105 protein-coding genes, 1 tRNA gene and 1 pseudogene (1 of these 107 only partly in view) are annotated in these 114,188 nt (G+C 64.8%); 63 read left to right on the plus strand and 44 right to left on the minus strand.

Annotated features, from left to right (window positions below):
* Nucleotides 1-274 carry the 3' portion of a TIGR03862 family flavoprotein gene (locus tag G7079_RS08685; protein ID WP_166056927.1) on the plus strand. It extends 974 nt beyond the left edge of the window, so 274 of the gene's 1,248 nt are visible here — the last part of the coding sequence; the start codon falls outside the window, past its left edge; its stop codon occupies nt 272-274.
* A 3-nt stretch (nt 275-277) separates the two neighbouring features.
* Here the strand turns inward: G7079_RS08685 and G7079_RS08690 are convergent, their stop codons facing one another.
* Together G7079_RS08690 and G7079_RS08695 are read right to left on the minus strand one after the other, a co-directional pair.
* A complete protein-coding gene (locus G7079_RS08690) occupies nt 278-2,029 on the minus strand; it encodes a M1 family metallopeptidase (RefSeq protein WP_166056928.1) in 1,752 nt (583 codons plus the stop codon).
* A gap of 112 nt (nt 2,030-2,141) precedes the next feature.
* Nucleotides 2,142-2,567, minus strand: a complete 426-nt coding sequence (locus G7079_RS08695) for a hypothetical protein (protein WP_166056929.1) — start codon at nt 2,565-2,567, stop codon at nt 2,142-2,144.
* A 251-nt stretch (nt 2,568-2,818) separates the two neighbouring features.
* Here G7079_RS08695 and G7079_RS08700 point away from each other — a divergent pair, with 251 nt between their 5' ends.
* Nucleotides 2,819-4,075 carry a hypothetical protein gene (locus tag G7079_RS08700; protein ID WP_166056930.1) on the plus strand — a complete coding sequence of 419 codons (1,257 nt, stop codon included), beginning with the start codon at nt 2,819-2,821 and terminating at the stop codon, nt 4,073-4,075.
* 65 nt (nt 4,076-4,140) lie between these two features.
* On the opposite strand, the gene G7079_RS08705 is transcribed toward G7079_RS08700, so the two are convergent.
* Complete coding sequence (locus tag G7079_RS08705; protein WP_166056931.1) at nt 4,141-4,407, minus strand: DksA/TraR family C4-type zinc finger protein; 267 nt, start codon at nt 4,405-4,407, stop codon at nt 4,141-4,143.
* A 111-nt stretch (nt 4,408-4,518) separates the two neighbouring features.
* Here G7079_RS08705 and G7079_RS08710 point away from each other — a divergent pair, with 111 nt between their 5' ends.
* Both G7079_RS08710 and G7079_RS08715 read left to right on the plus strand, forming a co-directional pair.
* Entirely contained in the window at nt 4,519-5,601 is a 1,083-nt protein-coding gene (locus G7079_RS08710) for a diguanylate cyclase (RefSeq protein WP_166056932.1), read from the plus strand.
* Nucleotides 5,602-5,643: 42 nt separating this feature from the next.
* On the plus strand, nt 5,644-6,678 hold the full coding sequence (locus G7079_RS08715) for a sensor domain-containing diguanylate cyclase (protein ID WP_166056933.1): 1,035 nt from the start codon (nt 5,644-5,646) through the stop codon (nt 6,676-6,678).
* Here the strand turns inward: G7079_RS08715 and G7079_RS08720 are convergent.
* Entirely contained in the window at nt 6,675-7,823 is a 1,149-nt protein-coding gene (locus G7079_RS08720; protein WP_166056934.1) for an SDR family oxidoreductase, read from the minus strand. The two genes, G7079_RS08715 and G7079_RS08720, sit on opposite strands and share 4 nt — an antisense overlap.
* 170 nt (nt 7,824-7,993) lie before the next feature.
* Here G7079_RS08720 and G7079_RS08725 point away from each other — a divergent pair, with 170 nt between their 5' ends.
* Together G7079_RS08725 and G7079_RS08730 are read left to right on the plus strand one after the other, a co-directional pair.
* Entirely contained in the window at nt 7,994-8,383 is a 390-nt protein-coding gene (locus G7079_RS08725; RefSeq protein WP_166056935.1) for a BlaI/MecI/CopY family transcriptional regulator, read from the plus strand.
* On the plus strand, nt 8,376-10,331 hold the full coding sequence (locus G7079_RS08730) for a M56 family metallopeptidase (protein WP_166056936.1): 1,956 nt from the start codon (nt 8,376-8,378) through the stop codon (nt 10,329-10,331). The genes G7079_RS08725 and G7079_RS08730 overlap by 8 nt, the downstream gene beginning before the upstream one ends.
* Before the next feature lie 73 nt (nt 10,332-10,404).
* Here G7079_RS08730 and G7079_RS08735 read toward each other — a convergent pair whose 3' ends face one another.
* From G7079_RS08735 to G7079_RS08745, 3 genes are read right to left on the minus strand one after another with little or no spacing between them, the layout of a single operon-like run.
* Entirely contained in the window at nt 10,405-10,887 is a 483-nt protein-coding gene (locus tag G7079_RS08735; RefSeq protein ID WP_166056937.1) for a YciI family protein, read from the minus strand.
* Between the two features lie 60 nt (nt 10,888-10,947).
* On the minus strand, nt 10,948-11,184 hold the full coding sequence (locus G7079_RS08740; protein WP_166056938.1) for a helix-turn-helix transcriptional regulator: 237 nt from the start codon (nt 11,182-11,184) through the stop codon (nt 10,948-10,950).
* Entirely contained in the window at nt 11,184-11,675 is a 492-nt protein-coding gene (locus G7079_RS08745; RefSeq protein WP_166056939.1) for a DUF2975 domain-containing protein, read from the minus strand. The genes G7079_RS08740 and G7079_RS08745 overlap by 1 nt, the downstream gene beginning before the upstream one ends.
* 91 nt (nt 11,676-11,766) lie before the next feature.
* On the opposite strand from G7079_RS08745, the gene G7079_RS08750 reads away from it, so the two are divergent.
* Both G7079_RS08750 and G7079_RS08755 read left to right on the plus strand, forming a co-directional pair.
* Nucleotides 11,767-12,699, plus strand: a complete 933-nt coding sequence (locus G7079_RS08750; protein ID WP_166056940.1) for an ABC transporter ATP-binding protein — start codon at nt 11,767-11,769, stop codon at nt 12,697-12,699.
* A gap of 17 nt (nt 12,700-12,716) precedes the next feature.
* Complete coding sequence (locus tag G7079_RS08755) at nt 12,717-13,469, plus strand: ABC transporter permease (RefSeq protein ID WP_166056941.1); 753 nt, start codon at nt 12,717-12,719, stop codon at nt 13,467-13,469.
* Between the two features lie 12 nt (nt 13,470-13,481).
* Here G7079_RS08755 and G7079_RS08760 read toward each other — a convergent pair whose 3' ends face one another.
* Nucleotides 13,482-13,826, minus strand: coding sequence for a RidA family protein (locus G7079_RS08760; RefSeq protein WP_166056942.1), 345 nt, complete (start codon nt 13,824-13,826; stop codon nt 13,482-13,484).
* Between the two features lie 35 nt (nt 13,827-13,861).
* Nucleotides 13,862-14,785: a M14 family metallocarboxypeptidase gene (locus tag G7079_RS08765; protein ID WP_166056943.1), complete on the minus strand. Its 924-nt coding sequence runs from the start codon at nt 14,783-14,785 to the stop codon at nt 13,862-13,864.
* A gap of 72 nt (nt 14,786-14,857) precedes the next feature.
* Between G7079_RS08765 and G7079_RS08770 the strand changes: the two genes are divergently transcribed.
* Nucleotides 14,858-15,691, plus strand: coding sequence for an SAM-dependent methyltransferase (locus G7079_RS08770; protein WP_166056944.1), 834 nt, complete (start codon nt 14,858-14,860; stop codon nt 15,689-15,691).
* An 18-nt stretch (nt 15,692-15,709) separates the two neighbouring features.
* Here G7079_RS08770 and G7079_RS08775 read toward each other — a convergent pair whose 3' ends face one another.
* A complete protein-coding gene (locus G7079_RS08775; RefSeq protein ID WP_166056945.1) occupies nt 15,710-16,249 on the minus strand; it encodes a cytochrome b in 540 nt (179 codons plus the stop codon).
* Between the two features lie 313 nt (nt 16,250-16,562).
* Between G7079_RS08775 and G7079_RS08780 the strand changes: the two genes are divergently transcribed.
* Nucleotides 16,563-16,874 (plus strand): YkgJ family cysteine cluster protein, encoded by a 312-nt coding sequence (locus G7079_RS08780; protein ID WP_166056946.1) that lies wholly within the window; start codon nt 16,563-16,565, stop codon nt 16,872-16,874.
* An 11-nt stretch (nt 16,875-16,885) separates the two neighbouring features.
* Nucleotides 16,886-17,134 (plus strand): hypothetical protein, encoded by a 249-nt coding sequence (locus G7079_RS08785; protein WP_166054343.1) that lies wholly within the window; start codon nt 16,886-16,888, stop codon nt 17,132-17,134.
* 15 nt (nt 17,135-17,149) lie between these two features.
* On the opposite strand, the gene G7079_RS08790 is transcribed toward G7079_RS08785, so the two are convergent.
* Nucleotides 17,150-17,728, minus strand: coding sequence for a hypothetical protein (locus G7079_RS08790; protein ID WP_206203196.1), 579 nt, complete (start codon nt 17,726-17,728; stop codon nt 17,150-17,152).
* Nucleotides 17,729-17,829: 101 nt separating this feature from the next.
* The gene (locus G7079_RS08795; RefSeq protein ID WP_166056947.1) at nt 17,830-18,726 is read right to left on the minus strand and encodes an acyltransferase; all 897 of its coding nucleotides are present in this window, start codon (nt 18,724-18,726) and stop codon (nt 17,830-17,832) included.
* Between the two features lie 283 nt (nt 18,727-19,009).
* Between G7079_RS08795 and G7079_RS08800 the strand changes: the two genes are divergently transcribed.
* Nucleotides 19,010-20,884: a tetratricopeptide repeat-containing diguanylate cyclase gene (locus G7079_RS08800; RefSeq protein ID WP_166056948.1), complete on the plus strand. Its 1,875-nt coding sequence runs from the start codon at nt 19,010-19,012 to the stop codon at nt 20,882-20,884.
* Between the two features lie 150 nt (nt 20,885-21,034).
* Nucleotides 21,035-21,244, plus strand: coding sequence for a hypothetical protein (locus G7079_RS08805; protein ID WP_166056949.1), 210 nt, complete (start codon nt 21,035-21,037; stop codon nt 21,242-21,244).
* Nucleotides 21,245-21,514: 270 nt separating this feature from the next.
* Here the strand turns inward: G7079_RS08805 and G7079_RS08810 are convergent, their stop codons facing one another.
* A complete protein-coding gene (locus G7079_RS08810; protein ID WP_166056950.1) occupies nt 21,515-22,591 on the minus strand; it encodes a GGDEF domain-containing protein in 1,077 nt (358 codons plus the stop codon).
* A 253-nt stretch (nt 22,592-22,844) separates the two neighbouring features.
* Nucleotides 22,845-23,888, minus strand: a complete 1,044-nt coding sequence (locus G7079_RS08815) for an LD-carboxypeptidase (RefSeq protein WP_206203197.1) — start codon at nt 23,886-23,888, stop codon at nt 22,845-22,847.
* Between the two features lie 162 nt (nt 23,889-24,050).
* On the opposite strand from G7079_RS08815, the gene G7079_RS08820 reads away from it, so the two are divergent.
* Nucleotides 24,051-25,577, plus strand: a complete 1,527-nt coding sequence (locus G7079_RS08820) for a hypothetical protein (protein WP_166056952.1) — start codon at nt 24,051-24,053, stop codon at nt 25,575-25,577.
* A 36-nt stretch (nt 25,578-25,613) separates the two neighbouring features.
* On the opposite strand, the gene G7079_RS08825 is transcribed toward G7079_RS08820, so the two are convergent.
* Nucleotides 25,614-26,585, minus strand: a complete 972-nt coding sequence (locus G7079_RS08825; RefSeq protein ID WP_166056953.1) for a sensor domain-containing diguanylate cyclase — start codon at nt 26,583-26,585, stop codon at nt 25,614-25,616.
* Nucleotides 26,586-26,806: 221 nt separating this feature from the next.
* Between G7079_RS08825 and G7079_RS08830 the strand changes: the two genes are divergently transcribed.
* Nucleotides 26,807-26,950 carry a hypothetical protein gene (locus G7079_RS08830; RefSeq protein ID WP_166056954.1) on the plus strand — a complete coding sequence of 48 codons (144 nt, stop codon included), beginning with the start codon at nt 26,807-26,809 and terminating at the stop codon, nt 26,948-26,950.
* Between the two features lie 9 nt (nt 26,951-26,959).
* On the opposite strand, the gene G7079_RS08835 is transcribed toward G7079_RS08830, so the two are convergent.
* Complete coding sequence (locus G7079_RS08835; protein ID WP_166056955.1) at nt 26,960-27,817, minus strand: PA4780 family RIO1-like protein kinase; 858 nt, start codon at nt 27,815-27,817, stop codon at nt 26,960-26,962.
* A gap of 58 nt (nt 27,818-27,875) precedes the next feature.
* On the opposite strand from G7079_RS08835, the gene G7079_RS08840 reads away from it, so the two are divergent.
* Genes G7079_RS08840 through G7079_RS08850 form a run of 3 tightly spaced genes read left to right on the plus strand, consistent with a single transcriptional unit; the run spans nt 27,876 to nt 29,762 of the window.
* Nucleotides 27,876-28,598 carry an rRNA pseudouridine synthase gene (locus G7079_RS08840; RefSeq protein WP_166056956.1) on the plus strand — a complete coding sequence of 241 codons (723 nt, stop codon included), beginning with the start codon at nt 27,876-27,878 and terminating at the stop codon, nt 28,596-28,598.
* Between the two features lie 37 nt (nt 28,599-28,635).
* Nucleotides 28,636-29,115 (plus strand): VOC family protein, encoded by a 480-nt coding sequence (locus tag G7079_RS08845; RefSeq protein WP_166056957.1) that lies wholly within the window; start codon nt 28,636-28,638, stop codon nt 29,113-29,115.
* Nucleotides 29,115-29,762 carry a glutathione S-transferase family protein gene (locus G7079_RS08850; protein ID WP_166056958.1) on the plus strand — a complete coding sequence of 216 codons (648 nt, stop codon included), beginning with the start codon at nt 29,115-29,117 and terminating at the stop codon, nt 29,760-29,762. The genes G7079_RS08845 and G7079_RS08850 overlap by 1 nt, the downstream gene beginning before the upstream one ends.
* Here the strand turns inward: G7079_RS08850 and G7079_RS08855 are convergent.
* Nucleotides 29,743-30,108, minus strand: a complete 366-nt coding sequence (locus tag G7079_RS08855; protein WP_166056959.1) for a DUF6164 family protein — start codon at nt 30,106-30,108, stop codon at nt 29,743-29,745. The two genes, G7079_RS08850 and G7079_RS08855, sit on opposite strands and share 20 nt — an antisense overlap.
* Nucleotides 30,109-30,167: 59 nt before the next feature.
* Here G7079_RS08855 and trmY point away from each other — a divergent pair, with 59 nt between their 5' ends.
* The 7 genes from trmY (at nt 30,168) to G7079_RS08890 (ending at nt 36,377) form a co-directional block, all read left to right on the plus strand.
* On the plus strand, nt 30,168-30,761 hold the full coding sequence (gene trmY, locus G7079_RS08860; RefSeq protein ID WP_166056960.1) for a tRNA (pseudouridine(54)-N(1))-methyltransferase TrmY: 594 nt from the start codon (nt 30,168-30,170) through the stop codon (nt 30,759-30,761).
* Between the two features lie 238 nt (nt 30,762-30,999).
* Nucleotides 31,000-32,148 carry an SPFH domain-containing protein gene (locus G7079_RS08865; RefSeq protein ID WP_166056961.1) on the plus strand — a complete coding sequence of 383 codons (1,149 nt, stop codon included), beginning with the start codon at nt 31,000-31,002 and terminating at the stop codon, nt 32,146-32,148.
* Nucleotides 32,149-32,169: 21 nt separating this feature from the next.
* Nucleotides 32,170-33,474 carry a TFIIB-type zinc ribbon-containing protein gene (locus G7079_RS08870; protein ID WP_166056962.1) on the plus strand — a complete coding sequence of 435 codons (1,305 nt, stop codon included), beginning with the start codon at nt 32,170-32,172 and terminating at the stop codon, nt 33,472-33,474.
* Nucleotides 33,474-33,728 (plus strand): hypothetical protein, encoded by a 255-nt coding sequence (locus G7079_RS08875; protein WP_166056963.1) that lies wholly within the window; start codon nt 33,474-33,476, stop codon nt 33,726-33,728. Before G7079_RS08870 ends, G7079_RS08875 begins: the two co-directional genes overlap by 1 nt.
* 11 nt (nt 33,729-33,739) lie before the next feature.
* A complete protein-coding gene (locus G7079_RS08880) occupies nt 33,740-34,312 on the plus strand; it encodes a hypothetical protein (protein ID WP_166056964.1) in 573 nt (190 codons plus the stop codon).
* A gap of 317 nt (nt 34,313-34,629) precedes the next feature.
* Nucleotides 34,630-34,869 carry a hypothetical protein gene (locus tag G7079_RS08885; protein ID WP_166056965.1) on the plus strand — a complete coding sequence of 80 codons (240 nt, stop codon included), beginning with the start codon at nt 34,630-34,632 and terminating at the stop codon, nt 34,867-34,869.
* Nucleotides 34,870-34,880: 11 nt separating this feature from the next.
* A complete protein-coding gene (locus tag G7079_RS08890) occupies nt 34,881-36,377 on the plus strand; it encodes a DUF692 family multinuclear iron-containing protein (RefSeq protein WP_255453148.1) in 1,497 nt (498 codons plus the stop codon).
* 36 nt (nt 36,378-36,413) lie between these two features.
* Here G7079_RS08890 and G7079_RS08895 read toward each other — a convergent pair whose 3' ends face one another.
* Nucleotides 36,414-36,698, minus strand: a complete 285-nt coding sequence (locus G7079_RS08895) for a hypothetical protein (RefSeq protein ID WP_166056967.1) — start codon at nt 36,696-36,698, stop codon at nt 36,414-36,416.
* An 806-nt stretch (nt 36,699-37,504) separates the two neighbouring features.
* Between G7079_RS08895 and G7079_RS08900 the strand changes: the two genes are divergently transcribed.
* Nucleotides 37,505-38,224: a phosphatase PAP2 family protein gene (locus G7079_RS08900; RefSeq protein WP_240906151.1), complete on the plus strand. Its 720-nt coding sequence runs from the start codon at nt 37,505-37,507 to the stop codon at nt 38,222-38,224.
* 31 nt (nt 38,225-38,255) lie between these two features.
* On the opposite strand, the gene G7079_RS08905 is transcribed toward G7079_RS08900, so the two are convergent.
* The 5 genes from G7079_RS08905 to G7079_RS08930 all read right to left on the minus strand — a co-directional run bounded on the left by G7079_RS08905 (nt 38,256) and on the right by G7079_RS08930 (nt 45,445).
* Nucleotides 38,256-39,167 carry a CPBP family intramembrane glutamic endopeptidase gene (locus G7079_RS08905; RefSeq protein ID WP_166056969.1) on the minus strand — a complete coding sequence of 304 codons (912 nt, stop codon included), beginning with the start codon at nt 39,165-39,167 and terminating at the stop codon, nt 38,256-38,258.
* Between the two features lie 110 nt (nt 39,168-39,277).
* Nucleotides 39,278-39,976 (minus strand): transposase, encoded by a 699-nt coding sequence (locus G7079_RS08910; RefSeq protein WP_166056970.1) that lies wholly within the window; start codon nt 39,974-39,976, stop codon nt 39,278-39,280.
* Nucleotides 39,977-40,110: 134 nt separating this feature from the next.
* Complete coding sequence (locus G7079_RS08915; RefSeq protein WP_166056971.1) at nt 40,111-40,698, minus strand: hypothetical protein; 588 nt, start codon at nt 40,696-40,698, stop codon at nt 40,111-40,113.
* Nucleotides 40,699-41,272: 574 nt separating this feature from the next.
* Nucleotides 41,273-41,608, minus strand: coding sequence for a type II toxin-antitoxin system MqsR family toxin (locus G7079_RS08925; protein WP_166056973.1), 336 nt, complete (start codon nt 41,606-41,608; stop codon nt 41,273-41,275).
* A 300-nt stretch (nt 41,609-41,908) separates the two neighbouring features.
* The gene (locus tag G7079_RS08930; protein ID WP_166056974.1) at nt 41,909-45,445 is read right to left on the minus strand and encodes a methylmalonyl-CoA mutase family protein; all 3,537 of its coding nucleotides are present in this window, start codon (nt 45,443-45,445) and stop codon (nt 41,909-41,911) included.
* 87 nt (nt 45,446-45,532) lie between these two features.
* Between G7079_RS08930 and G7079_RS08935 the strand changes: the two genes are divergently transcribed.
* A complete protein-coding gene (locus tag G7079_RS08935; protein ID WP_166056975.1) occupies nt 45,533-47,095 on the plus strand; it encodes a phospholipase D family protein in 1,563 nt (520 codons plus the stop codon).
* A gap of 19 nt (nt 47,096-47,114) precedes the next feature.
* Here the strand turns inward: G7079_RS08935 and G7079_RS08940 are convergent, their stop codons facing one another.
* Nucleotides 47,115-49,100, minus strand: coding sequence for a beta-lactamase family protein (locus G7079_RS08940; protein WP_240906152.1), 1,986 nt, complete (start codon nt 49,098-49,100; stop codon nt 47,115-47,117).
* 129 nt (nt 49,101-49,229) lie between these two features.
* Between G7079_RS08940 and G7079_RS08945 the strand changes: the two genes are divergently transcribed.
* The 3 genes from G7079_RS08945 to G7079_RS08955 all read left to right on the plus strand — a co-directional run bounded on the left by G7079_RS08945 (nt 49,230) and on the right by G7079_RS08955 (nt 52,544).
* Complete coding sequence (locus G7079_RS08945; RefSeq protein ID WP_166056976.1) at nt 49,230-50,036, plus strand: ChaN family lipoprotein; 807 nt, start codon at nt 49,230-49,232, stop codon at nt 50,034-50,036.
* 165 nt (nt 50,037-50,201) lie between these two features.
* Nucleotides 50,202-51,302 (plus strand): Glu/Leu/Phe/Val dehydrogenase, encoded by a 1,101-nt coding sequence (locus G7079_RS08950; protein WP_166056977.1) that lies wholly within the window; start codon nt 50,202-50,204, stop codon nt 51,300-51,302.
* Nucleotides 51,303-51,386: 84 nt separating this feature from the next.
* Nucleotides 51,387-52,544 carry an isovaleryl-CoA dehydrogenase gene (locus tag G7079_RS08955; protein ID WP_166056979.1) on the plus strand — a complete coding sequence of 386 codons (1,158 nt, stop codon included), beginning with the start codon at nt 51,387-51,389 and terminating at the stop codon, nt 52,542-52,544.
* A gap of 70 nt (nt 52,545-52,614) precedes the next feature.
* Here G7079_RS08955 and G7079_RS08960 read toward each other — a convergent pair whose 3' ends face one another.
* Entirely contained in the window at nt 52,615-55,512 is a 2,898-nt protein-coding gene (locus G7079_RS08960; RefSeq protein ID WP_166056980.1) for an autotransporter serine protease, read from the minus strand.
* A 251-nt stretch (nt 55,513-55,763) separates the two neighbouring features.
* Here G7079_RS08960 and G7079_RS08965 point away from each other — a divergent pair, with 251 nt between their 5' ends.
* The 6 genes from G7079_RS08965 to G7079_RS08990 all read left to right on the plus strand — a co-directional run bounded on the left by G7079_RS08965 (nt 55,764) and on the right by G7079_RS08990 (nt 60,759).
* Nucleotides 55,764-56,939 (plus strand): thiolase family protein, encoded by a 1,176-nt coding sequence (locus G7079_RS08965; RefSeq protein ID WP_166056981.1) that lies wholly within the window; start codon nt 55,764-55,766, stop codon nt 56,937-56,939.
* 128 nt (nt 56,940-57,067) lie between these two features.
* Nucleotides 57,068-57,427, plus strand: coding sequence for a hypothetical protein (locus G7079_RS08970; RefSeq protein WP_166056982.1), 360 nt, complete (start codon nt 57,068-57,070; stop codon nt 57,425-57,427).
* Between the two features lie 198 nt (nt 57,428-57,625).
* On the plus strand, nt 57,626-58,009 hold the full coding sequence (locus tag G7079_RS08975) for a hypothetical protein (protein ID WP_166056983.1): 384 nt from the start codon (nt 57,626-57,628) through the stop codon (nt 58,007-58,009).
* Nucleotides 58,010-58,174: 165 nt separating this feature from the next.
* Entirely contained in the window at nt 58,175-59,785 is a 1,611-nt protein-coding gene (locus tag G7079_RS08980) for a carboxyl transferase domain-containing protein (protein ID WP_166056984.1), read from the plus strand.
* Nucleotides 59,786-59,905: 120 nt separating this feature from the next.
* On the plus strand, nt 59,906-60,406 hold the full coding sequence (locus G7079_RS08985; protein WP_166056985.1) for a polymer-forming cytoskeletal protein: 501 nt from the start codon (nt 59,906-59,908) through the stop codon (nt 60,404-60,406).
* Complete coding sequence (locus G7079_RS08990; protein ID WP_166056986.1) at nt 60,403-60,759, plus strand: FxLYD domain-containing protein; 357 nt, start codon at nt 60,403-60,405, stop codon at nt 60,757-60,759. The genes G7079_RS08985 and G7079_RS08990 overlap by 4 nt, the downstream gene beginning before the upstream one ends.
* Before the next feature lie 100 nt (nt 60,760-60,859).
* Here G7079_RS08990 and G7079_RS08995 read toward each other — a convergent pair whose 3' ends face one another.
* The 4 genes from G7079_RS08995 to G7079_RS09010 form a co-directional block, all read right to left on the minus strand.
* The gene (locus G7079_RS08995; RefSeq protein WP_166056987.1) at nt 60,860-62,734 is read right to left on the minus strand and encodes a hypothetical protein; all 1,875 of its coding nucleotides are present in this window, start codon (nt 62,732-62,734) and stop codon (nt 60,860-60,862) included.
* An 82-nt stretch (nt 62,735-62,816) separates the two neighbouring features.
* Nucleotides 62,817-63,050, minus strand: coding sequence for a DUF6587 family protein (locus G7079_RS09000; protein ID WP_166056989.1), 234 nt, complete (start codon nt 63,048-63,050; stop codon nt 62,817-62,819).
* A complete protein-coding gene (locus G7079_RS09005; protein WP_166056990.1) occupies nt 63,047-64,894 on the minus strand; it encodes a ferrous iron transporter B in 1,848 nt (615 codons plus the stop codon). Before G7079_RS09005 ends, G7079_RS09000 begins: the two co-directional genes overlap by 4 nt.
* Nucleotides 64,891-65,139: a FeoA domain-containing protein gene (locus tag G7079_RS09010; RefSeq protein ID WP_166057897.1), complete on the minus strand. Its 249-nt coding sequence runs from the start codon at nt 65,137-65,139 to the stop codon at nt 64,891-64,893. Before G7079_RS09010 ends, G7079_RS09005 begins: the two co-directional genes overlap by 4 nt.
* A gap of 93 nt (nt 65,140-65,232) precedes the next feature.
* On the opposite strand from G7079_RS09010, the gene G7079_RS09015 reads away from it, so the two are divergent.
* The 11 genes from G7079_RS09015 to G7079_RS09065 all read left to right on the plus strand — a co-directional run bounded on the left by G7079_RS09015 (nt 65,233) and on the right by G7079_RS09065 (nt 75,541).
* Nucleotides 65,233-66,018, plus strand: coding sequence for an enoyl-CoA hydratase-related protein (locus tag G7079_RS09015; protein WP_166056991.1), 786 nt, complete (start codon nt 65,233-65,235; stop codon nt 66,016-66,018).
* Between the two features lie 11 nt (nt 66,019-66,029).
* Nucleotides 66,030-67,160 carry an agmatine deiminase family protein gene (locus G7079_RS09020; protein ID WP_166056992.1) on the plus strand — a complete coding sequence of 377 codons (1,131 nt, stop codon included), beginning with the start codon at nt 66,030-66,032 and terminating at the stop codon, nt 67,158-67,160.
* Between the two features lie 20 nt (nt 67,161-67,180).
* Nucleotides 67,181-67,501, plus strand: coding sequence for a hypothetical protein (locus G7079_RS09025; protein WP_166056993.1), 321 nt, complete (start codon nt 67,181-67,183; stop codon nt 67,499-67,501).
* Between the two features lie 11 nt (nt 67,502-67,512).
* Nucleotides 67,513-69,507, plus strand: coding sequence for an acetyl/propionyl/methylcrotonyl-CoA carboxylase subunit alpha (locus G7079_RS09030; protein ID WP_166056994.1), 1,995 nt, complete (start codon nt 67,513-67,515; stop codon nt 69,505-69,507).
* A 2-nt stretch (nt 69,508-69,509) separates the two neighbouring features.
* A complete protein-coding gene (locus G7079_RS09035) occupies nt 69,510-70,409 on the plus strand; it encodes a hydroxymethylglutaryl-CoA lyase (RefSeq protein ID WP_166056995.1) in 900 nt (299 codons plus the stop codon).
* Entirely contained in the window at nt 70,406-72,631 is a 2,226-nt protein-coding gene (locus G7079_RS09040) for an EAL domain-containing protein (RefSeq protein WP_166056996.1), read from the plus strand. The genes G7079_RS09035 and G7079_RS09040 overlap by 4 nt, the downstream gene beginning before the upstream one ends.
* A 2-nt stretch (nt 72,632-72,633) precedes the next feature.
* Complete coding sequence (locus G7079_RS09045; RefSeq protein ID WP_166057898.1) at nt 72,634-73,122, plus strand: GNAT family N-acetyltransferase; 489 nt, start codon at nt 72,634-72,636, stop codon at nt 73,120-73,122.
* Between the two features lie 65 nt (nt 73,123-73,187).
* A complete protein-coding gene (locus tag G7079_RS09050; protein WP_166056997.1) occupies nt 73,188-73,958 on the plus strand; it encodes an SDR family NAD(P)-dependent oxidoreductase in 771 nt (256 codons plus the stop codon).
* Nucleotides 73,955-74,245, plus strand: a complete 291-nt coding sequence (locus G7079_RS09055; RefSeq protein ID WP_166056998.1) for a hypothetical protein — start codon at nt 73,955-73,957, stop codon at nt 74,243-74,245. Before G7079_RS09050 ends, G7079_RS09055 begins: the two co-directional genes overlap by 4 nt.
* 10 nt (nt 74,246-74,255) lie before the next feature.
* A complete protein-coding gene (yeiP, locus tag G7079_RS09060) occupies nt 74,256-74,822 on the plus strand; it encodes an elongation factor P-like protein YeiP (protein ID WP_166056999.1) in 567 nt (188 codons plus the stop codon).
* Nucleotides 74,823-74,947: 125 nt separating this feature from the next.
* Entirely contained in the window at nt 74,948-75,541 is a 594-nt protein-coding gene (locus tag G7079_RS09065) for a GNAT family protein (RefSeq protein ID WP_166057000.1), read from the plus strand.
* Here the strand turns inward: G7079_RS09065 and G7079_RS09070 are convergent, their stop codons facing one another.
* Nucleotides 75,542-76,936, minus strand: coding sequence for an FAD-binding oxidoreductase (locus G7079_RS09070; protein WP_166057001.1), 1,395 nt, complete (start codon nt 76,934-76,936; stop codon nt 75,542-75,544). It lies immediately after the preceding gene.
* A 105-nt stretch (nt 76,937-77,041) separates the two neighbouring features.
* On the opposite strand from G7079_RS09070, the gene serA reads away from it, so the two are divergent.
* Nucleotides 77,042-78,277 carry a phosphoglycerate dehydrogenase gene (gene serA / locus G7079_RS09075; protein WP_166057002.1) on the plus strand — a complete coding sequence of 412 codons (1,236 nt, stop codon included), beginning with the start codon at nt 77,042-77,044 and terminating at the stop codon, nt 78,275-78,277.
* Here serA and G7079_RS09080 read toward each other — a convergent pair whose 3' ends face one another.
* The gene (locus G7079_RS09080) at nt 78,278-78,838 is read right to left on the minus strand and encodes an NUDIX hydrolase (protein ID WP_240906153.1); all 561 of its coding nucleotides are present in this window, start codon (nt 78,836-78,838) and stop codon (nt 78,278-78,280) included.
* A 147-nt stretch (nt 78,839-78,985) separates the two neighbouring features.
* Between G7079_RS09080 and G7079_RS09085 the strand changes: the two genes are divergently transcribed.
* From G7079_RS09085 to mtnC, 5 genes are all read left to right on the plus strand, one after another.
* Nucleotides 78,986-80,524: an amino acid permease gene (locus G7079_RS09085; protein ID WP_166057004.1), complete on the plus strand. Its 1,539-nt coding sequence runs from the start codon at nt 78,986-78,988 to the stop codon at nt 80,522-80,524.
* Between the two features lie 111 nt (nt 80,525-80,635).
* Complete coding sequence (locus G7079_RS09090) at nt 80,636-81,295, plus strand: class II aldolase/adducin family protein (protein WP_166057005.1); 660 nt, start codon at nt 80,636-80,638, stop codon at nt 81,293-81,295.
* Nucleotides 81,296-81,369: 74 nt separating this feature from the next.
* Nucleotides 81,370-82,005, plus strand: coding sequence for a methylthioribulose 1-phosphate dehydratase (locus G7079_RS09095; RefSeq protein WP_166057006.1), 636 nt, complete (start codon nt 81,370-81,372; stop codon nt 82,003-82,005).
* 23 nt (nt 82,006-82,028) lie between these two features.
* Nucleotides 82,029-82,592 carry an acireductone dioxygenase gene (locus G7079_RS09100; protein ID WP_166057007.1) on the plus strand — a complete coding sequence of 188 codons (564 nt, stop codon included), beginning with the start codon at nt 82,029-82,031 and terminating at the stop codon, nt 82,590-82,592.
* Between the two features lie 2 nt (nt 82,593-82,594).
* Nucleotides 82,595-83,287, plus strand: a complete 693-nt coding sequence (gene mtnC, locus G7079_RS09105) for an acireductone synthase (RefSeq protein ID WP_166057008.1) — start codon at nt 82,595-82,597, stop codon at nt 83,285-83,287.
* A gap of 3 nt (nt 83,288-83,290) precedes the next feature.
* On the opposite strand, the pseudogene G7079_RS09110 reads toward mtnC, so the two are convergent.
* Nucleotides 83,291-84,475, minus strand: a pseudogene (locus G7079_RS09110) (calcineurin-like phosphoesterase C-terminal domain-containing protein); the annotation flags it as partial.
* A gap of 204 nt (nt 84,476-84,679) precedes the next feature.
* Here G7079_RS09110 and G7079_RS09115 point away from each other — a divergent pair.
* Nucleotides 84,680-86,479, plus strand: coding sequence for a diguanylate cyclase (locus tag G7079_RS09115; protein ID WP_166057010.1), 1,800 nt, complete (start codon nt 84,680-84,682; stop codon nt 86,477-86,479).
* A 30-nt stretch (nt 86,480-86,509) separates the two neighbouring features.
* On the opposite strand, the gene G7079_RS09120 is transcribed toward G7079_RS09115, so the two are convergent.
* Nucleotides 86,510-88,408, minus strand: a complete 1,899-nt coding sequence (locus G7079_RS09120) for an aromatic amino acid ammonia-lyase (protein ID WP_166057011.1) — start codon at nt 88,406-88,408, stop codon at nt 86,510-86,512.
* Nucleotides 88,405-89,778 (minus strand): histidine--tRNA ligase, encoded by a 1,374-nt coding sequence (gene hisS, locus G7079_RS09125; protein ID WP_166057012.1) that lies wholly within the window; start codon nt 89,776-89,778, stop codon nt 88,405-88,407. Before hisS ends, G7079_RS09120 begins: the two co-directional genes overlap by 4 nt.
* Before the next feature lie 110 nt (nt 89,779-89,888).
* Here hisS and G7079_RS09130 point away from each other — a divergent pair.
* The 4 genes from G7079_RS09130 (at nt 89,889) to G7079_RS09145 (ending at nt 93,282) form a co-directional block, all read left to right on the plus strand.
* A tRNA-Pro gene (locus G7079_RS09130) sits at nt 89,889-89,965 on the plus strand.
* Between the two features lie 217 nt (nt 89,966-90,182).
* Nucleotides 90,183-91,721 (plus strand): hybrid sensor histidine kinase/response regulator, encoded by a 1,539-nt coding sequence (locus tag G7079_RS09135; RefSeq protein ID WP_166057013.1) that lies wholly within the window; start codon nt 90,183-90,185, stop codon nt 91,719-91,721.
* Nucleotides 91,718-92,572, plus strand: a complete 855-nt coding sequence (locus G7079_RS09140; RefSeq protein ID WP_166057014.1) for a class I SAM-dependent methyltransferase — start codon at nt 91,718-91,720, stop codon at nt 92,570-92,572. Before G7079_RS09135 ends, G7079_RS09140 begins: the two co-directional genes overlap by 4 nt.
* 83 nt (nt 92,573-92,655) lie before the next feature.
* Nucleotides 92,656-93,282 carry a hypothetical protein gene (locus G7079_RS09145; RefSeq protein ID WP_166057015.1) on the plus strand — a complete coding sequence of 209 codons (627 nt, stop codon included), beginning with the start codon at nt 92,656-92,658 and terminating at the stop codon, nt 93,280-93,282.
* Nucleotides 93,283-93,301: 19 nt separating this feature from the next.
* Here the strand turns inward: G7079_RS09145 and tssE are convergent, their stop codons facing one another.
* From tssE to G7079_RS09195, 10 genes are all read right to left on the minus strand, one after another.
* Nucleotides 93,302-93,745, minus strand: a complete 444-nt coding sequence (tssE, locus tag G7079_RS09150) for a type VI secretion system baseplate subunit TssE (protein ID WP_166057016.1) — start codon at nt 93,743-93,745, stop codon at nt 93,302-93,304.
* A 57-nt stretch (nt 93,746-93,802) separates the two neighbouring features.
* A complete protein-coding gene (locus G7079_RS09155; RefSeq protein ID WP_166057017.1) occupies nt 93,803-94,276 on the minus strand; it encodes a type VI secretion system tube protein Hcp in 474 nt (157 codons plus the stop codon).
* 32 nt (nt 94,277-94,308) lie between these two features.
* On the minus strand, nt 94,309-95,793 hold the full coding sequence (gene tssC / locus G7079_RS09160; RefSeq protein ID WP_166057018.1) for a type VI secretion system contractile sheath large subunit: 1,485 nt from the start codon (nt 95,791-95,793) through the stop codon (nt 94,309-94,311).
* Between the two features lie 74 nt (nt 95,794-95,867).
* Nucleotides 95,868-96,380, minus strand: a complete 513-nt coding sequence (gene tssB / locus G7079_RS09165) for a type VI secretion system contractile sheath small subunit (protein WP_166057019.1) — start codon at nt 96,378-96,380, stop codon at nt 95,868-95,870.
* 205 nt (nt 96,381-96,585) lie between these two features.
* The gene (tssA, locus tag G7079_RS09170) at nt 96,586-97,674 is read right to left on the minus strand and encodes a type VI secretion system protein TssA (RefSeq protein ID WP_166057020.1); all 1,089 of its coding nucleotides are present in this window, start codon (nt 97,672-97,674) and stop codon (nt 96,586-96,588) included.
* Nucleotides 97,675-97,722: 48 nt separating this feature from the next.
* On the minus strand, nt 97,723-100,260 hold the full coding sequence (locus G7079_RS09175; RefSeq protein WP_166057899.1) for a hypothetical protein: 2,538 nt from the start codon (nt 100,258-100,260) through the stop codon (nt 97,723-97,725).
* On the minus strand, nt 100,203-101,318 hold the full coding sequence (locus tag G7079_RS09180; RefSeq protein WP_166057021.1) for a type VI secretion protein IcmF/TssM N-terminal domain-containing protein: 1,116 nt from the start codon (nt 101,316-101,318) through the stop codon (nt 100,203-100,205). Before G7079_RS09180 ends, G7079_RS09175 begins: the two co-directional genes overlap by 58 nt.
* Nucleotides 101,315-102,646 (minus strand): DotU family type IV/VI secretion system protein, encoded by a 1,332-nt coding sequence (locus G7079_RS09185; RefSeq protein ID WP_166057022.1) that lies wholly within the window; start codon nt 102,644-102,646, stop codon nt 101,315-101,317. The genes G7079_RS09180 and G7079_RS09185 overlap by 4 nt, the downstream gene beginning before the upstream one ends.
* Nucleotides 102,647-102,662: 16 nt before the next feature.
* Nucleotides 102,663-104,081, minus strand: a complete 1,419-nt coding sequence (gene tssK / locus G7079_RS09190; protein ID WP_166057023.1) for a type VI secretion system baseplate subunit TssK — start codon at nt 104,079-104,081, stop codon at nt 102,663-102,665.
* Between the two features lie 76 nt (nt 104,082-104,157).
* Nucleotides 104,158-105,366 carry a TraB/GumN family protein gene (locus tag G7079_RS09195; RefSeq protein WP_166057024.1) on the minus strand — a complete coding sequence of 403 codons (1,209 nt, stop codon included), beginning with the start codon at nt 105,364-105,366 and terminating at the stop codon, nt 104,158-104,160.
* 204 nt (nt 105,367-105,570) lie between these two features.
* Between G7079_RS09195 and G7079_RS09200 the strand changes: the two genes are divergently transcribed.
* The 5 genes from G7079_RS09200 (at nt 105,571) to tssH (ending at nt 113,963) form a co-directional block, all read left to right on the plus strand.
* Nucleotides 105,571-106,236, plus strand: a complete 666-nt coding sequence (locus tag G7079_RS09200) for a response regulator transcription factor (RefSeq protein WP_166057025.1) — start codon at nt 105,571-105,573, stop codon at nt 106,234-106,236.
* Nucleotides 106,237-106,342: 106 nt separating this feature from the next.
* Nucleotides 106,343-108,202: an MltA domain-containing protein gene (locus tag G7079_RS13360; protein ID WP_206203198.1), complete on the plus strand. Its 1,860-nt coding sequence runs from the start codon at nt 106,343-106,345 to the stop codon at nt 108,200-108,202.
* Between the two features lie 163 nt (nt 108,203-108,365).
* Nucleotides 108,366-110,201 carry a type VI secretion system baseplate subunit TssF gene (gene tssF / locus G7079_RS09210; protein WP_166057026.1) on the plus strand — a complete coding sequence of 612 codons (1,836 nt, stop codon included), beginning with the start codon at nt 108,366-108,368 and terminating at the stop codon, nt 110,199-110,201.
* A gap of 4 nt (nt 110,202-110,205) precedes the next feature.
* On the plus strand, nt 110,206-111,306 hold the full coding sequence (gene tssG, locus G7079_RS09215) for a type VI secretion system baseplate subunit TssG (RefSeq protein ID WP_166057027.1): 1,101 nt from the start codon (nt 110,206-110,208) through the stop codon (nt 111,304-111,306).
* Nucleotides 111,297-113,963, plus strand: a complete 2,667-nt coding sequence (tssH, locus tag G7079_RS09220) for a type VI secretion system ATPase TssH (RefSeq protein WP_206203199.1) — start codon at nt 111,297-111,299, stop codon at nt 113,961-113,963. Before tssG ends, tssH begins: the two co-directional genes overlap by 10 nt.
* Nucleotides 113,964-114,188 lie beyond the last annotated feature (225 nt).

A 114,188-nucleotide genomic window follows, 5' to 3' on the forward strand; every position in this document is an offset into this window, starting at 1 on the left:
GCAGGACATGACCCGTGTCGCCGCTACCCTCAAGCGCCTGCCGCTGCGCCTGCTGCGTCCGCGACCGATGGCGGAAACCATTTCCACCGCCGGAGGCGTGCGGCTGGAGGCACTGGACGGCGCACTGATGTTGCATGGATTGCCCGGTGTGTTCTGTGCCGGGGAAATGCTGGACTGGGAAGCCCAGACCGGCGGCTACCTGCTCACCGCCTGCTTCGCCAGCGGGCTGCGTGCCGGCAACGGTGCCGTGCGCTGGTTGCAGGCAACCCGCTGATCCTCACGGCGTCTTCTTCGCCGCCTCGGCCCTGGCCTTCTCCATCGCGGCCTTCGCGCGATCCGCCGTATCCTTCTGGAATTCGCTGATATGCGGCAGTTCGCGCAGCACGTGCGAATGCGGATCCAGCGTGTAAGTCGCGCCTGTCGGCAGGTTCACGTGGCCGCGGCCACCTGCCATCGGCACATCCACCACCTGTCGACCCACGCGCACCTGCACCGGCAGCGGGAACGGCTTGCCGCCCTGCGTCTTCCAGCGCAACGACAGCCCGTTCGCGTCGCGCGTGGCCAGCAATTCCGGCAGCTTCGCCGAACGCAGGTAGACATCGAAAAACCAGCGGTAGTCCTTGCCGGTGATGCGATCGACGATGTCGATAAAGTCATTGGTGGATGCGTAACGTGGCTTGAAATTGCCGGCGCGCGGCGTGGCGGTGCCGTAGACCAGCTCGCGGGTGGAGCGGAAGAACGCTTCATCGCCGATCAGCCCGCGCAGGGTGTGCAGCATCAGCGCGCCTTTGTAGTACACGTCGTTGCCGGGGCCGCGTTCCTTCTTGGAGACGTCGTGCTCGGTCATCGCATGACCAGTCACCACCGGGTATTCGTTGACCAGCGCCGCGCGCATCTTCATCAGCGCCGCCATGTATTCCATGTCGCCACGCAGCCATTGCAGGTACAGCGGCTGCATGTACGTACCGAAACCCTCGTGCAGCCACAGGTCGTCCCAGTCCACGTTGGTCAGCTGGTTGCCGAACCACTCGTGGGCGAATTCGTGCTGCAGCAGCCAGTCGTAGCCGGCATCGGCCTTCTTGTACTCGTTACCATAGGCATTGATGGTCTGGTGTTCCATGCCCAGGTGCGGGGTCTCCACCACGCCCATCTTCTCGTCGGCGAACGGATACGGGCCGATCACCTCTTCGAAGAAATCCAGCATCGGTGCAAATTCGGCGAACAGGCCTTCTGCCTTGGCCTTGTTGCCTTTCAGGTACCAGAAGCGCAGCGGAATGGTGTTGCCGTAGCGCGACGCGTAATCGCCCTGCAGCAGTTCGTACGGGCCGATGTTGAGGGCGATGGCATAGGTATCCGGTTGCTTCGCCCGCCAGTGGTAGGTGCTCCAACCATCCTTTTCGTCCACGCCGATGGCGATCCCGTTGCCGGCGGCCACCAGCGGCGCAGGCACGGTGATGTGCTGCACGACTTCCAGTGGCTCGCCCTGCGGGTGGTCGATGCACGGCCACAACAGGTCGCAGCCCTCGCCCTGCACGGCGGTGGCGATCCACGGTTCGCCGGTTGGCGCCGTGGCCCAGACGAAACCGCCATCCCACGGCGCCTTGTCCGCTACATGCGGGTTTCCGGCATAGCGGATGCGCAAGGTCGCGCGAGCACCCGCGGCCAGCGCCTTCGGCAAGTCCACCGTCATTCGCCCTTCCGGATTGCGCCAGTGGGCGGCGTCGACGGCCTGCCCATCCAGTTCAACCAGGTCGATCGTGTAGTTGCGGTCGAGATCGACGACCAGCTTGCCAATGGGTTGGTCGGCGAGGAAGGTCAGCTTCGCATCGCCGTCCAGCCATTTGCGCGCCGGATCGACCTTGAACGAAAGGTCGGCCCGCTCGAAGGTTACGGCCTCCTGCTCTGGCGCACGCGGCAAACCGCTGGCGGCGGTGGTTTCGGTCAGTGCGGGTTGTTCGGCTTGTGCGGCTTGCGCAACCAAGGTGGCAGACGCGATTACGACGGCAAGCAGGCAACGGGCGACGGGCATGACGGCGATCCAGGTAGGCGAACCTCAACTCTCGCACGACTGCACCGGCATCGGTGCCTGCCGTTTGTCACGGCGCATGAAGCCCGGCGTTGCCGGGCTTCATCGTTTGCGGTCAGCGGCAACGGCCGAAGCGATCCGGTGATGCACCGGGGCCACCTCGCCAACCGGGCGGATTCTCCCAATTGGTGCCCCGTCCGCCCGCACGACCCGGCGGGTTGCGGTCGTTATCCAACCAGCAGCGCTTGGCCTGGTTCCAGAAACCATATTGCGGGTGCCAGTATCCGTAGCTTGGACTGAAGTAGTACCCGGCGGCGACGCGGTTGAAACGATAGGCATGTCCCTGGTTGCGCCAGTCGCGGTAATCCGGCGACTTGCCTAGCCCGCCACGCCAGCCCGGCGGGTTTTCCCAATTGGTGCCAGGGCCGCCAGCACGGCCGGGCGGATTGTTGTCGTGGTCGTGGCGGCGATCGCGCGCGCCTGCGGTGCCTGCAACGCCAAGCGTCAGCAATGCAGCAATGAGCAATGTCCTGGCTTTCATGTCCCTGGCTCCTGTCGCGCGGGATGCGCCCTTTCAACAACTGGTGCCGGGCCCGTGAAGTTGACTGCGGGAACGATGTCGTTGGGGTTTCGCTCAGCCACCGGCGCATGGCGAACAGGAATCTGAATGGATGCTTGCAGGATTTCACCACCGGCCTGCAACAACGGAAAACCTCAGCATCGATTCATCCATGCAGCCGCTAACTGCATGCATCGGGCACGAATGGGTCGCGCCCCGAGGAGACAAGCAAGATGAACCACCTTCCCGCCACCCGCATCCTGACCACCACGTTGCTGGGCACCCTGATTGCGGTGGGCAGCGTCGCACCTGCGTTCGCGCAGCAGCACGACGACGATGGCGACAAGAACGACCGCCGCGCCGCACGCAAGGAACAACGCGACCAGCGTGCAGAACAACGCGCCCCGCAACCGCAGCGCGAGCAGCCGCGCACCCAGCCACGCCAGGAGCGCAGCAATGAACCCCAACGGCACGAGCATTGGGGCGACGCGCAGCGCCAACAGCAAGAGCAGCACCGCGAGAGTGTGGCCGTCGAACGATCGCGCCAACGCGAGCAGATGGGCGAACGCATCGAGCAGCAACGCCGCGACCAGGCCGAGCGCCAGGCGCAATTCCGCAACGCCGATGCCGAACGCAGCCGCGCCCGCAACGAACAGATCATCGAGCAGTCCCGCCAGCGCGAAGAGATGAGCCGACGCATCGCCGACCAACGTCGCGAAGCCATTCAGCGCCAGGCCGAACAACGGCATTCCAGCGGGCAAACCGCCAGCGAGCGTGTCATTGCCGAAGCCCGCGGCCGCGAGGAACGCCGCGACCGCGACAACGCTCGCCGCGACGACCGCAGGCAGGACTGGCGCAACGACGACCGGCGCAATGACGACCGCGACAATCACGTCTCGCGCGAACAGCAGGAACGTCGCATCCAGGATCAGCGCCGCCAGGCAATGGACTGGCAACGCCATGAAGCCTCGCGACGCAACCAGCTGGAGCAGCGCAACCGCGAACTCGAGCGCCAACGCCGCAACGCCCAGTACCGCTACCAGCAGGACTACTACCGCCGCTGGCTGGCCCAGCAGTCGCGCTGGAACGCATCGCGTTACGACTACTACAACGACCCGTACTACTACACCGCCTCCAACTATCGCTATGGCTACGGCGGCAACTGGTACAACACCAACCAGTACGGCGCCAACCTGCTCCGCCAGGCCGTCAGCGATGGCTACCAGGAAGGCTATTACGCAGGCCGCGCCGACCGCATGGATCGCTGGCGCTTCGACTACAGCAACAACTACGGCTACATGGACGGCACGTTCGGCTACAACGGCTATTACGTGAACCGCAACGACTACCGCTACTACTTCCGCCAAGGCTTCGAGCGCGGCTATCGCGACGGCTACTACAGCCGCAACCAGTACGGCCGCTACGACAACGGTTATGCGGTGATCCTGCCGGTCATCCTCAGTGCGATCCTGGGGTTCCAGACCTACTGATCACCAGCGTCGTCGCGGTCCAGACGCCCGGCTTCCGCGCCGGGCGTTTTCTTTCCGGCACGTGCTCAGCGCAGCTGGCTGTCCTTGCTGCCGCGGCGGTTGTAGCCGCTGGCGGCGCCGGCCTCGAGATCGTGCGCTTCCTGGCAGGGTACGCACAGGCGCACACCCGGCATCGCTTTGCGGCGCGCCTCGGGAATCGGCGCATCGCATTCCTCGCAATGCGTGAGTCCGGGCCCGCTGGGCAATTGCCTGCGCGCGCGTTTGATCGCATCCTTCACCGTGGCATCGATCTGGTCTTGAACTGCGCCGTCGCCGGCCCATCCGGTTGCCATGGCTAGTCCTCCTCATGACCCGGCCGCAACCCTAGCACCGCCCACGTCACGGGTGTGGCAAGGATCCGGCCAGTGCCCCACACTTGCGTGAATGCCACGGGGAGCCGCTGGGTGCCAGCAATCCGGAACAAAGCCCCGCGCAACGACATCGGTGACGCATCATCGCGTCTGCGCGACCTGCACAGGCGCGTCTATCGGTTCCGCACGCTTGGCATGGGCCTGGGCTTGCTGCCCATTGCAGCCGTATTGACCGAACTTCATGCCGCTTGGCCGAGCTGGGCCTGGGCCATCTGCTGTTGCCTGCTCTGGCCGCACCTGGCGTACCTGTCTGCGGCGCGCGGCAAGGATCCCGCGCGCGTGGAAATCCGCAACCTGATGGTGGACTCCATGCTCGCCGGCAGCCTGGTGCCGCTGATGCAATTCAACCTGCTGCCGTCGGTCATGCTGATGACCGTGAGCACCGCCGACAAGATCAACGCCGGCGTGCGCGGGCTGTGGTTGCGGGCGTTGCCCGGCATGTTCCTCGCCCTGCTCGCGATGGGCGCAGTCAACGGATTCGCCGTGCGCTATCCCACCAGCACGCCGGTGTTGCTGGCCTGCCTACCGATCATGATCATCCATACGCTTGCGGTCAGCGCCAGCGGCTACCAACTGATCCGTAAAGTGCAGAAGCAGAACGCGCGGCTGGACGAGCTCCGCCGCCACGACAGCCTGACCGGACTGGAGAGCCGTGGCCATTGGCAAGAGCAGGTAGGCACCCTGTTCGATCACCATGCCAGTACCGGCGCATCGGCAAGCATGCTGTTGGTCGATGTCGATTGGTTCAAGAGCATCAACGACCAACACGGTCATGCCACCGGCGACGACGTGCTGCGCGGCATCGCCGGCGTGATCCGCGCCGTCATCCCGGACGGCAGCCATGCTGGCCGCGTGGGCGGCGATGAGTTCGCCATCGCCGTGCCGGTTGCCCTGTTCGAAGCGCACTCCATTGCCGAACGCATCCGCAAGGGCGTGGATACCCTGCAATTCCCGCGCAAGCCGCCGCTGCAATGCTCGGTCAGCATCGGCATCGCCGAACCTGCAACGGCCGATGCCGACCTGCGCGGCTGGATGGAAGCCGCCGACCGCGCGCTCTACCGGGCCAAGGCGGCCGGGCGTAACCGCGTTGCCGCCAGACTGGATGTCCATGCCTGACCACATGCAGGAGCTTCATCCAGTACCGGCCAGAATCCGGGCATGAAAGACGAAACGACCACCCGACGCGACTTCATCGCCCGTCTGTCGGATTCCATCAGCGATGCCGACTCGCTGGAAACGCTGGTGCGCCCGCTGCTGGAAATGCTGGAGGCAGTGACGGGCCTGGAATCGACCTACATGACGTCGATCGATGAGGACGCCGGCCTGCAGCGCATCCTGTATGCGCGCAACACCCGCGACCTGCAGATCCCGGAAGGACTGACCGCGACCTGGCAAGACACCCTGTGCAAACGCGCGCTCGAACAGGAGCGGGTGTACGTGGACGACGTGCCGGCGGTATGGGGCGATTCCGATGCCGCACGCGCATTGGGCATCGCCACCTATGCCAGCACCCCGATCCATGGCCAGGACGGGCGCCTGTACGGCACCCTGTGCGCGGCCAGCAGCGCTCGCAAGCCGATGACCGTCGATGCCGAACGCGTGCTGCGCATGTTCTCGCTGCTGATCGGCCAGCAGGTCGAGCGCGAACGACTGCTGCAGGAACTGCGCCAGGCGAATCGGGCGCTGGCGTTGAGCGCGTTGACCGATCCGGCCACCGGCCTGCCCAACCGGCGCGCATTGATGAGCGAGCTGGCCAGGCGACTGGCGCGCAGCGAACGCAACCACAACGCGCTCTTGGTCGCCTTCATCGACCTGGACGGTTTCAAGGCGATCAACGACCAGCACGGCCACGAAGCCGGCGACCGCATGCTGGTGCTGGTCGGCCATGCGCTCGTGCATGCCGCGCGCGCCGGCGATTACTGCGCACGGCTGGGCGGCGACGAGTTCGTGGTGCTGGCCAGCGTGCCGCCGGAGGAAGGCGAAGCGGCATTGGCTGCCTTGCAGAAACGCCTGCACGACGCCACCCGCGGCCGTTTCGAACTGAGCGAAGGCACCGCCATCGACTACGCCGGCCCCAGCATCGGCACGATCCTTGCGCCTGCCGACCAGCACGATGTGGACGCCGTGCTGGCGTTGGCGGATGCCGCGATGTATTCAATCAAGCGGCTGCGCAAGATCGACCGTCCGGGTTAACCGGTCTTGCGCGCCTTCCACAGCGCCAGCAATTCGGCTTCCTTCTCGCGGGTGATGCCGGCGCGCGGCTTGGCCTGGCGCTCGGCCGGTAGTGCGTGGAACCACGCGAGCAGGTCGGCCACCGTGGTCGCCAATGGACGCAGGGTCATGCCAGCCGCCAACGCACGCGCATTGCTCACCGTGCCGTAGCCCGCATACGGATTGTCCGCGCGCGGTACCCAGATCGGCAGCTCGACCTTCTGCTCGTCCACGAATTGCGGCGAGACATGAGTCAGCTGCACGCCATTCGCGGTGACCGCCTGGCAGCCGTAGATCATCGCGTCGGTGGTCAGCGTGTAATCCGGGCCGACTGCGTTGAAGGTGCCGTACGTCTTGGCTTCGGCGAGGCGGATCATCCATTCGCCAAGGTCACGGCCATCGATGACCTGGATCGGATCCTGGCCATCGCCCGGCACCAGCATTTCGCCACCTTGCGCGACACGCAACGGCCAATAGGTGAAACGGTCGGTCTCGTCACGCGGGCCGACGATGTAGCCCGGCCGCACGATCGTGCTGCGTTCGCCGTAGTGCTTGCGCACCTCGGCTTCGCTCAGCGCCTTCAGCGGGCCGTACAGGTTCTCGATGTCGGCCATCAGGTTGGCCTGCGTTTCCGCCATCGCATCCTTGCCCTTGTACACGGCCAGCGGCGAGTTCTCGTCGATGCCGTGCTTGCTGCCATCGGCATAGACCGAGATCGTCGAGATGAACAGGTACTGGCCGACGTTGCCCTTCAGTACCTTCGCTGCATCGCGCACCCAGAACGGCAGGCTGGTCGGGTTGTCGATGCAGACATCCCACTTGCGCCCCTGCAACGACTTCAGGTCGCCGGTATTGCGGTCGCCATGGAGTTGTTCCACCTCGCCGGGCCATTCCGGCGACGGTCGCTTGCCGCGGTTGAACAAGGTCACCTTGTGTCCGCGCGCCAGTGCGTAATTGACCTGGAACGGGCCGGTGAAGCCGGTGCCGCCGAGGATCAGGATATTCAGCGGTTTGGCTGCCTTGCCGACTGCAGCCGGCGTTGCCCCGGCAGCGGCGATGGACGGCAGCGCAGCGGCGGCAGTCGCCAGTGCGCCGAGCTTGAGCAGGTCGCGGCGGGTGGTGTGCATGCGGATCCCCGATGATGGTCGTGGCCCACTCTGCCAGTGCCCAGTTAACGGCGCGTATGTCGGAAGTCGGGGGCACTCACGTCAGGGGTGGCGATTTCTAGACAAATTTTTCTAGACAATCTGTTCTACAAGGCGTAGCGTGCATCGCACAGACCTTGATGGACGCCCCGATGCGTACAGGCAAACGCCTTCCCAAGCCCACCCCGGCGGAACTGGAACTGCTGCGCACGCTGTGGCGGCTGGGCCCGTCATCGGTCAAGCAGGTGCACGAAGCGCAGCAGGCGGAACGCCCGGAATTGGGTTACGCCAACGTGCTGCGGCTGATGCAGATCATGCACGGCAAGGGCCTGCTCAAGCGCGACGAAAGCCAGCGCTCGCATGTCTACGCCGCCGCGCAGCAGCAAGGCTCGATGCAGACCAAACTGCTCGACGACTTCATCCACAAGGCCTTCTCCGGTTCCGGCAAGGAGCTGGTGCTGGCCGCCCTGCGCGGCGGCAGCGTCAGCGATGCCGAACGCGAGGAAATCCAGCGCTTCCTGGAGGACACCCGCAATGACTGATGCGATTGCTTCGATGATCCCGTTATTGGCGACGGTGCTGCTGCACTTCCTCTGGCAAGGCGCGTTGATCGGCGTGCTGGCCTGGATGCTCTTGTCGCTGCTGCATGCGGCGCGTCCGCAGGCGCGGTACGCGGTGGCCTGCGGCGCCCTGCTCGCCTGCGTGCTGCTGCCGGCGCTCACCTTCGCGAAGCTGGCCTTCGCTGGCGCGAGCAGCAGCGCCGCAGTCGTCTTGCCCGAAACCGGCGCCATTACCGCGCGCATGGTCGAAGTCTCGATGCTGTCCACGCTGTCTGCGCCCGGCAATCCGGCATTGCAGTGGATCGTGGCCCTGTGGGCTGCAGGCGTCGGCACGTTGGCACTGCGCATGGCCTGCGGCCTGTGGTGGGTGCGCGGCATGCGCAGCAGCCCGCCCTGTGGCGATGCCCAACGCTGGCAAGCCTGCGTCGACCAGCTCGCACTGTCTTTCGGCATCCGTCGTCAGGTGGCCGTGCGCTTGATCGAAAACGGCGACAGCCCGCTGTCGGTCGGCTGGTTGAAGCCGATGGTCTTGCTGCCCGCCGCCATCGCCGCGCGCATGCCGGAACCGTTGCTTGAAGCGCTGATCGCCCACGAGCTCGCGCATATCCGCCGCCACGACTACCTCGTCAACCTGTTGCAGGGCGTGGTCGAAGCCCTGCTGTTCTACCACCCGGTGGTCTGGTGGTTGTCGTACCGCATCCGCATCGAACGCGAACAGGTCGCCGACGACCTGGCCGCCAAACAACTCGGCGATCCGCGTCGCCTCGCCATCGCCCTGTCCGAACTCGACCGCTTCGCGATTGCCGTCGCCGGCACGCGGTCGCCCGTCCCGCATACCGCACTCGCGCAAGCCGCGCATGGAGGTCAGCTCATGTCCCGCATCAGGCAACTCCTTCGTCCCGAACACCGCATCGTCGGCGGCACCCTGCTGCTGCCGGCGATCGGCATCGTCGCCCTCGGCATCGCCTTCCAGGCCTATGCCAAGCTCGGATCCAATCCACCGCAAGCCAATCGCACGTGGGTCACGAAGGACGTGCCACCCCCGCCACCACCACCGAGCACGCCGCGCATGCCGCCGGCGCCGCCCGCGCCACCGGCTCCGCCTGCACCATCTGCTGCGCCAATCGCGCCGCCACCACCGCCACCTCCGCCGCCGCCGCCATCGCATGCAAGAGTTTCGATGCACGACGGCGGCAACCACGACGGTTATGCACTGGTGCGCAAGGGCCGCGATGGTTACATGATGTCCGGCAGCACCGACGACATCCGCGACATCGAGGCAGCAAAGCGGAGTATCGACGGTGACTTCCTCTGGTTCCGTCGCGATGGCAAGGCTTACCTGCTGCGCGATGCCGCCACCCTGGCCCGCGTCGAGCAAGCCTGGGCCCCGCTGAAGCCACACGAAGCCCGCATGCAGGAATTGCAGGCGCAGATGGAACCGCATCAGCGCAAACTGGATGCGCTCGGCAAGCGCATGGACACCCTGCATGCGAAATTCGAGCAGACGCCGGAAATGAAACAGGCGGAACGCTCCCTCGAGGCATTGGCCGGACAGCAGCGCGACCTCGCCGCGCAGCAGCTCGCGCTTGCCAGCAAGCAGATGCGCGCAAGCGACGCACAACGCGATGAACTGTCTCGCAAGATGGAACAACTCGGTGCGCAGCAAGAAGCATTGAGCGCACAGATGACACGGCATTCCGCCGTATTCACCGCCCAGCAGGACCGCCTGCAGGTCGAGAGCGCGAAGATGGAAGCGCTTGGCAGCGCAATGGAAGCGGCAAGCCAGCCGATGGAAGCGATCGGCCAGCAGATGGAAGCGGCGGGCAAGCAGATCGAGCAGCAGGCCGCCATCGCCGAAAAGAAGACGCGTTCGCTGATCGATGAAGCCGTGCAGCAGGGCCTGGCGCAGCCGGCACCGGTACGACGCTGACGAGGACCGGCATGGATGCAATGCAAAGGGGCGCAGATCGCGCCCCTTTCGCTTCATGCGGCAACACGACGACTCAGAACGACGACTTTGCCACCTTGTCGTGCAGTTCGCCCACCAGCATGTTCGCCGCCGAGCCGTACCACGCGTGGTATTCGGCCACCATCTCGCCCTTGACGATCACCGGATCGGTGGCGACCAACGCCTTGGCCTGATCGATATCGTCCACCGCGAACACGAACAACCCGCGCCAATCGCCACCCTTGTCCATGAACGGGCCGGCCAGCGCCAGCTTGCCCTCCTTCGCCAGCCGCTGGATGTTGGCCATGTGGCCGGCGAACATCGCCTTGCGCTCTTCGGCATCGTCCACCCGGGTCGGCCCGGTCTTGAGGATGACCAGCACATAACGACGCATGCCGTAGTCGTCCGCGCCGGTTTTCTTCGCAAGCTCGGCATCGAACACAGGCTTGGCGGGCGTTACCGCCGCATCCTGCGCAGCGGCAAACGGCGAAGCGGAAGCCAATAGCAAAGCGAGCGCGGTGGCAGCGAGGATGTTCATACAGGGATCCTTGCGTTTCGATGCGGATAGCGTACGCCGGAACCTTTGTTACGCGTACCGTCACGCATCGTCGGCAAGCTCAAGATCGTCATCGGCATGGTCGTAGCCAAGCAAATCGCCCGGCGCGCACTGCAGCACTGCGCACAGCTTGGCCAAGGTGCGGAAACGGATGCCCTTGACCTTGCCGCTGCGGAAAAGCGACAGCTGGGTCTCGCTGATGCCGACCGTGGCTGCCAACTCGCGCGCCTTCATGCCGCGCCGGGCCAACATCTCGTCCAGTGTCACCCGGATCGGCATCAGAGGATCTCGTCCAGTTCGGCCTGCAGCGCCCGCGCCTGGTCGACCAGATGCGCCAGCAGCACCAGCGCGGCGCCAACGACACCCAGCACGATGCCGGACAGGTCGAAATACGCATAGCTGCCATGTCCGCCCACGATCCAGCGCGACAGGTTGGTGACCGCGAATACGTTGAGCAGCGCCCCGGCCAGCACGCCGATGCCGATCTGGCGCATTGCGCGAGCAACGGTCGGTTGGAACAGGCGGCCTGCGGCAAGGTCGCCCAATGCGCGTTGCACCGCCCACAACGCCCACAGATAGCCAAGCCCAGGCAGGAAGCCCACCACCGACAGCAGCACCCGCGTGTCCCGGGCCGACGGCATGTCCGCCGCCGCCTGCCATGGCAGGCCGATCATGCCCAGTGCCAGCAGCAGGAACAGGCCGGCGAAGACCACCAACGTGGCGATACGCAGCAGGCGGCACTGGTTGCGGAAACGGCCTGGAATCGTCATACGGAGTTCCCGAAGTGGAATTTAAGTTTGACTTAAAGTTTTTGCTGTCTTATAACTTTATCCCAGACTTAAATTTTCAGGAAGCGGCAACATGCTACCCGCCATCGAAACCCAGGGCCTGAGCCGCCGCTTCGGCCAGCACGTGGCCGTCGACGCGATCTCCATGACCGTGCCGGAGCGCAGCATCTACGGCTTCCTCGGCCGCAATGGTGCGGGCAAGACCACCACCATCAAGCTGTTGCTGGGATTGCTGCAGCCCGATGCCGGGCAGGCGCGAATCGCCGGCACCGACCTCACTTCCGATCGCCTCGGCGCGGCACGTAAGGTTGGTGCGCTGCTGGAGGCGCAGGGCTTCTACCCGCAGCTCAGCGGCCACGAGAACCTCGATCTCAGCCGCCGCCTGCTGGGCCTGCCGAAGTCCGAAATCGAGCGCGTGCTGGAGGTTGCGGAGATGACCGCACATGGGCGCCGTCGCGTCGCCGATTATTCCTTGGGCATGCGCCAGCGGCTGGGATTGGCACGCGCCATGCTCGGCGCACCGCCGGTGCTGATCCTGGACGAACCGACCAATGGGCTGGATCCGGAGGGTATCGCCGACATGCGCGGCTTCCTGCGCGATCTGCCCGCACGCAGCGGCGCGACCGTGCTGCTCTCCAGCCACCTGCTAGGCGAAATCGAACAGGTTGCGACCCATATCGGCATCCTCAGCCATGGCCGCCTGGTGCTGGAAGGTGCACTGGCCGACCTGAAGGCCGGGATGGCAAACGAAGTCGCGATCGAAACCGATATGCCCGAACGCGCCGCCCTGATCGCGCGCGAGCACGGGTTCGATGTCGAACAGACCCACGATGCGTTGGTCGCACGCTTCGCACCACGGGAAGACGCACGCAGTGCGACCGCCGCCCTCAATCGCGTGCTGTGCGTGGCCGGCATCCGCATCCATGCTCTCGCCCCGCGCCAGCGCACGCTGGAAATCCTCTACCGCAATGCCGCCCGTGCCGCCGAGCCTGCGGCGCTGGCCTGATGACCGGAACCACGCCCATGCCACATGCCGCCCCTGCCCGCTTCGCCACGGCGCTTGCCGTCGAGGCCTACAAGCTGCGCCGTTCGCTGGCCCTGCTGCTGGCTGCGGTCGCACCGCTGCTGATCGCGGTGTTCGTGTTCTTCAACCTGATGCGGTTTGAAAAGGCGACTCCCTGGACGATGACGTTGTATTCCTCCGCCGCGATCTGGGCATTCTTCATGCTGCCGATGAGCGTGACCGCGTTGACTGCACTGGTCGCGCATACCGAACACGGCCCGCGCACCTGGGATCACCTGCGGGCATTGCCGCTGCCACGCTGGCACCTGTACGCGGCGAAGGCGGCCTGCGTGCTCGGCCTGGTTGCGGCGATGAGCCTGCTGCTTGCCATGCTCACCATATTCGTCGTTGAACTCGCAGGCTGGCTGAAGCCGGCTGTCGCTGCTGGCGGTACGCCGGACATCGCCGGTTATCTCGCACTGCTCGGCCGCATCTTCCTCGCAGCATGGCTGTTGGTCGCTGTGCAGTTGTGGATCGCGCTGCGTTACGCCAGCTTCGTGCCGGCGCTGGCGGTCGGCATCGGCGGCACGTTCTTCGCGGTGGTCGCAACCACGGCGAAAATCGGCGCATTCCTGCCTTGGCAAATCCCGGTCAACCAGCTGGCCACCGATCCGGCGCGCGCGCAGCTCGCACTGACGCTTGGCGGCATCGGTGGGTGCATCGTATTCGCGGCGATGCTGTGGCAGCTGAGTCGACGCGAAGTGCTGGATTGAGGCGCAGCACGCTCACACCACCGCCGTCACCACGATCTCCACCTTCCACACGGGATTGGCCAGGCGCGCTTCGACGGTCGCGCGGGCTGGCGCTTCGCCGGGGACGACCCAGGCATCCCAGGCGCGGTTCATCCCGGCGAAATCGGCGATATCGGCCAGGAAAATCTGCGCGCGCAGGATCCGTGTCTTGCTGCTGCCGCATTTGGCCAGCAGGTCGTCGATCTCGGCGAGTACTTCGCGGGTCTGGGTTTCGATATCGGCATCTGGCGTGAGCGGGATCTGGCCCGCGAGATAGGCGATCCCATTGTGGATGCAGGCCTCGGACATCCGCGGGCCTGCGTCGATGCGCTCGATCATGTGATGGACTCCATTTCCAGTGGCAACCAGCGGGTTCAGCCTTGCGCCAGCGCGAAATCGATCCCGGCGCGCACCGCTGCCGCCTGCGCATCGTTGCATTGTTGCGGCGTGGCACGCGGACTGTCGGGATAGACTTCGGTCGTGGTGGTGTAGCGCGCATCGGTGATGCCGGCGCACAGGCCCAATGCACGGTAGTCGTATTCGATCACGCCCGGCGCCGTCACTTCCGAGCCGATGATGGTGCCATCGGGATCCGCCGGCGCGATATGCGTCACCTTCGCCACTTCGGCATTCACCGCCTGCTGGAATGCAGGTTGCGGATTCCTGGCATCCGCGCACAGGTAGAACCCATCGGGAATCGTGCCCGGTTCGTAGTCCTTGCCATCGCGCGCGGCCAGCGCCGGGCGGAATTCGGATTCGTCGCTGTCGGTGGTTTCGTGCAGGTCGATATGCACGATGAAGCGGCCGAGCAACGGCTCCACCAGTGCCATCAACGCGGCCGATTCACCGGCAGGACTGCCAGCAGTGAAGTTCCGGTTCGGATCCAGAGCCTGCGGGTTCCAGCGATTGATGCGCTCGTAGGCCCACGGGCTGACGCAAGGCGCGACCAGCAGGTTCACCCTGCCCGCGTATTCAGCCGCGTGGCGCTCGACGAACTGCAACGCACCGTGCACGCCGCTGGTCTCGTAGCCGTGCACGCCACCGGTCACCAGCACCACCGGCAATGCATCGTCCCAGTCGCGATTGCGGATCGCGAACAGCGGATAGCGGCCATCCGCCGCGTAATCGAGCTCGCCGTATTGCGTGACATCGAAACGCTCGCGCAAACCATAGATCCTGGCGACCACCTCATCCGCATAACTGCGCAACTTGCATTGGGTGGCGCGCCATTCGGCTTTCTCGGCATCGCCCCAAGGCTGGCCGGGGGTGCCGATCGGATAGGGATTTGCTGCGTTCATCGCGTGATCCTTGTTGCGGTTCCCGGCATTTTCGCATGGTCGAACATGCATCGATGCGCGGATAATCCGCGGATGCGATACCAGGGCCCCTTGCTGACCAAACCCGGCGCCGATGCGCTGCTCGCCGCCCGCGATGCCGGCGAACCGACGTGGACGGGCTCGCTCGACCTGGGCCGCGGCATCGGCGAAGCAGGACTGGCCCCCAATGACTGGGAGTGGCGTGGCAAGCGCTACCCCTATCCCGGCAAGCTCAAGGAACGCACGATCTATTGGTGGGACGGCGAAGGCTTCGAGCCCGTCTCGCGCTATGCCGGATCGCTCATCAAGCTGGTGCCGACCGAATGGAACTCGCCAACGTTCGAGATCGACGGCATCAAGATGTTGCCAACATCGAAAGAATCTCCGCTGGACGATGCGCGGCGCAAGGTGGCTTTGATCCAGCCAATGGGCAAGCGCGTGCTGGATACGTGCGGCGGGCTAGGCTACTTTGCCGCGTGTTGCCTGGATGCTGGCGTCGCGAGCATCCAGTCGTTCGAGAAGAACGAAGACGTGCTGTGGCTGCGCACGCTCAACCCGTGGTCGCCGGATCCCGCTGCTAGCGACGGCCGGCTGCGGTTGACGCATGCCGATGTGTCGCAGGCCATCGCCACCTTGCCCGATGCGAGTTTCGATGCGCTGCTGCACGATCCGCCGCGTTTCGGCATCGCCGGCGAGCTCTATTCGCAGCTGTTCTACGACCAGCTCGCGCGGGTGCTCAAGCGCGGCGGCCGGCTGTTCCACTACACCGGAAGCCCCAACAAACTCACCAGCGGGCGCGACGTGCCGCGCGAAGTGGCCAGGCGGCTGGAAAAGGCCGGATTCAGGGCGGAACTGGCGCTAGACGGGGTGCTGGCGACCCGCCGCTAGGAGCGTTCTGGCACGGGCTCACAGCATCCGTTTCAGGGTGTCGTCACGGCGCATCAGGTGGTGCCACAGTGCAGCCAGTACGTGCGCGCCGATCACCCAGTAGAACGCCTCGCCGATGCTGCCGTGGAGGTCTTCAAGACGATGCGCCAAATCTTCGTTCTCGGCCAGCAGCGCCGGCAGCGCAAGGTCGGTGAACGGAATGAGCACTTTCTTGCCGTCGGCCCATGCGGTCGCCATGCCAAGCAGGGGCATGACGATCATGAAGGCGTACAACGCCAGGTGCATGAGCTTCGCCGCCAGGGCCGTCCAACGATCCAGCGGCGGCGTGATCGGCGGCGCACCGTCGCGACGACGCAACGCCAACCGCCACCACACCAGCACGAACACGCTGATCCCGACCCAGAAATGACCCTGCACCATCGCCGCACGCGGGCTGCTGCCACGCGGGAACACGCCACGCTGCTCGATCAGCAGATAAGCCAAGGCGACCAGCACCGCCATCAGCCAGTGCAGGCGGCGCAGCGGAAGGCTGAAGCGGGTGGGAATCGTGGTGTCCATGGAATTCGACTCTCGAACGGATATCCGCGAACGCTAGCGCATCGCCCTGGCCTGCGTAAGCCCCGGGCTTCGGTGCAATGGAATGCGCCAAACTCCGAAGCACGGCTTATGGCGTAGGATGGGCTTGCACCGCGACACCACGTGCGTCCCGTCCGACCTGACTCCATCGTCGCTCGCTGCGCTCCCCTCCACGCGTCACCACCCCATTGCGGGGTGACGCCCCTCAGGGAACGCCCATGCCGGATCCTTGCCTCGGCGCTGCCTATCACACCGCTCACGTCCACTCGCGGCAACTCCAACGGCTGGCTTGCGCATGACTGTTGCGGGCGACAAGCCAAGCTGCGACCGCTGCGATGCGGTCTGTTGCCGCCTGACCGTGGTGTTGATGGCGGAAGACGATGTGCCACCGCGCTTCACCATGCTCAACCAACACGGCGTCGAAGTCATGGCCCGCGACGAGGATGGCTGGTGCGTGGCGATCGACCAGGGGCGGATGTGCTGTTCGATCTACGAACAACGCCCGACGATCTGCCGCAAGTTCGCGATGGGCGGTCCGTACTGCCGCGAAGTGCGCGCCGACTACGCCGATCGCAACGCCCGCGGCATTCCACTCACCCTGTACTGAAAGGAGGCAGCATGCCGCGTCAGAAGAAACCCGCGCCGGCACCGGCCACGATCCCGCCTTCGAAGACCACGCACCTGTTTGCATCGCGCAAGCCAGTCGACCGCAACGCGCTCACCCACGAGCGCATTGCTTCCGACCTCGAAGCCTTCCGCAAGGCTGGCGGCAAGATCGAAGTCCTCGGCGTTACCCGCACCTTGAAGAAGATCGGCCCCGATGCCGACGACGCTCCACCGCCCGCACCCGCGAAATCCCGGCGCTGACGCACCGAAAACGCATCATGCTTTCGCACCGTCGCTTGCCTGCTGGCGCGCGGCCCTGCGGAACAGCGCTGCCGATGCCAGCCATGGCAGCGCGAACATGGCGCCGAGCACGAGCTCACGCGGCTCGAATTCGCGCATCGCCAGACCCACGCCTACCGCCAGCAACTGTGCCGCGGCGGTCGCAAGCATCGTCCAGGCCATGCCGCCAGGCTTCAGCGCCGCGAGCAGCGCGCCTGCCGCGGCAACGAACAACACGCCGGCGAACATCAGGTTGACGATGTCGTGCTCGTTGCCGAGCATGCCCACCGCCAGGTTGACCCACACGGTGAGGAAGGCAGCCACCACCGCCAGACCGAAACCGACACGATAGGCCGTGCTGCCGCTGAGCCATGCACCGAATTCGTACAGTCCGCACGCAATCGCCAACATCGCGCCCATCACGATGAAATCGAAAGTGCTCCAGTTCACCCCACTTGCCGGGAAGAACTGCATCGCCATTGCCGGCAACAGCAGCAAACATGCCGCCGCACCCCACAGCAACGGTCGCAAGTGATTGCTGCCACGGCCATGCCCCATCGTCACCATCCCTGTCATCGCCCCACCCCTTGGCTTGTGTCGGGGCGCAGTCTCAACCGATCAGATGAGGATGCCATGGGCCTGGCGTGAAGCGAAGGCGAAGTCCGTCATCGCAAGGATCAACCATCAGCGCTGCTGCCATCGGCAAGCAACCGCGCAATGTCCGCGTCCTTTTCCCGCCAGACCTCGTTCATCCACTGTTGGAAACGTACGCGAAAGGCGCGGTCGCCCTGGTAATCGCCATCCAGCATCTCCCGCGTAATCGCACGTTGCCGCACCATCACCCGGATCTCCGGAATGCGATCCGCCAGCAAGTCCAGCAACGACGGATTTCCCGCCGGATACACGATGGTCACGTCCAGGATCGCCTGCAGGCCATCGCCCATCGCATCCAGCACGAACGCGACACCGCCGGACTTCGGCTTGAGCAAGTAGCGGTAGGGCGCTCCCTGGGAATCGTGCTTGGCCGGGGTAAAGCGCGTGCCTTCGACGAAATTCATGATCGACACCGGGATGTCGCGGAATTTCTCGCACGCGCGACGGGTGGCTTCGATGTCGCGCCTGGCCAGGTCGGGACGGCGGGCGATCTGCTTCGGCGTGTAGCGGCCCATGAACGGAAAATCCAGCGCCCACCATGCGAGCCCCAGCAACGGTACCCAGAACAATTGCCGTTTCAGGAAGAAGCGCATGAACGGGACGCGCCGATTGAATACTTTCTGCAGGACAAGGATGTCCACCCAGCTCTGGTGGTTGGCCATCACCAGGTAATGACCATCCAACTGCAGGATGGCATCCTCGTGCAGCCGCACCCGTGCATGGGTGAAGCAATGCCACATCCAGTTGTTCACGCCGATCCAGCTCTCGGCCAAGCCGACCAGCAGCGGGTTCAAGGCCGACCGCAAACGCTTCCACGGCAACACCCCCTTGATCAGCGCCACCAGCAACAACGGCAGCACGTGAACGATGGTGCTGGCCGCGATCAACGAACAGATCAGGACGAGACGGAATGGGCGCATGGCATCGGCATTGGTGGATATGCGCCTATTGTCCCCACTTTCCCCGGCGCATGCCGCCGTCGATCCTGCATGCCGCGCGTTCGGCCGTCACTCGTTCCTGACCTCGCTTTCGATCGGTATAATTTCGCTTCCCCCGAAACTTGCAAGCCGCATTCCGCCCAGGACTGCGGCGTATTCGCATGGATTCAGGGCAACGACGGGACCCGAACAGGACATGCCGGCAAACACACGATCTGCGGCCATCGCCCGATCACTCCTGTTCAGTGCGTCGTTCGCCATGGCCATGGCCTGCGTCCATGCCGCGCAACCATCGAAGGCCGCGCCCACCTACCCGGCCGAACGCGCCAGTCTGCGCGCGGACATCGCCCGCCTGGACCTGCAGGGCTCGCAAGAGCAAGTCTTCGCCGCGATGGAATCGCTGCGCCAGTTGGCACTTCGCAACGGCGACCAGGACCAGGCGCAGCTGGTCGAACTCGAGCGCATCTTCGCCACGCACGACGACGACGCCATCGACGCAAGCCTTGCCGCCGTCAACGCGGTGCGTGCGCAGGTGCGGCCGCAAGCGTCGGTCGAATTGCAGGAAGCCCTCTCGCGCATCTACGGCAACCTGTATTTCGATGCCGGCAATTTCCAGCTGGCGCTGCGGCACCAGCTCGAAGCGTTGCGCCTGAGCGCCCGCCTTCCCGATGGCGCCACGAAAGCGTGGTTGTACCGACTGGGCACCATCGCCGAGTTGTACAACGCGATGGGCTTGCCCAAGGATGCCCTGCGCTACGCCAACCAGGCCCTTGCCGGCAGCGGTACCGCCGATGCGCCTTCCGGCAACCGCGTCTCGCTGCTCGGCGCACGCGCACTCGCCCTGCTGCAACTCGGAAAGACGACCGAAGCCGAACAGGCCCTCGCGGAAGCGGAACGGATCGATGCCCGTCGGGAACCCGGCTTCAACACCCTGCGCCTGACCGCCAATCGTGCAACCGTGGAATCGGCGAAGGGCAATCCGGCGGCGGCGCTGCGCGCGATCGATCGGCTGCAAGCGCTCGCCGAATCGCAGGACAGCAACTACTACCTCACCCGCGCCCAACTGCTGCGCGGGCAGGCGCGCATCGCCCAGGGCCAGCTCGATGCCGGCCTGCAGGACATGCGCGGGGCGATCGCCACATTCGAACGACTCGGGCAGATGGTCGACGTGCTGGACGGGCTGGAACGCGAAATCCGGATCCTGCGCGCCCAGCATGCGTGGCCGCAGGCCGTCGACGTGATGGCGCAACGGCAGGAACTGTGGACGCAACTGTTCCGCAATGCGCAATCCCGCACCATCGCCGAGCTGGAGGCCAGGCACCGCGCCGAAAGCCGCGAGCAACGCATCACCGCGCTCGCCACTGAAGTGCGTCTGGAACGTGCGCGCCTGCATTCCCAGCGCCTGCTGCTGGCGTTGGCGGCAACAGTGGCCCTGCTGGCCGCGAGTGCGGCCGGCCTGCTCTATCTGAGCCGTCGTCGCACTCGCCGTGAGCGCGATCGCCTGTCGCATGCCGCGCGCCACGACCCCCTGACCGGCGCCTACAGCCGTTACGAGTTCCAACGCCGCGCGCTTGCAAGCGGCACGAAGGAGGACGGTCGCCAGGACGGTCGCTGCCTGCTGTTGCTGGACCTCGACGATTTCAAGTCGATCAATGACGGCCACGGCCACGAGGCCGGCGACGCCGTGCTCAAGGAAGTGGTCGCTCGGCTGCGTCGGCAAACGCGCCACGCCGACGAAATCTACCGTTGGGGCGGCGAGGAATTCCTGCTGGTTCTGTCCGGGCGTGACCAGGATGCACTTGGGCAGGACGTCGCGGCGATGCTCGATGGCGTGAGCCGCGACCCGGTCGTCTGGCACGAACACAAGATCGCGGTCGCGCTGTCCGGAGGGCTGGTCACACACCCCCTCTCACCCAGTTGGACAGCGCCCCTGGGCGATGCCATCCGTTGGGCCGACAGCGCGTTGTACGCGGCCAAGCGCGCCGGCCGGCGACAGGTGCTGCAGGTGACCGTCACCTCCCTCGGCGAGCAGGCACTGTCCGGCCGCAGGCCGATCGACACCGTCCAGTTACAAGACTGGGTGCGTCAAGGCTACGCCCAGCTCACCACCGTCCAGGCCTCGCATCCGCCGACCGCCTGAACGCTTCGACCTGAAACGCCAGCTCCCTACGATTCAAACGCGGAATTAGCGTCAATTTGATCGAAATTGAACGAATTTGTCTGTTTTTTGATTAATTTCGATATTTCGCATAAAATTTCGACTTGTTCACCGCAACGCCAAAGGAGACGCATGGCTCGCAAGCCAACGCAAACCGCCGTTGTGGCCCGCACCCTGGACCACGAAACCATCGCCGCCGACATCGCCGAATTCCGCAAACGCGGCGGCCGCATCGAAGTACTCGGCAATAGTCCCTTGCGCAGCGTCGCCAGCTCGCCGTTCCGTTCGCAACCCGAACAGCGCAAACCGCCCACTCCCATCAAGCGGGCCGCATCGCGCTGAGCCACGATATCGCCCGACGGGTGGTGCCGGCATAGCCCGACTTGGCCTCGCGGTGGAGCCTTGCCTCCACCGCACCGGCATTGCCGGTCGACCGAACGCGACGATCCACTAGCAATGGCGAGCTCACGGCATTTGTTTGCCGAGCCGGACGTCACCCGCCTGCAACTGCACGATCAACTCGCCGGCTTGTTGCGCGCCAAGCCGGGCATCGCCCTGGCGGATTGAACACAGGCTCGCCAAACATACCGCTGGGATCATGTACGGTCGGGATCATGCAGGCAACGAGTACTCGGCCCACTGCACCCGGTTGCGGCCGGCGTCCTTGGCGGCGTACAGCGCGACATCCGCGATCTCGACGGCCTGCTCGTAAGGTACGTTGCGTGCGACAACAGCACCGATACTGACGGTCAGCGGTATCCGCTCGCCATCGTGATCCACCGGCGATTGTTCGGTGTACAGACGCAGGCGTTCGGCCAGCTCAGCCGCCTGCGCCTGTTCGAACCCTGGCAGGAACACCGCGAATTCCTCGCCGCCATACCGCGAGAACAACGCGGTGCGCGGCAAGCCGACGGAACGGATCTGCGCGGAAAAATGCTTGAGCGCCTGGTCCCCGGCGCCATGCCCCCAACGGTCGTTCACGCCCTTGAAGTCGTCCAGGTCGCACAGCATCAGCACGAACGGGGCCCCTTCCTTGTTGCAACGCGCGATTTGGCGACGCGCACGTCTGGTGAACACCGCCCGATTCGGCACGCCGGTAAGTGCATCGTGCTCCGCGGCGTGCCGAAGATCGTTGGTCATCTTCTCGGCCAGCATCGCCAGCAATCCGATCGCGAGCAACATGGTCGACAACGTGCCGAACAGGTAGTTGCTCGATATCACCCCGGCGGCGAAACCGGGCAGATCCGCGACCCCGTCCCTCGCCTCCAGCAACGCCTTCATCAGGTAGAACAGCAAGTCCGCAACGAACACCAATGCGGTCAGGATGCTGGACGCCTTCAATGCCTTGGGCGACCGTACCAACAGCCACCAGATGATCCACACATCCCAGACCAGGCTGTGCACGGCGAACACGGGTTCCTCGACGTGCCTGGCCGCCGATACCGTCAACATGAGCGTCAGTACGACCGCATACATCGCCACCAGCAGGAAGGGCCAGCGCGGACGGATCGGATGCTTGAAATGCGTGGCGATCCCGAGCAGGAAAAAGGCATTCGCGACGGAGACCAGCACATTGGCCAGCACCAGCAGCGGGCCGCCGTCCGGGGGCAGCCATTGGGCAAGCAGCTGACCGGCCGCCAACGCCCAGAACGCGATTGCCCACAGCACCAACGCCGGTGGACGCTTCATCAGAGCGCACAAGATGGTCATGTTGACCGCAAGCGCAGAACTGACCGCAACCGCCACCGTTGCAAGGGTTGGAACATCCAGTGTCATCTAGAACAGCCGCATGCCGTCCAATTGGGCCACCCGATTTGCGCACGAAAGCGGTAGCCGGTGCAACCCCAACCATGGTCGCAGCGAATCGCGCAGCGCCGGGGCTCTGATAGCCATCCGGATAGTCGGTCATTCAAGCGCTCGCACGCTCGCAGCCGATCACGCCTCAGGACTGAAAGACCGGTTCCAGCAAGCGGAACGAACCCGTATCGGCATCCAGCTCCACCTGGCCGCCCACCGGCACGATGAACTGCTCGCGGATGTGGCCGATCATCGCACCGCGGTAGGCTGGGATCTGTAGCGGCTTGATGTAATCGTCGAGGATCTGCTCAAGCGTGAGCGAACCGTATCCGTCGCCGGGCTTGCAATCGGTGCACTCGCCAAAGATGAAACCTGCGATCTTGTCCAGCGCCCCCATCAGCTTCAACGTGCTCAACATGCGGTCGATGCGGTACGGCGCTTCGCCCACGTCCTCCAGGAACAGGATCTTGCCGCCGAAATCCGGCAGAAACGGCGAACCGGCCAATGCAGCAAGCACGGTCAGGTTGCCACCCACCAGTTCGCCGCGTGCCTTGCCACCAGTGATGGTGATGGTGCGGTTGCGCCGTGGTACAAGCTCATCGCCGAGTTCGATCTTGTTGCGGTATTCCATCAACTCGCGCTTGAAGAACACGCGCTGGAACTGGTCGACATTGAACGCGTTCCAGCTGCCGGATCCGATCTGCCCGTGGAAGGTCACCAGACCGGTCTTCGCATGGATTGCGCTGTGCAAGGCGGTGATGTCGGAATAGCCCAGCAATGTCTTCGGATTCCGGCGGATCGTTTCGTAATCCAGCAATGGCAACAGGCGCGCGCCACCGGATCCGCCGCGAGTGCAGACGATGGCCTTGACCGTCTTGTCGGCGAACATCGTATTGAGATCGTCGGCGCGTTCGGCATCACTGCCAGCCAAGTATCCGCGCCGGCCGGCGAAGTGCGCACCGGTTTTGACCTCGAAGCCGAGCGCTTCCATCGCTTCGCGGGCCAATTGCAGGCTGAAACTGTCATCCGATGCCGATGAGGGACTCACCAACCCCACGCGATCGCCCTTGTCGAGGGCAACCGGCAACAGGCGCCTGCGTGGTGCCGCTTCCACGGTGCCCGCAACTCCGGCGAACGGCAGCAAGGATGCCGCCAACGCCGCATTGCCGATGAATTGCCGTCTGTTCATGCCGATGCAAACCATTCTGCATATGTCGAGCGGCCATCCTAACCGGCATCCAACGCGCTCGCGGCTTGCGCCACGCGGAAGCTTCCGGCCGGCGACCGCTATCGCCACGGCAGCGCGTTGACATGGACAGGCAGCGCCCCCGACTGCCTGCGAGGGAACGCCATGGCCAGGATCGAGCGACCGTTTTATCCGATCATCTACGTGCGCGGTTATGCGATGACCCGCGACGAGATCGTCCAGACCACATCGACCCCGTACATGGGTTTCGAAACCGGTTCGACCAAGATCCGCCAGGCGCAGGACGGGCGCATCGTCAAGTTCGTGTTCGAATCGCCGCTGGTTCGACTGATGAAGGATTACGACTATCGCGACACCTATGCATCCGGCGCGGAAAGCACAGGCAAGCTGTCGTCGCGCAGCATCGTGATCCACCGCTATTACGACGAGGCCGATCCCGCCTTCGGCAACGGCAAGGCACCCTCGATCCCAGATGCCGCCGCCGCGTTGGCTCAGCGCATTCTGGCCTTGCGCGACAGCGTTTGCGGCAACTCGGAGGCCGATCGAAAGGCCTTCCGCGTCTACCTGGTGGCGCATTCGATGGGCGGGCTGATCTGCCGTTGCCTGCTGCAGAACCCCGACATCGCAAGCGCGGACGTGCGCGCCATGGTCGACAAGGTGTTCACCTACGCCACGCCGCACAACGGCATCGAGCTGGGCGGGATCAACGTACCCAGCTTCCTGTCGATCAACGACATGAACAACTTCAACCGCAGCGTGATGGCCAAGTACCTGAAGGTCACCGCGTCCAAGGCGAACACCCTGGGCGATTCCGACTTCCCGCCCGAGCGGCTGTTCTGCCTGATCGGCACCAACAGTCGCGACTATGCCGTGGCCCACGGCCTGTCCTCGCTCGCGGTCGGGCAGATGAGCGATGGACTAGTCAGGATCGAGAACGCCTATGTCGCCGGCAGCCCGCGCGCCTTCGTCAACCGCAGCCATAGCGGCTTCTTCGGCATCGTCAATTCCGAGGAGGGTTACCAGAACCTGGTGCGTTTCCTGTTCGGCGACATCTGCGCCACCGGCCGCCTGGACATCAGTGCACTACCCTTCCCACCGGAAATCGAACGCGCGCGCGGCAAGGGAAAGAAGATCGCCTCGTCTTACTACATCGAAACCACGGTGGCCCCGCGCGGCGCCTACACCTATGACCTCACTTCACGCACCAAGCCGCAGGAAAGCGCAGTTCGACGCGAATACTCGGAGTTGTTCGACGCGGACGGCAGCCTGGCCAAGTCGGCGCGTTCGCCCACCCTGTTCTCGGTGTTCCTGGACAGTTCGAAGATCACCGCCGGCAGCGAAGTCGCCTTCTCGATCGACATCGCGGTGTCCAACGCCGGCTACGAAATCGATGGCGCGCTGTTCCTGAAACAACATATCCCCGGCGAATACCTGTTCCGCGACACCCTGGTGCTGTTCGCCAAGCGCGACGACGCAGGTGATTGGAGACTGCGCTACGTCTGGGCCGACGAGCACTGGGCCACCGGCTCCAAGAACGCCGCCGAACTCGCCCGCATCGGCCAGAAGTCGGTCGGCATCGCGCAACAGGATCCGCATGTCTTCGCGGTACCGCTGGAATCCAGCAAAGGCTTCCGCGCCGAATTGAACATCGCGCTGGCGCCGTGGGGATGATGCAGGCGGCCATCCCACATCCCAAGCAGTACCCCGCTAAAGCAATACCTCGATTCGGTTCCTGCCATTGCTTTTCGCGACATACAGCATTCGATCAACCGCCTCAACGAAACCACGCTCCAAATCATCCGTGCGTGCCACCACGGTGCCGACGCCGATGCTCGCGGTCACGTACTCGCTCGTCTGCGAGCCGCCATGCGGAATCCGCAACCCGGCAATGCCGCTGAGGCACGCCTCCGCCAAGCCGCGCGCCGCGCCCGTATCCGTCTCCGGCAGCAGCAAGATGAATTCCTCGCCGCCGAACCGCGCCACAACGTCACGCGGTCGCCTGGCCACGTCGCGCAGCACACCGGCAATGCGCTTCAGGCATTCATCACCAGCCACATGCCCATGCAGGTCGTTGTATTGCTTGAAGCTGTCGATATCCAGGATTGCCAGTGAAACCGGCTTGCCGCTGCGCCGCGAATCATCCCACTCGGTTTCCAGCCGCCGGTCGAACATGCGGCGGTTGGCGATGCCGGTCAGGCCATCGGTCAGCGACAACTGTTCCAGTTCCTTGTGCAGCCGCAGCAGCTCTTCCTCGTCCCGCTTGCGCTCGCTGATATCGAACATGAAGCCGATCAGGCTGTCGACTTCGCCCTGGTCGTTTCGCACGACATGCACCACGTCGCGAATCCAGACATAGCCTCCATCCTTGGTGAGCGCTCGATAGTCGGCCTCGTGATCCACGCCCGCCTGCGATTGCGCAACGCAGAAGTTCACCACGTATTCGCGGTCTTCCGGATGCATGCGCGAGGCCCAGTCATCCACGGTCAACCAACTGTCCTGCGGCCAGCCCAGCAGCGCCTCGATCTGCGGGCCGATATAGGCGAAGCGCATGCTTCCCCAGTCGAGCTTCCACGGGATCGCCTTGGTCGATTCCAGCAAGGTCTTGTAGACGCCGGCATTCGCCAGCACGTCTTTCACGTGCCCGGCCCCGAAGTCCGCTTCCAGCAAGGTTTCGCTCATGGAAGCAATGTTAGGGCGAAACGTCGGGTGGAATACGGGGTCGCCGTCGATTTTTCGGCTTCTGGTGCCTGAATCAGTGCAGGTCGGCGTCGCGCTTGCAGCATGCCTTGGACGCCCCTACACCGCGCCGAATCGGATCGAACCGCGGGCTCTGCACGCCGCCCTGAGCCGCAGCCCGGCGGCATACGCTTACACTTACGCACCCCCAACGAATCCAGACAATGGCCAAACCCAACTATTCCTTCGAGAAGCGCCAGCGCGAACTCGCCAAGAAAAAGAAACAAGACGAGAAAGAGGCCAAGAAGCAGGCCGAGCGCGAAGCCGCCAAGGCCAAGGCCGAATCGGATACACCCGCATCGGAATAAGCGCGGCACTCAATCCGCTTCAGCTGCGGCCTCCCGGCCCTGCTGGCGGATCAACGCTTCCTCGCGTGCATCATTGATCGCATGGCGCACGCCATCGAGGTCGACCGCCGATGCGTCATGCACGAAGACACCGGTCAGTTCCGTGTCCGGGCGCAGTTCACCTGCCTCGAACAGCGCCCACATTTCCTCGCCGAACCAGGTGTCCAGCAAGTCCGGCGCCCAGGCGCCCAGGCTGGCGGTGAGGTTGTTGACGTCGCGCAACAACATCGTCCGCGCGGCGTTGTTGCCGGCGGCGCTGACCACCTGCGGGAAATCGATGATCACCGGGCCATCCGGCGCGACCAGCACGTTGTATTCCGACAGGTCGCCGTGGATCAGGCCCACGCACAGCATCTTCACCACCTGGCGCACCAGGAAGCGGTGGAAACCGCGCGCCTGCTCCGGCGATAGCTCCACCTCGCCCAGCCGCGGTGCGGAATGGCCGTCCGCATCGACCACCAGCGCCATCACCAGCACACCGTGGAAATAGCCGAAAGGCTCCGGCACGCGCACGCCGGCATCGCGCAATTGGTACAGCGCGTCGACCTCGGCGTTCTTCCACTCCGCTTCCTGCTGCTTGCGCCCGTATTTGCTGGCCTTGCCGATCGCCCGCGCTTCGCGGCTGCCGCGCACCTTGCGCCCTTCCTGGTACTGCACGCGCTGCTGGAAGCTGCGCTGCGCCATGTCCTTGTAGACCTTGGCGCAACGGATCTCCTCGCCCGCGCGGACCACGTACACGGCTGCTTCCTTGCCGCTTTTCAGCGGTCGCATCACTTCGTCGATCACGCCGTCGTCGATGAGTGGTTGCAGGCCCGGGGGAGTTTTCATGGGGCGCTAGAGTGCCTGATCGTTACACTGCCTGTCCTGAATCCCGTGGTGCGAGTGCATGTCCGATCCGGTACGACTGGCGAAACGCGTGGCCGATCTCGCCCATTGCTCCCGCATCGAGGCCGAGCAGTACATCAAGGGCGGCTGGGTGTCCGTCGATGGGCGCGTGGTCGAAGACCCTGCTCACCCCGTATCGACCGAAACCGTTGCGGTTGATCCGGCTGCGCTGCTGGAAACCGTGGAGCCCGCGACCATCCTGCTGCACAAGCCGGTCGGCTACGACACGATCAGCGGCCGCATGGCGGCTGCGGGCCTGGTGCAACCTGAGACGCGCTGGGCCGAAGATCCATCCGGCATGCGCCTACTCGAACGCCATTTCCATCGCCTGACCCCGCTGGTGCCGCTGGATGCCGAAGCCAGCGGCCTGATGGTGCTGACCCAGGACGGCCGCGTGTGGCGCCGCCTGACCGAGGATGGCGACGAGATCGAACAGGAATTCGTGGTCGAAGTCAGCGGCGAGATCGCCCCGTACGGCCTGCGCAAACTCAATCACGGCCTGCACTACAACGGCCGCGCCCTGCCCCCATGCAAGGTCAGCTGGCAGAACGAGATCCGCCTGCGTTTCGCGCTGAAGGGAGTGCAAGGCGGGCAGTTGCGCGACATGTGCGCGCAGGTCGGGCTTGGTGTGGTGGCGATCCGCCGCCTGCGGATCGGCAAGGTCTCGCTGGCAAAGATGCCGGTGGGCGCGTGGCGGTATTTGCCGACGGGTGAACGGTTCTGAAGAAACGGTACGCATCGACGCGTCCAGGAGTCGCGAAATGACCAGCAAGAACACGATCTGCCTGTGGTACGACGGCACCGCGCTTGAAGCCGCGACGTTCTACGCCGGAATCTTCCCCGACAGCGCCGTGCATGCCGTGCATCGCGCGCCCGGCGACTTCCCCTCCGGCAAGCAGGGCGCTGTGCTCACCGTCGAGTTCAGCGTGCTGGGCATCCCCTGCCTTGGCTTGAACGGCGGATCGGCGTTCAAGCACAGCGAGGCATTCTCGTTCCAGGTGGCCACCGACGACCAGGCGGAAACCGACCGCTACTGGAACGCCATCGTCGACAATGGCGGTCAGGAAAGCGAGTGCGGCTGGTGCAAGGACAGGTGGGGGTTGTCGTGGCAGATCACCCCTCGCGTATTGACGGAAGCGTTCACCAGCCCTGACCGCGCGGTGGCCAAGCGAGCATTCGACGCGATGATGACCATGCGCAAGATCGATGTGGCGGTGATCGAAGCGGCGATGCGCGGCTGATGCGCCCCACCATCACCGCCTTCGAACGCTCACCCGATCTCGGCCGCGGGTTGGCGCGCGACATGCGCGTGCGCTGGGCGATGGAAGAAATCGGCCAGCCCTGTGATGTCCGGCTGGTGTCGTTCGAGCAGATGAAGCAACCCGCGCACCTCGCGCTGCATCCGTTCGGCCAGATTCCGACTTACGAGGAAGACAATCTCGCCCTGTTCGAATCGGGGGCCATCATCCTGCACCTGGCACAGAAACATCCGGGGTTGCTGCCAGTGGATGCCGATGCGCGCGCACGCGCCATCGCCTGGATGTTCGCCGCGCTCAACACGATGGAACCGCCAATCGTCGAATACGGCATGAGCAAGGTCGTGGAACGCGGGCAACCCTGGTTCGAGGCACGACAGCCGATGCTGGAGGATCGCGTGCGCACCCGACTGGGCCAACTATCCGCCCGCTTGGGCACTGCCGACTGGCTCGACGGCGACTTCAGTGCCGGCGACCTGCTGATGGTGACGGTGCTGCGTCGATTGCCTGGCTCCGGTCTGGTGGAAGAACACCCGAATCTCGCTGCGTATGTCACCCGTGCCGAGGCACGGCCCGCCTACCAGCGGGCGTTCGCGGCGCAGTTGGCCGTGTTCAACCGCGCAGCAGGATGACCGGCAGCGCCACCAGGCCCAACAGACAGACAATGGCAAATACCGTCAGCAAGACGCGGATGGGCTCCGCACGCAGCTGCATCCAGAACGTCTCCGCTGTGCCGTCGCGCACCGCAGCGGCGTATTCGGCACGGGCGCGCATGCCTCGCTGGTCCTGGTAATCGGCCATCAGCCGCTTGGCTTCGGCCATCGCCGCGTCTTCCTTTACCCAGATCCCGCCGACCGAGATATTCCACGGCCCCGGCTTGGTCTCGTAGTACGCAACCCCGTTTGCATCGAGCAACGCCCGCACATCGTTGGCCTCGTCGTCGGGCACATGGCGCAGGTTGAGCAGGAGTTTCGGCATGGCGTGATGATAGCGCGCGGGTCGTGGACAATTGGCAGGCGACCCCCATCAGGACAGACATGCGCACCTTCGTACTCAGGGCACGGGCGGCACCCACCGACAGCCAGAAACTGCTGGCGGGCGTCGGCAAGGAAGCCCACACCGAGATCCTTGCGCATACGCTGATGAATGCGATGTTCGTGGCGCAGTCGCACCGCGCGAATGTCGTCGTGTATCTGGTACTGGAAAGCACCCAGGACTATTCGCGCACGATCCGTTTCGAACCCGAGGCCATGCACGACATCGGCGGCTTCAACGAGGCCGCCCTGCTCGGCAAGATCGTTCACGCACTGGATGCGTCGAGAGGCATGGGCAAGGAAGAAACGCGGCCGGTGGAATCGGGCGTGAGCGTGCGCACGGTGGCCTTCGAACGGCTGGTGCAGGAGCTGGCCGAAGACCACCAGTTGTTCGTGATGGATCGCAAAGGCACGCCAATCCGCGAGCAGTCCTTCGAGGGCAATCCCTGTTTCCTGCTGACCGACCACATCCCGATGCCGAAGAAGAGTTTCAACAGCCTTGAACGGCTGGGCGCGAAGAAACTCGCACTGGGATCGAAGATGCTGTTCGCTTCCCAATGCGTGGTATTGATCCATTACGAACTGGACCAGCGGTAACGCCGCCCGCCCGGGCTGCAGCGACCGACAACAGGCATCGGCAGCCGGAAACAGCAGGGAATCGACATTCACCCGCATGGGTCATCGCACATGGATGAGGGCCATCGGCCTCCCAAGACATCGACGCCTGCCGGCAACACAGCGACCTGAATCCGACCTTCGGCCTGTCGTCCGGAAATGTATAGTTTCCGCGTCTACGGTGGGTACGGTGCCCGTCCACGAATCACGGAGAGATGTCATGGGTCTTGTTCAAGCGGTGGTGGGTGCGGTTGGCGGCATGCTGGGCGACCAGTGGAAGGATTTCTACACCGTGCCGGCGGGCCTGCCGTCGACGGCAGCGCTGTTCGCCGCGGTACCGCAGGGCACCAATGCCGGGCGCGGTTCGAACACCCACGGCTCCTCCAACATCATCAGCAACGGCTCGAAGATCGTAGTCCCGGAGGGCTACGGCCTGCTGCTGTTCCAGGACGGCAAGATCACCGGCTTCGCCGCCGAGCCGGGCGGCTACGAATGGCGTTCTGACGACATCAATTCGAAGTCGATCTTCGCCGGCGATGGCCTGGTGTCTTCGCTGATCACCCAGAGTTGGGAGCGCTTCAAGTTCGGCGGCCAGCCGGGTTCACAGCAGGCGGCGTTCTTCGTCTCGCTGAAGGAACTGCCGGACAACCGTTTCGGCACGCAATCGGAAATCTACTGGGACGACGGCTTCCTCAACACCCAGGTCGGCGCGGTGACGCGCGGCTCGTACACGCTGAAGATCGTCGACCCGATCCTGTTCGTGAAGAACTTCGTGCCGGCCAGCTACCTGCAGCCCGGCCAGGTGTTCGATTTCACCGACCTCGACAACGCCGCCGCCGCCCAACTGTTCAATGAAGTGGTGGGTTCGCTGGCGCCGGCCTTCAGCCTGTATACCAACGACCCGAGCAAGGGCAATCGCATCACCAAGCTGCAGCAGGATTCGCTTGGTTTCGCCAAGAGCCTGTCGGATGCAGTGGAGAATGGCTACCAGTGGAAGTCGGACCGTGGCCTGGCCATCGTCAAGACCGCCATCGTCTCGATCGAATACGACGCCAACACCCGCGAGCTGCTGAAGACAGTGCAGCGCGCCGATGCGCTGTCCGGCGCGCGCGGCAATTCCAACCTGCAGGCCAGCGTGGCGCAGGGCATCCAGTCGGCCGGCGAAAACGGCGGCGCGGCGGGCCTGATGGGCGTGGGCATGGCCACCGGCATGATGGGCATCGGCGGCCTGCAGCAACCGGCGGCACCAGCTGCAGCGGCGGCGGATGACCCGGTCGCCAAGCTGAAGAAGGCCAAGGAGATGCTCGACCTCGGCCTGATCACCCAGCAAGACTACGACGCGCTCAAGGCCAAGGCGCTGGGCCTGTAAGCCGCGAGCCACGCGACCACCATGTCCAACACCACCAACCCGCCACCGGTGCCGCCAAGCGGCCCCGGGTCGCCGCAGGACGTACCGCCGTTGCCCGGGAGTTTCCCGATCGACCCGGCCACCCTGCCCCCACCGATCCGCGACGAATTGCTGGCGCCCGATCCTGCCGCCATCGATACCTCCGCCGAAGAGCTCAAGGACGGTGCCAACCGTTGCCCGAAGTGCGGTGCCACCGACATCAAGCAGCGCCCCGGCACCGACCTCTTGATCTGCCTGTACTGCCGCAACGAATGGCACGGGCAACGGGTCGAGGAAGAATTCGGCTTCGGCGAGGGTCTCGACCAGCTCGAGGGCACCGTTATTGCCTCCGGCGCGCGCGACATCGACGCTGATACCACCAGCCTGATGAGCTTCAAGTGCACCGGCTGCGGTGCCGAGGTCACGGTCAATACCGAGAACGCGATGACTGCGCGCTGCCATTGGTGCCGGCACGTGTTCGGCGTCAACGAGCAGGTGGCGAACGGCGCGGTGCCCGACGCGGTATTGCCCTTCCACATCAAGAAGGATGATGCCGTCGCGCGCATCCGCCAGTTCGTGGACAAACGGCGGCTGTTCGCGCTGAAGGCATTCAAGGAACAGTTCACGCCGGAGAACGTGGTCGGCGTGTACCTGCCGTACATGATCGTCGATGCCAGGGTGGCCGCCGATGTCGCCGGCCACGGCGAAATCGAGACCCGTCGCTACACGCGCGGCGAAGGCGACAAGAAGAAGACCTACTACGACGCGGACGTGTACCAGGTACGGCGACATGTGGACTTCACCGTTGACGACTTGACGCTGGAATCCTCCAACGAACGCGGCAAGCTGGACGCGCGCACCAACACCAACAACATCATCAACACGATCCTGCCGTTCGATACCAAGAACGCGGTGAAGTGGAACGCGTCCTACCTGTCCGGCTACAGCTCGGAAAAGCGCGACCTGGACGTGGAACAGCTGCGTCCGCGGCTGGAAGACCAGTTGCTGTCGATCTCGCGCGCCCAGGTCGAAGCCTCGGTGGGCCGCTACGACCGCGGCGTGCGCTGGGAACAGGAACGCCTCGACGTGCATGGCACGCGCTGGGTCGCCATGTACTTGCCGGTCTGGCTGTATTCGTACCACCAGTCCGGCAGCGACGGCGGCATGCTGCACTACATCGCGGTCAACGGCCGCACCGGCGAGACCATGGGCAGCGTGCCAGTGCAGCAGTGGAAGCTGCTCACTGCGGCAATCACCGTCGGCACCTTCCTTGAAGGCATTGCACTCATGATCATCGGGAGCCAATGATGAGCGACGACGGTGGACTCGCCCTGCTTCTGCTCGGTCCGGCCGGTGCCGGCGGCCTGTACTGGATGCTCTATCGCTACTACCGCAACACCGACAAGTCGCACGCCTTCGAACGCGAAACCACCGTCGATGCCAAGCCGGTGACCGGCGACGACAGGAAGGTCGATGAAGTGAAGGGCACGCGGGAGACGCGGATCGACGGCGACAACGTGGGCGAGTACCGGCGGCGCGTGCAGCGGCTGCAGGGCGACTAGCGAGCAACCGCATGACCAGCTTCGAGTTCGTGTTCGGCATGATCTCGGTGATCACTTCGCTGGCGCTGACCCGTCTGATGAGCGGCCTGGTCGGCTTGTATCGGCATGCCGATCGCATCCGCTTCTCCTGGCGGCATGGCTGCTGGACCGCCATGGCCCTGATGCTGCTGCTGGGCAACTGGGCGGCGTTCTGGGGCATGCGCGGCATCCAGTCATGGAGCGCGCTGGATGTGCTCACCCCACTGGTGTTCGTCGGCATGCTGTACGCGTTCTGCGACCTGGTCATGCCGGATGAACCGAAAGACGGCGAAAGGCTCGACCTGCGCGATTACCACGCCCGGCAAGGACGGCGTTACAAGACACTGCAACTGGCGTTCTCGGTGCTGGCGGTGCTGGTCATCGCGCGTCGCAGCGACAGCGTTGGCGACTGGTTAGCCAATTCCGGGTTCGCCCTGGTGGCGGCCGCCTGCAGCCTCATCGCCCTGCGCACCCATCGCGCCTGGCTGGATACCGCAGTGGCAGTGGTGCTGGTGGCGATGGCACCGGTCTTCCTGTGGATGCACCTGCAGGGGTTGTCTGGTTAGACCACCCCAAAAAGGTCAATCCCACTCGCCCAGACGCTGTGGTGGCGCGCATGGCGAATGGCCTATGCAATCGCATTGCGCTCCCAAGATTGCTGCCTGGATGCCATAGGACATCGGCAAGTGCAGGATTTATTCCTGGGATTCCACAGTCTTTCCGACGGAACCGGGATATGCCTTCTGCCACCGATCTTGATGTCCTTCGCCCCGTAATCGCCTCGTTTCTTCCAATGGGACTGGACAATTACCAGGCCCGCGAGGCCGAGGCATTCGCACTTGCCTCGGCGAACGTCCCCACACACCCAACAAGGAGACCGACCATGGGCCGCAAGATCGCAGCCGCCGCTTACATGCTTACCCCCAACACCGTCAATGTGTCCGTTCCGGCAGGCGTCGCGAACGACCTCAAGCAGATGAACGAGCTCACCAAAAAAATCCTGGGGCGCCTCGGCTGCCTGGGGTGTCATTCCGGCTACGACATCCGCTTCCTGATCGAGCGCGATTTCCGGGTCAACCCGCAGCTCGAAATCGAAGGCTTCAACGCACGGTTCGGCTTCTGACCCGATCCGCCGTGAACGTCCACCATTTGCCTGGTCTAGGCGTCGGGCTCGTTCTCTGGCCTGCCTTGCTGCCATTGCTGTCGGACGGCGGCAGTGGCATCGACGTGGTCGAGATCGAGCCCGAATTCTTCTGGTTCGAAACCGGTGATCCGCGCGAGCCGATGCGCCTTGACACCGGCATCCTGCAGCAGCTGGCGCAACTGCCCCAACACAAGCTTGTCCATGGTGTGGCCGCGCCTATCGGCGGCACGCTGGGGCCACAAGCATGCCAATTGCAGCTCATGCGTGACGTGGTGGAAACCCTGCGCGCACCGTGGGCCAGTGAACACCTGAGCTTCAACGCCATCCCGTCCGGTGAGTCACGCATGGATTCCGGCTTCCTGTTGCCGCCGCTGCAGACTGCGGAAGGCGCGACGCAAGCCGCGCGCAACATCGTCGCGATGCGCCAACAGCTGCAACTGCCCGTTGCGGTGGAGAACAACGTCAACTACCTGCGCCCGTTGCCGGGCGAATTGAGCGATGGCGATTTCATCACCCAGGTCGTGCAAGCGGCCGACTGCGGCCTGCTGCTGGACCTGCACAACCTCTGGGTCAACGAAAAGAACGGCCGTCAACCCGCGCGCGAAGTGTTGGCGCAACTGCCGCTGGATCGCGTCTGGGAAGTCCACCTGGCGGGTGGCTCCCAACATCGTGGCTACTGGCTGGATGCGCACAGTGGCCTGGTCAACGACGAGGTGATGGCGCTTGCCGCCGAAACGGTGCCGGACCTGCCCAACCTGCGCGCCATCATCTTCGAAATGCTTCCCGACTATCTGCCGCAAGTCGGACTGGATCAGGTGCGGCTCCAGATCGAGCGGCTGCATCGGCTGTGGGCTTTGCGACGCCCGCGCGTGTCATCACCGCGCGCACCCAGTATTGAAGCGTCGCAGTACAACGACGCCACGCGCGCCGTTCCCACGCCGGCGGCATGGGAGCAGGCCTTGGGCACGCTCGTCTCAGGCCGGCCTTCAGGGTTGAACGCCAATGCACCGTTCCCCGCGGACGAGCCGGGCGTGGCGATCTTGCGCGAGCTGGCGCGAAACGCGCGTGCCGGCCAGATCGCAAGCGCAGCGAAGCTCACCACCCGCCTGCTGCTGGCGCACGGAGGTGAAGCCGCGTTCAACGCCGCCTTCGATCCATATGTCGCGCGGCATGCGCCACGGCAGTTCGCCAGCAGCGAGGCACTGGCTTTCCTCGACGACATACAAGGCACGGCGCTGTCCATTCCCCACCTGCTCGAGGTCGCCAGGTTCGAAAGCGCTGTCATCCGCTCCGCCCTGTCCCGCGACGAACGCATGACCCTGTTCGAAACCGATCCGTTGCCGCTACTCGCTGCCCTCGCCGAGGGGCGCCCGCCCGCACGGGCCTATGATGCCATCCCCCACCGCGTCACCCTGCGCAATGGTGCGGTTACCCGCATGCAACGCGTGGCCCTGCGGAATGGTGCCAGGGACAAGTCGCACGCCTGACTCTCCCCCCGCCCTTTTGTGTACTGCCGCTTTTTCTCAATCGTGATTTTCCAGGTTTCGCGCGGCTTGCGCCGCCGCTGCCTGCAACACGCCTGCGTAGACCTTGCGGGTCCGCTCTGTCTCACGGGCGGCACTCTCCAGCCCCTGAGCATAGGCTGAGAGCAAGTCCCGGGCGTTGTATTGGTGAGCGAGGTCTTCGATCGTCTTTGCAATGGCATCCCGCACGTGCCAATCAACGTTGACGCCTGCCTCGGCCTGCTTGGCGAGATCAATGACCTTCAGGAGATGTGGCGTGACTAGACCTACGATCGTGACCTTCACTTGCTCGACCTGATGTGCATGGAACCGGGAAGATAACGCGATGCGGCGTTAAGGGCACGTGACTTAACAAGAACCTTATGGAAGGGCCGCTACAAGGCCTGCCTCGTCGGGGATGCAGATCACCTGCTGCGTTGCGTGCGTTATATCGACCTCAACCCGGTACGCGCGCGCATGACGGACGATCCCGCCGCGTTTTCATGGCCCAGTTGCGCCGGTCTCTGCGGCCTACGCGAAGATCCGTTGCTGGCACTTCACCCCACCCAGCGCATGCTCGGTGGCAACGCGGCGAGGCCTATCGCGCCCTGCTTGCCTAAGCGCTCAATGAGGAACACCTAGCCGCCATCCGCGCCTACCTGCAGCAGCAACGCGCCTACGGCCGCGACGACTTCCGCGCGATGGTCGAAGCCAAGACGCAAAGATTTGCCAGCGTGCGCGCGGCGTATCGGCCGACCAAATCAATGACCGCGACGGGGTAAGTGAACCTGACCCCATTTTGACCCACCCCGTTTTGACCCAGGCCTGCACATCGGTCGACCAGATCAGCCAGTGAATCCGGCCCCATTTGCTGCTGAGTCGTCGCAAGGAGGCAGGAACGATATGATCCCGCGAATTCCCGATTTCCACAGAGGAGCATCGCGATGCCACGTCCTTCGCTTCACGCAGTGGCCCCTGCCTTGTCTGGCTTAGTGGCATTGGGCCTTTGCGGCGCCGGGTTGACCGGATGCAGCTCCGTTCTTTCGGACAGTTCCGCAGCACCGGCGCAGGCAGCCTCCGCGCCAACCGCAGTGCCCGCAGGCTGGGAAGGGATGCCTGCCGGATACCTGGGCAACAACCTGCCGGACAGCCTGTTGCTGCTACCCCCGCCGCCAGCGGAAAACAGCGCCGGCTTCAGCCACGACCAGGCCGTGCACGACGCAGCGCAGGCACTCAAGGGAACCGCGCGCTACACCCTGGCGACCGCCGATGCCAACTTGCACCTGCCGCATGCCACCACCGCCTTCGAATGTGCGTTGGGCGTACCGATCACGCAGGCCGATACCCCCCGTCTCTATCAGCTGATGCAACGGGTGATGGTCGATGCCGGCCTTGGAACCTACACGGCGAAGAATCACTACAAGCGCATCCGCCCGTTCGTCCACTACAACGAACATACCTGCCTTGCTGCGGACGAGGCCGCACTGCGCGGCGACGGCTCTTATCCCTCCGGACACACATCGCTCGGCTGGGCATGGAGCCTGGTGCTGACCGATCTTTCGCCGGAGCGCGCCAACGCGTTGCTGGCGCGCGGACGCGCATTCGGCGAGAGCCGCCTGGTATGCAATGCGCACTGGCAGAGCGACGTACTTGAAGGCCGCACGATAGGCGCCGGCGTGGTGGCGCAGCTTCAATCCAACCCGACCTTCCAGGCGGACATGCAAGCAGCCCGCAAGGAAATCGCCGCACAGCGCACTTCAGGCAAATCCCCGGGCGTCGACTGCGCGGCTGAAGCGAAAGCACTGGCGATCAAGATTCCGGGCGTGCTTTAGCCGCGTAAATGGTGTCAGGGACAATTTCGCTTCAGGCGTGCCGCTTGCCGTCGGTCGCGGCCCGTCGCTCCCTGTGAATCGCCATCCATGCGATGGCGAGGATGAAGAACACGCTGCACAGCACGCTGCCTTCTGGACCCTGGGCGCCGCCGGTCAGCACATCGCCACCATGCGGACGCAACGCCACCAGCAGTGCGGGAAGGTGCGTGTCGATGCCGGTCACCGGCAACTCGAAACCGGTGGCGAGCAGCCAGTTCCAGCCCGCGTGCCAACCCATCGCGCCCCACACGTTGCCGGTGCGCAGCACCAAAGCGCAGGCGAACAATGAGAACAGCACCGAACTCGCCACGACGCGAAGCGGCTGTTGCGGGCTGTAGTGCAGCAAGGCGAACGTGAGCGATACCAGCAGCACCGCCACCACCACGTTGGACCTGCGCGCCAGCGTGGACAGCAGCCAACCGCGGAAGATGATTTCCTCCACGCTGGACTGGAACGCGAACGCCGGCAGCAGCAGGGCGATCTGCAGCAAGCCAGACGGGGATCGCCAAGCCGGCCCGATGCCTGTGGCCTGCATCCCGCCCGCGGCCCAGATCGCGCACACCACAAGCATGATCGTCGCGAAGCCGATCCCCAGTCCGCACAGGAACATCTTCTGCGGCTTCGTCCCCACCAGGCCGATGCTCGCAAGCGAACGCCGCTCGACCCATCGCACCCACGCCAGCACGGCCAGCAAGGTGGGCGCGAAGCCGATCCACAGCAGCGCGTGCAAGCCGGCAAGGCCTACCGGGTCGCCACCGGGCGTGGACCACCCGCGCGCCTGCATCCAGCCATCCATCGCGACCACCGGCACCGCGTTGAACAGCACCAGCAGGATGGGCGACAACCAGACCCACGGCAGCCAGCCACGGGCCGGGTCTTGCGAGAACAGGGCGACACGGGACATGCACGGCTCCGGTTCGGTGCCCTACGGCGCCCGATACGGCACCTTCCTGTCCGCACGGGATCGCAGCAACCGCTTTGCGACGAACCCCCGGAAAACCGGATCAAATGGTGTCAGGGACAAAATGGCTTCAGCGGTGGTCGCCCAGGCGGGCGCGCCGTCGCGAACCGCCCGGTGCGCGCCTCGACCCACGCGCGGAACCGATCTGTTCCCAATGCCCGCTGCTGCTGCAGGTAGCGCCGGATCTCGGCCAGCATGTCGTCCGGCAGGGCTTCGTCGAACAGCGCGCGATAGGCGGCAGCACGCGACGCGGGATCGACGCCAAGGGCCAAGTAGCAAGGATGCGCGCGCAGCAGCGGGTCGTACGCCCCGGCAGCATTCGCCCGATGGCTGGACCATAGGTGCTCTGCGGGCTCAGCCACCATCCATGCACGCACCGGATTGAGTTCGATGTAGCGGCTGCAGGCGAGGAAATAGCCGTCCGACGCCACAAGGCAGGCCTTGTAGCGCCCTTCCCACAAGGTGCCGGTGCGTCCATGCCGGTGGTTGAACAGTCCGGCGTAGTGACGCGCGAAGGTGTGCATCAGCCGCGACACCGCGCCCGCCTCGACTGGCGTCATCAACAGATGCACGTGGTTGTCCATCAGCACATAGGCATGCAGTTGGCAGCCGAACCGGGGCAACGCCTCCACCAGGCACTGCAGGTACCGTTGGCGGTCCTCGTCGTCGAGGAAGCAAGGAAACCGGTTGTTGCCTCGTTGCACGATGTGCTGCGGGATGCCGGGGAGATCGGGACGAGGCAAGCGGGCCATGCCAACAGCCTCCCCGACGGGCATGGCCTCAGGCGATCAGCACAACCCGCGACCCAATGTCAGAAATTGTCCCTGACACCTTTTATACACCTTTTTTGGACACCTTTTTTGAACCTGACCCCCTTTTGCCCCGTCTACTCGGACCCCTTTTCGAGCTCCACCTCGAACTGGTCGCCGTCAGTTCTGAGGGACCTCGTGATCCTCACATTCTTTCTACGATATTTCGTTTGCCCAGCATAAAGCGGCACAGATGGAACTGGGAGCTCGGCCCTCTTAAGGGTGTCAAACACATGTTGCCGCCAGAAAGGCCAAACATTGTGTATGCAGTTGAAGCTCACAAACTTATCGAAGATTTCTTGCGTCGGCTCATCAAGCATGAAGTAGTCGGCGCAGAAGGTAGCTTCAAGTGTGTAGATCGGATCTATCTCGTCATCATCATTTGGCCGAACCATCCGAGTGCCCAGCTTGACAAGAATACGCAGCAGTATCTGTCTCTTCTCGGCCTCGCCCTCAAGCTCAACCTCGTACATCTCAGGCTCGACACTCCTGAACGTCTGAGTCGCACATTTTTCTTTTGTATCTTCGCCCCAGCGAAATTCACGGTGACGACGGAGCGATGCCTCCCAAAGAGAGACATCATTTAAGTGAAAATAGCGAGTCGGATCGGCCTTTTGAGTGTCAGTGGCAGGCGCTATGGTCTCTTTTGACGTCTTCTTAGCCATATGCAACTTCGCAAGTTTCCCAGCGATCTGAGTTTGCTGCCGAAGAGTGAATCTTGACGCCAGAATGCGAAATTGCGGCCGCACTCACTTTGCTCTTTAGCGGTGCACACGAAGATGGAATCGTCTTCCAACTCGGGGCGCTATCCAGCCGAACTCTTGCGAGCTCTGTAAGCACCTCCCTCGCCTCCTCGCTTTCACTAAAGACCCTCATTAGAAGATCCATAGATTTGCTATGGATAACTTCACCACGCTCATACTTTGAGAAAGCATTTGCACCACCCCCGAATAGCTGAGATGCGATGCTTTGAGTGATGCTCCACTCCTTCCGAAATGCTTCAATCTTTCCACACGACCAAAGGCCAAGCCTTGCCTTTTTCGCATCCGCGTAAGCCAATTCGTTTTGCTTCGCCTGAACAGGAAGCACAACTTTTTCACCACATTCCGAACACTCGGAATAGCGAACGTTCGAAACGCGTAGGGGCGCACCCTCGAACTGAATGGTCTTGTCACCCACGCGCGAGGCTAGCGTGCCGATCTCACAAGCTGGGCAAAGGTTAGTCATCTGGGGACTCATTCAAAGCGAATTGGACTTGTGAAACGATGTTACGTAGAGGTAGTACACACTGCGTGGAGACGGAATGCGGAATTTGATGTACAGCTGGACTGGCCTAGGCTCTGAAGGGACCTTTTGTGGATTTGTAACGTAGTCATCAAAAGGCTGTTGCTTCTCATAGGAAAGCGATCGGCGGTATTCGCTGGGGAGGAGCACATTGATGCACTCAATCGCTTCTTCTTTCGATAGACCAAGTTCCTGATAGTCCGCTTCGGCATCCATTGAAAACGTCACCTTGCCGGTGGCGATGATCTGCCTGACTTCAGCAAGTGCGTATAGTGGGCCCGCGTGTTCCATTAATCAACCATCATGGTTAGATAAGGCAATAGGTCGAAAGACATGGTCTTTACAAATCAATGAGTTACAGATGCGCCATGGCTCGAGACCTGAACGAACTGAGTCTGGGGTCACGATTCAGTGTTGGCAAGGCTTGGTAGGTAGGTAACCGCCCACAACCAAACGCTCGCCTACTAGCCCACATAAGCCCAACTCGAAGCGATCCTCACTAGCGAACCTGAGCTAGCCAGTGCTAGGTCTCGACTCCCGCGCAGCAGACAGGCTTGCGTCCATCGAAGGCGCAACAAGAACTCAATGCACCTACATATTCCTTCGATACTCCCCACCCACATCGTACAACGCATGACTAATCTGCCCCAAGCTATGCGTCTTAACCGCCTCCATCAACGCCGCAAACACATTCCTGCGATCCCGCGCCGTCTGCTGCAGATACCCCAGCCCGTGACCATCATGAACCTCGGGCTCGACAACTTCATCCGCATCCGCCATATGCGAGTGCTCGGTCTCCCCTGACGGCGCCAGCGCATTCCGCGCCTTCTGCCAGTTCGCCACATTCGCGATCTGCTGCCCTTTCTCTTCTTCCGTCGAGCGGATCAGCTCGATCTCGGTAGCAATCTCGCCGCCGTGCTCCTTCGGCAGGAAGGTGTTGACGCCCACCAGCGGCAGGCTGCCGTCGTGCTTCTTGTGCTCGTAGTACAGCGACTCTTCCTGGATCTTGCCGCGCTGGTACATGGTGTCCATCGCGCCCAGCACGCCGCCGCGCTCGCTGATGGCCTCGAACTCCTTGTAAACCGCTTCCTCCACCAGGTCGGTAAGGTAGTCCACGGCGAAGCTGCCCTGCCAGGGGTTCTCGATGAAGTTGAGCCCCAGTTCCTTGTTGATGATCATCTGGATGGCCACCGCGCGACGCACGCTTTCCTCGGTGGGCGTGGTGATGGCTTCGTCGTAGGCGTTGGTGTGCAGGCTGTTGCAGTTGTCGAACAGCGCATACAGCGCCTGCAGCGTGGTGCGGATGTCGTTGAACTGGATCTCCTGCGCGTGCAGGGAACGGCCGCTGGTCTGGATGTGGTACTTCATCATCTGGCTGCGGCTGGACGCGCCGTAGCGCTCGCGCATGGCGCGCGCCCAGATGCGGCGGGCCACGCGGCCGATCACGGTGTACTCCGGGTCCATGCCGTTGCTGAAGAAGAACGACAGGTTGGGCGCGAAGTCGTCGATCTGCATGCCGCGCGCCAGGTAGTACTCCACGATCGTAAAACCATTACTCAGGGTGAAGGCGAGCTGGCTGATCGGGTTCGCCCCGGCCTCGGCGATGTGGTAGCCGGAGATGCTGACCGAATAGAAATTGCGGACGCCGTGGTCCACGAAGTATTGCTGGATGTCGCCCATCATCCGCAGCGCGAACTCGGTGCTGAAGATGCAGGTGTTCTGCGCCTGGTCCTCCTTCAGGATGTCCGCCTGCACGGTGCCGCGCACGGTGCGCAGCGTTTCCGCCTTGATGCGCGCGTAGGTCTCGGCATCGACCAGCTGGTCGCCGGACACGCCGAGCAGGCCGAGGCCGAGGCCGTTGTTGGTCGGCGGCAGTTCGCCCGAATATTGCGGGCGCACGTGCCCCTTGAAGAGTTCGTCCAGCTTCGCCTGCGCGGCGGCCCAGCGGGCGTCGTCGGCCTTCAGGTATTTCTCCACCTGCTGGTCGATGGCGCAGTTCATGAACATCGCCAGGATCATCGGCGCCGGGCCGTTGATGGTCATCGACACGCTGGTGCTGGGCGCGCACAGGTCGAAGCCGGAGTACAGCTTCTTCATGTCGTCCAGGGTGGGGATGTTGACCCCGGAGTTGCCGATCTTGCCGTAGATGTCCGGGCGCGGCGCCGGGTCTTCGCCGTACAGGGTCACGCTGTCAAAGGCGGTGGACAGGCGTGCGGCAGGCTGGCCGACGCTGAGGTAATGGAAGCGGCGGTTGGTGCGCTCCGGCGTGCCCTCGCCCGCGAACATGCGGATCGGGTCTTCGCCTGTGCGGCGGTACGGATACACGCCGCCGGTGTACGGGTAGCTGCCCGGCAGGTTTTCCTTGCCGAGGAAAGTCAGCAGCTCGCCCCAGCTCTTGTAGGTGGGCGCGGCGATCTTCGGAATCGGCTGGTGGCTGAGCGAGGTGCGGTAGTTGTCGACGCGGATGGTCTTGTCGCGGACCTGGTATTCGGTGACTTCGTCGGTGATCGACTTCAGCCGCGCCGGCCATTCGCGCAGCAGCTTGAGCGAATCGTTGCCGAGCGATTGCACGGCGTCGTTGTAGCGCTGGCGCAGGGTGAGCAGGCTGCGGTCGCCGTCTTCGGTGAGGGCATCGCCCGCGTACAAGTCAAGCTGCATCGGCAACGCGGCATCGCCCAGTTCCTGCAAGGCCTGCCACAGCGACTGCGCGCGGTCGGCGATCTCCGCCTGGGTCTCGATGCGGCGGTTGATGGCGCGGCCCTGCTCGGCGATCTCGGCCAGGTAGCGCACGCGGCTGCCGGGGATCAGCACGGTGGCGCGCGGTTCCTTGAGGCTGGTGTCGAGGCCGGGCGTCCACGCCACGCCGACTTTCTCGCGCAGCAGGCGGCACAGGTTGGCGAACATCCAGCTGATGCCGGGGTCGTTGAACTGGCTGGCGATGGTGGGATACACCGGCACGTCCGCATCCGCGGTCTGGAACGCGACGCGGTTGCGCTTCCACTGCTTGCGGATGTCGCGCAGCGCGTCCTCGGCGCCGCGCTTGTCGTACTTGTTGAGCACGATGAGCTCGGCGAAGTCGATCATGTCGATCTTCTCGAGCTGCGATGCCGCGCCGTAGTCGCTGGTCATCACGTACATCGGGAAATCGACCAGGTCGACGATCTCCGAATCGCTCTGGCCGATGCCGGCGGTTTCCACGATGACGAGGTCATAGCCCAGCGACTTGAGGAAGCCGATGCAGTCCTTGAGTACCGCGTTGGTCGCCACGTTCTGCCGGCGCGTGGCCATCGAGCGCATGTACACGCGATGGCTGCGCAGCGAGTTCATGCGGATGCGGTCGCCGAGCAGCGCGCCACCGGTGCGGCGGCGGGTGGGATCGACGCTGATCACCGCGATATGCATCTTCGGGAAGCTGGCGAGGAAGCGGTTGAGCAGTTCGTCGGTCACCGAGGACTTGCCGGCGCCGCCGGTACCGGTGATGCCGATGACCGGGGTCTTGCCGCCGGCCAGTTGCCACTCCTTGCGCAGGCGCGAGAGTTCGGCGTCGCCGTAGTCGCCGTCTTCGAGCGCGGACAGCACGCGGCCGATGGCGATTTCGTCGGAAAAGGTGTCAGGGACACTTTCTCCAAGTGCTTTTTGCGCTGACTGCTTCGAGCCGGGAAATTGTCCCTGACACCTTTTCCCGGCGCGCGCGACCACGTCCTCGATCATCTCCACCAGCCCCATCTTCATGCCGTCGTTGGGGTGGTAGATGCGTTCGACGCCGTAGGCTTCGAGCTCGCGGATTTCCTCCGGCGTGATGGTGCCGCCGCCGCCGGCGAACACCTTGATGTGCGGGGCGCCGCGCTCCTTGAGCATGTCGACCATGTACTTCAGGTACTCGACGTGGCCGCCCTGGTAGGACGACAGCGCGATGCCGTCGGCGTCTTCCTGCAACGCGGCGCGCACGACATCTTCGACCGAACGGTTATGGCCCAGGTGCACCACTTCCGCGCCCTGCGCCTGGATCAGCCGGCGCATGATGTTGATCGCGGCATCATGGCCGTCGAACAGGCTGGCGGCGGTGACGAAGCGCAGCGGGGTGGAGTCGTGTTGCTGCTGCGGGAGGGTTTCGGCGGGGGTGCTCATGGGGCGCATCCACAACATTTCAGGTGACCCATGATTGTACCGCGCGGGTTAGGATCGCCCGGACGCCACCGTATTCGCCGCATATCGATGACCCGGCTGAAGACCATCATGCTGTCCACTGCCCTCATCCTGCTGGCCGCGCTCGTGATCGGCGTGCTGTTGGCCGACCGGTTGATGCCGAAGGGCACCGGAGCACCCTCGCACGCGTTGCCGGTGCAGGCCGATGCCACCGAATGGGACCGCGTGCTGGTGCCGATGCTCGCGCAGCATCCGGGGCAGACCGGCACCATCCTGGTCAACGACGGACTGGAAGCCTTCGCCGCGCGCGCCCTATCCACTCGCGGCGCCGGCCGCAGCCTGGACCTGCAGTACTACATGTGGCACGACGACCTGACCGGCCGCCTGCTGGCGCTGGAAGTCTGGCGCGCAGCCGAACGCGGCGTGCGCGTGCGCATGCTGCTGGACGACATGAACGCCCACGGGCTGGATCAGCAGATGCTGGCGCTGGACGCGCATCCGAACGTCGAGATCCGCATCTACAACCCGTTCCGCAACCGCACCGGCGTGCGTCGCCTGATGGAAACGCTGATCCGCGCGTTCCGGGTCAACCACCGCATGCACAACAAGGCGTGGATCGTGGATGGCCGCGTCGCCGTGGTGGGCGGTCGCAATATCGGCAAGGAGTATTTCGATGCCGCCACCGACACCAATTTCCGCGACCTGGACGTGGTGATGATGGGGCCGGCGGTGGCCGGGGCTAGCGAGGTGTTCGATCGTTACTGGAACAGCAACGCAGTGGTGCCGATCGGCGAACTCGGCGAGAAGGACGAGACACAGTTGAAGGGACTGGTTGCTGCCGTCGAATCGCATACCGACAGCGCCGAAGCCCAGGTCTACCTGCGCCGCGTGGAGGCGACCCCGGGCGTGCAGGCCTTCGTGACCCAGCAGCTCAACCCGTTCTGGGTACACGACATCAAGGTCGTTTCCGACCCGCCGCTGAAATGGCGCGAAGACGACCACAGTGAATGGTTGGCGCATACCCTGGCCAAGGTGGTCGAAGGCGCGCAGCAGCGCGCTGCGCTGATCTCGCCCTACTTCGTGCCCGGGGTCGATGGCACCGAGATGCTGACCACGCTGGAAGCCAAAGGCGCGAAAGTCGGCGTGGTCACCAATTCGCTGGCGGCCAACGACGTCCCGGCCGTGCATAGCGGATACGCGCGCTACCGCGAGCCTCTACTGGCGGGAGGCGTGGAACTGCATGAACTGCGTGCGCAGGGACAGGGGCAGACCGCATCGGCCGGATTGTTCGGCAGCAGCGGTGCCAGCCTGCATACCAAGGCGTTCGTGATCGATGGTCGGCACGGCTTCGTTGGTTCGTTCAACCTGGATCCGCGCTCGGTGGCGCTGAATACCGAGATGGGCGTGCTGTTCGACCATGCGGGTCTGGGCGCGGAACTGCAGGCGGAATACAACCGCCTGGCCGGCCCCGCCTTCAGTTACGTGGTGTACGAAGACGCCAAGGGCCGCCTGCGCTGGCGCGACGACAGCACCACGCCACCCACCGTGCATACCGGCGAACCGGATGCCAGCGTGTGGCGGCGGATGATCGCCAGCGTGTTGCGGGTACTCCCGATCGAATCGCAGCTCTAAGGCGGCGCGCCGGCAGGCGCTACTTCACTTCATCGAACACGTATTCGTGCTGGCCATCGCGCACGATCAGCTTGCGCACGCCGTCCTTGTCGGCGCGAATCAGCTGGAAGCCGGCCGCGACCGGATCGATGGTGACGAAGGCCAGGCTGCCGTCGGGCTGCGGCTGGGTGGCGAGTTCCGACGAGAACGAGCCGACGTCGATATAGGCCTTGCCGTCCTTGCGGGTGACCACGATGTCGCCCAATGCAGCGCTGTGGTAACGCGGCGCCAGACCATCCAGCGCAGCCGCATCACCGGGGATCTGCAGCAGCTTGCGGAAGGCATCGAAGGCTTCCTTGTTGGCCTTGGCGTTGGCATCGGCGGTCGCCTGCGCCTGCGCTTCGCCATCGAACATCAGTTCGGTCAGCCGGCGCTTGAACGGACCACGCAGGTACACGCCCTCGTCGGCATTGGTCAGGATCACCGCACCGACCTTCTGCTCCGGCCACCACATCATGTTGGAATGGAAGCCGCCCATGTCGCCGCCGTGATCGATCACAGTGACGCCGTCGCTCTTGTCCACCATCAGCGCCATCGCGTAGTCCTTGCCCACGCCCAGCGAGATCTGCGGCTCGCGCCGCTGCATCAATGCGGCCTCGCCGATGTAGCGGGTGCCATCCGGCAGCACGCCACGGTCGATCTCCATCTGCACGTACTTGAGCAGGTCGTTGACCGTGCCCCAGGCCGCGCCGGCCGGGCGCGAGGCCACGATGGTGTCGTTCAGGCCCATGCCCATCACTTCGACCTTGTGGTCGATATCGTAGCCATGCGGCGCGGCGTAGTTGCCGGTCTGCGCCTTGGCGTAGTCGAAGGTGGTGTTGCGCATCCCGAGCGGATCGAACACCAGCGCCTGCATCGCCTTGTCATAGCCTGCGCCGAGCTCACTGCCCGGATACGCCACCTGCCCACCGATGTAGCCGGCGGCGGCGGCCATCGGGTTCGAATACTGGAACAGTTCGCCGAACCCGCTGGTGGGTTGCATCGTGCCGAGCGTGGTCATGACCGTCTCCGGCGTCTGTTTCTCGCCTTCGAACAGCCATTCGTAATCCTGGCGTGGCAAGCCGGTGCAGGCGCAAATCAGGTGCTTGACCAGTACCTTGTCCGTGGTGGCGGCATCGCCCAGCTTGAACGCGGGGTACACATCCTCGGCGCGCGCGTTCCAGTCCAGCTTGCCGGCATCCACCAGTTTGGCCAGCATCAGCGTGGTCAGCGCCTTGGTGTTGGAGGCGATCATGAAGCGGGTGTCGCCATCCACCGGGGCCGGCTTGCCGAGTTCGCGCACGCCGAAGCCGCGCGACATCACCACCTTGCCGTCCTGCACGATGCCGACCGCAACGCCAGGCACATTGAACTCCTTGCGCATCGATTCGACGAAATCCGCCACCGTCTGCAGGCGGGCGGCGTCAAGCTTGTGAGCGGTGCGACCGGCGAAGGTCTCGCGCGCGTAGCCGGCAGGCTGGAAACGCTGGCCCATCTTGCCGAACTGCGAGCCACGCTTCTCGGCGATGGCCTGATCCACATCGACCAACACCACCGTCCACGCCTTGCCTTTGCGATAGGCACTGGCATTGATGACGCGCTTGGCGTTGGCCGGGATGTCGTAATCGTAGAAGCGGCGCTGTTCCCAGCCGTCGCGCGGGGCTGCATCGGTGGCGAGCAGAAACTTGGGCGCCATGCCCAGCACCTTCCACGCCTCTGCGACTGCTTCATCAGGTGTGGTGGCAACGGCGTCGACCATCACCGTGCGCGATCCATCGGCCTCCGGCGGCGTGACGATCACCGCATTCCCTTGCACCGTCTTGCCCCAGCCAGCCGGCAGCAGGAAAGTGGCGCGACCGCCGGCCGTGGTCACCGTTGTCTCGGCGGCGGCAGGCGTTGCTTGCGGATCAGAAGCAAACACGACGGGCGCGGCCAGCGAACATGACAGGGCGATGGCCAGCGCGGCCTTGTTCAACACATGATGCATGGCGAGTCTCCGGGCGTTGTCGTGCCGTGCATGTAGGCCAGGCACTACAAGGGAATAACGCGGGCCGGCTCGCGCTTCGGCCAGGCGACACGTGGCAAGCTGTGCACTCCTGCCCGATTGCCGACCGCCATGCTGCGTACCGCCATCGCCCTGCCCCTGCTCGCCCTTCTGTCCGCCTGCAGCCACACGCCAGCTGCGTCATCGCCGCACGTGTTGCTGCTCGGTGAAGTCCACGACAACGCCATCGGCCATGCCGAACGCGCCGCCCTGCTGCGCGAACGCATCGACGCCGGCTGGCGGCCGGTGATCGCGATGGAACAGTTCGATACCGGCCAACAAGCCGCGCTGGATGCGGCGATGCGCGACTGTGCGGATGCCGATTGCGTGGTGGCGAAAGTCGCGCCCGCGAAGTCCAGCTGGACGTGGGACTACTACAAGCCGGTGGTCGCGCTGGCGCTGGATCGCGAATTGCCGCTGCTGGCGGCCAACCTCTCGCGCAGCGATGCCTCGAAGATCGTCAAAGGCGGTTTCGCCGCAGCGCTGCCGGCCGAGCTCATCGCGCGCTACCAGCTGGACACCCTGCCCGCGCCATTGCTCGCGGCGCAGGCCACCGAAGTGCGCGACAGTCATTGCGGCATGCTGCCGGAGGCGATGGTGGAACCGATGGCCAAGGCGCAAATCGCCCGCGACGTGATGATGGCGGACACGATGCGCACGCATGCCACCGATGGCATCGTGCTGATCGCCGGCAATGGGCATGTACGTGGGGACATCGGCGTGCCGTTCTGGCTGCGGCGGGATGGATTGGCGCCGCAGGCCGTCGGTTTCCTGGAACCGGGCACGGATGCGGCCGGCTTCGACATCGCGCGCCGCATTCCACCCGCGGAGCGCCCGGATCCGTGCGCGCAGTTCAAGGCCCCCAAGCCCGTTGGATAGGAACCGTACCTAGGCGTATTCAAGTCCCGTCACGGCCGATGGCTTAGAATGCGCGCCCTGCATCCGCGGCCATGCCGCCCCAGATGCGGATCCAGTCGATTCCATTTCCTCACTTTGCCGTCGGCGCCACCGCATTCGCGCGCGGTTCCGGCCGGAGTTTTCGCAATGATTTTCGAGACGCTCGACACCTACGGCCATGAACAGGTCGTGTTCTGCCACAACAAGGATGCTGGCCTGAAGGCGATCATCGCCATCCACAACACCACCCTGGGCCCGGCCCTGGGCGGTACCCGCATGTGGCCGTACAAGAGCGAACAGGAAGCCCTGAACGACGTGCTGCGCCTGAGCCGCGGCATGACCTACAAGAACGCAGTCGCTGGCCTCGATATCGGCGGTGGGAAGGCTGTGATCATCGGCAACCCGGCCACCGACAAATCCGAGGCGCTGTTCCGCGCGTTCGGCAAGTTCGTGGATTCCCTCGGCGGCCGCTACATCACCGCCGAGGACGTCGGCATCGACGTCAACGACATGGAATACGTGTACCGCGAGACCGAATACGTGACCGGCGTGCACCAGGTGCATGGCGGCTCCGGCGACCCCTCGCCGTTCACCGCCTACGGCACCCTGCAGGGCCTGATGGCCACCCTCAACACCAAGTTCGGCGACGAGGAAGTCGGCAAGTATTCCTATGCCGTGCAGGGCCTGGGCCACGTCGGCATGGAGTTCGTGAAGCTGCTGAAGGAACGCGGCGCCAAGATCTTCGTCACCGACATCAACCAGGGCCTGATCGACAAGGCCGTGTCCGAGTACGGCGCCGAAGCCGTGGGCCTGGACGAGATCTACGACGTGCCCGCCGACGTGTATTCGCCCTGCGCGCTGGGCGGCACCGTCAACGAGCAGACCCTGCCGCGCCTGAAGGCGAAGGTGATCTGCGGCGCGGCCAACAACCAGCTGGCCAACAACGCGATCGGCGATGAAGTCACCAAGCGCGGCATCCTGTATGCGCCGGACTACGCGGTGAACGCCGGTGGCGTGATGAACGTGGCGCTGGAGCTCGACGGCTACAACCGCGAGCGCGCGATGCGCATGATGCGGACGATCTACCACAACCTGCATCGCATCTACGAAATCTCCGAGCGCGACGGCATCCCGACCTACATGGCCGCCGATCGGCTGGCCGAGGAGCGCATCAGCGCCATCGGCAAGCTCAAGCTGCCGCTGGGCCGCGGTGCGCCGCGCTTCCAGGGCCGAATTCGCGGGCATTGATCCGGCGTTCGCGCAGCGATAGGCGATAATTGGACGGGGCTTCGCGCCCCGTCCTTCGTTTTCACGAGATACAGGTTGAATTGCATGCGTCCTTTCCCCCTCGGCGAAGACATCGATGCCCTGCGCGACGCGGTGCGCCGCTTCGCCGATGCCGAGATCGCCCCGCGCGCGGCGCAGGTCGACGAGGACAACTGGTTCCCGCAGGATCTGTGGCCGAAGCTCGGCGAGATGGGCCTGCTCGGCATGACCGTGCCCGGCGAATACGGCGGCAGCGAGATGGGCTACCTGGCCCACCTGGTGGCGATGGAAGAGATTTCCCGCGCTTCGGGCTCGGTGGGCTTGAGCTATGGCGCGCATTCCAATCTGTGCGTGAACAACCTCTACGCCAATGGCAACGAGGCACAGCGCCAGAAGTACCTGCCGAAGCTGTGCAGCGGCGAATGGAAGGGCGCGCTCGCAATGAGCGAGCCGGGCGCGGGTTCCGATGTGGTCGGTTCGATGTCCTGTCGCGCCGAACTCAAGGGCGGCGTGTGGATCGCCAACGGCAACAAGATGTGGATCACCAACGGCCCCGAGGCCGACGTGCTGGTGGTCTACATGCGCACCGCCGGCAAGGACGCAGGCAGCAAATGCATGACTGCCTTCATCGTCGAGAAGGACATGAAGGGATTCAGCACGGCGCAGAAGCTGGACAAGTTCGGCATGCGCGGCAGCAACACCTGCGAACTGGTGTTCGAGGATTGCGAAATCCCGCAAGAGAACGTGTTGGGCGAAGTGAACCACGGCGTCAAGGTGCTGATGAGCGGCCTCAACACCGAGCGACTCGTGCTCACCGGCGGCCCGCTGGGACTGATGCAGGCCGCGCTCGATATCGCCCTGCCTTATGTCCGCGACCGCAAGCAGTTCGATGCCGCGATCGGCACCTTCGGGCTGATGCAGGGCAAGATCGCCGACATGTACACCGCGTTGCAGTCCAGCCGCGCCTTCGCCTACCAGGTCGCGCGCGATTACGATGCCGGCTACAAGAGCCGCGTGGATGCGGCATCGTGCCTGTTGCACGCATCCGAAGCCGCGGTGCAGGTCGCGCTGGAAGGCATCCAGGCGCTGGGCGGCAATGGTTACATCAACGAATTCGCCACCGGCCGCATCCTGCGCGACGCCAAGTTGTACGCCATCGGTGCCGGCACCAACGAAATCCGCCGCATGCTGATCGGACGCGAGCTGTTCGCCGGCAACAGCTGAGCCCTGTTCCTGTCGCGCAAGAAAAACGCCGCGTTTCCGCGGCGTTTTTCGTTTCCGCCGATGGCGAAGATCAGAAGCGCAGCATCGCCTGCAACGAAGCCATGTTGCTGTCGCCCACCTCGCTGGCACGACGGCTCAGGTCGAAGCGGAACGTCGCCTTGCCGCCGAACGCCGCCGACAGGCCAACGCCGAACAACTGGCTGCGCCGCGCCAGCCCGATCCCCTGCAACGGCGCCCATTGCTCCAGTCCGCTGAAGCTGGCGTCGAACAGTTCACCGTTCAACGCCTGCGTCTGCTGCCACTCCGCACGCGCATCGGCACGTAGGTCGATGCCACCTACACGCCAGTCGCGGGCCGCGCGCAAGCCGGCGAAGCTCTGCCAGCGGCTGCTGCTCCAGGCATCCGCGCGCAAGCCGAACCCGGTCGCGCCACCCTCGTTGAAGCCATCGTTGGCGACATGCACGTACTGCGCGCCGAGGTAAGGCGTGATCGCGATACCGGCGGCATCGAAGCGGCGGCCGATCTCGCCGAACGCCCCCAGGTAGTCGCCCGATAGCTGCGTTGCCACCGCATCCTGCATCGCGCCCAGCATCAGGTTGCGCTGCATCTGTCGCTGGAAGCTGCCGGACGCGAACTGCGCCTGCCCGTACCAGTCACCGCGCCAGGCCGACGCATACAGTTGCAGTTCGCGTTGGCGGCCGCGGCTACGATCGCCGAACTCGCTCAGCCAGCTGGATTGTTCGAGGCGGTTCATCGCAATGCCGGCCACCGCGTTGGAGCCGACGCGCCAATCGTTGCCGATCATTTCACCGGATGCATCGACGCCGACGCTGTCGTAGCCGCCCTGTGCCAGCGTGCCGCTGCTCGCCAGGTCGCGGTACCAGCCGCCCGTTGCCTGCGATGCGTGCGACAGCGCGTCGATGCGGGCATTAAGCGCGCGACGGCCGGCATCGATGGCATCGAAGGTCATCGCCGCGGATGCCGCGTGAAGTTCGCCAGACAGGCTGCGTAGCGACATGTCGGCGTTGGCGATGCTGGAGGATTGCTGCAAGGCGCCCGCGGCATCGATGAAAGCGCTGCCGATGCCGACTGGCAACGTGCCGGCGACCTGGCCGTCGATCGCCGTCATCGCCGATTCCACGCGCTGCGCGGAGACGTTGGTGATCGTCGAGAGGCTCATGCCCGCCACCGCATTGGTCACGCTGATGCGGTTGATGTTGAGGAATACGTTGTTCGGGTCGTAGCCCAAGGTGGCGTCGAGGAACACGTTCGGCGCGGCCTTGAGCGAGGAGAACGTGCCGCTGATCGCGCCCGCGTTCAGCAAGGTTTCCTTCGCCGCGGTGGTGTAACCGCTCTTGACGCCGAGGATCGATACCTGCCCTGCAAGCGTGGCGGTGCCCGTCACCTTCAGCGAGCTGCCCAGCCACACGCCCAGGTTGCCGGTCGACAATTGGGTGAAATTGCCGGCGATGACGGCCGGCGTACCGGCGCCGTTGAAGAAGGCGCCACTGTTGGTGACGTTGCCGCCGAACGCACCGCTGGCCCAAACCGTCGCGCCGCTGGCGATGCTCAGGTTCGATGCCAACCCTTTGCGGATATCCAGGCCACCGGCATCGACCCGTGTCGCGCCGGTGAAGCTGGCGGCCTCGGTCAATGTCAGGATGCCGCTACCAGCCTTGATCAACCCGCCACTACCGATGATGGGATTGCGCCAGGTGGAATTGCCCGTGAACGAAACGCTGACATCGCCCCACGCGAAGTTGGCCGGCCCGTTCACCGCCTTGCCGACGTCGAGCACACCCCAACCAAAGACCTGATCCACACCAGGCGCACCAACGTCCTTGGCGGCTCCCAGAATCGTCTGGCGCACGAGGTCATTGTTGAAGTACGGGAACATCGACCACACCGCGGCTGCCGCGCCCGAGACCAATGGCGCGGCGAACGACGTGCCCTGGACCCGATATGCCTTGTCTTCGGTCGTTGCGTTCGGCGTCGTGGTACCCACCGGCGATGCCCCGATGACGTACACCGCCCCTGGCGCGGACAGGCAATAGTTCATCGATCGTCCACAGTATTGCGAGAACGAAAGCAACTGCGTGGGGTTATCGGGGTCAAGCGCGGCAACGGTCAGCCAACCGCGCTCCAACCCGAATGACGGCGCGAGTGTCGGCAAGGAGGAGGTGTCGGATGGATCGACGCGAAAATTTGCATCGTTGCCGTAATTGCCGTTGGCAAACACCACCAGGCCGTTCTTGTTGAGGATGAAGTCGGTATAGCCGGGCGCCATCGCGGCCGCACCCGCGGCATCGTCTTCGAAATAAACCCCACCCCAGGAATTGTTGATGATGCGTGCGCCGTGTGTGTAGAGATCCGCATGCGCTTCGTTCAAGAAGGAGGCGAAACCGGCCGCGTCCGCCGTGCTGACGGCATTTCCCTGCCCCGAACCATCATCGGTCGGCGGGTTGTCCGAAAGGAAGCGTCCCGAAACGATGGTGGCCGCCGGTGCAACGCCACCGGGCCAGCGCCCGACGGCCGAGCCTGCCGCCGTCAATGCAACCCATGTCCCGTGCTCCAGCACATAGTCCACATTCTGGTTGTTGGTGGACGGATCCAGATAGAACCCGTTGTAGGCAACACGTGGAGTGAGCTGCGGATGAGTGCGTCGCACGCCCGAATCGAGGATGCCGATGCCGATACCTTGACCCCGCGCGCCGGCGGCGAGCGAGGCACCGGCATTGATCACCTGCATCTGCACGCCGAGCTGAGTATCGAAGCTGATCGGAGCCGGCAAGGACGATATCGCCGCGGGATTCACTTGCGTCAACGCACTGTCGTTCGCCACCGTCGGCGTGAACCCTGGCCCCGTTGGCGTGACGGGTGGCGGGCTGGGCCGCACATTGCTGCCCCCGCCTCCACCACCGCATGCCGCCAATGCCAGCGTGATCGCGCAGGGCAACAAGGCGGACACCAACGATTGTCCGGATCGGGGCTGGTTGGTCTGAATGATCATTGCGCTCTCGAATGCTCGCGCCGATGGCCCGCGGCCACCCCCTCTCGCGATGACACACGTTGTATGCGATGCGAAGCCGTATCTCAACCATTGGAGACTGAACCGGTCAGCCGGATGCCGCAGCGCAACATCGACATGGATTTCGCGCCATAATCGGGAAATAGAGTCCCTCCCCCGGCCCATCGGCCCATGCACTCCGGAGCCCCCAAATGAGCGATATCGTCATCGTTGGTGCCAAGCGCACCGCCATCGGTTCCTTCCTTGGCCAATACACCGGCACGCCGACCCCGGCACTCGGCACTGCCGCGATATCCGCCGCACTCGCCCAATCCGGCATCGCCGCCGACACGGTGGACGAAGTGATCATGGGCTGCGTGCTGCCCGCCGGCCTCGGCCAGGCGCCGGCACGGCAGGCCTCGCGCGCCGCGGGCATCCCGGATGCAGCGGGCTGCACCACCATCAACAAGGTCTGCGGTTCCGGCATGAAAGCCGTGATGCTGGCGCATGACCTGATCAAGGCCGGCTCGGCGCAGGCGGTGATCGCCGGTGGCATGGAGTCGATGACCAATGCCCCGCACCTGCTCAACAACTCACGCACCGGCACCCGTTACGGCAGCGCGGAAATGCTCGACCACATGGCCTGGGACGGCCTGACCAACCCCTACGACGGCAAGGCGATGGGCGTGTTCGGTGACGCCGCCTGCGCCAAGTATGGCTATGACCGCGCGGCGGTGGACGCGTATTCTGCAGAAAGCGCCAAGCGCGCGCAGGCGGCGCAAGTCAGTGGTGCCTTCGTCGACGAAATCACCCCGGTCACGGTGAAAACCCGGAAGGGCGAAGTCGTCGTCGACAAGGACGAAGAACCCGGCAAGATCGACATCAACAAGATTCCCGAACTGCGCGCCGCGTTCGGCAAGGACGGCGTGTTGACCGCTGCCTCGTCCTCCAAGATCTCGGATGGCGCCGCTGCGCTGGTGGTGATGTCGGCCGAAGCCGCCGCCGCAGCCGGGGCCAAGCCATTGGCGCGGATCGTTGCCCATGCCACGCATGCGCAGGCGCCGGAGTGGTTCACCACTGCGCCAGTGGCCGCAATCAAGAACGTGCTGGACAAGGCTGGTTGGACCGTGGCCGATGTCGACCTGTTCGAAGTCAATGAAGCGTTCGCCTGCGTGGCGATGGCCCCGATGACCGACCTCGGCATCCCCCACGACAAGTTGAACGTGAACGGCGGCGCCTTGGCCCTGGGCCACCCGATCGGGGCCTCCGGCGCACGCCTGCTCGTCACCTTGCTGAACGCCCTGAAGGCCCGTGGTGGCAAGCGCGGCGTGGCGTCCCTGTGCATCGGCGGCGGCGAAGCGACCGCCATGGCCATCGAGCTTTTGTGAAGAACTTGAACGAGAACGTGAAAAAAAGTCGGCCAACCGCTTGACACGCGACATTGGCTTGTCATCATGTTACTGGCGCGCAGTTTGCGCGTTGCCAAAACTCATATAAACGACGAGGAATCCGTATCATGTCGATCAACAAGATCCTGCTGGCGATGGCTCTGGGCCTGGCCCTGACCGCTTGCAGCAACAAGGAGCAGGCTGCCGACGCTACCGCCGACGCCGCTGCCGCTGCTGACACCGCCCAGGCTTCCGCCGACGCTGCCGCCGCCACTGGCGACGCCGCTGCCGCCGACGCTGCCCAGGCTGCTGCCGACACCGCTGCTTCGGCTGCTGACGCCGCCGCTGCTTCGGCCGACGCCACCGCCGCTGCCGCTACCCCGGCTGCTGCCGACAACGCTGCCGACGCCGCTGGCCAGGCTGCCGACGCTGCCGAGCAGGCCGCCGACGCTGCCAAGCAGGCTTCGGACGCTGCTGCGAAGAAGTAATCCGACAGGCGCAAACGCCTATTCAGATTGCTGTAGAATCGGAAAAGCCGTCGGTGCGCCGACGGCTTTTTCGTACCCCGGGCAACCGGGATGTTGTAAGTCAGTGAACGACCCGCCGGCCTTGCCGGATCGCTAAGCGCACTGGCGTTGCCTGATCCGCAAACCGATCCATTTCAGACAACTCCTCAGGAGAGAACCATGAACACCAAGCTTTACGTGCTCCTCGCCGCTGGCGTCCTCGCTCTGTCGGCCTGCAAGAACGAATCCGCCGACGCCGCCGCCGACGCTGCCGCTGCCACCGAGCAGGCTGCTGACGCCGCTGCCACCGCTGCTGCGACCACCGGCGACGCCGCTGCCACCGCCGCGGACGCTGCTGGTGATGCTGCTTCCGCTGCCGGCGACGCTGCCGCTGCGACCGTCGACGCCGCTGCCGCCGCAACCGGCGACGCCGCCGCTGCCGCTGCCGACGCCACCAAGGACGCTGCTGCCAACGTTGCAGACGCCGCCAAGGACGCTACCGCCGACGCCGCTGGCGCCGTGAAGGATGGCGCCGCCAAGGTCGAAGAAGCCGCCAAGAAGTAATCCTTCTTTGCTGCATGCAAGACCGGAAAGGCCCGCTTCGGCGGGCCTTTCTCTTTGCTGCCGCCACCTGCCACGCCAACACTTAAGCCCTGCTTTCCGCACGGTTCCCAAGCGTCTGCATGCGAACAGGTATCCTGTCGCCATGACCGCACAGACCGCCTACGCATGCCCGCGCTGACTTCGCAGATCGATACCCGCTCGCAGGATTTCACCGACAACGTCACCTTCCATCGCGAACTGGTCGCCGAACTCGACCGTCGCCTGGCCCGCGCCGCCGACGGTGGCGGCGAGAAAGCCCGCAGCAAGCACACCGAACGCGGCAAGCTGCTGCCACGCGAGCGCATCGACGCCCTGCTCGACCCCGGCTCGCCCTTCCTGGAAATCGCCCCACTCGCCGCCGAAGGCATGTACGACGATGCCGCGCCCGCCGCCGGCATGGTCTGCGGCATCGGCAGGGTGATGGGCCAGGAGGTCGTCATCGTCGCCAACGACGCCACCGTCAAGGGCGGCACCTATTTCCCGATGACGGTGAAGAAGCACCTGCGCGCGCAGGACATCGCCCGAGAGAACCACCTGCCTTGCATCTACCTGGTCGACTCCGGCGGCGCCTTTCTGCCGCTGCAGGATGAGGTGTTTCCAGACAAGGAGCACTTCGGGCGGATCTTCTACAACCAGGCACGGATGAGCGCGGAGAACATCCCGCAGATCGCCGTGGTGATGGGCAGCTGCACCGCCGGCGGCGCCTACGTGCCGGCGATGAGCGATGAATCCGTCATCGTCAAGGAACAGGGCACGATCTTCCTGGGCGGCCCTCCGCTGGTGAAGGCGGCAACGGGCGAAGTGGTCGATGCCGAGGAACTCGGCGGTGCCGACGTGCATACGCGCATTTCCGGCGTGGCCGATCACTTCGCCGAGGACGACCGCGATGCCTTGCAAATCGCACGCGGCATCGTGGGTTCGCTCAACCGCAAGAAGATCATCCAGCTGGCGACGCAGCCCGCGCGCGAACCGCTGTTCCCGGCAGAGGAGCTGTACGGCATCGTGCCGAAGGATGCGCGCCGCCCGTTCGACATCCGCGAGGTGATCGCCCGCGTGGTCGACGGCAGCGAGTTCCAGGAATTCAAGGCGCGCTATGGCAGCACGCTGGCGACAGGTTTCGCGCATCTGCACGGCTATCCGGTCGGCATCGTTGCCAATAACGGCATCCTGTTCGCGGAATCCGCGCTCAAGGGCGCGCACTTCATCGAGCTGTGCAACCAGCGCGGCATCCCATTGGTGTTCCTGCAGAACATCACCGGTTTCATGGTCGGCAAGAAATACGAGCAGGCCGGCATCGCCAAAGATGGCGCGAAGATGGTGACGGCGGTGGCGTGTTCGCACGTGCCGAAGTTCACCGTGGTGATCGGCGGCAGCTTCGGCGCCGGCAACTACGCCATGTGCGGCCGCGCATACGGTGCGCGTTTCCTGTGGATGTGGCCGAACGCGCGGATCAGCGTGATGGGCGGCGAACAGGCGGCATCGGTATTGGCCACGGTCAAGCGCGACGGTATCGAAGCACGCGGCGGCGTATGGACGCCGGACGAGGAAGATGCCTTCAAGGCACCGATCCGCGAACAGTACGAACACCAGGGCAACCCCTACTACGCCACCGCGCGGCTTTGGGACGACGGCATCATCGATCCCGCCGATACCCGCCGAGTGCTGGGACTGGGCCTGTCGGCTTCGCTCAATGCGCCAATCGACGACCGCACCCGTTTTGGCGTGTTCCGGATGTGACACGGAGTGTGATCTCCCTCTCGATCAGCCAGTTGCGGCACCTACCTGTCGTATTCATGCAGGAAATCGCCGCAAAGTGGTGCTAGCCTCGGCAGTCCGCCCCCGAGGAGATTGACTGCAATGGCAATTGGCTGGAAAGACCCGACACCGGCGAAAGCCGAACCTGCCCGTTTCGATGCCCCTCCGCCCTCGCCCATCAACGAGGCGCCGCAGCCAGCATCCGCGCCAACCCCGATCCGCGCGGTGGAAACGCCGGCGCGTGAGTCGGTGATCGCCGCCGACCTCGCCATCGAAGGCAAGATCGAAGGCGCCGGCCACGTCCGCATCGCCGGCAAGTTCAAGGGCGACGTCAAGGTGCAGGGCAACCTGACCATCGAACAGGGCGCGAAGGTCGCCGGTGGCGTGGCCGCAAGCAAGGTGACGCTGGCCGGCGAGCTGGACGGCAACATCGAATCCGCGCAGCAAGTCGAACTGCTGCAGAGCGGCGTGATCAACGGCGATCTCAAGGCCGGTTCGCTGACCGTGGCCGCCGGCAGTCGCATCCGCGGCCATGTGGAATGCGGCTGGAGCGACAAGGACGGCAAGTCCGCGTCGAAGACGGAGTCCGGCAGCGCCGCATGAGCGTGCTGCGCCCCGGCACGGCAGGTGCGACGCGCACCTGCCCGCACTGCAAGGCCACCATCCTGGAAAGCTCGGCGGTGTGCCCGGCGTGTCGCGGGCACCTGAAGTTCGATGCGCCGGCCGTGGACGCCGCGCAGCGCTTCGTGCCGCTGAAGGTGGAAGGCACGATCAACGCGACCGACGACAACGCGTTCGAGTACACGATGGTGGTGGTGATCCGCAACGAACGCGGCGAGGAAATCGGCCGTCACGTGGCCGGCGTCGGTGCGGTGTTCCCCGGTGAATCGCGCAGTTTCGATGTCAGCGTGGAAGCGGTGCCGGCGAATCCCGGCAAGCGCCGGCTGAAGCACTAGTCAGTCACAGCTGTCGCAGCCACCGGCGCGGAGTCGAAGGGGGCTTCGACTTCGGTGCTGCGCGCCTACGCTCAGCACGAACGGAAACAGATTGCCGCGCTTATGGCGAAGCTACCGCCTTCGGCGTGTACGGCAAGCCCATCTTCGCCAGGATCGCCTTGAAGCGCGGATCTTCGCGGATCGGGTCGAAGACGGGCATCCAGACAATTTGCGGCTCGGCGTCCTCTCCCTGGGCCGCAATCTGTTCGAGCACCGGCAAGGCCGCCGTGCAGTCATCAAGCAGGCACAGCATGCGCGTATACGTATACGGACTGGCGGCGCGCATGTGCAGCCCCCACGGCGTGGTCTTCAGGCGTTCGGCGGTGCTTGCGTGCAGCGCCGGATCGGCCACGCCGTGGATCACGTCGATCCACGGCGCCATCTTCTGCGCATCCAGGCCAAGCAATCGGCCGGTTTTGCGCGCATAACGCTCAGCATCGGGCCAGCGCTGCATGATCAGGGCGAAGTGTGCCGCAACGGTCTGTGCCGGCGCGTAATCCGGAAAAGCCGCCGCCATGCGCTGGAATTGCGCCCAGGCTTCGTCGTTGCGATGCAGGAAATACAGCGACCAACCAACCCACGCGCCATTGACCGGCGCGAGCGGGTCGAGCTTCTGCGCGCGTTCGGCTTCCGCCAGCGCCTGCTCGAAGCTCCCGGTTGCAGCGAGGAACTGCGCGTATTGGCAGGCGGCTTCGGCATCGCCGGGCGCCAATGCCCGCGCGCGCGCGAAGGCCGCATCGGCCTTGGCCCATTGCCACTGGCCGCTGTACACCATGCCCTGCGCGACCAACGCCGATGCGGTATCCGGGTTCAAGGCCAGCGCACGTTGCGCGCTGGTCAACGCGCGCGGGAAAGCCTCCTGCATCGAACCCAGGTCGTAGCTGGGATACAGCGCCTCGGCCTGCGCCATCGCGCCCCAGGCCTGCGCGTAATCCGGCGCGATCTCGACGGCGCCGCGGAACGCCGCCACTGCATCGCGCAGCCCCGGCCCGCGCGCGGCGATCAAGGTCAGGCCACGCAGGTAGAAATCGTGTGCGCGTGGATCGACCGGTTTGCGGGTCAGCCCGCCGTCCGCCAGTTGCGCCTGTAACTTGGCGGCGATGGCACGGGAGATTTCATCCTCCACCGCGAAGATGCTGGTCAGCTTACGGTCGTACTTGCTCGACCACAGGTGGTAGCCGCTGCGCACGTCAACCAATTGCGCGGTAATGCGCACCTCATCGCCCGCCTTCTGCACGCTGCCTTCCAGCACCACCGCCACGCCCAGCGCCTCGCCTACCTTGCGTAGGTCCTGCGCCTTGCCCTTGAACGCGAACGCGGAAGTGCGGCCCGCCACTTTCAAGTCAGGCACTTGCGCCAGCGCATGCAGGATTTCCTCGGTGATGCCGTCGCTGAAATACTCGTCCTTGGCATCGCCGCTCATGTTGACGAAGGGCAGCACGGCGATGGATTTCGGATCAGCGGCGGGGGCAGCCGCATTCGCCTGCTTCGCCACCGCCGACCGCGCCTGTTCGACCTGCGTCAGCAGTGCGGCATCGCGCCGCGGCGCCAGCACGAATTTGTCGAACGCGAAGTAGCCCAGCGCCAGTATCGCCACCACCAGCAGTATCCGGTCGAGCCGACGCGCGGTCTGCGGCGCGATGGATTCCGAAGCCGGCACCTCGGCATCGCGCTTCAAGCCAGCCGGGGTGAGTTCGAACACCCACGAGACCACCAGCACCGGGATGAAGCCGATCGCCAGCGCGATGATCACCGCGCGCAAGACCCACGATGGCGCATCGAATGCCGGCAGCATCGTGCTGGCCACCTGCACGACCAGCCATGCGCCGACCAGGTACAACCCCGCCATCCGGATCACGTTGCGACGCTTGAGTTCCGCGAAGAACCCGCTGGAACCACGCCCGGTCGATGGCGATTCGTCCTGCCTAGTGGCCATCCGCGCGCTCCCCGTGCGTTTCCGCAACTCTAACCCAGCGGGCGCCGTGTAAGAGCTGTACGGGCTTGTCGGCGGCACACCCTCAATCGCAGCTATCGCAACCGCCGCAGTCCTTGCCGTTCGCGCGTGGCACGGGCGCGATCATGCGACCGAGTGATTGCATCCAGCCTGCGCGCCCTTCTCGCAGCAACGGCAGCGCGATGGCGATGCGCAGCCTGCGGGTGACGTTCGGGAACTGCTTGCGCATCACCACGATCACGCTCACCAGCACCGCCAGCGCGATGACGATGTACTGCGCGAGCAGGCCCGCGCTCATCCCCACCCCAACGCCACGGCGATGCGATAGGTGACGAACGCGGCCAGCCAGGCCAGCGCGAACAGGTAGCCGGTGGCGAATGCGGTCTGCTTCCAGGAATGGGTTTCACGCTTGATCGTGGCCAGGGTGGAAATGCATTGCGGCGCATAGATGAACCACACCAGCAGCGACAGGCCGGTGGCCAGCGACCAGTCTTGCGCGATCAGTCCATGCAACGCGTTGCTGGCGGCATCGTCGTTGGCGGCGGCCACCGCATACACGGTGGCCAGCGAGGAGACCATGACTTCGCGCGCGGCCATGGTCGGGATCAGCGCGATGCTGATGCGCCAATCGAAGCCCAGCGGCGCGAAGATCACTTCCAGCGCGCGGCCGATGCGGCCGGCGAAGCTGTCCTCGATGCCGACGCCCGCCGGGAAATTCAGCAGGAACCACAGCAGGATTGTCAGCGCCAGGATGATCCCGCCGACACGCTTGAGGAAGATCATCGCGCGTTCGTACAGGCCGATCAGCAGGTCGCGCAGGTGCGGCACGCGGTAGGACGGCAGCTCCAGCAGCAGCGGATGCTCGCCCTTGTCGCGCCGCCATTTCTTCATCACCCAGGCGACCAGCAACGCGCTGAAGATGCCGGCGGCGTACAGCCCGAACAGGACCAGACCCTGCAGGTTGAACCAGCCCACTTTCTGCTGCGGGATGAAGGCACCGATCAGCAATGCATAAACCGGCAGCCGCGCCGAACAAGTCATCAGCGGCGCGACCAAGATCGTGGCGAGGCGGTCGCGCGGATCCTGGATCGAACGCGTGGACATGATCCCCGGCACCGCGCAGGCGAAGCTGGACAGCAGCGGGATGAAGCTGCGCCCGGACAAGCCCGCGGAGGCCATCATCCGATCCAGCAGGAAGGCTGCGCGCGGCAGGTAGCCGCTTTCTTCCAGCGCCAGGATGAAGGCGAACAGGATCAGGATCTGCGGCAGGAACACCACCACCCCGCCCAGGCCTGCGATCACGCCATCGACCAGCAAGCCCTTGAGCGGGCCGTCCGGCATTGCGTTTCCCACCGTCTGCCCCAGCCACGCGGCGGCGGCTTCGATGCCGTCCATCATCGGCGTGGCCCAGGCGTACACCGCCTGGAAGATCAGGAACATCACCAATGCCAGCGCGAGCAGGCCGAATACCGGATTGAGCAGCCAGCGATCCAGCGCATCGTCGATCTTCGCGGTGCGGCTGGGCATGCTGACGGCGAGTTCCAGCAGGCGACGGGTTTCCGCGTGCAACGCATCCGCATCGCGCGGCGGCACCGGGCGCGGTTCGTGCGGCGTGGCCTGCATGGCATCCAGTTGCGCGACCAGCGCGCGCGCGCCGTCGTGTTGCACGGCGATGGTCTCCACCACCGGCACGCCGAGTTCGCGTTGCAGCGCGGCCACGTCGATTTCGATGCCGCGCCGCTTGGCCGCATCGACCATGTTCAGCGCGACCACCATCGGCCGCCCCAGCGCCAACAGCTCCAGCGCAAAGCGCAGGTGCAAGCGCAGGTTGGTGGCATCGACCACGCAGACCAGCACGTCCGGCACCGGTTCGCCGGGATAGAAACCGCGGATCAGGTCGCGGGTGACCGCTTCGTCCAGGCTGGCCGCATTGAGGCTGTAGGCACCCGGCAAATCGAGCACCGCGTACTGGCGGCCGGATGGCGCCAGCAGGCGGCCTTCCTTGCGCTCCACGGTGACGCCGGTGTAATTCGCCACTTTCTGGCGGCTGCCGGTGAGCTGGTTGAACAGCGCAGTCTTGCCGCAGTTCGGATTACCGACCAAGGCAATGCGCGGGATCGCAGTCGCAGCCGACGGACTCATGCGCTGGCTCCGTTGCTGCGCAGGCGCACGCGCGCGGCCTCGACCCGGCGCAAGGCGAAGCGGGTGAACCCCACCTGCACCAACAGCGGTTCGGCGCCGAACGGGCCTGCAGCCACGACTTCGACCTGTTCGCCGGCGACGAAACCGAGTTCGCGCAGGCGACGGGCGATCGCATCGTTGGGCGCGAGGTCTTCCACGCCCTCGACGATGGCCGGTGTGCGGCGCGCAAGTTCGCTCAGGATCACGGCAATATTCAAATGGGAATTATTCTCAATAATACCACTGCACCGGCCCCGCGAGCGCGCCCGCTATCATGTGTATTCACAGCCGGAGGTCCGATGAGCGAACGCCTGCAACTCCACCGTGATGGCCCGGTCGTCCGCCTGCGCATGACCCGCGCGGAAGTGCACAACGCCTTCGATGCCGGGCTGATCGCCGAACTCACCGCCGCGCTGGATGCAATCGCCGCCGACGCGGCCGTCCGGGTGCTGGTGCTGGAAGCCGATGGCGCCTCGTTTTCCGCCGGCGCAGACCTCAACTGGATGCGCGGCATGGCCGCCGCCAGCGAAGCCGAGAACTACCAGGACAGCCTTGCCCTCGCCCGCCTGATGCGCACGCTGGACGAACTGCCCAAGCCCACCATCGCCCGCGTGCAAGGCGCGGCCTTCGGTGGCGGCGTGGGCCTCATCGCCTGCTGCGACATCGCCATCGGCGTGCCGGAAGCCAAGTTCGGCCTGACCGAAAGCAAGCTGGGCCTGCTGCCGGCGGTGATCTCCCCCTACGTCATCGCGGCCATCGGTACGCGCAACGCGCGGCGCTACTTCGCCACCGCCGAGATCTTCAGCGCCGAAGAGGCACAACGCATCGGTTTACTGCACGACGTAGTCAACGCCACCACCCTCGACACCGCCGTGCAACGGCAGATCGACCTGTTGCTGAAGGCCGGCCCCATCGCCAGTTCGCTTGCGAAAACGTTGGTGCGCGATGTGGCCGCCCATGCCGATGGCGCGAAGCACGATGCCGACAACGCCGCGCTGATCGCCCGCTTGCGCGTTTCCCCGGAGGGACAGGAAGGCCTCGGTGCCTTCCTCGACAAGCGCAAGCCGAACTGGATCGCGGAATAAAGGATCTGGCGATGACGAAGCCCCTCGACCGTCGAAGCTTCCTGCAGCGCACCTTGCTCAGCGCCGCCGCACTCGCATCCGGCGCAAGCGTGGCGGGTGTTGGCAAGAACACGCCGGTGGCAGCGGCAGTTGATGATTGGTACATGCCGGATGAAGGCGAAGCGCATGCCTGCACCTGGATGGCGTTCGGCCCCAGCGCCGCGATCTGGGGCGACGACCTGCTGCCGCTAGTACGGCAGAACCTGGCCACGCTGGCGCGCACCATCGGCCGCTACGAGCCCGTACGCATGCTGGTACGCCCGCGCGAGCGCGGCATCGCGAAGGGCTTGTTGGGCGATGCAAAGGGCGTCGAACTGATCGATTGCCCGATCGACGATCTGTGGATCCGCGACACCGGCCCGACCTTCGTGATCAACGATCGCGATGGCCTGGCTGCGGTGGACTTCAACTTCAACGGCTGGGGCCGCAAACAGAAGCATGCGCAGGACGCCAAGGTCGCCGCCTTCGTGGCGAAGCAGGCGAAAGCGCAGCACCTGCGCGCAAGGCTGGTGATGGAAGGCGGCTGCATCGAGGTGGATGGCGAAGGCACCGCGATCATCACCGAGAGTTGTACGCTCAACCGCAACCGCAATCCGGGCATGAGCAAGGCGCAGTTCGAAGACCGGCTGATGCCGTTGATGGGCCTGGACAAGATCCTCTGGCTGCCCGGCATCAAGGGCCGCGACATCACCGACGGCCATACCGATTTCTACGCACGCTTCGCCCGTCCCGGGGTGGTGGTCGCGGGCCTGGAGCAGGATCCCGACATCCACGATTACGACGTCACCCGCAGCCACCTCGAAATCCTGCGCAAGGCCACGGATGCCAAGGGCCGCAAGTTGGAAGTGCTTACGCTGGAAGCACCGAGCGAGGTGCGACCGCAGTGGCAGGACAACAACGAATTCGCAGCGGGCTATATCGGCTACTACGCCTGCAACAGCGCCATCATCATGCAGCAGTTCGGCGATGCCGACGCCGACGCGAAGGCACAAGCCACCCTGAAGCAGGCATTCCCGGGACGCAAGATCGAAGCGCTGAACATGGACGGCATCGCCGCCGGTGGCGGCAGCATTCATTGCGCGACCCAGCAACAACCGGCATGAACTCACAAGGATCGTCACCGATGACAGAGCCCGCCACCTTCGAACTCAAGGATTACCGCCAACCGCTGGTCACCTCGCTCGGCGTGATCCTCGGCTTCCTGGTCGGCTTCCTGGCGCAGTGGGTCTCGGACGAGAATTTCGCACTGGCCAATGCATCGGACTGGCTGGTGTTCGCCGGCTGCATCGGCGGCGCGGCGATCCTGCTGCGCGTCCTGTTCCGGATGCTTACGCCAGTGCGCGAGCTTGATCCGCTGGCGTTCTATCGGCGCACCCTGCGCTTGTACGTCAGCGGCATCGCAACCGCCTTCCTCAGCCTGATCGTCGCCGCCGCCTTCCTGTGAGTAGTCCCCGCATGTTCGACACCATCCTCATCGCCAACCGCGGCGAGATCGCCTGCCGGGTGATCCGCACCGCGCGCAAGCTGGGCATCCGCACCGTCGCGGTGTTTTCCGATGCCGATGCCGACGCGCAGCACGTGCGGCTGGCCGACGAGGCCCACCACATCGGCGGCGCGCGTCCGCAGGACAGCTACCTGCGTGGCGACGCGATCATCGACGTCGCGAAGAAGACCGGCGCGCAGGCGATCCATCCGGGTTACGGCTTCCTGTCCGAGAACGCGGATTTCGCCGATGCCGTGCAGGCCGCCGGCATCGCCTTCATCGGCCCGTCCGGCACATCGATGCGCAAGATGGGCAGCAAGGCCGGCGCCAAGGACCTCATGCATGCCGCCGGCGTGCCGGTGGTGCCGGGTTACACCGGCGAAGACCAATCGCCCGACCTGCTGCAACGCGAGGCCGACAAGATCGGTTATCCGCTGATGATCAAGGCCGCGCACGGCGGCGGCGGCAAGGGCATGCGCATCGTGCGCAGCGCGGCCGAATTCGCCGCGAACCTGCAGAGCTGCCAACGCGAAGCCGCCAACGCCTTTGGCCGCGATCGCGTGCTGCTGGAACGCTATATCGAGCATCCCCGCCATATCGAAATCCAGGTGTTCGGCGATACGCACGGCGGTGCGATCCACCTCAACGAACGCGAATGCTCGGCACAGCGTCGCTACCAGAAGGTGCTGGAAGAGTCGCCCTCGCCCTTCCTCACGCCGGAGCTGCGCGCCCAGATGGGTGCGGCGGCGGTGCAGGCCGCGCATGCGATCGATTACGCCAATGCCGGCACGGTGGAGTTCATAGTCGGCGCGGATGGCGGTTTCTATTTCATGGAGATCAACACCCGCCTGCAGGTGGAACATCCCGTCACCGAGGAAGTCACCGGACTCGACCTTGTCGAATGGCAGCTGCGCATCGCCGCCGGCGAGAAGCTGCCGTTGGCGCAGGAGCAGATCGCGCAGCGCGGCCACGCCATCGAAGTGCGGCTGTACGCGGAAGATCCGGATGCCGGCTTCCTGCCCGGTTCCGGTACGCTGCAGACGCTGCGCCTGCCGGCGTCATCGCGCAATGTGCGCATCGATTCCGGCGTGATCGAAGGCGACGCCGTCACCATCTTCTACGACCCGATGATCGCCAAGCTGATCGTCTGGGACGAGGATCGCCCGCGCGCCCTCGCCCGCCTGCGCGAGGCGCTGGCTGCCTGCGAGATCGTCGGCCCGAAGTCGAACATCGCCTTCCTGGAACGACTGGTGCGGCACCCGGCCATCGTCGATGGCAGCATCGATACCGGCTACCTGGATCGCCACCTGGACGAATTTCTGGCGCCCTCGCAGATCGACACTTCGCTGCTGCTGGCCGCCGCGACAGCGCGACTGCTCACGCAGGAAGCCAACGCACACCACGCCGCCGCAGGCAGCGGCGATCCCACCTCGCCCTGGGCCGGCGCCGACGGCTGGCGGCTTGGCCATGCCGGCGCACGCAAGCTGGCGTTCGCGCAGGGCGATCAACGCATCGAACTGGTCGCGCACGGGCACGCCGGTGATTACCGTATCGACCTCTCCACTGGTTCGCACGACGTGAGCGGTGCGCGGCTGGCCGATGAGGCGCTGAGCATGCGCATCGATGGCGCGATGCATCGCTTCCGCGCAGTCGTGGATGCAGACCGCGTGCTGGTGCACGATGGGCTGCAGCGGCTGCGCCTGGACGCGGTGGAGGTGTATCGTCGGCAAGGCGATACCGGCGCCGCAGCAGAGCACCGCATCCGTGCACCGATGCCGGGACGCGTGGTGGTGGTGGAAGCGGGACCGGGCGATGCCGTACACGCGGGGGACGTGGTGCTGGTGATCGAGGCGATGAAGATGGAGCTGGCCCTGAAGGCACCGCGCGACGGCGTGATCGCCGAGGTGCGCGCGCAGGCCGGCGAGTTCGTCGAAGCCGATGCCGTGCTGGCCACGCTGGAGCAATAGGCATGGCCTTCCCCGCCGAGGTACGCATCGTCGAAGTCGGGCCACGCGACGGCCTGCAGAACGAGAAGATCGATATCGGCACCGCCGCGAAGATCGAATTGATCGACCGGCTCTCGCAGACCGGGCTGCGCAGCATCGAGGCCACCGCCTTCGTCAGCCCCAAATGGGTGCCGCAGATGGCCGATGCCGCCGAAGTGCTGGCCGGTATCCATCGCATGCCCGGCGTTTCCTATCCGGTGCTGGTGCCGAACGAACAAGGCTACGAACGCGCACGCACCGCCGGTGCACAGGAAGTGGCGGTGTTCACCGCTGCATCCGAAGCCTTCAACCTGAAGAACACCAACGCCGGCATCGAACAATCGCTGGCGCGCTTCCGTCCCGTTCTGGAACGGGCGAAGGCCGACGGCGTGCGTGTACGTGGTTATGTCTCCACCGTGCTTGGCTGCCCCTACCAAGGTGAGGTTCCACTGGCCGATGTGGTGCGGGTTTCGCGTTCATTGCATGAGATGGGCTGCTACGAAATCTCGCTGGGCGACACCATAGGCATCGGCACGCCGGAAAAGGCGCGCGCGATGCTGAGGGCCGTGGCCGCCGAGGTGCCGATACCTGCCCTCGCGATCCATTTCCACGACACTTACGGGCAGGCGCTGGCCAATGTACTGGCCTGTCTGGAAGAAGGCGTGGCGGTCGTCGATAGCGCCGTGTCCGGTGCCGGTGGTTGCCCGTATGCGAAAGGCGCCAGCGGCAACGTGGCCAGCGAGGACGTGGTGTACATGTTGCACGGCCTGGGCATCCGCACCGGGATCGACATCGGCAAATTGGCCGAAACCGGCCGTTGGCTGGCGGGACTGCTGGGGCGGGAAACCGGCAGCAAGGCCGGCAAGGCGCTGGCAGCCGGATGAACGTACGGCCGCCGCCGGGAACGCTGGATCCCACGGCGCCGTCCGTAACCCTCGACGCGAACGCACTCGACCGCCAACTGGCGCAGGCCATGCGCGACGCGTCGCTCCCCGACGAAACGCGGGCGCTGCTGCGCAAGCTGGCCGACGAACTGGATGCCACCCGTGCCGCGGTCGGTGCGGAACGCATGCGCTATCGCGCCCTATTCGACGCGGTGCCGGATCCGGTCAGCGTGCTGGCCCGTGACGGCACCGTCCTCGACCTCAACAAGGCCGGCATGACCGCGTACAAACGACCGCGCGAGGAAGTGGTCGGCAAGAACATCGACGTGCTCAACCCGGACCTGCCGCGCGACCACATGGTGCCGGTGCTGGATGCACTGGATCGCGGCGATAGCTACGTCATCGAAGTCACCAACATGCGCGCCGACGGCACCCGCTTCCCGGTGGAAGTGCATTCGGCCAGCCTGCTGTTCGACGGCCGCGAAGCGCTGGTCGCCGTTGCGCGCGACCTCAGCCAGCGCCAGGAAGCGGAGATCCGCTACCGCGAGCTGATGGAGGTGATCGACAAGGGCATCGTCATCCAGGATCGCGATGGCAGGTTCGTCTACGGCAATTCGGCGGCGATGCGCATCCTCGGCATCGAGACCGGCGAGTCGCTGGTGGAAGCGATGCAGCCGAACCACTGGATCTACCGCCACGAAAACGGACGCGAACTGGCCGGCCACGAACTGCCCACCGCGCGCGCGCGCGACAGCGGCCGCATCGTCGAAAGCGCCGTGCTCGGCATGCACCATCGCAAGGACGGCAAGCTCACCTGGATCACGATCACCGTGGTGCCGCAATACGCGGCGGGCTCGGACACACCCACCCAGTTGCTGTCGCTGTTCAGCGACATCACCGAACTCAAGCAAGCGGAAGAGACCTTGCGCGTGCAGGCGCAGACCGATGCGCTGACCGGCCTGCTCAACCGCGACGCAATCCTGAAGCAGCTGGACACCCGACTCGCCGACCCGGTGAGCAATCGCGTCGCCCTGCTCTACGTCGACCTGGACCGCTTCAAGATCGTCAACGATATGCTTGGCCACAGCGCCGGCGACGACCTGCTGGTCGCAGCGGCCCGGCGCATGCGCGATGCGGTCGCCAGCGAGGGTCTGATCGCACGCTTCGGTGGCGATGAATTCGTGATCGTCTGCCCCTACGACGACGACCCGCACCGTCCGGAACGGCTCGCACGCCGCTTGCAATACGTGTTCGGCGAAGGCTTCCAACTGGACAACGACGAATTCAGCGTCACCACCAGCATCGGCATCGCCCGCGCGCCCACCGATGGCGACACCGCGCAACAGCTGATCCAGAATGCCGACGTGGCGATGTACGACAGCAAGCGCCGACGACGCAATGGCTGGCAGTCGTTTTCGCCGGAACTCGCGTCGCGTCAGCAGGAGCGCCTGCAGGCGGAAACACAGTTACGGCGCGCCCTCGACAACGGCGAATTCCACCTGGTCTACCAGCCGCAGGTGGACCTGCGCAGCGGCCGCATCCTGTATGCCGAGGCGCTGGTGCGCTGGCACAACCCGCAACTGGGCGAAATGCGCCCGGACCGCTTCATCGAACTGGCCGAAACCACCGGCGACATCATCCGCATCGGCAGTTGGGTACTGCAGGAAGCCTGCGCGCAGATGCGTCGTTGGCACGAGCAGGGGCTGCCCATCCATCGTGTCGCGGTGAACGTGTCGTACCGGCAGTTCAGCGGCGACAACCTGGGCGACAGCGTGCGCCGCGCGCTGGCCGATGCAAACCTGCCGGGCCATGCACTGGAACTGGAACTCACCGAACGCGTGCTGGTCGACGACACCACGGACACGCTGGAAGTATTCGACCAGTTGCGCCTGCTGGGCGTGCAACTGTCGATCGACGATTTCGGCGAAGGCTACAGCGCGCTCAACTACCTGCGCAGGCTGCCGATCCACGCGCTCAAGCTCAGCCATTCCTTCCTGAAAGGCGTACCGGGCAAACCATCGGACGTGGCGATCTGCCAGGCGGTGGCCGGCATCGCCCAGAGCCTGGGCCTGGATATGGTGGCCGAAGGCGTGGAAACCGAAGCCCAGCGCGATTTCCTGTTGCGGCTGGGCGTAACCGTCGGCCAGGGTTTCCTGTTCGCGCCCGGCTTGTTGCCCGGCGAGTTCGCCAAGCGCGTGGCAGCGCAACAGGACGGCGCATGAGCCTGCCTTCCGGCTACGCGGTTCGTCCGATCCGCGCCAGCGACGACGCCGTCATGGCCTCGATCATCCGCACGGTGATGCCCGCGTTCGGCGCAGTCGGCTCCGGCTTCGCGATCGGCGACCCCGAAGTGGACTGGATGTCGCAGGCCTATGCCGAACCACGCCACGCCTATTTCGTGGTCGAACGCGACAGGCGCGTGCTGGGCGGCGCGGGCATCGCGCCTTTGGCGGGCGGCGACCGCGACACCTGCGAACTGCGCAAGATGTATTTCCTGCCCGAAGCGCGCGGGATCGGCGCCGGCGCGGCGATGATGGCGCGCAGCCTGGATGCCGCGCGAAAGGCCGGCTTCCGCCAGTGCTACCTGGAGACCCTGACCGGCATGGACGCTGCGCAACGCCTGTACGAACGCAGCGGCTTCCGCAGCATCGACGGACCGATGGGCAGCACCGGGCATGGCGGCTGCAACACGTTCTACCTGCTGGATCTCTGACACCAGAAAGTGGGAGCGGGCCCGCCCTGCGCTAAAATCGCGGTTTTCCGCAGCAGGATTCCCGCATGCAGCTCTCCAACGCCCGCGCCGTGATCACCGGCGGCGTTTCCGGCCTGGGCCTGGCCGTCGCGCAGCATCTGGTCAAGCACGGCGGCAAAGTCGCCCTGTTCGACGTCAACGACGACAAGGGCGCGGCCGCCGTGGCCGAACTGGGCGATGCCAATGCCCGCTACTTCAAGACCGACGTCACCGACGAAGCCGGCGTGGTCGCCAACGTCGCTGCCGCGAAGGCGTTCCTTGGCGGGCTGAACGTCGCCGTGAACTGCGCCGGGATCCTCGGCGCCGGCCGCGTGCTGGGCCGCGATGGTGCGATGAAGCTCTCGCAGTTCCAGACCACGGTGATGGTCAATCTGGTCGGCAGCTTCAACGTGGCCAAGGCCTGCGCCGAGCAGATGCAGGGCAACGAGACCGGCACCGACGGCGAGCGTGGCGTGATCGTCAACACCGCATCGGTCGCCGCGTACGAAGGCCAGATCGGACAAGCCGCGTATTCCGCATCGAAGGGCGGCGTGGTCGGCATGACCCTGCCGATGGCGCGCGAACTGGCCCGTTTCGGCATCCGGGTGATGACCGTGGCACCGGGCGTGTTCTGGACGCCAATGGTCGATGGCATGCCGGACGATGTGCAGAAGTCGCTGGCGGCGTCGATCCCGTTCCCGTCGCGGCTGGGCCAGGCACCGGAATTCGCCGACCTGGTCGCCTACATCCTCACCAACACCTATCTCAACGGCGAAACCATCCGCCTGGACGGCGCCACCCGGCTGGCGCCGAAGTGACCGACTACGGTTCGCGCGCCGAACGCTGGGTCGCGACCAAATGGCCGGCGATCCGCGCGCGCGGCATGTGGCATTTCGTGTTGGTTAAAGGCGTGGCGTTCTGGGGCGGGCTGATGCTCGCCTTCATGACCGTGATGATGCTGATCCAACTTGGCCCCTCGCATCCACGCCTGCCACTGGTGCTGGCGGTCGCGGTGCCGTTGTGCGCCATCGGCGGCCTGGTCTGGGGCCTGCTCACCTGGATTTTCAACGAGCGCATCTACCGCGCGCTCCAACAACAACAGTGAAAGAGATCGCATGAAGGCTTACGACATCAAGAAAGGCAACGTCGTCGAACACAACGGCACCGTGTACCAGGTGCGCGACATCGAGCGCAGCTCGCCGCAAGGCCGCGGTGGCAACGTCAAGTTCCGTTTCACCATGTACAGCGTGCCCGGCGGCAGCAAGTTCGACCTCAGCGTCGGCGGCGACGACGAGCTGAAGGAAGTGGAATTCTCGCGCCGGCCTGTCACCTATTCCTACAAGGATGGCGACGCGTTCGTGTTCCTCGATGACGAGGACTACACGCCCTACACGCTGGACGCGGACGTGGTCGGCGAAGCCGCCGGCTATATCGTCGACGACCTCGCCGGCTGCCAGGTGCAGATCATCGACGACCTGCCGGTGGGCGTGCAGCTGCCCACCAGCGTGGTGATGGAAGTGATCGAGACCCCGCCGGAACTGAAGGGTGGCACCGCGACCAAGCGCCCGAAGCCGGCCAAGCTCAGCACCGGCATCGAGATCATGGTGCCGGAGTACATCGGCAACGGCGAGAAAGTGTGGGTGAACACCACGACCGGCGAGTTCGGCGGACGCGCGGACTGAGGCATTGGTCGATGCATAGCCCGGGTAGAGCGCGGCGAAACCCGGGAATGTATTGCAATTGGAAACGGATGGGGCCCGGGTTTCGCCTTCGACGCTACCCGGGCGACACCAACGGAATGACGAAGATGACGGAAGCTTTGCAACCCATCACGCTCTCCGGCCACGACATCCGCCTGGAACCGCTGTCGCACCACCACATCGCGCCCTTGCAGGACGCGGTGGACGATGGCGACATCGGCGCGCTGAACTATGTCGCGTCACCAAACCGCGACGGCATGCCTGCGTGGATCGAACATGCGCTGGCGATGCGCAACGCCGGCCGCGAACTGCCGTTCGCGATCGTCGCCGGCAACCGCGTGGTCGGCAGCACACGCTTCTACGACATCGACCTGTCGGTGCCGACGCTGGCCATCGGCTACACCTTCCACGCCGCCTCGGTGTGGCGTACCCACGTCAACACCGCCAACAAGCGCCTGATGCTGGGTCATGCCTTCGACACGCTGGGGGTGCAATCGGTGTTCTTCCACACCAGCCACCAGAACCTGCGCTCGCAGGCGGCCATCGAACGCCTCGGCGCTACCCGCGACGGCGTGCTGCGCAACCACAAGCGGCACAAGGACGGCAGCCTGCGCGACACCGTGACCTATTCGATCATCGCCAGCGAATGGCCGGCGATCCGGACACGATTGGACGCGCGCCTCGCCGACATCCCGGCGTAATCAGTCGAACAACTTGCCGGGATTCATGATTCCGTTCGGATCCAGCACCGCCTTGATGCCGCGCATCGCCGCGATCTCCGCATCGCTGCGCGTGCAGCCGAGATAAGGCTTCTTCACCAGGCCGATGCCGTGCTCGGCGGAGATGCTGCCGCCATGTGCCTGCAGCGTGCTTGCGAGCAGCTTGGTCACCCGCTCGCAATCGGCCACGAAGGCCTCCAGCGCCAAGCCGTCCGGTTTCAGGATATTGATGTGCAGGTTGCCGTCGCCGATATGGCCGAACCAGACCACCTCGAACTGCGGGTATTCCTTCGCCAGCAGTGACTGGGCTTCGGCGAGGAAGGCCGGCATCGCCGACAGCCGCACGGAAACATCGTTCTTGTACGGCACGTAGCGCGCCAGACTTTCGGTGATGCCTTCACGCAGTCGCCATAGCTGCGCGGCCTGCGCATCGCTGCCGCTGATCACGCCGTCGCTGACCAATCCCTGCTCCATGCACTGCTCGAATGCGGCCAAGGCTTCGGCTTCGCTGGCTTCATCGCTGGCGAATTCGGTGACCACGTAGAACGGATGCACCTCGGCGAACGGCGCCTGCGCGCCATGCGCCAGCACGTGCTTGAGCGCGAGATCGGTGAAGAATTCGAAGGCCTGCAATTGCAGCCGTGAGCGGAACGCCTCGAACACCTGCATCAGCGCCTCGAACGAAGGCAGCGCCAGCAACATCACATTGGTCGGCGGCGGCGGATCGGTGAGTTTCAGCGAGGCTTCGACGACGATGCCGAGCGTGCCTTCCGAGGCAATCGCCAGATGCCGCAGGTCGTAGCCGCTGGAGTTCTTGACCAGGCTGCGGCCCAGTTCCAGCAACTCGCCACTGCCGGTCACCAGCGTCAATCCGGCGATCCACTCGCGGGTGTTGCCGTAACGCAGCACGCGAATGCCGCCGGCATTGGTGGCGATATTGCCGCCGATGCTGCAGGAGCCGCGCGCCGCGAAATCCACCGGGTACTGCAAGCCGTGTTCGCGCGCCGCGTCCTGCGCGGCCTGCAGCGGGATGCCGGCCTGCACGGTCAACGTGCGATCCACGGCATCGAAGCCGATCACCTTGCTCATCCGCTCAAGGCTCAGCACCAGCTCGCCGCTCGCCGCCACCGCGCCACCAGACAAACCGGTGCGGCCGCCAGACGGGACAATCGCCACGCCTTCGGCATTGGCCCAGCGCACGATGGCCTGAACCTCGTCCACGCTGGTCGGCAGCGCGATCGCCAGCGGCGCGGGAACCCAGCGTCGGGTCCAGTCGCGGCCGTAATGCTCCAGCTCGGCCGGATCGGTGGTCAGGCGCAGGCCAGGCAGCTGCCGGCGCAGGGTGTCGAGGCGGGGATCTGGGGCGGAATCGGACATGTCGCGAGCCTGACATCGGCGGCCGGCGGCGTCCAGTGCGGCACTGCAGCAAAACTCGAACGAAAACTGGCACACTCGACCAACCCCACCCCTCTACCCGGCGACATGAAGAAGACCTCCTACCCCAAGCAGGACATCAAGATCCTGCTGCTTGAAGGCTTGAGTCCCAACGCGGTGGAGACGTTTCGCGCGGCCGGCTACAGCAATATCGTCACCCACGCCAAATCGCTGCCGGAAGATGAACTACACAAGGCGATCGCCGATGCGCATTTCATCGGCATCCGTTCGCGCACCCAGCTGACCGCCGAGGTGCTGGCCGATGCCAAGCGCCTGCTCGCGATCGGCTGTTTCTGCATCGGCACCAACCAGGTGGATCTGGAAGCAGCAGAACTGGCCGGCATCCCGGTGTTCAATGCGCCCTATTCCAATACCCGCAGCGTGGCCGAGCTGGTGCTGGCCGAGGCGATCATGCTGTTGCGCGGCATCCCGCAGAAATCTGCGCAGTGCCATCGCGGCGGCTGGAGCAAATCCGCCGCCGGCAGCCACGAGGCGCGTGGCAAGACGCTGGGCATCGTGGGTTACGGGCATATCGGCACCCAGGTCGGGGTGCTGGCCGAGTCGCTGGGCATGCAGGTGCTGTTCCACGACATCGAGACCAAGCTCTCGCTGGGCAACGCCCGCGCCGCGCGCGAGCTGGACGAACTGCTGGCCGCATCCGACGTGGTGACCCTGCATGTGCCGGACACCGCGGCGACGCGCTGGATGATCGGCGCCGCGCAGTTCGAGAAGATGAAGCCCGGCGCGCATTTCATCAATGCCGCGCGCGGTACGGTGGTCGATATCGATGCGCTGGCGGCAGCGCTGAAGTCCGGGCACATCGGCGGCGCGGCGGTGGACGTATTCCCCGAAGAACCCAAGGGCAATGACGATCCGCTGGTCTCGCCCCTGCTCGGCATCGACAACGTGATCCTGACCCCGCATGTCGGCGGCAGCACGCTGGAGGCGCAGGACAATATCGGCGTGGAAGTTGCTGCGAAACTGGTGCGCTACAGCGACAACGGCAGCACGCTGTCTGCGGTGAACTTCCCCGAAGTCACCCTGCCCGAGCATGCCGGCAGCCATCGGCTGCTGCATATCCATCGCAACGTGCCGGGCGTGCTGTCAAAGATCAACGAAATCTTCGGCGAACGCGGCATCAACATCGACGGCCAGTTCCTGCGCACCGACCCGAACGTGGGCTACGTGGTGATCGATGTCAGCGCGGACGACGCCCAAGCAACCGAGCTGCGCACGGCACTGGCGGCGATCCCGGGCACGTTGCGGACGCGCGTGTTGTATTGATCAGACGGTGACGCGTGCGAGCCATTTGCGCGCCATCCGCTGCACCGATGCATCCGCGGCATCGTCGGCAGCAAGTTCGACGATTTCGCGCCAGGCCAGGTCGTGCGATTCGTCGCTGACGACGTAGGCCTCGTTGTCCCCCGCACGCACCACGTAGCGCACGTCGTAATGCCAGTGTTCCGGCACACCCTTGTGTTCGGGAATGCGATGGCGGTCGAGGTCGAAGATGCCCGGCTCGATGCGCAGGCCGCTCAAGCCGGATTCCTCTTCCGCTTCCTTCAAGGCGGCGATGCGCAGGTCGCGCTCGCCATCGGCATGACCACCCAACTGCAGCCACAGACCCAGTTTCTTGTGGTGGGTCAGCAAGGCGCGCCCGCCGCCGGCATCGACCAGCCAGCACGATGCGGTGAAGTGGCCGGCCAGGCGTTCGCGCAGGAACGGGTTTTCGGCATCGCCCAGCAGTTCGCCGAACAGCATCACGGTAGCTGCCTCGTCCGGCCAGCGCGTTGCGTATTCAGCCAATGCGGCTTGGAAATCGGTGTCGTGGGTGGTCGCGCTCATGCTGCATTGCGTCATTGCGGAAACCGCGATTATCGCTGCTTCCGTGACCCGCGCCGCTTGTGTCTACACGGCGTGAACGTATATGGTCGCTGACTTGCGGATCGCCCGGTGGGCACCGCCCACACAGCATAGATAGGGGAGAACAGAATGCTGTTCCAGCGCGTCAAGCCGCTCGACAAGATCCTTGAAACCGCCGAAAAGAAATCCCTCAAGCGCCAGCTTGGCGCCTTCCAGCTGACCATGCTCGGCATCGGCGCCATCATCGGCACCGGCATCTTCGTGCTCACCGCCGAAGCCGGCCAGAAGGCCGGCCCGGCGATGATGCTGGCCTTCGTGATCGCTGCGGTGGTCTGTGCGCTGGCGGCATTGGCGTACTCCGAACTCGCTTCGATGATCCCCGTGTCGGGCTCCGCCTACACCTACACCTACGGCGTGATGGGCGAAGCCCTGGCCTGGACGGTGGGTTGGGCGCTGGTGCTGGAATACGCGGTGGCCGCTGGTGCGGTCTCGGTGGGCTGGTCCGGTTACATGAACGGACTACTCGCCAGTGCGGGCATGGAACTACCCATGCATCTCAAGACCGGCCCGATGGATGGCGGCGCGTTCAACCTGCTCGCGTTCTGCATCGCGCTGGTGGTCACCGGCCTGCTGGTGATCGGCACCTCCAAATCGGCCAAGGTCAATGCGATCCTGGTGCTGATCAAGGTCGCCGCATTGACTGCCTTCATCTTCGTGGCAGTGCCTGCAGCAAAGGATGTCAACTTCGAACCCTTCTTCCCGACCGGCTGGGGCAGCCCGCTGGGCGGCGTTGGCGTGTTGGGTGCGGCAGCCTCGATCTTCTTCGCCTACGTCGGCTTCGATGCCGTCTCTACTGCGGCCGAAGAAACCAAGAACCCGAACCGCAACATCCCGATCGGCCTGATCGGTTCGCTGCTGGTCTGCACCGTGTTCTACATGCTGGTGGGCTACGGCGCGGTGGGCGCGATCGGTTCGCAGCCGATGCTCGATGCCAACGGCCTGGCCATCCATCCGGGCACCCCGGAAATGGCCGCAGCCTGCCTGGGGTCCGATGCGCTGGTCTGCAGCAAGGAGCCGCTGGCTCACGTGCTGAAGGTGATGGGCTTTGCCGGCATGGGCAACATGATCGGCCTGGCCGCTGCGCTGGCCCTGCCCTCGGTCATCCTGATGATGATCTACGGCCAGACCCGCATCTTCTTCACCATGTCGCGCGACGGCCTGCTGCCGGAGTTCCTGTCCAAGGTGCATCCGAAGTTCCACACCCCGCACGTGGTCACCATGATCACCGGCGTGTTCGTGGCGCTGTTCGCCGCGATGTTCCCGGTGGGCATCCTGGCCGACATCTCCAACTCGGGCACCCTGTTCGCGTTCATGGCGGTGGCCGCCGGCGTGCTGATCCTGCGCAAGCGCGAGCCGAACCGCCCGCGTCCGTTCCGCACCCCGATGGCCTGGGTGGTCTGCCCGCTCGCCATCGCCGGCTGCCTGTTGCTGTTCCTGAACCTGTCGGTCTACACCATCGCGATGTTCTTCGGCTGGGCGATCATCGGCCTGATCGTGTACGCGCTGTACGGCTACCGCAACAGCGACTTGGCCCGCGGCATCACCGGCCCGGAAGGCGGCCCGAAGATCGATCCGGAACCGCCGTTCCACGAAGGCCCGCAAGCCTGATCGGAACCACAGGCTTCGACGAGAAACCCGGCTTCGGCCGGGTTTTTTCGTGATGGCGTGTGCCCTTGCGTTATCCTCGCCGCCTTTCCGGCAATGCCCGCAGGCACTCCCATGCACGACCACGAGCGCGCCGCGCGGCAATCGCTGATCGACCACTGCCGGGCGATGAACGCCAGCGGCCTGTCCCTCAACAAATCGGGCAATGCCAGCCTGCGCTGGGGCGATGGCCTGCTGATCACGCCGACCGGGCGCGCCTACGACCGCCTGCAGCCGGAAGACATCGTCTATCTCGGACTGGATGGCAGCTGCCCGCCCGGACAGCTGATCCCGTCCAGCGAGTGGCGCTTCCACGTCGACATCCTGCAGGCCTTCCCGGCGACCAGTGCGGTGGTGCACGTGCATTCCACCTACGCCACTGCGCTGGCCTGTCTGGGCGAAGGCATCCCGGCCTTCCATTACATGGTCGCGGTGGCCGGCGGCGACCATATCCCGTGCGCGGCCTATGCCACCTTCGGCACGCCGGAACTGTCGACGAACGTGCTGGACGCGCTGGACGGCGGCCTGCGCGCCTGCCTGATGGCGAACCACGGTCAGGTCACGACCGGCAAGACCCTGTCCGAAGCCTACGCACTGGCCGAAGAAGTGGAGAACCTGGCCCATCAGTACATGCTGGCGCGCACCCTGGGCCCCACCCGCAACTTGCCGCACGAGGAAATGGCCCGCGTGGCCGAGAAGTTCAAGCACTACGGCCAGCAGCGCGCGGACGATTGAAACCTCGGCAACAAGGCATGAATCCGGTCGGGATCGTCATGTGGCGCACGTGCGCCAGCCGCTAAACTGCGCAGATGACGACTCCCGCCTTCGACCATAACCTGTATGCCGGCTGCGCCGCGCAGATCGTTTCCCACACCCGCGAACTGGCCGCCAAGGGCTGGACGCCCGCCACCGCCGGCAATTTCTCGATCCGGATGGATGCCAACCTGGCCGCGATCACCATTTCCGGCAAGGACAAGGGCCGCCTGAGCGAGGCCGACATCATGGTGGTCGACATGGACAACCGTCCGGTCGCCACCCACCATCGGCCATCGGCGGAAACCGCGCTGCACACCCATCTGTATCGCCGCTACCCGGATGTCGGCGCGGTGCTGCACACGCATTCGCCCACCCAGACCGTCGCCGGCCTGCTGTATGCCGATGAAGGCCGCGTGCGCCTGCGCGGCTACGAACTGTTCAAGGCCCTGCGCGGCCACACCACCCACGAGGCCGTGCTCGACCTGCCGGTAGTGCCGAACTCGCAGGACATGGACGAACTCACCGCCAGCGTGGACGAAGTGCTCACCGTGCCGAACACCTGGGGCTACCTGATTGCCGGCCACGGCCTGTACGCCTGGGGCCGCGACATCGCCGAGGCACGCCGCCACCTGGACGCGTTCGAGTTCATGCTGGGCTGCGAACTGGAAATGCGCCGGCTGCAAGCCTGAGCGACGGAACAAGGAACCACACGATGAGCCGCTTGCGCATCTTCAACGACGACGTTCCCACCGCACCGCTGCTGACCACCGACAACCCCGCCGAGATCGCCACCGAACTGGCGAAGATCGGCGTGGGCCTGGAACAGTGGCAGCCGGCACATGCCGTGCAACCCGGCGACGCGGCGGAGACCATCATGGCCGCCTACCAGGCCGACATCGACCGCCTGGTCGATGCCAACGGCTTCCGCAGCGTGGACGTGGTCAGCATCGCCCCGGACAACCCGCAACGCGAAGCGATGCGCGCCAAGTTCCTCGACGAGCATTTCCACCAGGAAGACGAAGTGCGCTTCTTCGTCGCCGGCTCCGGCCTGTTCACCTTGCACGTGGATGGCAAGGTCTACGAAATCCTGTGCGAAGCCGGCGACCTGATCTCGGTGCCGGACCGCATGACCCACTGGTTCGACATGGGCCCGGAACCGAGCTTCGTCGCCATCCGCTTCTTCACCGAACCGGACGGCTGGGTGGGCCATTTCACCGGCACCGACATCGCACGGCAATTCCCGCGTTACGAGGTCGGCCAGGCGCGTCCGGCGTGATGATGAAGACCACCATCCTCACCGACATCGAAGGCACCACCTCCAGCATTTCCTTCGTCAAGGACGTGCTATTCCCGTATGCGCGCGACGCCCTGCCCGGCTTCGTGCGCGAACATGGGAACGAGCCCGAAGTGCGCCAGTGGCTGGACATGGTGGCCACCGAAAACGGCGGCATCTGCCAGGACGAAATGATCGTCGAAACCCTGCAGGGCTGGATCGACCAGGATCGCAAGCACACCGCGTTGAAGGCGCTGCAGGGCATGGTCTGGGAAGCCGGTTACCGCGATGGCGATTTCGCCGCCCCGCTGTATCCGGACGTGGCCCCCGCGCTGCGCGCCTGGCATGCCGAGGGCCACCCGCTGGCGGTGTATTCCTCCGGCTCGGTGCCGGCGCAGAAGCTGCTGTTCGCCAATACCGACGCCGGCGATCTGCTGCCGCTGTTCAGCGGTTTCTTCGATACCGAAGTCGGCCACAAGCGCGATGCCGACAGCTACCGACTGATTGCCGACCGCCTCGACCGCAGCCCCGGCGAAATCCTGTTCCTGTCCGACGTGGTGGCCGAACTCGATGCTGCCCGTGGTGCCGGCATACGCACCGTGTTGCTGGATCGGCGCGAGGACTACCCCGAGCCGCGCGTCGGCGATGCCACCAACGGGCATGTGCGGGTGGAGTCGTTCGCCGACATCGTGCTCTGACGGTCAGGGCACGGCTTCAAGCAACCGATAACTCGTCGTCGCCGTCACCTCCCCGCGCCAGCGGTCGAATGCACGCACTTCGACCCGATGTTCGCCGGCTACCAGTTTGGTCGGCAACGCGCCGCGCCACAGATGCGGCGAGGGTTCGGCCTCCGGCGAACGATCGTAGCCGCGCAAGGCTTCGGCGGCATCGTCGCGCATGTTTTCCGCCAGCAGCGCGGGGTCGGGTTGCGATACCTTCTTCATCGGCATCCACGCACCACCGTCGACGCGAAACTCGACGCGGGTGTCGTCATCGCCCATGTACACGTTGGCGAACACGCCCCAAGCCGGGTAGGCGCCACGTCGCAGCGCCTTCGGTGCGTGCACGCCGATCTGCGCATCGGCCGCGTCGCGGGCGTTGTGCCAAGCCAGTGCGTACCCACCGCCTAGCGTGATCTCCAGCACGGCATAACCGTTTGGCGTGCCATCGGCCATCATCGAATCCGGGATGCCGGCCGCATCCTTCACCCCCGACCAATAGGAGCCACACGTCGCACCGACGTTGTATTCGTGCAGCGGCGTGGCGCCCTGCCAGCCGTCGCCGGCATCGTGGAAGACATGGCGCTGCGTGTGGCTGTGCGCGCTCAATACCAGCACGTGCGGGAATTCCTGCAACAGGGCGAACAGGCGGATGCGGTCGTCGTCGCGGAAGCTGTCCTTGCCCGCCTCCTCGAACAACGGGATGTGCAGCGCGACCACCAGCAGTTTGTCTTTCGGCAACTGCGGTAGGCGGCGCGCCAGCAGCGCGAACTGATCCTCGCGGAAGCCGCCGATATAGGCGGGTTTCTGTCCGGGCAGCACGATCACGTCGTCCAGCACCACGAAATTCGCCGATGCGGTTTCCCGAATGAAGCTGTCCGGGCCGATGTTGCGATGGAAGTTGCCCAGCGAGGACGCATCGTCGCGCGCACCGGGATCGATGTCATGGTTGCCGGGCGCGTACAGCCATGGAATGCCCAACCGGGCCGTTTCCGCCTTGAGCGCCGGGTACATCGCCGGCGCATCGTCCACGATGTCGCCAAGCGAAATGCCCAATTGCGCGGCGTGCCGTCCGCGCAGCGGTTCGACGATGTCGCGCCGGTAGTAATCGACCTCCTGCAGCGACTTCACCTGCGGGTCGCCGAACACCAATACGCGCATCCCCTCTTCGCCGGCCTGCGCCTGCGCGCACCACCCGGCCATGCCCAACAACATCATCGCGACGATCGAACGCATGCGGCCTCCTTCCTGGTCGGGGGATTATGCCAATCACGTGGCGATCCCCGATTGCACTAGAATCGACCGGGCGTCGGGGAGGCCGGAAGGCAGGCGGAGCGTTTGCGCGGGATCGGGAACACATGGCGATCCATCATGTTCGGCCTGGCATTATTGCTTGCTGCCGGCAACGGTGCCGCGCGCGCCGTCGAGCCGCTGACGCTCGAACCAGGCCAGTCCTCGATCCCGCTGAGCCCCAGCATCGCCTACCGCCACGACACGATGGCCGCCGATGGTGCCACCGAAGCCTTCGCCCGCGCCAAGGCCGGCGAATTCGCCACCCTACCCAACGGCAATCCGACGTTCGGCTTCCAGAGCGGCGCCTACTGGTTCTACCTGCCGGTGGTGAACCGCCATCCCGAGGAATCGCGCTGGCTGCTGGTGCAGGAATACGCGCTGAGCGATCAGCTCGACGTGTATGTCCGCTATCCGGATGGACGGGTCGACCACCAGGCCAGCGGCGACCATCAACCGTTCTCCAGCCGCTTCATCCGCTACCGGCATCCCAACTTCCGGCTCGACCTGCCGTTGGGCGAACCGGTGGAAGTCCTGGTGCGTGTGCAGAGCGAAAGCTCGATGCAGGTACCGCTGGTGCTGTACACCCCGCGTGCACTGGCCGAGATCATGCGCGACGCGCAGTTCTCCACCGGCCTGTACTACGGCATCGTGCTGGCGCTGCTCTTCTACAACCTGGTGCTGTGGATCATGCTGCGCGATCCCGGTTACTTCTGGTACCTGCTGCATACCGGCGCGTTCGGCCTGGTGCTGTTCACCCTCAACGGCTACGGCTTCGAATACTTCTGGCCGAACTGGCCATGGATGGCGGATGCCTCGGTTCCCCTGTCGATCTGCCTGGCGCTGATCGGCATGCAGCAGTTCTCGCGTACCTTCCTCGAATTGCGCGAGCGATGGCCAGCCGGCAACCGGGTCAGCGTGGCCTTGATCGGTTTCTTCGTGTTGCTCGGCATCGCCTCGATCTGGCTGCCCTACAGCACTTCCACGCCGCTCGCCTCCAAGGCGGTGCTGTTCGGGGTGATCTGGATCATCGTGGCCGCTGTGGTCATGCTGCGCCGCGGTTATCGACCGGCCCGGCTGTTCCTGCTGGCCTGGTCGTTGTTCCTTCTCGGCACCGCGGCGTTCACCTTGCTCGCGTTCGGACTTGTTCCGCGCAACTTCTGGACCCAGAACGGCGTGCAGATCGGTTCCGCGCTGGAAATGCTGTTGTTGTCGCTCGCACTCGGCGCCCGCTACGCGGGCCTGCGCAACGAGAACATCCGCATCGTGCAGCAAGCCAACGAGCAGTTGGAACGCAGCGTCATCGACCGCACCAAGCAGCTGCGCACGGCGATGGCGCAACTGGGCGAAGCCAATGTGCAACTGCGCGAATACAGCCAGCGCGATCCATTGACCGGCGTGTACAACCGACGTCATTTCCGCGAAGCCTTCCAGCAGGCACTGGACGCGCGCAAGGACAACGGCAAGCCGCTGGCCCTGCTGCTGCTGGATCTGGATCACTTCAAGCAGATCAACGACAACTACGGCCACCTGGCTGGCGACGACTGCCTGCATTTCGCCGCACGCAGCATGGAAGACGTGGTGACACCGCATGGTGGTCTGGTCGCCCGTTTCGGCGGCGAGGAATTCGTCGCCGTGCTGCCGGGCAGCGATGCGCAGGCAGCCTTGCGCGTCGCCGAGGCGATCCGCCTGCGCATCCACCAGACCCCGGTAGCCAGCGCAGGCCACAACATCCGCCTGAGTGCGAGCATCGGCGTGCACACGGTGCCGGATGGCCACCAGGCCACGCCGGAAGACGTGATCCGCATCGCCGACGAAGCGCTCTACCGTGCCAAGGACGACGGCCGCAACTGCGTGCGGCACTCGATGAGCGCGGTATAGAACGGGCCTCGGCCTGGCCCTCCTCCGCGATTACGCCAGCACGGCCCTCGCCGCCGCCAACACGCTGCCGTCCGCGACCATGCGCACTGCATTGGCAACTTCGCCATCCATCGCACGATCCTGGCCGAGGAACGGAATGCGTTGGCGGATCGCCGCATGTGCCGCCGCCACCGCGTGCCCCGGCTGGAAAGCATCGGCCTGGGCCAGCTCCGCGCGCAAACCGTCGACTTCGGCGATGAAGCCCATGCGCTCGCCCGCATCCGGCAGCGGCCCGCCCTGCACCTTCGATGCAAATGCATCCGCATCGGCACGATCGGCCAGGTCGCGCGCGGCGTTGATCATGTCGCGACGCAAGTCCAGCGCTTGCGCGGCGGTGTACAGCTCCAGGCCCAGCACCTTGCCCAGGTCGTCGGCCATCGCCAGCACGTGGCGTGCCTCGTTGGCGCCCATCGAAACATGGTCTTCGGCATTCGCGCTGGTCGGGATCGAATAGACCGAAGCCGGCATCGCACGACTTGCAAGATCGTTGACGATCGCCGCAGCGGTGTACTGCACGATCATGTGCCCGCTCTCGGTGCCGTCCTCGTTGCCGATCAGGAACGCCGGCAGGCCATCGTTGGTAGCGGGATCGACCAGCTTGTTGAGGCGACGCTCGCTGATCGAGGCCAGCACCGGGATCGCGGCCTTCACATAGCTCATCGCCAGCGCCAGCGGCATGCCGTGGAAATGGCCGGCGGAAATCACCTGCTCCTCGACGAATTCCGCCTGCTTGTCAGGGAACACCAACGGGTTGTCGGTCACCGAATTCAGTTCGACGTCGAGCACGCGTTTGGCCTGCTCCAGCGCATCGCGCACCGCGCCATGCACTTGCGGGATGCAGCGCAACGAATAGCTGTCCTGCGGCTGGTGCTTCTTGCCGCCGCGGAACGGACGGAAGCGCGCATAGAACTTCTCGCGGCCATGGCGCTGGCCGAACGGCACCCAGTCCCAGCCGATGTCGAAGTTCAGCGCCTGCGCCTGTTGCGTGTCCCAGCTGGTCGGCAGCCACTGCCGGAACCGTGGCACCAGGTGGTACGGGATATCGGCGAGCGTCGATCCCGCCAGTAGAGCACGCAAGTTCTGCGCGGTTTGCACCTGCCCCGGATGCGGACGCAGCGCATGCACTTCCGGTGCGAATGCACCCAGCCGGCCTGCGAATGCGTCGATCGTCATCGCCGCGGCAAGATCGGCCGTACCCAGCAGGTCATCGAGCTTCTGCACCGCCAGCACGCCAGTCGCCAGCATTTGTGCGGTACCGTTGTTCAGCGCCAGACCTTCCTTGTACGACAAGGAAACCGGCTCCAGCCCCTTGCGCTTCAGCGCTTCGGCACCAGAGATACGCTCACCGTCGACGAAGGCTTCGCCGCCGCCAAGCAGGACGATGGCGAGGTGCGACAGCGGTGCCAGGTCGCCGGATGCACCGACCGATCCCAATTGCGGCACCACCGGCACGATCCCGGCATTGAGCATCGCCGCCAGTGCCTGCAGCGTCTGCACGCGGATGCCGGAATGCCCGCGCAGCAGCGTGTTGATGCGGATGCACAGCATCGCGCGCACCACGTCCGGCGCGAACGCTTCGCCCACGCACACGGCATGAGTGACGATCAGATTGTTCTGCAGTTCGATATGCGGCGAGCGCCCGGACTTGGTTGCACCCGGTAATTCATCGCGCAGCGGATGCGCGCCGAGCAGCTTGTCCGCATTGCTGCCGAAACCGGTGGACACGCCGTAAATCGGCTCCTGGCGCGCGACTTGCGCCGACAGGAAGTCCGCCGCACGCGCCACCTGCTGCAATGCACCTGCATCCAGTTCAACCGACGCGCCATTGGCGACATCGACCAGAGACTCACGGGTCAGCGACACGCCATCCAGTTTGATCGTCTTGCTCATGCCAGCGCTCCTTCGCGCAGTTCGCGCGCCTGCAGCAGCGCATCGGCCAGCGCGTGCTCGGCCACTTCGAATTGTTGCCCGCGACGCAGGTCCTTGATCGCCACCACGCCACGTGCGGCTTCGTCCTCGCCACGGATGGCGACGAAGCGAATGCCGGCCTTGTCGGCGTACTGCATCTGCTTGGCCAGCTTGCGTGCCTCGAACTGGGTTTCGACGTTGAGGCCGGCGGCGCGAAGTGTTTGCGACATCGCCAGTGCGGCATCGAGTCCGGCATCGTCCATCAACGCCACCAGCACATCGACCGAACTGTCCGCCGTGCCGATCAGACCCGCCTCGCGCAATTGATAAAACAAGCGGGTCAGGCCGATGGAGATGCCAACGCCGGGCAGTTTCGACTTGCTGTAGTGGCTGGCCAGGTTGTCGTAGCGGCCGCCCGAGCAGATCGAACCGATCTGCGGGTAGGCGTCCAGCATGGTCTCGTACACCACGCCGGTGTAGTAATCCAGGCCGCGCGCGATCGACAGATTGATCGCGTAACGCGACTCGTCGACGCCGAGCGCCTTCAACTGCAACAGGATCGCGCGCAATTCGGCGCGGCCTTCCTCGAACAACGGCGTGCCGGCGCCCAGCGCATCGAGCTTGGCCAGCGCATCGTCGTGCCCCTGCGAGCGCACCCGCGAGAACGCCATCAGCTTGTCGATGACGTCGGGCGTCAGCTCGAAACCTTCGCCCGCCAAGGTCGCGCGTACCGCGTCCTCGCCGCGTTTGTCGAGCTTGTCGAGTTCGCGCAGCACCAGCATCTGCCGTTCGCCCTCGATGCCCACACCCTCGAAATAGCCACGCAGCAACTTGCGATGGTTGAGCTGGATGGTGAATTCGCCGATGGCGAGGCGTTCGAACACGGCCGCAATCACCGCCGGGATCTCCGCATCGAAACGCGGCGAGAGATTGTCCTTGCCGATCACGTCGATGTCGCACTGGTAGAACTCGCGGAAGCGGCCGCGTTGGGCACGCTCGCCGCGATATACGCGCTGCATCTGGTAGCGGCGGAACGGGAATGCGAGGTCGTGCTCGTGCTCCGCCACGTAACGGGCCAGCGGCACGGTCAGGTCGAAGCGCAGCGCCAGCTCGGGTAGGCCTTCACCCCCCTTTTCCAACGCACCGGTGGACTGCACGAAGTACACCTGCCGCTCGGTTTCGCCGCCGGACTTGGTCAACAGCACCTCGGACAACTCCATCACCGGCGTTTCCACCGGCAGGAAGCCGAAGCCTTCGAAGGTCTGGCGAATCGTGTCCAGCATGCGCTGGAAGGCGATCTGGTCGCGGGGCAGCAGCTCCATGACCCCGGGTGGGGTGCGTGGCTTGATCAAGGCGGTGGGCTCCGGCGCGGGAAGGCGCTAGTTTAGCCGGCGCGGCGGCTCGCTCGCCTGCCCCTCTTGCCTGAAACCGATTCGACCTCTAAAATGCGCGGCTCTGCCGTCGGGGTGTAGCTCAGCCTGGTAGAGCGCTACGTTCGGGACGTAGAGGTCGCAGGTTCGAATCCTGTCTCCCCGACCAATCTGCATATTGATCAAACCGCCCTCGTGGCGGTTTTTTCATGCCTGCGACGCACGTGCCACTGTCCACATCCAGCCCGATTCGCCGTTGACTCCTGTACGTCCCTTGCGTCAGGTGTCGCGTGGCGATAGCCAACCATCCCCCAGCACCCGAGTCGACACACGACGCTTACAACCCGCCTGTGCTGCGGCAGCTGGCCCTGCGGTTGATCCTGCCAATGGCATTGACAGCGTTGGCCCTGTTCGGCTTGCTTGCCTGGGAAACCATTCGCCTGTTTCCATCCGGCAGCCCAGAACTGAGCGGCACCCTACTGCGTAACGCGGCACTCTTGCTCGTAGCCCTGTTGATCGTGAGCGCCTCGGGCTGGTTGATCGCATCGCGCGCGATCAAGCCGATCGCTGAACTGACCGAAGCGATCGAACGAATCGGGCATGGCGAGCAGGCACGGCTTGAAATCGATCGTGGCGAGATCCTCGGACGCCTGCAACGCGGCGTGAACGAGGCCTCGCAAGCGTTGGCGCGCTCGCGCAATCGCATGCAGAGCGAACTGGGCCGCACGTCGGTGGAACTTGCCGACAAGAACGCCAGGCTGGAAGCCGCCAGCCAATCGCGCGCGCGCTTCCTTGCCGCTGCCAGCCACGATCTGCGGCAGCCCTTGTATGCATTGACCCTGTTCTCGTCCGCCCTGCGCGCCGGTGAAAACGATCCCGCCAAACTGACCCGCGTCCTGCATATCGAGGAATGCGTGGCATCGCTCGACCACCTGTTCTCCGAACTGCTCGACCTGTCGCGACTGGAAACCGGCGCGGTGCACGCATCAATGGCCGACGTGCGGCTGGACGAAGTATTCGACGAGGTCAGCCGCAATTTCCGCATGCTGGCCGAATCGCGCGGGCTGCGCCTGATCGTGCGCAAGACCGATGTCTGGGTGCGTGCCGACCGCACCATGCTCACCCGCATCCTCAACAACCTGGTGAGCAACGCGCTGCGCTATACGGACGAAGGCGGCGTGCTGGTCGGCGTGCGCCAGCAGCGATCCGGGCAGGTGCGGATCGACATCTGGGACACCGGCCACGGCATCGCGCCCGAACACCAGCAGCGCGTATTCGAGGAGTTCTACCAGGTGTCGCATGAACACGCGCGCGGCGGTCGCCAGCGCGGGCTGGGATTGGGACTGTCCACGGTACGCAAGTTGGCCGAACTGATCGATTGCAGGATCTCGCTCGCCTCCACGCCAAAGCACGGCACCGTGATGTCGCTATCGCTTGCCAGGGGCGCGCCGTCCACGCAGGCGCACGCACGCGATGCCGTCGACATCCCGCTGGATGTCAGCGGCCTGCGGGTGCTGGTGGTGGACGATGAAGTCAGCATCCTCGAAGGATTGCGCGCCCTGCTCGCCGAATGGGGCTGCGAGATCCGTGCTGCGGAGAACCAGTCGGACGCGCTGGACGCGCTGGCCGGCTGGGCGCAGGCACCCGATCTGGTGATCAGCGACCTGCGCCTGCGCGAAGGCCGCAGCGGGGTGGAAGTGCTGCGTGCGATCGCCGGCCATTACGGCCAGGACCTCCAACAGCCGGGCTTCGCGCGCCTGCTGGTCACCGGCGAAACCCGCGGCGACCGCCTCGGCGAAATCGCCGCAAGCCGCATTCCGGTGCTGTTCAAGCCGGTGTCCCCGCAAAAACTGCGCGAAGCGATGCTGGCGGCGGTGTTCGCCTGCCGCACGCGACGCTTCGAACCAAGGAACGACGCCCGATGAGCGATGCCTTCTCCTACGACGTGGTCGACTATCCGTCGCTGATCCATCCGCAGATGCATCCCTCGCGGCTTGCGGCGATTGCTCGCTTGCACGGTATCCATGCGGCATCCCCGAAGGCTTGCCAGCTGCTGGAAGTCGGCTGCGGCGATGGCCTGCAACTGCTCACCCTGGCGATGGCCTACCCGCAGAGCCGCTTCATCGGCGTGGATCTGTCCGCGGCCGCAATTTCGCGCGGCGAAGCCATGCGCAACCGGCTCGGGCTGCACAATCTCCGCCTGGTCGCCGCCGACCTGCTGGAATGGAATCCCGGCCCGGAACCGTACGACTACATCGTCGCCCATGGTTTCTATTCGTGGGTGCCCGGAATCGTGCGCGGACGCCTGCTGCAGTTGTGCGGGGAGAGACTGGCCGATACCGGCATCGCCTATGTCAGCTACAACGCCATGCCCGGCTGCCATCTGCGACGGATGGTATGGGACATGATGCGATTCCATGTGCGTGACATCACGATGCCGGCCGAGCGTGCAGAAGAGGCCCGAAGCTTCCTCGAGTGGCTGGCGACGAATACCATCGGCAAGCCTGTGTACGGCGACTCATTGCGACTGGAAGCAGCCAACCTCCTCAACCGCACGAACGCCTCGGTGCTGTACCACGACGATCTTGCGGAGATCAATGCCCCCTTCTCGATCAGCGACTTCATGGACGGCGCGTCACGCAGCGGGCTGCGCTTCCTTGCCGAAGCCGACTATTCGGAATCCCGGGACGAAATGCTCGACGACGATGTCCGGGCGCATCTGCAAGCGCTTTCCGGGGGGACGTCATCAAGAAGGAGCAGTACCTGGATTTCCTGAAGGGACGCAGGTTCAGGCAGACCCTGCTGTGCCGCGACACGGTTGCGCTGGAACACGAAATCGTCGAAACCGAAGCACTCCGGATGCAGGCCATCGCCCCGCTCCGCACCGAACCCGCCGATGCCGACATCGCGTCCGATCAAGCCGTTCGATTCGTCACGCCGGAGGGCACCTCGATGTCCTCCAACCACCCGGGCACCAAAGCCATGCTCGCTTCGCTGGGCAGGATGTTCCCGGTGCCATCGGCAGTAATGGGCCTGGTCGACACCGATCCGGATGAAATGGAAAGCGGTAGACAGGCAACCGCCGAATCACCGATCGAACCACTCGAAACCATCGTGCGAGGATTCCGCTTCGGCATCATCGACCTGCTGGTCGACCCGCCCGACTTCGCTCCGGAAGCCGGCGAAAAGCCGCTGTTCTACCCGCTCGCCAGAATGCAGGTCGACTCAGGCGCGACAACCGTTGCCAGCATGCGGCCTTCGATGGTGAGCCTGGACAGCCCCCTGACCCGTGAACTGCTGCTGTTGCTGGATGGAAGCCGCGACCATGAAACCATCCAGGCATTGCTGGCGGAACGCATGCATGCGCTCGGGACACCGGAAGGACTCCCCGCTCGCGACCTCGAATGGTGGCGCGCGAACATCGTCGAACAACTCGCCACGGGCCTGCAGCAGGCTGCGAAACTCGGGGTGCTGGTGGAGAACTGATCGGCAGGGGAATGCAGCGTCAACGCACCATGTAGGTCTGCGTATTGAGCTGCAGTACGGCATCGAATTGCACTTTCTCGCCATCTTCGCCCAGTTCAAGCATGGCATCGATGCGGAAGCGCAATGCGCGATCCAGCTCCTTCTGCGCATCCAAGGTCACCCGCACCCGGCTCAGCCGGGACTCGTGAAGGCTGATAGCCTGTTCCAGCGAGCGCCGGATCTTGTCGCGATCATGCGGGTTGAGCAAGCTGTAGGACGAGAAGTCGAGGATGCCGTAGGTCAATGACGAGGCACGGCATTCCTTGAAAACATCCGGAACGACGCGGCTCGCTTCCGAGCGCGTGTTCAGCAGGCTCTCCAGGTCGAGCGATACGCCAGTGCGCATTTCCTGCATCGAAACCCGCCTGCCGGAATCTTCCGGCAGGGGGGCATCGACCAGGCGATCCATGAAACCGCGTGGCATCGGAAGGGGCTTCCGCTATGTTCTGCGATGACGGACTTGATGGAAGCCGTCCCCGTCTTACTTGTTTTCCTTGATGTTCCAGGCCATCGCGACATCGCCTGCCTTGTTGCCCTTCGCATCCTGGGCCGTGTATTTCTCTTCGAACTTTCCGAAGTCGAATGTGATGGTCTCCAACAGGTGATCATGACTGGCACCATTCTGGCTGACGCTCGTCACCAGCACGTCGGTCAAGGTCACCGTGTAAAACACCATCTGTTCGCCACCCTGCTTGCGGCAGAAGAGTTCGGCCTTGGCGATGTGCTTTCCGTTGGAGACCAATTCCAGCAGTTTCGGGCTGGCCTTGTCCACTCTCTTGGAGATCGACACATTCAGGTACTCAACCCTGCCCGCGCCGCCACCCCCGCCATGGGCCATGCTGCCCGAATTTTGCGCCCCGAGGCTAAACCCCTGGATATCGATCTCGCCCTTGAATTTCGAATCGGCCGACTCGCCCGGAATCGAGTCGAGCTTGAGGAAATAGTCAGTTGCCATTGCAGCATCTCCTTTTCAGTTTGAATGGGAATTCATCGTGCCGACTTGGGCAATTCGGCGACCATGCGCAGCGAAACGCTCAACTCGTCGAGTTGGTAGTGCGGGCGCAGGAACGCCACGGATTTGTATGCGCCGGGTTTGCCCGGAACCTCGACCACGTCGATGCGCGCTTCGCGCAGCGGGTACTTGGCCTTCATTTCCTGCGTGGCGTTGTCGTCGAGCAGTACGTACTGCGCGATCCAGTTGTTGAGGAAAGTCTCCACGCTGGACTTCGACGCGAAGCTGCCCACCTTGTCGCGCATCATCGACTTCAGGTAGTGCGCGATGCGGCTGACCGCGAAGATGTACTGAAGCTGCGAGGACAGGCGCGCATTGGCGTTGGCCGCGTCGGTGTTGTATTCCTTCTGCTTCTGCGTCGACTGGGTCGAGAAGAACGCCGCATAGTCGGTGCCCTTGCAGTGCACAAGCGGGATCAGGCCGAGGTCGGCCAGCTCCTTCTCGCGTCGGTCGGTGATCGCGATCTCGGTCGGGCACTTCAGCGCGACTTCGCCATCGTCGGTGGCGAAGGTGTGCGTGGGCAGGCCTTCGACCAGGCCGCCGCCCTCGACACCCCGGATCGCCGCGCACCAGCCGTACTTGGCGAAGGCATCGGTGATCTTGGTGCCCAGCGCGTAAGCCGCGTTCATCCACAGGTATTTGTTGTGGTCGGTGCCCGTGGTCGTCTCGACAAAATTGAAGGCCTCCACCGGATCCGTGTCCGGGCCGTACGGCAGGCGGCCAAGGACATGCGGCATCGCCAGGCCAACATAGCGTGAATCTTCCGACGCACGGAAACTCTTCCACTTGGCGTATTCGACGGTGTCGAAGATCTTGGCCAGGTCGCGGGGGCCGGATAGCTCGGTGAAATCATCGAAGCCCAGCAGTTCCGGCGCGGCCGCACTGAGGAATGGCGCATGCGCCGCGGCGCAGACATGGGAGATCTCTTCCACCAGGTACATGTCTTCCGGATGCCGGCCGAATTCGAAGTCGCCGATCAACGTCGCGAATGGCGCGCCGCCGAAGGTGCCGTATTCTTCCTCGTAGAACTTCTTGAACAACGCGCTCTGGTCGAAATCGGATGCGTTCTTGAAGTCCTTGACCAACTCCTTCTTGGTGGTGTTCAGCACCTTGATCTTCAGGCCGGTGCTGGTCTCGGAGTTGTCCACCAGGTATTTCAGGCCGCGCCAGCTGCCTTCAAGTTGCTGGAACTCCGGCGCATGCATTACCGCCGACAGCTGTTCGGACAGGACGCGATCAATCTCCGCGATGCGCGCGTCGATCATGGTGATCGCATCCTTGGACACCGTCATCGCGCCATCGCTGACCTGCGCCACCAATTCGGCGATCAAGTCTCGGGCTCGGCTGCGTTCGCTATCGGAGCGTGCGATCTTGCTCTGGGTCAGGATCTGGTCAAGCAACCCGCCTTCGGCGGCTTCGGCTACGGCGGCACCCGCCGTCTGGGTTTCGGTATTGGCCATGGTCTGTGCTCGCTTGTTCGTGTCGTCGTGGTCTGCAGGTCAGGCGCCGATCGTCTGGCGTGCCGCCGGACGGGTCATTCGTCGGACTTCGGCCCTACTTCCTTAGTCAGCTGGGCGATCTTGTCGGTGTTCTGCAGAACCTCGTTCAACAGATCCTCGAACTTGTCGTTGCCGGCGGCCTTGTTGCGCAGGTCGGCCAGTTTCTGGCGAGCTTCGAGCAACTTGCGCAGCGGCTCGATCTGGTTGGCCACGCGTTCCGGCGAGAAATCCCCCAAGCTGCGGAAGTTCAATTCCACGCCGAGCTTGGAGCCATCGTCGGCCAGCTTGTTGTCGACCTGCATCTCCACTCGCGGCTTCATGCCCTTCAGCACGTCGTCGTAGTTATCCTTGTCGACGTTGACGAACTTGCGATCCTTCAACTTGCCAAGTGGTTCCGACGGCTGGCCGCTGAAGTTGCCGAGCACGCCCGCGACGAATGGCAGCTCCTTCTTCTCGATGGCATCGCCGACTTCGACGTCGTAAGTGAGTTGCACGCGCGGGGCGCGTACGCGGTCGAGCTTGTGCTGGGTGCTTTCCTTCTTTGCCATGACGATCCCCGTGCGCGTGTTTCAGGCAGTAGCCCGTGGAATGGAACGGAGTGGCGTGCACCGCACGCACTCCGCTTATCGTGCTGACGAGTCTAGGAACGCTGCCGCGGCTGCAACATCCGTCGGACGGCCAGACTTGGGCATATGCCATTCGACCGGAACGATTTCATGGCCGCTGCGGTAGCGCGATTGCGTGTCCTGCATGTCAGTACGAAGGTGGCAGGCCGACCCGTTCGCGAATCGAAGACAAGGTGCTTTCATCGCGGATGATTTCCGCGAGGAACTGGTCCAGCGGCATGTTGGCCCAATACACGGCGCGGTCCAGCAGGTAGGCGACTGGGCTATGCGGCTCGGTACGACGGAAAAAACCGGCGATCTCGCCCAACGCGCGCAACGCAGCGTCCTTGGAAGCCAGGCTCCCGGCATTCAGGTCAAGTGCCGCGCCTCCACCTCCGCCATTGCCGCTCGTTGCTGCCAGTGAAAGGCTTGCGGTATCTCCGGCGGCATCGTCGGCCTGGATGGCGATGCCACCCATGCCCTTGGCAGCCGCCAACTTCGCATAGACCTGCTGGATTTTCTTCAGCGCATCGTCGATGGCGGCAAGGCTCGGGGCATCCCGCCCCAGGCGCTCGTCGGATTTCGCGGAAAACCGGGCGAAGGCTTCGCGCGCCGCCTGCACCATGTCGATGCGTTCGCGGATCACTGCATCCGCGGTGGACTGTATACGCGCGTCGTAGGTCTCGCCGTTGAGACGACCTTCGTCCATTGCCGCCTGGTAAGCCTCTGCATTTTGCCTGCCGAGGTTGTCCACTTCACGCGAATCGATCCAGCCTGCCAACGTCAGTACACCTTGCGGATCGTCGTTGAGCATCATCGACAGCAGCGCGCGGCTGCCGTAGGTTGCGAACCAGGCAAGTTTGCTCGCGCGCTCTTCCAGATCGCCATCATCCGCGCGCGGATGCAACCCTTCCCAATATTGTTCCAGGAGCCCCGTCAGCAGCTCGAAGCCATCGCGCGCGCCTTCCAGGCCGTATCGCGAGATCGCCGCCTCGCCCAGCCACACCGCGGCCTGCAGATCTTTGCTGGTACGCAACAGGATGTCTTCGGACAGGCTTTGTGCCTCGCGCCAATCGGCAACCTTCAGTTCGGTCTGCCAATCGCCCTGGGCAAGGCCTGCATCGTCCGCACGCCGCGCCTCGCGGATGCGGTCGAACTGGTCGGAGAAGCTGGCATCGCTGCCCGCCGGATCGCCACCGGGGACCGGGGCGAGGAGTTCGTTGACGTCGATGGCCATGCTTCGGCTCCGCTGTATTCGTGGACGGTGGTTATCGGGAAATCGGTCTCATTCGAGAATCACGTTCGGCACTTCGGCGCGTGCCGTGCTCGCCCCCAGGTACTGCTTCATCTGATCCGACAGTTCGACCTGCAGGAACACCCGTGCGTTGCGGAACTTCGCCTCAGCCAGCTTCTGCCGCAGCTCGCTCCATTGCGCCGGACTGTAGCTCTGGCGGAAATCGTCCACGCCGAATGCATGCGCACCGCCGGAGAATTCCTCGATCAGGCGCGCGAAGCCCTCCGGCCCCGCGTAGATGCGGGTCAGGCTGAGTTGTTCCGCCGGCGTATCGACCGCATGCATCTCGCTGGTCGCCGGATCGAATTCCTGCGTCTGATCGCCTGCATCCTCCGCGGGCACCGCGAAGCTCACCCGGATGCGTGCCTCCAGGCAGCTGGATGGTGACCAGAACACCTGTGCCTTGGCATCCGCCAGCGATTCGCCGGCGGAACTGGCGCGGTACACGCGTTCGCGGCATTCGACCTCGAAGACCGTGCCGGCATCGCCCTCATCCAGCGCACCCAACTCGCTCGGGCGCGTGAGCGTGAAGCTGCCGGCCAGGAACGGCGGCCCGTTGTCGAGTACCGGCAGGAACTTGCGCTGGGCCGCGACCATGCTCTGGTAGCCTGGCGTCAGCGGCATCGACACTCCGCCTACCTTGACGGGCAGCCGCTCTTTCTCGGTGATGAAGGGCTTGAGCCAGTCGTTGACGAAGGCACCGAGTTTGCCCTGCTCGCCGTACAACGCTTCGATCTGCTGGTCTTGCGGCAACGCCGCCAGCGGCTTGACCACGCTTTCGCGCCAGCGTTCCTGCACGAACTCGCCGGCACGGTGCACGGTCAGGAACAGCAGCAGTTTCGACGGCCCCTGCACCACCGACCACGCTGCCAGGTCATCGCCCTTGAAGGTGGTGGCGTATTTTTCGCCGGGCTTGTCGACGGCATCGATCAGTTCCGTGTATTCGCTGGCCGGCGGCTTGTCGGCTTTGCCCTTGCCGGCGAACAGCTCGGAGGCAATCTGGTAGACGTCCTCACCCGACCCTTCCGCCTGCAGGCGCAGATAGGCGCGAGCGTATTCGGCTTCCTCGCCGGCCAGCACCTTGGCCTGCGTGTCGTGCATCGCCAGCAGCCAGACCGGTGCCGCGATCTTGTCTCCGCCGAACTTGAACGAATCCGCCACGAACCTACCGAACGGCCGCCATGAAGACAGCCAGTTCGATTTCATCTGCATCCACGTGGCTGCCCAGCGCGACGAGAACGGCCAATCGAGCGGCAGTTCATACAAGTTGCGCTGGGCGGAGCGAAAAAAAAAGTCGTATGGATTCTGTTGGGTTGCGGCGCGGGTCAGCAGGTCGCCGTAATGGCCGCGCCACAAGGCGATACCGTCGCCGAAGCGTGCCTGGAAGGCGGCCCAGCTGGCGAAGTAGTCGCGGAAATAGGTGCTGCGGATGTCGTCGATGCGGGCCTGCTTGCCTGGCGCCTGCTCATGCAACGTGGCCAGCATCGGTTGCACGATGCCCTCCCAGGCGTCGCGCGAATACGCCTGCGAGACGTTGACCGCCTGCCCGGCATCGGTACCGACCACGGTGCCTTCGGGCAACCAGAAATGCGCAAGGTCGATGCCGGCATCGCGGCCATCGGCCCATTTCTTCAGGTCGGCGGCGCGCGGCGTGTAACCGTTCAGCAGTTTTTCCAGCAAGCCTTCCAGGCGCGTGTGTTCCGCATCAAGGACGTTTTTTTTTTGCCAGCGCAGATAGCCCAGGTAGGTCGCGAACAACGCGGAGGCGTTGTCGCTGTCCCGGCTGGTGTTGTTGTCGGGGCTACGGAATGGCGCGAACAGGCGCGACCGCGCATCGAAGCTAACGTTGTTCGGCAGTTCGCGCTTGCGGCATGCGTCGTTGCTGCTTCGGCACGCGTCGAGCAGGCGCAAACGCTGGGTGATCGCGAGCACGTGTTCGATACCGGCGCGCCCCTGGTTGATGTCAGTCGCCAGCATCTGGTCTTCGGGCGCGAGGATCAGGTTGTTGAAATCCTCGATCACCCGCTGCTTTAGCTTCTCGATGTCGCTGTCCGCGCGGCGGATGCCGAAGCTGAGCATGGTGTCGCCCGCCGCTGCCTCCAGCGATTCGATGGTGCGTCCGCAACCGGCCACCCAATCGATCCGCCCGCTGGAGGTGCGCTCCGCCACATCCGCGCATGCACTGCGAGTCTGCGCCAGCAGGGCGGTATCGTCGCGACGGGCCGAGGACAGGCCATAGGCGATCGATGCCGATAGTCCCAGCATCGCCAGCACGCCGATCCCGGCCACTGCCATGCGTCCGGCGTTGCCGCGGAAACTGCTGCCGGCCAACGGCTGGTCGCTGGGCAGGAATCGGGTGAACAGGTCGGCCACGAAGGCACCACCGCGATGCGCCGCGTCCATGCTGCCCGCGAAGTACAGGCCGCGCCAGCGCGGTGTGCGCTGGAAGGGATTGTCTTCCAGCATCAGCGTCACGAACAGCGACAGCCCCTGCTGCGCCTGCCGCAGCGATTCGACGAAATCGAACACCGCGCGACGCTGCTGGGGGTGGCCTGCGCGCGCATGGCGGTCATGCGCAACGCGTGCAGGCGATCCTCGATCGGCTTGAGGATGTCGTCGATGCGCCTGCTGCTGGCGGCGCTGACCACTTCGCTGTCCGCAAAACGATGGCCCAGCGCCTGTGCAAACGTTTCGGCCGGCAAGGTGGCGCGCACTTGCGCGTAACCCGGCAGGCGATCTAGGCCGGTGACCAGGAAATACACCGGCATCTGTACTTGCAGGTGTTCCATCGCCTCATCGACCAGCCGACGCAGGCGGGTCGCGGTTTCCTTCAACACGTCCGCGGGCCCCAGCAGCGACTGCGCTGCAACCGCAACGACAATGCCATTGAGCGGAAGCTTTTCGCGCTCGTCGGCCAGCTTCATCAACGCCTGGTACCAAAGACCGCGGTCGAGCCTGGCATTCGCGTCAGCAACCACCCGCGGATGCATCTCCACCGCGATCATCGACTTGAAGAACCACCAGCGCCAGACATCGTCCGCGTCCATCTGTTCCTTGTCCGGCGGCGGGAACGGCGACACTTCTGCACCGGCGCGCAGCAAACCGTCCACGTTGGCCTGCGCGTCGCCGACGAACATCATCCACGGGATGCGGTACAGCGGCGCCCGGCCCTTTTCCATCTCGGGTGAACGCGCGATGGTGCGCTTGGCTTCGCCGATCGCATTGGACATGCGCGACAGCGGTTCGCGCTCGTCCTCGGCATTGCCGGGGCCAAGGTCGCCGATGCGCTTGCGGGTACGTCCCTTCAGCGATGCCTTGCGTTGCCCGGACATGAACCACCACAGCACCACCAGCGCGACCAGGCAGATCGCCAGCACCTGCCAGAAACGCATCGGCACCAGCGGGATCAGCGCCAAGCCCAGGAAGACCAGGCCAGCCAGCACCACCAGCAGCACAAGGGTCACCAGGATCCGGCGCAGCCACGGTTTCTTGGCCGTGTCCGCCCCTCTCGAGTAAAGCGAGCCGATGCGCGAGAAGACCGAGCCGATGCCCGAGAACAGGCGTTCCACGAAGTCCAGCGGGTTCATCGTGCGGGCTCCGTCTGCATGAAGAGGTAGGTGGCGGCGAGCTTGGCGTTGCCGCGGTTGGCGTCCAGCATCTGCCGCATCTTCGGCAGGTATTCCTCCGCGGTCTGGATCTCGGGCAGCGCTTCGGCGTACAACGGCGTGGGCGATGCGATCACCGTGATCAGCTCCTGTCCGAACGGCGCCGACACGGTCCAGGTCTTGGATGGCGTGGCGCCGACTTCGAACTGCTCGCCGGAGCGGATCAGACGGCCGCTGTCGGGCTCGCCGTCGTTCGGGTAGATATGCGCCACGTCGCCATTGACCGTGAAATAGTCGACGTACAGGTAGCCGTCGTAGTTGGCCTGCTGCAGCTTGACGATGACGTTTTCGTTTTCGATGAAACGATCCGAATGCCCGGTGCTCGGGGTAATCGCAAGGCCGTAGCCGTTGTCGCCGTTACGTGCCTTGTATTGCGCCAGGATCTTCACCACTTCGCAGTGCGGCCAGATCCGCAATTGCACGTTCACCGTGGACGACTTCACGCCCTCCACCCCATCCACGCGCTGCTTGACTGCGGCGATGTCGTCGGCACGCGACACGTAGCCGTCGACCTTTACCGTGCCGGCATCCTCGTCCGCGCTCACGACCAGGTCGGAACAGGGGAACGAAGCCAATTGCTGCTGCACCGGCACCAGGATCGAGGGCTTGGGCGCGGCCAACAGGATGTAGATCAGGTAACCGACCGGGATCAGCAGCGCGACAAGCGCGCCGACCCGCAACAGGGTGCGATCCCACTGCCTTGGGTACTTGGGGCCGGGCGGATCCGCCACGGCATAGGGCTGCGGGGTGATCTTCTCCTCGCGCAGGGTGTGGATCGGCGCAGGTGCGATCGGCAGCTGGCGGCCATGCAATTCCTTGAGCTTGCCGAGTTCGCCGGTATCGCCGTTCTCGTAGTAGTACTGGCCAACGAACCCGCACAACAATGCGTGGTAATACACCTCGCGCACTTCGTCCTGATCCTGCTTCAACGCGGACAAATGCTGGAAGAACTCGTTGCCGGCGTTGTTGGTGTTGAACATGGTGACCTGCAGCGGGATGCTGCCGGTCAGGTAGGCGGGGTTGCGCGCCATGATTTCGTCGATCCAGGCCGCCAACGCGAACGCCGCGCCATCGGCCTGTTCCGGACGCTTGCCATCGGCCTGTGCAGCGGCCTTGGCCCGGTCAATCAACTCGCGTGCGCGCGTTGTGACGGCCGCCGAGCCCTCGCTGGCCTGGCCGGCGGCGATCTTCTCGTCCAGCGCCAGGCCGAACGAGAACACCGGGAGGAAATGATGCAGGAGTCGGGCCATGCGTTCAGTCCTGCCTTCAGTCTTGGGTGGCGACCGGGAACAGCTTGATCACGGTCGAATCGGACGGCAGGTCGGAGAACACGGCGATGTTGCGGCCGTTCTTGATCATCTGCCAGAAGGGATGGGTGGTATCGACCAGGAAATACGTGGTGTTCGGGCTCTTCTGCGGCAGTTCTTCCGGTGGTACCGGCAGCAAGTCGATCTTCAGGCCGAACAGCGCGGCGGACAGCAGGCGCGGCATCTCGTCCATCGAGGCGATCTTGCCGGTGCGCGACAAGCGGGCGAACAGGTCGGCGCCCTTCTGTTCGGATTCGAACGCCAGGTAGAAACGCGTCTTGTCGTTCTCGAACAGGTTGGCCGGCAGGTCGGCGCGGTAGAAGCGACCGTCAAATGCGAGGGTAATTCCGACTTCGGCCCCGACGGTCAACGCCTTGATCAGCGCCTCGGCGCGGTCGAAGCCGAGGCGGAAGCAACGGCGAAGATCATCGTGGTCGTAGTCCGGAAGTTCGGTCTCGCGCGGCTTCCCCGCCAGTTCACCGAAGTAGCCGATGTCCTCGGAGAACACCGAGAACTCCGCGACCAGCCGGCGCAGATCCTGGTACATCGCGTATGCGGACACGGTGTTGAGCCGCGCATGCTCCTGGAACACGGTGATGTAGCGCGCGAAGGTCTGCATCATCACCACCCGCATCACTTCCTGCGCGCTGGTGGATGCCGCGCGAATGCCACGCTGGCGCTTGACCGAAGCGAAGTCCTGGCCGCGCGACACCAGCAAGTCACGCAATGCGCGCGTCCATCGCGCGAGATTGTGCGAGGCGCCGACCGCTGTCGTTGGCGGGATGTAATCGGGTGAAAGCTTGAACTTGCCGGGTCCTGCAGGAAGCAGTTCGGCGAACTTGTAACTGTCCGAGGAACGCACGATCGCATCCGCGTTTTCGTCCAGGCTGGTGACGATGTTCGGCTGGTACAGCAGGAAATCCACGTCCGCCGCCGGCGCTTGCGGATCGAAGGGATCGGCCAAGCTGTCGGTGGCCAACGCATGACGCGCGACGAGCCGTTCGGATTCGCGCGAAGCCAGGCCCTGGATCGCACGATCGCGGTTGAACACCAGCCAGACCGGGATCGGATCGTTGCTGGTCGTCGCCAACTCGGCGAGGTTGCGCTGGGGCACGCGGGTATTGCCGGGCGCGGTATCCAGCGAACCGCCGACCAGGCGTTCGCCGTCGCGGGTCACCAACGCGAAACGCTCGATATCGACCATTCCGCTGCCAAGGGCGTCCTCGCGCAGGCGCAGGGATTCGAAACCCCACGGGAACGGCGTGAGCCGCAAATGCAGAGCATGCCGGTTCGCCTGCTGCCAGGCATCCTGCGCCTGCAGGTGTTGCGGACTCAGGAAGGCGCCCTGCCCCCAATGCACTTGTCGCTCGACGCTCATGCCTTCGCTCCAACCGTTTCGATGGGTGCGCCGCACTCGCCGCGCACTTCATGTCCAGTCCAACGCGATAACCCGCTCATAGCGGCACCGCCTCGACCTGGTAGCCATCGCGGCGCAATGCGGCGAGCAATCCCTCCGCTCCCGCCAGGTGCACCGCGCCAACCGCGACCAGGCATGGGCCGTCCTGGAACAGCGTTTCCAGTTGGCCGATCCAGCGCGCATTGCGTTCTTCGAGCAGGCAACGGCGCGAACGCTGCTCGATCGCCCTGGCCTCGTCGCTGAGGCCCTCCATGCGATCGATGTCGGCCAACCATGCATCCAGGTTGCGCGCGCGATACCAGGCCATCGCCTGCGCGGACTCGATGCGCAGGATCCACGACGCGTTCAATCGTTCGCCGAGCACCCGCGCATGTTCTTCAGCCGGCACGCAATCCAGCGCTTGCAACTGTTCTTCCAGCGTTTCCAGATGCAGCACGCGCTTGCCTGCGCTGGCGGCCATGCGCTGCAGGCGTGCATCCATCGTCGTATCGCCCCCGGACTCGCCGCGCGCTTCCAGCAAGGCCAGCACCGACCATGGCTTCATCCGGTCAAGATCCTGCGGCCGCACGTTCGGCAACAACGCGCGCGCCTTCTCGAAGTCGTCGCGACCGATCATCTTCGACAACGGATCGGCCGGCGACAACCAGCGGTAGTCGTCGTAATCCGTCTTCCACGACGCGTCCATGTCCGCTTCGTTGACGAAGGTTTCCACCTCCACGAGCGTGCGCTCAAGCTGCGGATAATCGATGCCCTGTTCTTCGGGCGTGCCGAAATGGATCGTCGCCAGCAGGTAGCTGGGGCGTGCTTCCGCAGGCGTCGGCGCGGCCGGCTGCGGTTCCTGCACGGCTTCGGCGGGGAGCGTTGCCGGTGCCGGCGGCACGATGCGGAACAGCACGCCGCGCGTGCCGGCGGTTGGCGATCTCGGCAGTACGCTGCTGGATGCAGGCAGGTCAGCTGACGGTTCGGATTGTGCTGCGTTCGCCGCTTGCCCGGACGTTTCCTGTGGTGGAATCGCCTGTGTTCGAGGAAGCTGCGATGCCGCTGCTTCCGTGGCGGCTTGTGCCGCGATGCCACGTGTCTGTTCGTCCCGCGCTTGGCGCTGCGGCTGCGGGGCGATTTCCGGGTTCGCCTGCTGCGGTACGCCAGCGGATACCGCCGCCGACAACAGCATCGCAGGCAGCAGGCAACCCGCGCCGCCGCTGCGTGCGTGCGCCTTGGATGCGCGCTGGCGTGCTGCCTTGGTCATGGGTGGATTCGTTCGTTGCGCCGGCCGGACGCGATGCACTGCATCTTTCGCGAGCGCGCCGCGCGCAACCATATGTCGTAGGAGCTATGCCGTTGGAATGGCGCGTTTCGTGTCCGTTCCGGCCACGAAACACCGTGAACCCCAATGGGCGCGATTGCGTGCGCCGGACCGCGTGCGGAGATGCTCACTCATGGAAGTACCGCAATGAAGGTGCTCATCGCGGACGATCACCGCCTGATCATCGAAGGCGTGAAGATCAAGCTTGCCGAGCTTGATCCAAACGTCGATGCGGTAGTGGCGATGAACCTGGAGGAACTCGACCAGGCCATCGCCGCTCACGCGGACGAGCTGGATCTTGCATTGGTCGATATCGCCATGCCCGGCACCCAGGGCCACCAGCACGTGGCCAAGCTGCGCGAACAGGCACCGGCATTGCCGGTGATCGTTCTGTCCGGCTCCGAGGACGCGGATCTGATGCGCGCCTTGATCGATCTTGGCGTGCTCGGCTTCATCCCCAAGGCCTACTCCCCCGACGTCATGCTCTCGGCGATCCGGCTGGTGCTGGCGGGCGGCATCTACATTCCACCCCTGCTGCTGGCGAATGCACAGGCGCAGGGCTGGCAGCCGCTGGAAACAGCGACAACCGGCGGCCCGACGCATTCGGTCGATGCGCTGCGCAACCTGCTCACCGAGCGCCAGATCGACGTGATGCGGCTGCTTTCGCAAGGCAAGCCGAACAAGCTGATCGCGCGCGACCTGGGCATCAGCGAAGGCACGGTCAAGATCCACCTGGCGGCGATCTTCCGCGCGCTGAACGTGCGCAATCGGGTCGAGGCCGTGGTTGCCTCGCGCAAGCTGCAGGGTCTATGACGATTTGGCACGCGGGCCATAGTGCGTCCGCCGTATTGTCGGCGCGTCGGTAGCAGCGCAGCCTGAGCCCATATGGACGGCCCATTCGAGGCCGTAGAGGCTCGCCATGAACCGCTCCGCATCCACACCTCGCAGCGCCATGTTCCGCATGCCGTGGCTGGCATTGGGCATCGCGGTCAGCAGTTTCGCCGCAGCACAAAGCACGCCGGATCCCGCAACCGCACCGGCCAACCCAGACCTCGGCCCTGCGTTCGCGACCAAGAATGCGGCCTACACGCCGGTGTTGTTCGACGAAATCCCCGGTTGGGAAGACGAGAGCTTCGACGAGACCTACGCAAGCTTCGCCGCCAACTGCAAGGCCATGAAGCGGCGTTCGGCCTGGGCACCGATCTGCAGCAAGCTGGCGAAACTGCCGAAAAACGACGCCGCGCTTCGCGACTTCATGCACGACGAGTTCTACGCCTACCAGATGCTGACGCCCACCCGCAGCGCGACCGGCAAGCTGACCGGCTACTTCGAACCGCTGATCTCGGGATCGCTGCGCAATGAAGGCGCATACAAGTACCCGATCTACGGCATTCCAAACGACATGTACATGGTCGATTCCCGCACGGTGGCCGGCCAATCCAGCCGCTGGCTGAAGGCATCTCAAGGCAAACTGCTTGGCGCCGAAGCGGGCACTTCCGGTGCGCGCCAGTACAAGATCGACCTGACCGGAATGTCGCCGAACACGCGCGACAAGCGCTACCGCGTGCGCATTGTCGGCGACACCGTGTTGCCGTACTACAAGCGCCAACAGATCGACGACAACGGCATCGACGCACCGGTGCTGGCTTGGGTCGCCGACCCATACAAGTTGTATTCGATGCAGATCCAGGGCTCGGGCAAGATCCAGCTCAAGGACGGTGGCCTGATCCGGTTGGCCTATGCGGAACAGAACGGCTACCCGTTCATGCCGAACGCCACACGCGGCGATTCCGATGCGCTGCTGCTGGCGATCAAGGCGCGCGCATTGATGGAACCGGAGAGCATCGAGATTCCCGGCGGCACCCGTGGCGTGAAGAAGCCTGGTGGCGGCCAGGACGACGAGGTGGCACGCATCGTCGCCGCATTGCAGGGCAACGGCAGCTACGGCTCACCCGCGACCGGCAGCAAGCCGAAGGCGGCGACAAGCAAGAAGAAGGTCGCCAAGGCCAAGCCGAGGCCGAAACCCGCAGCCAGCCAATCCGACGACTTCGCGCCGGCCGAAACCATCGCGGTCGAATCCTCCGACGTCGAGGCGATGATCCAGGCCTTGCTGAGCGTGCCCGTCGCCGACGAAAGCGACTACGTGACCGTCGAAGACGATGTGCCGGCGCAAGTGGCCGATACGCCGCGTCCGTCCGCGAAATCGAAACCTTCCGCCAAGCCCGCGCCACGCATGGACATGTCCGAATTCGAGGGCAAGGGCGGCGGCAAGGGCGCCGGGCAGGCGGTAGGCAGCGGCAAGGCGGTGCCGAAGACCGGCATCGGGGATCCCAGCTACGTGTTCTTCCGCCGCATCGGCGATGGCCCGGAAGGCCCGATCGGCGCACTTGGCGTGCCGTTGAGCCCGGGTCGTTCGATGGCGGTGGATCCGCGCGCCACGCCACTGGGCGCACCGGTGTTCATCGACGGCCAGCAACCGGGCGGCAAGGGCCCGATGCGGCGGCTGGTGTTCGCCCAGGACACCGGCGGCGCGATCCGCGGCAGCGTGCGTGGCGACTTCTTCTGGGGTTTCGGCGACAAGGCCGGCAAGATGGCGCTGCAGACCAACCAGCCGGTGAAGATGTGGCTGCTGTTGCCGAAAGCGGTGGCCGGCAGCGCCGCCGCCAGCGGCATCAAGACCCGCGGCGCGGCGCCGTTGCGCGACTGCGCGGTGCCGGACGAGGAGTTCTGCGTCGAGGATGACGGCAGCACGCTGGACGAGTTGCTGCCCGCGCAGTGATGGTGCGCAAGCGCGCGCACGCAATGCGGGCATCGTTGCGGCCGTCGCATCGGCGCCAGAGGGCATACGCCTTCCGGCGAATGGCCGCGTAGGCAACGGCTATCTAGCCTGTGACGCTACCGGGCGCGCATGCCGCGACGCCCGGCCACGCCGCTGGAACGCCATGCTCGAAGAGCTGTTGCCCTATTACGAGAACGAACTCACCTACCTGCGACGGCTGTCGAAGGAGTTCGCCTCGAAATATCCCAAGATCGCCTCGCGCCTGCAGATGGAAGGCGAGGTCTGCGAAGACCCGCATGTCGAGCGGATGATCGAGTCGTTCGCGTTCCTCACTTCGCGCATCCACAAGAAACTCGACGACGAATTCCCACAGGTCACCGAAGCCATGCTGTCGGTGCTGTACCCGCACTTCCTGAGGCCGGTGCCGTCGATGTCGATCGCGCAACTGCAGTTGGCGCCAGGTGCCGAAATCAGCGCGATGCAGGAGCTGCCGCGCCACAGCCAGTTGCTGTCGCGCCCGGTGCAGGGTCTGCCAGTGCGCTATCGCACCGGTTACCCGGTCGAGGTGTGGCCACTCCGGATCGCCGACGCGCGGCTGGAAGCAGCAGAGCGATCCGCCTTCGCCGTCACCCAGGACGACACCGTCGCCACCTTGCGCATCCGCATCGAGGCGACCGGTCAACTGCCCTTGTCGCAACTTCCGATCCGGCGCCTGCGCCTGTACATCGACGGGGAAAGCCCACTGGCGCATGCGCTACACGAACTGCTGCTCAATTCCGTGGCCGGCATCACCCTGCGCGCGCCCGACGACGCGCCGCAGGTGCCGGCGGTGCGGCTGCCGGCAACGGCATTGCAGCCGGTCGGCTTCGACGACGAAGACTCCCTGCTCGAATACGACCCGCGCTCCTTCCTCGGTTACCGGCTACTCCAGGAATATTTCGTGCTGCCGGAGAAATTCCTGTTCGTCGACCTGACCCAGCTCGACACATCGCGCTTCGACCGCTCGATGGAGATCGCCATCGAGCTCGGCAGTTTCGGCCGGCCGGAACGCCTGCAGCGGCTGGAGCAAGCGGTCTCGGCGGAGACCTTCCGCCTGTTCTGCACGCCGATCGTCAACCTGTTCAAGCAGCAGGGCGAACCGATCCGCGTCTCGCAGGAGCGCCACGAATACCAGGTGGTGCCGGACGTGCGCCGCCCGCTGGGACTGGAGGTTTATTCGATCGACTGGGTGCGCAAGTCCAGCCGCACCCCCAGCAGCAACGACGTGGTCGAGTTCCATCCCGCCTATTCGGTCAGGCATGGTCTGCACGACGATGGCGACGGCCATTACTGGTACCTGCAACGCCGGCCTTCGCTGCTGCCGAACGACGACGGTTCCGACGTGATGATCAGCCTGGTCGACCGCGACATGAATCCCCGTGCGCCGGCGGTGGATACGCTCTCGTTGAGCCTTACCTGCACCAACCGCGACCTGCCCTCGGCATTGCCGTTCGGTGGCGACGACAGCCTGCTGCAACTCGAACAAGGCGGCGTCATCGCCAATGCGCGCTTGCTGAAGAAACCCAGCGCGACCTGGCGTGCGCCGATGCGGCTGGCGAACCAGTGGCGGCTGATTTCGCACCTGTCGCTCAACCACCTATCGATCGTCGATGGCGGCCGCGAGGCCTTGCTGGAAATCCTCAGCCTGTACAACTTCGCGGACTCGGTCACGGTGCGCAAGCAGATCGCCGGCATCGTCGATGTGTCCGGGCGCCCATCGGTGAGCCGTATCGGCCAGGCACCGCGCCAGGCGTTCGTGCGCGGCACCGAGATCGAACTGGAATTCGACGAGAACCAGTATGTCGGCTCGGGCGTGTACCTGATGGCCTGCGTGCTGGATCGCTTCTTCGGCCTGTACTGCACCGCCAATTCCTACACTCGCCTGAACGTGCGCAGCCAGCAGCGCGAAGACTTCATGGTGCGTTTCCCACCGCGCAGCGGCAGCCTGCCGCTGGTATGAGCGCATGAGCACGGACGCGCCCGGCATCATCGCTACCGCCAGCGAACTGGTCGCGCCGGGCGACCCGATGCAGCCTGCGGTCAACCGCTTGCTGGAGGAACCCGGGCGCTTCGGCTTCTTCCAGGCGGTGCGCCTGCTCTACAGCGTCAACGGCTTCGACGGCCGTGGTACCGGTGCGCGGCCGGGCCCGTTGCGCTTCACCACGCCGGCATCGCTGGCGTTCCCGCCTTCCGAGTTGCATTCGGTCGTGCAGGCGGATGCGGCGACACGCGTTTGCGTGAACTTCCTCGGCCTGACCGGGCCGTCCGGCGTGCTGCCGCGCACGTATACCGAACTGCTGATCGCACGAAAACAGGTGCAGCGCGACCAGAGCGCACAGGACTTCCTCGACCTGTTCAACCACCGCCTGGTCTCGCTGTTCTGGCTGGCCTGGGCCAAGCACCGCCCGGAAATCGGCCGCCAGTTCGGTTTCCACAACTCGATCTATCGCTACCTCGAACACATCGTTGGGCTGGGCACCCCGGCCTTGCAGGCACGCCTGCATCCGAACAAGCGCGGCACCACGCAGGCGAAGCCGCTGCCCAGCGCGGCGATGACGTACTTTTCCGGGCTGATCGCACAGCGCCCGCACGGCGAACGCGCGATCGCGCAAGTGGTGTCGGCGGTCGTCGGCGCACCGGTGCAGGCCAATGGCTGCCTGGGCACCTGGCAGGACATCGACCGTGACGCGCGCACCCGGCTTGGCCGCCGCAACGACCGCCTGGGCAGCGGTTGCGTGCTCGGCACCCGCTACTGGGATCGGCAGACCACGCTGCGACTGACCATCGGCCCGGTCGAGCGCGGCAAATTCAACGCTTTGCTCCCACGCGGCGCACAGTTGCCTGACATCATCGAGCTCACTCGTTTCCTGACCGGACTCGCCATCGACTTGCGCATTCGCCTGTCGCTGCGCGCCGACGAGGTACCGCAACTGCGATTGGGCACGCGCAACGCCGATCGCCCGCAATTGGGCTGGAACACCTGGCTGCGCGGGCGCTCCGACCCACGCCCTGCAAACGACTGCGAATTCCACTTTTCCGCAATGGGAGGCCAATCATGGCACTGAACCTGCGCGCGCTGATCGCGCGATTGAACACCACCGTCCGCGGCGCGATGGAAGGCGCAGCCGGCCTATGCATGTCGCGCGGCCACTATGAAGTGGAAGTCGAACACGTGTTGCTGAAACTGATGGAAGTCGAGAACACCGACATCCGTCGCATCCTGCGCCAGTTCGAAATCGCGCCGGAAGCGCTGGAGCGCGAACTCGGCAAGGCGCTGGACGCCTTCAAGAGCGGCAACCAGCGCACGCCCGCGCTGTCGGCGATGATCCCGAAGTTGTTCGAAGCCGCCTGGGGCTGGGCTTCGATCGAATACGGCGAGGCCAAGATCCGCAGCGGCCATGTGCTGATCGCGCTGCTGGCGGATTCCGAACTGCGACGATTGATCAGCGTCAGTGCTCGCTCGCTGGAGAAGATCAACCTCGAAACCCTGACCAAGAATTTCCACGCGCTGACAGAAGCCTCCAGTGAGGCGCGTGACGCGCGCGCGCTGGGCGATGCCGGCGGCGCGATCGGCTCCAGTGGCGACGCCGCAACGCCCGGTGCCGCCGCAGGCGGTGGCAAGCCGAGCAAGACGCCGAACCTGGACCAGTACTGCATCAACCTCACCCAGCGCGCGCGCGACGGCAAGCTGGATCCGGTGCTCGGCCGCGATTCGGAAATCCGCCTGATGATCGACGTGCTCACCCGTCGCCGGCAGAACAACCCGATCCTCACCGGCGAGGCGGGTGTGGGCAAGACCGCGGTGGTCGAGGGCTTGGCCGTGCGTATCGCCACCGACGACGTACCGCCGCACCTGCACGGCGTGGAATTGCTTTCGCTCGATCTTGGCCTGCTACAGGCCGGCGCAAGCGTAAAGGGCGAGTTCGAGAACCGGCTGAAGGGTGTGATCGAAGAGGTCAAGTCCAGCCCGAAGCCGATCATCATGTTCATCGATGAGGCGCACACCCTGATCGGCGCCGGCGGTGCCGCGGGCCAGAACGATGCGGCCAACTTGCTCAAGCCGGCGTTGGCGCGCGGCGAAATGCGTACCATCGCCGCCACGACGTGGAGCGAGTACAAGAAATACTTCGAAAAGGACCCTGCCCTCACCCGACGCTTCCAGGTGGTGAAGGTGGATGAACCGGACGACGAAAAAGCGGTCTCGATGTTGCGCGGCGTGGGCCAGTCGATGGCTGCGCATCACAAGGTGCGCATCCTCGACGAGGCGATTACCGAAGCGGTCAAGTTGAGCTCGCGTTTCATCCCCGGCCGCCAGCTGCCGGACAAGGCCGTCAGCGTGCTGGACACCGCCTGCGCCAAGGTCGCCATCGGCCAGAACGCCACTCCGGCGCGGATCGAGGATGCCAAGCGGCGACTCGATGTACTCGCCACCGAACGCACGCAGCTGGAAAAGGAAACCGCTGGTGGCAGCGATCATGCGAAGCGGCTAGGCGAAATCGCCGCGGAAACCGCATCGGTCACCGAAGCGTTGGCGACGGACGAAGCCCGCTTCGCTCAGGAAAAGGAATTGGTCGGCAAGATCCATGCGGAACTCGACAAGGTCGAGGCGTTGCCCGCGGACGATCCGGCACGCGCCGATGCCGTGGCCACGCTCAATGCCGTCCGCGCCGAGCTGAAGGCCTTGCAGGGCTTCGAACCGATGATCCTGCCGGTGGTGGATTCCAGTGCAGTCGCGGAGATCATCGCCGGCTGGACCGGGATCCCGGTGGGGCGCATGGTCGCCGACGAAATCCAGACCGTGCTCAAGCTGAAGGACACGCTGGAGGAACGCGTGATCGGCCAGAGCCACGCGCTCGACGCCATCGCCCAGCGCGTGCGCACTTCGCGCGCCAACCTCGAGGATCCGGACAAGCCGAAGGGCGTGTTCCTGCTGGTCGGCACCTCCGGCGTGGGCAAGACCGAAACCGCGATCGCGCTGGCCGACGCGCTGTACGGCGGCGAGCGCAGCATGATCACCATCGCCATGTCCGAGTACCAGGAGGCGCATACCGTCTCCAGCCTCAAGGGCAGTCCGCCCGGCTACGTCGGTTACGGCGAGGGCGGCGTGCTGACCGAAGCCGTGCGACGCAGGCCCTATTCGGTGGTGTTGCTGGACGAAATCGAAAAAGCGCACCCGGACGTGCTGGAGCTGTTCTTCCAGGTATTCGACAAGGGCCGCATGGAGGATGGCGAAGGCCGCGAGATCGACTTCCGCAATACGCTGATCATCCTCACCTCCAACGCCGGCACCGACCTGGTGATGCAGGCCTGCAACGAATCCGAAGACGTGCCCGCGGTGGCCTACCTCAACGACCTGCTCAAGCCGGAGCTCAACCGCGTGTTCAAGCCGGCATTCCTGGGCCGCACCGCGGTGATCCCCTACTACCCGCTGCGCGACGAGAACATGCGCAAGATCGTGCGCCTGAAGCTCAACAAGATCGGCAAGCGGATCAAGGCCAACCACGGTGCGGATTTCGTGTACGACGACGCCGTGGTGGATGCGATCACCGCGCGCTGCACGGAAGTCGATTCCGGGGCGCGCAACATCGACAACATCCTGACCGGCACCGTACTTCCGGAGGTCTCCGGACACGTGCTGGAACGCATGGCCGAAGGCGGCGGCATCGCCAGCATCCGCATCGGGATGGGCGAGGATGGTGCGTTCGCCTACGCCGTGGCCTGAGTACCTGGGCATGGCACGCCGCCAACCGGACTAGGCCCTTCGCGCTATCCGCGGCGATCGAAGTACGCCACGGATAGCACTTCGGACGAATGTCGCGCGCGGCCGCGACCGCGGACGATAGGCATCGACAAGCGAACCCGACCATGCCTTCCAGCCTTTCCACCAGCAACCGGATGTATTTCCTCACCTTGCCCGAGTATGGGGAGGACGACCTGCTGATCGAGG

It is taken from the genome of Thermomonas sp. HDW16, from assembly GCF_011302915.1.
GTDB lineage: Bacteria > Pseudomonadota > Gammaproteobacteria > Xanthomonadales > Xanthomonadaceae > Thermomonas.

Excerpts from the sequence above, each read along its gene's own strand:
- G7079_RS08690 (WP_166056928.1), bottom strand. The coding sequence starts at position 2,029 with ATGCCCGTCGCCCGTTGCCTGCTTGCCGTCGTAATCGCGTCTGCCACC.
- G7079_RS08695 (WP_166056929.1), bottom strand. The coding sequence starts at position 2,567 with ATGAAAGCCAGGACATTGCTCATTGCTGCATTGCTGACGCTTGGCGTT.
- G7079_RS08700 (WP_166056930.1), top strand. The coding sequence starts at position 2,819 with ATGAACCACCTTCCCGCCACCCGCATCCTGACCACCACGTTGCTGGGC.
- G7079_RS08705 (WP_166056931.1), bottom strand. The coding sequence starts at position 4,407 with ATGGCAACCGGATGGGCCGGCGACGGCGCAGTTCAAGACCAGATCGAT.
- G7079_RS08715 (WP_166056933.1), top strand. The coding sequence starts at position 5,644 with ATGAAAGACGAAACGACCACCCGACGCGACTTCATCGCCCGTCTGTCG.
- G7079_RS08720 (WP_166056934.1), bottom strand. The coding sequence starts at position 7,823 with ATGCACACCACCCGCCGCGACCTGCTCAAGCTCGGCGCACTGGCGACT.
- G7079_RS08725 (WP_166056935.1), top strand. The coding sequence starts at position 7,994 with ATGCGTACAGGCAAACGCCTTCCCAAGCCCACCCCGGCGGAACTGGAA.
- G7079_RS08730 (WP_166056936.1), top strand. The coding sequence starts at position 8,376 with ATGACTGATGCGATTGCTTCGATGATCCCGTTATTGGCGACGGTGCTG.
- G7079_RS08735 (WP_166056937.1), bottom strand. The coding sequence starts at position 10,887 with ATGAACATCCTCGCTGCCACCGCGCTCGCTTTGCTATTGGCTTCCGCT.
- G7079_RS08740 (WP_166056938.1), bottom strand. The coding sequence starts at position 11,184 with ATGCCGATCCGGGTGACACTGGACGAGATGTTGGCCCGGCGCGGCATG.
- G7079_RS08745 (WP_166056939.1), bottom strand. The coding sequence starts at position 11,675 with ATGACGATTCCAGGCCGTTTCCGCAACCAGTGCCGCCTGCTGCGTATC.
- G7079_RS08750 (WP_166056940.1), top strand. The coding sequence starts at position 11,767 with ATGCTACCCGCCATCGAAACCCAGGGCCTGAGCCGCCGCTTCGGCCAG.
- G7079_RS08755 (WP_166056941.1), top strand. The coding sequence starts at position 12,717 with ATGCCACATGCCGCCCCTGCCCGCTTCGCCACGGCGCTTGCCGTCGAG.
- G7079_RS08760 (WP_166056942.1), bottom strand. The coding sequence starts at position 13,826 with ATGATCGAGCGCATCGACGCAGGCCCGCGGATGTCCGAGGCCTGCATC.
- G7079_RS08765 (WP_166056943.1), bottom strand. The coding sequence starts at position 14,785 with ATGAACGCAGCAAATCCCTATCCGATCGGCACCCCCGGCCAGCCTTGG.
- G7079_RS08770 (WP_166056944.1), top strand. The coding sequence starts at position 14,858 with ATGCGATACCAGGGCCCCTTGCTGACCAAACCCGGCGCCGATGCGCTG.
- G7079_RS08775 (WP_166056945.1), bottom strand. The coding sequence starts at position 16,249 with ATGGACACCACGATTCCCACCCGCTTCAGCCTTCCGCTGCGCCGCCTG.
- G7079_RS08780 (WP_166056946.1), top strand. The coding sequence starts at position 16,563 with ATGACTGTTGCGGGCGACAAGCCAAGCTGCGACCGCTGCGATGCGGTC.
- G7079_RS08785 (WP_166054343.1), top strand. The coding sequence starts at position 16,886 with ATGCCGCGTCAGAAGAAACCCGCGCCGGCACCGGCCACGATCCCGCCT.
- G7079_RS08790 (WP_206203196.1), bottom strand. The coding sequence starts at position 17,728 with ATGACAGGGATGGTGACGATGGGGCATGGCCGTGGCAGCAATCACTTG.
- G7079_RS08795 (WP_166056947.1), bottom strand. The coding sequence starts at position 18,726 with ATGCGCCCATTCCGTCTCGTCCTGATCTGTTCGTTGATCGCGGCCAGC.
- G7079_RS08800 (WP_166056948.1), top strand. The coding sequence starts at position 19,010 with ATGGCCTGCGTCCATGCCGCGCAACCATCGAAGGCCGCGCCCACCTAC.
- G7079_RS08805 (WP_166056949.1), top strand. The coding sequence starts at position 21,035 with ATGGCTCGCAAGCCAACGCAAACCGCCGTTGTGGCCCGCACCCTGGAC.
- G7079_RS08810 (WP_166056950.1), bottom strand. The coding sequence starts at position 22,591 with ATGAAGCGTCCACCGGCGTTGGTGCTGTGGGCAATCGCGTTCTGGGCG.
- G7079_RS08815 (WP_206203197.1), bottom strand. The coding sequence starts at position 23,888 with ATGAACAGACGGCAATTCATCGGCAATGCGGCGTTGGCGGCATCCTTG.
- G7079_RS08820 (WP_166056952.1), top strand. The coding sequence starts at position 24,051 with ATGGCCAGGATCGAGCGACCGTTTTATCCGATCATCTACGTGCGCGGT.
- G7079_RS08825 (WP_166056953.1), bottom strand. The coding sequence starts at position 26,585 with ATGAGCGAAACCTTGCTGGAAGCGGACTTCGGGGCCGGGCACGTGAAA.
- G7079_RS08830 (WP_166056954.1), top strand. The coding sequence starts at position 26,807 with ATGGCCAAACCCAACTATTCCTTCGAGAAGCGCCAGCGCGAACTCGCC.
- G7079_RS08835 (WP_166056955.1), bottom strand. The coding sequence starts at position 27,817 with ATGAAAACTCCCCCGGGCCTGCAACCACTCATCGACGACGGCGTGATC.
- G7079_RS08840 (WP_166056956.1), top strand. The coding sequence starts at position 27,876 with ATGTCCGATCCGGTACGACTGGCGAAACGCGTGGCCGATCTCGCCCAT.
- G7079_RS08845 (WP_166056957.1), top strand. The coding sequence starts at position 28,636 with ATGACCAGCAAGAACACGATCTGCCTGTGGTACGACGGCACCGCGCTT.
- G7079_RS08850 (WP_166056958.1), top strand. The coding sequence starts at position 29,115 with ATGCGCCCCACCATCACCGCCTTCGAACGCTCACCCGATCTCGGCCGC.
- G7079_RS08855 (WP_166056959.1), bottom strand. The coding sequence starts at position 30,108 with ATGCCGAAACTCCTGCTCAACCTGCGCCATGTGCCCGACGACGAGGCC.
- trmY (WP_166056960.1), top strand. The coding sequence starts at position 30,168 with ATGCGCACCTTCGTACTCAGGGCACGGGCGGCACCCACCGACAGCCAG.
- G7079_RS08865 (WP_166056961.1), top strand. The coding sequence starts at position 31,000 with ATGGGTCTTGTTCAAGCGGTGGTGGGTGCGGTTGGCGGCATGCTGGGC.
- G7079_RS08870 (WP_166056962.1), top strand. The coding sequence starts at position 32,170 with ATGTCCAACACCACCAACCCGCCACCGGTGCCGCCAAGCGGCCCCGGG.
- G7079_RS08875 (WP_166056963.1), top strand. The coding sequence starts at position 33,474 with ATGAGCGACGACGGTGGACTCGCCCTGCTTCTGCTCGGTCCGGCCGGT.
- G7079_RS08880 (WP_166056964.1), top strand. The coding sequence starts at position 33,740 with ATGACCAGCTTCGAGTTCGTGTTCGGCATGATCTCGGTGATCACTTCG.
- G7079_RS08885 (WP_166056965.1), top strand. The coding sequence starts at position 34,630 with ATGGGCCGCAAGATCGCAGCCGCCGCTTACATGCTTACCCCCAACACC.
- G7079_RS08900 (WP_240906151.1), top strand. The coding sequence starts at position 37,505 with ATGCCTGCCGGATACCTGGGCAACAACCTGCCGGACAGCCTGTTGCTG.
- G7079_RS08905 (WP_166056969.1), bottom strand. The coding sequence starts at position 39,167 with ATGTCCCGTGTCGCCCTGTTCTCGCAAGACCCGGCCCGTGGCTGGCTG.
- G7079_RS08910 (WP_166056970.1), bottom strand. The coding sequence starts at position 39,976 with ATGGCCCGCTTGCCTCGTCCCGATCTCCCCGGCATCCCGCAGCACATC.
- G7079_RS08915 (WP_166056971.1), bottom strand. The coding sequence starts at position 40,698 with ATGGCTAAGAAGACGTCAAAAGAGACCATAGCGCCTGCCACTGACACT.
- G7079_RS08925 (WP_166056973.1), bottom strand. The coding sequence starts at position 41,608 with ATGGAACACGCGGGCCCACTATACGCACTTGCTGAAGTCAGGCAGATC.
- G7079_RS08930 (WP_166056974.1), bottom strand. The coding sequence starts at position 45,445 with ATGAGCACCCCCGCCGAAACCCTCCCGCAGCAGCAACACGACTCCACC.
- G7079_RS08935 (WP_166056975.1), top strand. The coding sequence starts at position 45,533 with ATGACCCGGCTGAAGACCATCATGCTGTCCACTGCCCTCATCCTGCTG.
- G7079_RS08940 (WP_240906152.1), bottom strand. The coding sequence starts at position 49,100 with ATGCATCATGTGTTGAACAAGGCCGCGCTGGCCATCGCCCTGTCATGT.
- G7079_RS08945 (WP_166056976.1), top strand. The coding sequence starts at position 49,230 with ATGCTGCGTACCGCCATCGCCCTGCCCCTGCTCGCCCTTCTGTCCGCC.
- G7079_RS08950 (WP_166056977.1), top strand. The coding sequence starts at position 50,202 with ATGATTTTCGAGACGCTCGACACCTACGGCCATGAACAGGTCGTGTTC.
- G7079_RS08955 (WP_166056979.1), top strand. The coding sequence starts at position 51,387 with ATGCGTCCTTTCCCCCTCGGCGAAGACATCGATGCCCTGCGCGACGCG.
- G7079_RS08965 (WP_166056981.1), top strand. The coding sequence starts at position 55,764 with ATGAGCGATATCGTCATCGTTGGTGCCAAGCGCACCGCCATCGGTTCC.
- G7079_RS08970 (WP_166056982.1), top strand. The coding sequence starts at position 57,068 with ATGTCGATCAACAAGATCCTGCTGGCGATGGCTCTGGGCCTGGCCCTG.
- G7079_RS08975 (WP_166056983.1), top strand. The coding sequence starts at position 57,626 with ATGAACACCAAGCTTTACGTGCTCCTCGCCGCTGGCGTCCTCGCTCTG.
- G7079_RS08980 (WP_166056984.1), top strand. The coding sequence starts at position 58,175 with ATGCCCGCGCTGACTTCGCAGATCGATACCCGCTCGCAGGATTTCACC.
- G7079_RS08985 (WP_166056985.1), top strand. The coding sequence starts at position 59,906 with ATGGCAATTGGCTGGAAAGACCCGACACCGGCGAAAGCCGAACCTGCC.
- G7079_RS08990 (WP_166056986.1), top strand. The coding sequence starts at position 60,403 with ATGAGCGTGCTGCGCCCCGGCACGGCAGGTGCGACGCGCACCTGCCCG.
- G7079_RS08995 (WP_166056987.1), bottom strand. The coding sequence starts at position 62,734 with ATGGCCACTAGGCAGGACGAATCGCCATCGACCGGGCGTGGTTCCAGC.
- G7079_RS09000 (WP_166056989.1), bottom strand. The coding sequence starts at position 63,050 with ATGAGCGCGGGCCTGCTCGCGCAGTACATCGTCATCGCGCTGGCGGTG.
- G7079_RS09005 (WP_166056990.1), bottom strand. The coding sequence starts at position 64,894 with ATGAGTCCGTCGGCTGCGACTGCGATCCCGCGCATTGCCTTGGTCGGT.
- G7079_RS09015 (WP_166056991.1), top strand. The coding sequence starts at position 65,233 with ATGAGCGAACGCCTGCAACTCCACCGTGATGGCCCGGTCGTCCGCCTG.
- G7079_RS09020 (WP_166056992.1), top strand. The coding sequence starts at position 66,030 with ATGACGAAGCCCCTCGACCGTCGAAGCTTCCTGCAGCGCACCTTGCTC.
- G7079_RS09025 (WP_166056993.1), top strand. The coding sequence starts at position 67,181 with ATGACAGAGCCCGCCACCTTCGAACTCAAGGATTACCGCCAACCGCTG.
- G7079_RS09030 (WP_166056994.1), top strand. The coding sequence starts at position 67,513 with ATGTTCGACACCATCCTCATCGCCAACCGCGGCGAGATCGCCTGCCGG.
- G7079_RS09035 (WP_166056995.1), top strand. The coding sequence starts at position 69,510 with ATGGCCTTCCCCGCCGAGGTACGCATCGTCGAAGTCGGGCCACGCGAC.
- G7079_RS09040 (WP_166056996.1), top strand. The coding sequence starts at position 70,406 with ATGAACGTACGGCCGCCGCCGGGAACGCTGGATCCCACGGCGCCGTCC.
- G7079_RS09050 (WP_166056997.1), top strand. The coding sequence starts at position 73,188 with ATGCAGCTCTCCAACGCCCGCGCCGTGATCACCGGCGGCGTTTCCGGC.
- yeiP (WP_166056999.1), top strand. The coding sequence starts at position 74,256 with ATGAAGGCTTACGACATCAAGAAAGGCAACGTCGTCGAACACAACGGC.
- G7079_RS09065 (WP_166057000.1), top strand. The coding sequence starts at position 74,948 with ATGACGGAAGCTTTGCAACCCATCACGCTCTCCGGCCACGACATCCGC.
- G7079_RS09070 (WP_166057001.1), bottom strand. The coding sequence starts at position 76,936 with ATGTCCGATTCCGCCCCAGATCCCCGCCTCGACACCCTGCGCCGGCAG.
- serA (WP_166057002.1), top strand. The coding sequence starts at position 77,042 with ATGAAGAAGACCTCCTACCCCAAGCAGGACATCAAGATCCTGCTGCTT.
- G7079_RS09080 (WP_240906153.1), bottom strand. The coding sequence starts at position 78,838 with ATGAGCGCGACCACCCACGACACCGATTTCCAAGCCGCATTGGCTGAA.
- G7079_RS09085 (WP_166057004.1), top strand. The coding sequence starts at position 78,986 with ATGCTGTTCCAGCGCGTCAAGCCGCTCGACAAGATCCTTGAAACCGCC.
- G7079_RS09090 (WP_166057005.1), top strand. The coding sequence starts at position 80,636 with ATGCACGACCACGAGCGCGCCGCGCGGCAATCGCTGATCGACCACTGC.
- G7079_RS09095 (WP_166057006.1), top strand. The coding sequence starts at position 81,370 with ATGACGACTCCCGCCTTCGACCATAACCTGTATGCCGGCTGCGCCGCG.
- G7079_RS09100 (WP_166057007.1), top strand. The coding sequence starts at position 82,029 with ATGAGCCGCTTGCGCATCTTCAACGACGACGTTCCCACCGCACCGCTG.
- mtnC (WP_166057008.1), top strand. The coding sequence starts at position 82,595 with ATGAAGACCACCATCCTCACCGACATCGAAGGCACCACCTCCAGCATT.
- G7079_RS09115 (WP_166057010.1), top strand. The coding sequence starts at position 84,680 with ATGTTCGGCCTGGCATTATTGCTTGCTGCCGGCAACGGTGCCGCGCGC.
- G7079_RS09120 (WP_166057011.1), bottom strand. The coding sequence starts at position 88,408 with ATGAGCAAGACGATCAAACTGGATGGCGTGTCGCTGACCCGTGAGTCT.
- G7079_RS09135 (WP_166057013.1), top strand. The coding sequence starts at position 90,183 with ATGGCATTGACAGCGTTGGCCCTGTTCGGCTTGCTTGCCTGGGAAACC.
- G7079_RS09140 (WP_166057014.1), top strand. The coding sequence starts at position 91,718 with ATGAGCGATGCCTTCTCCTACGACGTGGTCGACTATCCGTCGCTGATC.
- G7079_RS09145 (WP_166057015.1), top strand. The coding sequence starts at position 92,656 with ATGCAGGCCATCGCCCCGCTCCGCACCGAACCCGCCGATGCCGACATC.
- tssE (WP_166057016.1), bottom strand. The coding sequence starts at position 93,745 with ATGCCACGCGGTTTCATGGATCGCCTGGTCGATGCCCCCCTGCCGGAA.
- G7079_RS09155 (WP_166057017.1), bottom strand. The coding sequence starts at position 94,276 with ATGGCAACTGACTATTTCCTCAAGCTCGACTCGATTCCGGGCGAGTCG.
- tssC (WP_166057018.1), bottom strand. The coding sequence starts at position 95,793 with ATGGCCAATACCGAAACCCAGACGGCGGGTGCCGCCGTAGCCGAAGCC.
- tssB (WP_166057019.1), bottom strand. The coding sequence starts at position 96,380 with ATGGCAAAGAAGGAAAGCACCCAGCACAAGCTCGACCGCGTACGCGCC.
- tssA (WP_166057020.1), bottom strand. The coding sequence starts at position 97,674 with ATGGCCATCGACGTCAACGAACTCCTCGCCCCGGTCCCCGGTGGCGAT.
- G7079_RS09180 (WP_166057021.1), bottom strand. The coding sequence starts at position 101,318 with ATGAACCCGCTGGACTTCGTGGAACGCCTGTTCTCGGGCATCGGCTCG.
- G7079_RS09185 (WP_166057022.1), bottom strand. The coding sequence starts at position 102,646 with ATGGCCCGACTCCTGCATCATTTCCTCCCGGTGTTCTCGTTCGGCCTG.
- tssK (WP_166057023.1), bottom strand. The coding sequence starts at position 104,081 with ATGAGCGTCGAGCGACAAGTGCATTGGGGGCAGGGCGCCTTCCTGAGT.
- G7079_RS09195 (WP_166057024.1), bottom strand. The coding sequence starts at position 105,366 with ATGACCAAGGCAGCACGCCAGCGCGCATCCAAGGCGCACGCACGCAGC.
- G7079_RS09200 (WP_166057025.1), top strand. The coding sequence starts at position 105,571 with ATGAAGGTGCTCATCGCGGACGATCACCGCCTGATCATCGAAGGCGTG.
- G7079_RS13360 (WP_206203198.1), top strand. The coding sequence starts at position 106,343 with ATGAACCGCTCCGCATCCACACCTCGCAGCGCCATGTTCCGCATGCCG.
- tssF (WP_166057026.1), top strand. The coding sequence starts at position 108,366 with ATGCTCGAAGAGCTGTTGCCCTATTACGAGAACGAACTCACCTACCTG.
- tssG (WP_166057027.1), top strand. The coding sequence starts at position 110,206 with ATGAGCACGGACGCGCCCGGCATCATCGCTACCGCCAGCGAACTGGTC.
- tssH (WP_206203199.1), top strand. The coding sequence starts at position 111,297 with ATGGCACTGAACCTGCGCGCGCTGATCGCGCGATTGAACACCACCGTC.